Origin of the sequence: Opitutus sp. GAS368, from assembly GCF_900104925.1 — a bacterium.
In the GTDB taxonomy this organism is placed as follows: Bacteria; Verrucomicrobiota; Verrucomicrobiia; order Opitutales; family Opitutaceae; genus Lacunisphaera.
The window spans coordinates 2,835,001-2,949,325 of sequence record NZ_LT629735.1 but is presented as its reverse complement, the minus strand read 5'-3'; the positions used below and the strand labels follow the sequence as shown (position 1 = coordinate 2,949,325).

Annotated in this window: 100 protein-coding genes, 2 tRNA genes and 2 rRNA genes (2 of these 104 running past the window's edge); 48 read left to right on the top strand and 56 right to left on the bottom strand. The window is 64.2% G+C overall.

All coding sequences use genetic code 11. The features are described from left to right. From BLU29_RS12615 to BLU29_RS12605, 3 genes are all read right to left on the bottom strand, one after another. Window positions 1-800: the 5' portion of a DDE-type integrase/transposase/recombinase gene (locus BLU29_RS12615; RefSeq protein ID WP_231962229.1), read on the bottom strand. It extends 202 nt beyond the left edge of the window; the window shows 800 of its 1,002 coding nt (coding positions 1-800); the start codon lies at window positions 798-800; the stop codon falls past the left edge of the window. A 421-nt stretch (window positions 801-1,221) separates the two neighbouring features. Then, window positions 1,222-2,382 carry a PspC domain-containing protein gene (locus BLU29_RS12610; protein WP_091058505.1) on the bottom strand — a complete coding sequence of 387 codons (1,161 nt, stop codon included), beginning with the start codon at window positions 2,380-2,382 and terminating at the stop codon, window positions 1,222-1,224. A 26-nt stretch (window positions 2,383-2,408) separates the two neighbouring features. Continuing rightward, window positions 2,409-2,735, bottom strand: a complete 327-nt coding sequence (locus tag BLU29_RS12605; protein ID WP_091058503.1) for a PadR family transcriptional regulator — start codon at window positions 2,733-2,735, stop codon at window positions 2,409-2,411. 249 nt (window positions 2,736-2,984) lie between these two features. Between BLU29_RS12605 and BLU29_RS12600 the strand changes: the two genes are divergently transcribed. Further along, window positions 2,985-4,382 (top strand): hypothetical protein, encoded by a 1,398-nt coding sequence (locus BLU29_RS12600; protein WP_157693839.1) that lies wholly within the window; start codon window positions 2,985-2,987, stop codon window positions 4,380-4,382. 144 nt (window positions 4,383-4,526) lie between these two features. Here BLU29_RS12600 and BLU29_RS12595 read toward each other — a convergent pair whose 3' ends face one another. The 9 genes from BLU29_RS12595 to BLU29_RS12555 form a co-directional block, all read right to left on the bottom strand. Next, a complete protein-coding gene (locus tag BLU29_RS12595) occupies window positions 4,527-4,997 on the bottom strand; it encodes a hypothetical protein (RefSeq protein WP_091058498.1) in 471 nt (156 codons plus the stop codon). A gap of 177 nt (window positions 4,998-5,174) precedes the next feature. Continuing rightward, window positions 5,175-6,602 (bottom strand): arabinose isomerase, encoded by a 1,428-nt coding sequence (locus BLU29_RS12590; RefSeq protein WP_091058496.1) that lies wholly within the window; start codon window positions 6,600-6,602, stop codon window positions 5,175-5,177. A gap of 9 nt (window positions 6,603-6,611) precedes the next feature. Beyond that, entirely contained in the window at window positions 6,612-6,959 is a 348-nt protein-coding gene (rhaM, locus tag BLU29_RS12585; protein WP_197677708.1) for an L-rhamnose mutarotase, read from the bottom strand. A gap of 4 nt (window positions 6,960-6,963) precedes the next feature. Next, window positions 6,964-8,424: an MFS transporter gene (locus tag BLU29_RS12580; RefSeq protein ID WP_091058494.1), complete on the bottom strand. Its 1,461-nt coding sequence runs from the start codon at window positions 8,422-8,424 to the stop codon at window positions 6,964-6,966. A 3-nt stretch (window positions 8,425-8,427) separates the two neighbouring features. After that, the gene (locus tag BLU29_RS12575; protein ID WP_091058492.1) at window positions 8,428-9,567 is read right to left on the bottom strand and encodes a glycoside hydrolase family 99-like domain-containing protein; all 1,140 of its coding nucleotides are present in this window, start codon (window positions 9,565-9,567) and stop codon (window positions 8,428-8,430) included. A 101-nt stretch (window positions 9,568-9,668) separates the two neighbouring features. After that, window positions 9,669-11,924, bottom strand: a complete 2,256-nt coding sequence (locus tag BLU29_RS12570; RefSeq protein WP_157693838.1) for a TonB-dependent receptor — start codon at window positions 11,922-11,924, stop codon at window positions 9,669-9,671. A 209-nt stretch (window positions 11,925-12,133) separates the two neighbouring features. Continuing rightward, window positions 12,134-13,198, bottom strand: coding sequence for a LacI family DNA-binding transcriptional regulator (locus BLU29_RS12565; protein ID WP_091058487.1), 1,065 nt, complete (start codon window positions 13,196-13,198; stop codon window positions 12,134-12,136). An 88-nt stretch (window positions 13,199-13,286) separates the two neighbouring features. Further along, the gene (locus BLU29_RS12560; RefSeq protein WP_091058484.1) at window positions 13,287-15,065 is read right to left on the bottom strand and encodes a hypothetical protein; all 1,779 of its coding nucleotides are present in this window, start codon (window positions 15,063-15,065) and stop codon (window positions 13,287-13,289) included. A 740-nt stretch (window positions 15,066-15,805) separates the two neighbouring features. Then, entirely contained in the window at window positions 15,806-16,012 is a 207-nt protein-coding gene (locus BLU29_RS12555; RefSeq protein ID WP_091058482.1) for a hypothetical protein, read from the bottom strand. 692 nt (window positions 16,013-16,704) lie between these two features. Here BLU29_RS12555 and BLU29_RS12550 point away from each other — a divergent pair. The 13 genes from BLU29_RS12550 to BLU29_RS12480 all read left to right on the top strand — a co-directional run bounded on the left by BLU29_RS12550 (window position 16,705) and on the right by BLU29_RS12480 (window position 28,388). Next, window positions 16,705-17,079, top strand: a complete 375-nt coding sequence (locus BLU29_RS12550) for a hypothetical protein (RefSeq protein ID WP_157693837.1) — start codon at window positions 16,705-16,707, stop codon at window positions 17,077-17,079. 165 nt (window positions 17,080-17,244) lie between these two features. Then, window positions 17,245-17,937 carry an ABC transporter ATP-binding protein gene (locus BLU29_RS12545; protein WP_091061129.1) on the top strand — a complete coding sequence of 231 codons (693 nt, stop codon included), beginning with the start codon at window positions 17,245-17,247 and terminating at the stop codon, window positions 17,935-17,937. After that, on the top strand, window positions 17,934-19,136 hold the full coding sequence (locus tag BLU29_RS12540) for an FtsX-like permease family protein (protein ID WP_091058476.1): 1,203 nt from the start codon (window positions 17,934-17,936) through the stop codon (window positions 19,134-19,136). Before BLU29_RS12545 ends, BLU29_RS12540 begins: the two co-directional genes overlap by 4 nt. Window positions 19,137-19,160: 24 nt before the next feature. Continuing rightward, window positions 19,161-19,649 carry a hypothetical protein gene (locus BLU29_RS12535; RefSeq protein ID WP_231962228.1) on the top strand — a complete coding sequence of 163 codons (489 nt, stop codon included), beginning with the start codon at window positions 19,161-19,163 and terminating at the stop codon, window positions 19,647-19,649. Between the two features lies 1 nt (window position 19,650). After that, complete coding sequence (locus BLU29_RS12530) at window positions 19,651-20,418, top strand: DUF3299 domain-containing protein (RefSeq protein ID WP_091058474.1); 768 nt, start codon at window positions 19,651-19,653, stop codon at window positions 20,416-20,418. 9 nt (window positions 20,419-20,427) lie between these two features. After that, window positions 20,428-21,090 (top strand): DUF3299 domain-containing protein, encoded by a 663-nt coding sequence (locus BLU29_RS12525; RefSeq protein WP_091058472.1) that lies wholly within the window; start codon window positions 20,428-20,430, stop codon window positions 21,088-21,090. Between the two features lie 13 nt (window positions 21,091-21,103). Then, window positions 21,104-21,703 (top strand): hypothetical protein, encoded by a 600-nt coding sequence (locus BLU29_RS12520; protein WP_091058469.1) that lies wholly within the window; start codon window positions 21,104-21,106, stop codon window positions 21,701-21,703. 45 nt (window positions 21,704-21,748) lie between these two features. Further along, entirely contained in the window at window positions 21,749-22,750 is a 1,002-nt protein-coding gene (locus tag BLU29_RS18595) for a hypothetical protein (protein ID WP_231962227.1), read from the top strand. 480 nt (window positions 22,751-23,230) lie between these two features. Then, the gene (locus BLU29_RS12505; RefSeq protein ID WP_157693836.1) at window positions 23,231-25,405 is read left to right on the top strand and encodes a TonB-dependent receptor; all 2,175 of its coding nucleotides are present in this window, start codon (window positions 23,231-23,233) and stop codon (window positions 25,403-25,405) included. Window positions 25,406-25,739: 334 nt separating this feature from the next. Then, the gene (locus BLU29_RS12500; protein WP_157693835.1) at window positions 25,740-26,114 is read left to right on the top strand and encodes a PepSY domain-containing protein; all 375 of its coding nucleotides are present in this window, start codon (window positions 25,740-25,742) and stop codon (window positions 26,112-26,114) included. 987 nt (window positions 26,115-27,101) lie between these two features. After that, complete coding sequence (locus tag BLU29_RS12490) at window positions 27,102-27,437, top strand: type II toxin-antitoxin system RelE/ParE family toxin (protein WP_197677707.1); 336 nt, start codon at window positions 27,102-27,104, stop codon at window positions 27,435-27,437. A gap of 11 nt (window positions 27,438-27,448) precedes the next feature. Continuing rightward, window positions 27,449-27,766 carry a helix-turn-helix transcriptional regulator gene (locus BLU29_RS12485; RefSeq protein ID WP_091058457.1) on the top strand — a complete coding sequence of 106 codons (318 nt, stop codon included), beginning with the start codon at window positions 27,449-27,451 and terminating at the stop codon, window positions 27,764-27,766. 421 nt (window positions 27,767-28,187) lie between these two features. After that, complete coding sequence (locus BLU29_RS12480) at window positions 28,188-28,388, top strand: hypothetical protein (protein ID WP_091058455.1); 201 nt, start codon at window positions 28,188-28,190, stop codon at window positions 28,386-28,388. 365 nt (window positions 28,389-28,753) lie between these two features. Here BLU29_RS12480 and BLU29_RS18090 read toward each other — a convergent pair whose 3' ends face one another. Both BLU29_RS18090 and BLU29_RS18085 read right to left on the bottom strand, forming a co-directional pair. Continuing rightward, entirely contained in the window at window positions 28,754-29,041 is a 288-nt protein-coding gene (locus BLU29_RS18090; protein WP_157693834.1) for a type II toxin-antitoxin system RelE/ParE family toxin, read from the bottom strand. Between the two features lie 8 nt (window positions 29,042-29,049). Next, on the bottom strand, window positions 29,050-29,265 hold the full coding sequence (locus BLU29_RS18085) for a hypothetical protein (RefSeq protein WP_157693833.1): 216 nt from the start codon (window positions 29,263-29,265) through the stop codon (window positions 29,050-29,052). 454 nt (window positions 29,266-29,719) lie between these two features. Here BLU29_RS18085 and BLU29_RS12470 point away from each other — a divergent pair, with 454 nt between their 5' ends. The 8 genes from BLU29_RS12470 (at window position 29,720) to BLU29_RS12440 (ending at window position 35,395) form a co-directional block, all read left to right on the top strand. Next, the gene (locus BLU29_RS12470; protein ID WP_091058449.1) at window positions 29,720-30,025 is read left to right on the top strand and encodes a hypothetical protein; all 306 of its coding nucleotides are present in this window, start codon (window positions 29,720-29,722) and stop codon (window positions 30,023-30,025) included. An 87-nt stretch (window positions 30,026-30,112) separates the two neighbouring features. Then, window positions 30,113-30,349 (top strand): hypothetical protein, encoded by a 237-nt coding sequence (locus BLU29_RS12465; protein WP_091058447.1) that lies wholly within the window; start codon window positions 30,113-30,115, stop codon window positions 30,347-30,349. Beyond that, window positions 30,321-30,623: a hypothetical protein gene (locus BLU29_RS12460; RefSeq protein ID WP_091058444.1), complete on the top strand. Its 303-nt coding sequence runs from the start codon at window positions 30,321-30,323 to the stop codon at window positions 30,621-30,623. The genes BLU29_RS12465 and BLU29_RS12460 overlap by 29 nt, the downstream gene beginning before the upstream one ends. 718 nt (window positions 30,624-31,341) lie before the next feature. Beyond that, window positions 31,342-31,512, top strand: a complete 171-nt coding sequence (locus BLU29_RS18080; protein ID WP_157693832.1) for a hypothetical protein — start codon at window positions 31,342-31,344, stop codon at window positions 31,510-31,512. A 6-nt stretch (window positions 31,513-31,518) separates the two neighbouring features. Next, a complete protein-coding gene (locus tag BLU29_RS12455; protein WP_091058442.1) occupies window positions 31,519-31,935 on the top strand; it encodes a hypothetical protein in 417 nt (138 codons plus the stop codon). Continuing rightward, the gene (locus BLU29_RS12450) at window positions 31,928-32,215 is read left to right on the top strand and encodes a hypothetical protein (RefSeq protein ID WP_157693831.1); all 288 of its coding nucleotides are present in this window, start codon (window positions 31,928-31,930) and stop codon (window positions 32,213-32,215) included. The genes BLU29_RS12455 and BLU29_RS12450 overlap by 8 nt, the downstream gene beginning before the upstream one ends. Window positions 32,216-32,452: 237 nt before the next feature. Further along, window positions 32,453-32,854, top strand: a complete 402-nt coding sequence (locus BLU29_RS12445; protein ID WP_091058437.1) for a hypothetical protein — start codon at window positions 32,453-32,455, stop codon at window positions 32,852-32,854. Window positions 32,855-33,109: 255 nt separating this feature from the next. Beyond that, complete coding sequence (locus BLU29_RS12440; RefSeq protein ID WP_172830259.1) at window positions 33,110-35,395, top strand: TonB-dependent receptor; 2,286 nt, start codon at window positions 33,110-33,112, stop codon at window positions 35,393-35,395. Between the two features lie 298 nt (window positions 35,396-35,693). Here the strand turns inward: BLU29_RS12440 and BLU29_RS12435 are convergent, their stop codons facing one another. Both BLU29_RS12435 and gltB read right to left on the bottom strand, forming a co-directional pair. After that, window positions 35,694-37,190, bottom strand: coding sequence for a glutamate synthase subunit beta (locus tag BLU29_RS12435; protein ID WP_091058432.1), 1,497 nt, complete (start codon window positions 37,188-37,190; stop codon window positions 35,694-35,696). Between the two features lie 723 nt (window positions 37,191-37,913). Next, the gene (gene gltB, locus BLU29_RS12430) at window positions 37,914-42,533 is read right to left on the bottom strand and encodes a glutamate synthase large subunit (RefSeq protein ID WP_091058430.1); all 4,620 of its coding nucleotides are present in this window, start codon (window positions 42,531-42,533) and stop codon (window positions 37,914-37,916) included. Window positions 42,534-43,166: 633 nt separating this feature from the next. On the opposite strand from gltB, the gene BLU29_RS12425 reads away from it, so the two are divergent. Next, window positions 43,167-43,243 (top strand) — tRNA-Pro (locus BLU29_RS12425). A gap of 100 nt (window positions 43,244-43,343) precedes the next feature. Here BLU29_RS12425 and BLU29_RS12420 read toward each other — a convergent pair. The 4 genes from BLU29_RS12420 to BLU29_RS18070 form a co-directional block, all read right to left on the bottom strand. Further along, a complete protein-coding gene (locus BLU29_RS12420) occupies window positions 43,344-44,471 on the bottom strand; it encodes a tyrosine-type recombinase/integrase (protein ID WP_091058428.1) in 1,128 nt (375 codons plus the stop codon). A 1,024-nt stretch (window positions 44,472-45,495) separates the two neighbouring features. Continuing rightward, a complete protein-coding gene (locus tag BLU29_RS12410; protein ID WP_091058422.1) occupies window positions 45,496-46,083 on the bottom strand; it encodes a hypothetical protein in 588 nt (195 codons plus the stop codon). A gap of 456 nt (window positions 46,084-46,539) precedes the next feature. Next, on the bottom strand, window positions 46,540-46,977 hold the full coding sequence (locus BLU29_RS12405; RefSeq protein ID WP_091058419.1) for a DUF3592 domain-containing protein: 438 nt from the start codon (window positions 46,975-46,977) through the stop codon (window positions 46,540-46,542). 58 nt (window positions 46,978-47,035) lie between these two features. Then, window positions 47,036-47,302, bottom strand: a complete 267-nt coding sequence (locus BLU29_RS18070; RefSeq protein WP_157693828.1) for a hypothetical protein — start codon at window positions 47,300-47,302, stop codon at window positions 47,036-47,038. A gap of 347 nt (window positions 47,303-47,649) precedes the next feature. Between BLU29_RS18070 and BLU29_RS12400 the strand changes: the two genes are divergently transcribed. The 3 genes from BLU29_RS12400 (at window position 47,650) to BLU29_RS12390 (ending at window position 51,272) form a co-directional block, all read left to right on the top strand. Further along, on the top strand, window positions 47,650-48,669 hold the full coding sequence (locus tag BLU29_RS12400) for a dipeptide epimerase (RefSeq protein WP_091058395.1): 1,020 nt from the start codon (window positions 47,650-47,652) through the stop codon (window positions 48,667-48,669). Between the two features lie 2 nt (window positions 48,670-48,671). After that, window positions 48,672-49,769 carry a glycoside hydrolase family 3 protein gene (locus BLU29_RS12395; RefSeq protein WP_157693827.1) on the top strand — a complete coding sequence of 366 codons (1,098 nt, stop codon included), beginning with the start codon at window positions 48,672-48,674 and terminating at the stop codon, window positions 49,767-49,769. A 456-nt stretch (window positions 49,770-50,225) separates the two neighbouring features. Continuing rightward, the gene (locus tag BLU29_RS12390; RefSeq protein ID WP_091058389.1) at window positions 50,226-51,272 is read left to right on the top strand and encodes an N-acetylmuramoyl-L-alanine amidase; all 1,047 of its coding nucleotides are present in this window, start codon (window positions 50,226-50,228) and stop codon (window positions 51,270-51,272) included. Between the two features lie 49 nt (window positions 51,273-51,321). Here the strand turns inward: BLU29_RS12390 and BLU29_RS12385 are convergent, their stop codons facing one another. From BLU29_RS12385 to BLU29_RS12370, 4 genes are all read right to left on the bottom strand, one after another. Then, on the bottom strand, window positions 51,322-51,609 hold the full coding sequence (locus tag BLU29_RS12385; RefSeq protein ID WP_091058387.1) for a hypothetical protein: 288 nt from the start codon (window positions 51,607-51,609) through the stop codon (window positions 51,322-51,324). Further along, window positions 51,606-51,815, bottom strand: coding sequence for a hypothetical protein (locus BLU29_RS12380; protein WP_091058384.1), 210 nt, complete (start codon window positions 51,813-51,815; stop codon window positions 51,606-51,608). Before BLU29_RS12380 ends, BLU29_RS12385 begins: the two co-directional genes overlap by 4 nt. 973 nt (window positions 51,816-52,788) lie before the next feature. Beyond that, a complete protein-coding gene (locus tag BLU29_RS12375; RefSeq protein ID WP_197677706.1) occupies window positions 52,789-54,303 on the bottom strand; it encodes a family 10 glycosylhydrolase in 1,515 nt (504 codons plus the stop codon). 77 nt (window positions 54,304-54,380) lie between these two features. Further along, on the bottom strand, window positions 54,381-55,271 hold the full coding sequence (locus BLU29_RS12370; protein ID WP_091058378.1) for an N-acetylmuramic acid 6-phosphate etherase: 891 nt from the start codon (window positions 55,269-55,271) through the stop codon (window positions 54,381-54,383). Between the two features lie 55 nt (window positions 55,272-55,326). On the opposite strand from BLU29_RS12370, the gene BLU29_RS12365 reads away from it, so the two are divergent. After that, on the top strand, window positions 55,327-56,442 hold the full coding sequence (locus tag BLU29_RS12365; RefSeq protein ID WP_091058376.1) for an anhydro-N-acetylmuramic acid kinase: 1,116 nt from the start codon (window positions 55,327-55,329) through the stop codon (window positions 56,440-56,442). Window positions 56,443-56,704: 262 nt separating this feature from the next. On the opposite strand, the gene BLU29_RS12360 is transcribed toward BLU29_RS12365, so the two are convergent. The 4 genes from BLU29_RS12360 to dacB form a co-directional block, all read right to left on the bottom strand. Further along, window positions 56,705-57,934: a hydrolase gene (locus BLU29_RS12360; protein ID WP_091058374.1), complete on the bottom strand. Its 1,230-nt coding sequence runs from the start codon at window positions 57,932-57,934 to the stop codon at window positions 56,705-56,707. A gap of 397 nt (window positions 57,935-58,331) precedes the next feature. Continuing rightward, window positions 58,332-61,232 carry a TonB-dependent receptor gene (locus tag BLU29_RS12355; RefSeq protein WP_172830258.1) on the bottom strand — a complete coding sequence of 967 codons (2,901 nt, stop codon included), beginning with the start codon at window positions 61,230-61,232 and terminating at the stop codon, window positions 58,332-58,334. Window positions 61,233-61,802: 570 nt separating this feature from the next. Then, entirely contained in the window at window positions 61,803-62,942 is a 1,140-nt protein-coding gene (locus BLU29_RS12350) for a hypothetical protein (RefSeq protein ID WP_091058367.1), read from the bottom strand. Between the two features lie 96 nt (window positions 62,943-63,038). Continuing rightward, window positions 63,039-66,020 (bottom strand): D-alanyl-D-alanine carboxypeptidase/D-alanyl-D-alanine-endopeptidase, encoded by a 2,982-nt coding sequence (gene dacB, locus BLU29_RS12345; protein WP_091058365.1) that lies wholly within the window; start codon window positions 66,018-66,020, stop codon window positions 63,039-63,041. Between the two features lie 288 nt (window positions 66,021-66,308). Here dacB and BLU29_RS12340 point away from each other — a divergent pair, with 288 nt between their 5' ends. Then, on the top strand, window positions 66,309-67,859 hold the full coding sequence (locus BLU29_RS12340; RefSeq protein WP_091058362.1) for a hypothetical protein: 1,551 nt from the start codon (window positions 66,309-66,311) through the stop codon (window positions 67,857-67,859). A gap of 93 nt (window positions 67,860-67,952) precedes the next feature. Here BLU29_RS12340 and BLU29_RS12335 read toward each other — a convergent pair whose 3' ends face one another. Together BLU29_RS12335 and BLU29_RS12330 are read right to left on the bottom strand one after the other, a co-directional pair. Continuing rightward, complete coding sequence (locus BLU29_RS12335; RefSeq protein WP_091058359.1) at window positions 67,953-69,038, bottom strand: dipeptide epimerase; 1,086 nt, start codon at window positions 69,036-69,038, stop codon at window positions 67,953-67,955. Window positions 69,039-69,112: 74 nt separating this feature from the next. Further along, window positions 69,113-69,964 carry an MBL fold metallo-hydrolase gene (locus BLU29_RS12330; protein WP_091058356.1) on the bottom strand — a complete coding sequence of 284 codons (852 nt, stop codon included), beginning with the start codon at window positions 69,962-69,964 and terminating at the stop codon, window positions 69,113-69,115. Between the two features lie 201 nt (window positions 69,965-70,165). On the opposite strand from BLU29_RS12330, the gene pyrE reads away from it, so the two are divergent. After that, on the top strand, window positions 70,166-70,735 hold the full coding sequence (gene pyrE, locus BLU29_RS12325; RefSeq protein WP_091058354.1) for an orotate phosphoribosyltransferase: 570 nt from the start codon (window positions 70,166-70,168) through the stop codon (window positions 70,733-70,735). A 91-nt stretch (window positions 70,736-70,826) separates the two neighbouring features. Here the strand turns inward: pyrE and BLU29_RS12320 are convergent, their stop codons facing one another. The 11 genes from BLU29_RS12320 to BLU29_RS12270 all read right to left on the bottom strand — a co-directional run bounded on the left by BLU29_RS12320 (window position 70,827) and on the right by BLU29_RS12270 (window position 82,097). Then, window positions 70,827-72,266: a Do family serine endopeptidase gene (locus tag BLU29_RS12320; protein WP_091058350.1), complete on the bottom strand. Its 1,440-nt coding sequence runs from the start codon at window positions 72,264-72,266 to the stop codon at window positions 70,827-70,829. Window positions 72,267-72,427: 161 nt separating this feature from the next. After that, window positions 72,428-73,375, bottom strand: coding sequence for a ribose-phosphate pyrophosphokinase (locus BLU29_RS12315; RefSeq protein WP_091058348.1), 948 nt, complete (start codon window positions 73,373-73,375; stop codon window positions 72,428-72,430). A 150-nt stretch (window positions 73,376-73,525) separates the two neighbouring features. Further along, the gene (gene lpxD, locus BLU29_RS12310; RefSeq protein ID WP_091058345.1) at window positions 73,526-74,551 is read right to left on the bottom strand and encodes a UDP-3-O-(3-hydroxymyristoyl)glucosamine N-acyltransferase; all 1,026 of its coding nucleotides are present in this window, start codon (window positions 74,549-74,551) and stop codon (window positions 73,526-73,528) included. Between the two features lie 47 nt (window positions 74,552-74,598). Next, complete coding sequence (locus BLU29_RS12305; protein ID WP_091058343.1) at window positions 74,599-75,303, bottom strand: OmpH family outer membrane protein; 705 nt, start codon at window positions 75,301-75,303, stop codon at window positions 74,599-74,601. A gap of 22 nt (window positions 75,304-75,325) precedes the next feature. Further along, a complete protein-coding gene (gene bamA / locus BLU29_RS12300; RefSeq protein ID WP_231962226.1) occupies window positions 75,326-77,764 on the bottom strand; it encodes an outer membrane protein assembly factor BamA in 2,439 nt (812 codons plus the stop codon). Beyond that, complete coding sequence (gene dnaB / locus BLU29_RS12295; RefSeq protein ID WP_091058340.1) at window positions 77,745-79,175, bottom strand: replicative DNA helicase; 1,431 nt, start codon at window positions 79,173-79,175, stop codon at window positions 77,745-77,747. Before dnaB ends, bamA begins: the two co-directional genes overlap by 20 nt. 148 nt (window positions 79,176-79,323) lie before the next feature. Continuing rightward, window positions 79,324-79,800: a 50S ribosomal protein L9 gene (gene rplI / locus BLU29_RS12290; protein WP_091058337.1), complete on the bottom strand. Its 477-nt coding sequence runs from the start codon at window positions 79,798-79,800 to the stop codon at window positions 79,324-79,326. A 100-nt stretch (window positions 79,801-79,900) separates the two neighbouring features. After that, window positions 79,901-80,365: a single-stranded DNA-binding protein gene (gene ssb / locus BLU29_RS12285; RefSeq protein WP_091058334.1), complete on the bottom strand. Its 465-nt coding sequence runs from the start codon at window positions 80,363-80,365 to the stop codon at window positions 79,901-79,903. Window positions 80,366-80,390: 25 nt separating this feature from the next. Next, complete coding sequence (locus BLU29_RS12280; protein WP_091058331.1) at window positions 80,391-80,687, bottom strand: 30S ribosomal protein S6; 297 nt, start codon at window positions 80,685-80,687, stop codon at window positions 80,391-80,393. Further along, window positions 80,668-81,267, bottom strand: a complete 600-nt coding sequence (gene pth, locus BLU29_RS12275; RefSeq protein WP_091058330.1) for an aminoacyl-tRNA hydrolase — start codon at window positions 81,265-81,267, stop codon at window positions 80,668-80,670. Before pth ends, BLU29_RS12280 begins: the two co-directional genes overlap by 20 nt. Before the next feature lie 59 nt (window positions 81,268-81,326). Further along, complete coding sequence (locus BLU29_RS12270) at window positions 81,327-82,097, bottom strand: 50S ribosomal protein L25 (protein ID WP_091058327.1); 771 nt, start codon at window positions 82,095-82,097, stop codon at window positions 81,327-81,329. Window positions 82,098-82,281: 184 nt separating this feature from the next. On the opposite strand from BLU29_RS12270, the gene BLU29_RS12265 reads away from it, so the two are divergent. Then, a tRNA-Asn gene (locus BLU29_RS12265) sits at window positions 82,282-82,356 on the top strand. Window positions 82,357-82,407: 51 nt separating this feature from the next. Continuing rightward, a complete protein-coding gene (locus tag BLU29_RS12260; protein ID WP_091058325.1) occupies window positions 82,408-83,205 on the top strand; it encodes a sugar phosphate isomerase/epimerase in 798 nt (265 codons plus the stop codon). 1 nt (window position 83,206) lies between these two features. Here the strand turns inward: BLU29_RS12260 and BLU29_RS12255 are convergent, their stop codons facing one another. Continuing rightward, window positions 83,207-84,877, bottom strand: coding sequence for an alkaline phosphatase family protein (locus tag BLU29_RS12255; RefSeq protein ID WP_091058322.1), 1,671 nt, complete (start codon window positions 84,875-84,877; stop codon window positions 83,207-83,209). 189 nt (window positions 84,878-85,066) lie between these two features. On the opposite strand from BLU29_RS12255, the gene BLU29_RS12250 reads away from it, so the two are divergent. From BLU29_RS12250 to BLU29_RS12210, 9 genes are all read left to right on the top strand, one after another. Next, a complete protein-coding gene (locus BLU29_RS12250; protein WP_091058319.1) occupies window positions 85,067-86,110 on the top strand; it encodes a LacI family DNA-binding transcriptional regulator in 1,044 nt (347 codons plus the stop codon). A 118-nt stretch (window positions 86,111-86,228) separates the two neighbouring features. Then, on the top strand, window positions 86,229-87,986 hold the full coding sequence (locus BLU29_RS12245; RefSeq protein ID WP_091058316.1) for a hypothetical protein: 1,758 nt from the start codon (window positions 86,229-86,231) through the stop codon (window positions 87,984-87,986). Window positions 87,987-88,161: 175 nt separating this feature from the next. Further along, window positions 88,162-89,166, top strand: coding sequence for a hydroxyacid dehydrogenase (locus BLU29_RS12240; RefSeq protein WP_157693826.1), 1,005 nt, complete (start codon window positions 88,162-88,164; stop codon window positions 89,164-89,166). 38 nt (window positions 89,167-89,204) lie between these two features. Continuing rightward, a complete protein-coding gene (locus BLU29_RS12235; RefSeq protein WP_091058313.1) occupies window positions 89,205-90,266 on the top strand; it encodes an alginate lyase family protein in 1,062 nt (353 codons plus the stop codon). A 112-nt stretch (window positions 90,267-90,378) separates the two neighbouring features. Next, a complete protein-coding gene (locus BLU29_RS12230) occupies window positions 90,379-90,915 on the top strand; it encodes an XRE family transcriptional regulator (RefSeq protein WP_091058310.1) in 537 nt (178 codons plus the stop codon). A gap of 121 nt (window positions 90,916-91,036) precedes the next feature. Further along, window positions 91,037-92,419 carry a glycoside hydrolase family 88 protein gene (locus BLU29_RS12225; RefSeq protein WP_091058307.1) on the top strand — a complete coding sequence of 461 codons (1,383 nt, stop codon included), beginning with the start codon at window positions 91,037-91,039 and terminating at the stop codon, window positions 92,417-92,419. A 102-nt stretch (window positions 92,420-92,521) separates the two neighbouring features. After that, the gene (locus tag BLU29_RS12220; protein ID WP_091058305.1) at window positions 92,522-93,340 is read left to right on the top strand and encodes a sugar phosphate isomerase/epimerase family protein; all 819 of its coding nucleotides are present in this window, start codon (window positions 92,522-92,524) and stop codon (window positions 93,338-93,340) included. Between the two features lie 138 nt (window positions 93,341-93,478). Then, window positions 93,479-94,627 (top strand): Gfo/Idh/MocA family oxidoreductase, encoded by a 1,149-nt coding sequence (locus tag BLU29_RS12215; RefSeq protein ID WP_091058302.1) that lies wholly within the window; start codon window positions 93,479-93,481, stop codon window positions 94,625-94,627. Between the two features lie 178 nt (window positions 94,628-94,805). Beyond that, entirely contained in the window at window positions 94,806-95,657 is an 852-nt protein-coding gene (locus tag BLU29_RS12210; RefSeq protein WP_091058301.1) for a 3-ketoacyl-ACP reductase, read from the top strand. Window positions 95,658-95,665: 8 nt separating this feature from the next. Here the strand turns inward: BLU29_RS12210 and BLU29_RS12205 are convergent, their stop codons facing one another. The 3 genes from BLU29_RS12205 to BLU29_RS12195 are packed head-to-tail and all read right to left on the bottom strand — an operon-like array spanning window position 95,666 to window position 97,461. After that, window positions 95,666-96,064, bottom strand: coding sequence for a cytochrome c (locus BLU29_RS12205; protein ID WP_091058298.1), 399 nt, complete (start codon window positions 96,062-96,064; stop codon window positions 95,666-95,668). Between the two features lies 1 nt (window position 96,065). After that, window positions 96,066-96,488 carry a DUF2231 domain-containing protein gene (locus BLU29_RS12200; protein WP_091058296.1) on the bottom strand — a complete coding sequence of 141 codons (423 nt, stop codon included), beginning with the start codon at window positions 96,486-96,488 and terminating at the stop codon, window positions 96,066-96,068. Window positions 96,489-96,495: 7 nt separating this feature from the next. Beyond that, window positions 96,496-97,461 carry a metallophosphoesterase gene (locus tag BLU29_RS12195; protein ID WP_091058293.1) on the bottom strand — a complete coding sequence of 322 codons (966 nt, stop codon included), beginning with the start codon at window positions 97,459-97,461 and terminating at the stop codon, window positions 96,496-96,498. A gap of 154 nt (window positions 97,462-97,615) precedes the next feature. Here BLU29_RS12195 and BLU29_RS12190 point away from each other — a divergent pair, with 154 nt between their 5' ends. The 3 genes from BLU29_RS12190 (at window position 97,616) to BLU29_RS12180 (ending at window position 99,585) form a co-directional block, all read left to right on the top strand. Next, window positions 97,616-98,161 (top strand): sigma-70 family RNA polymerase sigma factor, encoded by a 546-nt coding sequence (locus BLU29_RS12190; RefSeq protein WP_091058291.1) that lies wholly within the window; start codon window positions 97,616-97,618, stop codon window positions 98,159-98,161. After that, complete coding sequence (locus BLU29_RS12185; RefSeq protein WP_091058288.1) at window positions 98,151-98,918, top strand: zf-HC2 domain-containing protein; 768 nt, start codon at window positions 98,151-98,153, stop codon at window positions 98,916-98,918. The genes BLU29_RS12190 and BLU29_RS12185 overlap by 11 nt, the downstream gene beginning before the upstream one ends. Window positions 98,919-99,075: 157 nt before the next feature. Then, on the top strand, window positions 99,076-99,585 hold the full coding sequence (locus BLU29_RS12180; RefSeq protein WP_091058285.1) for a hypothetical protein: 510 nt from the start codon (window positions 99,076-99,078) through the stop codon (window positions 99,583-99,585). 108 nt (window positions 99,586-99,693) lie between these two features. Here BLU29_RS12180 and BLU29_RS12175 read toward each other — a convergent pair whose 3' ends face one another. Further along, window positions 99,694-100,422, bottom strand: coding sequence for an FKBP-type peptidyl-prolyl cis-trans isomerase (locus BLU29_RS12175; RefSeq protein ID WP_091058283.1), 729 nt, complete (start codon window positions 100,420-100,422; stop codon window positions 99,694-99,696). Window positions 100,423-100,765: 343 nt separating this feature from the next. Here BLU29_RS12175 and BLU29_RS12170 point away from each other — a divergent pair, with 343 nt between their 5' ends. Next, window positions 100,766-101,512, top strand: a complete 747-nt coding sequence (locus tag BLU29_RS12170; RefSeq protein WP_091061122.1) for a BON domain-containing protein — start codon at window positions 100,766-100,768, stop codon at window positions 101,510-101,512. 73 nt (window positions 101,513-101,585) lie between these two features. Here BLU29_RS12170 and BLU29_RS12165 read toward each other — a convergent pair whose 3' ends face one another. The 6 genes from BLU29_RS12165 to BLU29_RS12140 all read right to left on the bottom strand — a co-directional run bounded on the left by BLU29_RS12165 (window position 101,586) and on the right by BLU29_RS12140 (window position 105,189). Continuing rightward, on the bottom strand, window positions 101,586-101,975 hold the full coding sequence (locus BLU29_RS12165) for a DoxX family protein (RefSeq protein WP_091058281.1): 390 nt from the start codon (window positions 101,973-101,975) through the stop codon (window positions 101,586-101,588). 51 nt (window positions 101,976-102,026) lie between these two features. Further along, on the bottom strand, window positions 102,027-102,530 hold the full coding sequence (locus BLU29_RS12160) for a VOC family protein (protein WP_091058279.1): 504 nt from the start codon (window positions 102,528-102,530) through the stop codon (window positions 102,027-102,029). Window positions 102,531-102,593: 63 nt separating this feature from the next. After that, the gene (locus BLU29_RS12155) at window positions 102,594-103,241 is read right to left on the bottom strand and encodes a dihydrofolate reductase family protein (RefSeq protein ID WP_091058277.1); all 648 of its coding nucleotides are present in this window, start codon (window positions 103,239-103,241) and stop codon (window positions 102,594-102,596) included. Window positions 103,242-103,299: 58 nt separating this feature from the next. Further along, on the bottom strand, window positions 103,300-104,277 hold the full coding sequence (locus BLU29_RS18410) for an SRPBCC family protein (protein ID WP_091058274.1): 978 nt from the start codon (window positions 104,275-104,277) through the stop codon (window positions 103,300-103,302). Window positions 104,278-104,318: 41 nt separating this feature from the next. Next, window positions 104,319-104,798, bottom strand: coding sequence for an SRPBCC domain-containing protein (locus tag BLU29_RS12145; RefSeq protein ID WP_197677705.1), 480 nt, complete (start codon window positions 104,796-104,798; stop codon window positions 104,319-104,321). A 28-nt stretch (window positions 104,799-104,826) separates the two neighbouring features. Further along, the gene (locus BLU29_RS12140; RefSeq protein WP_091058269.1) at window positions 104,827-105,189 is read right to left on the bottom strand and encodes a metalloregulator ArsR/SmtB family transcription factor; all 363 of its coding nucleotides are present in this window, start codon (window positions 105,187-105,189) and stop codon (window positions 104,827-104,829) included. A 171-nt stretch (window positions 105,190-105,360) separates the two neighbouring features. Between BLU29_RS12140 and BLU29_RS12135 the strand changes: the two genes are divergently transcribed. Further along, window positions 105,361-105,681, top strand: coding sequence for a hypothetical protein (locus BLU29_RS12135; RefSeq protein WP_091058266.1), 321 nt, complete (start codon window positions 105,361-105,363; stop codon window positions 105,679-105,681). 21 nt (window positions 105,682-105,702) lie between these two features. On the opposite strand, the gene pap is transcribed toward BLU29_RS12135, so the two are convergent. Then, window positions 105,703-107,178: a polyphosphate:AMP phosphotransferase gene (gene pap, locus BLU29_RS12130; RefSeq protein WP_091058263.1), complete on the bottom strand. Its 1,476-nt coding sequence runs from the start codon at window positions 107,176-107,178 to the stop codon at window positions 105,703-105,705. A 99-nt stretch (window positions 107,179-107,277) separates the two neighbouring features. On the opposite strand from pap, the gene BLU29_RS12125 reads away from it, so the two are divergent. The 3 genes from BLU29_RS12125 (at window position 107,278) to BLU29_RS12115 (ending at window position 111,292) form a co-directional block, all read left to right on the top strand. Next, window positions 107,278-108,888, top strand: a complete 1,611-nt coding sequence (locus BLU29_RS12125; protein WP_157693825.1) for a Na+/H+ antiporter — start codon at window positions 107,278-107,280, stop codon at window positions 108,886-108,888. 192 nt (window positions 108,889-109,080) lie between these two features. Beyond that, the gene (locus tag BLU29_RS12120) at window positions 109,081-110,232 is read left to right on the top strand and encodes a vWA domain-containing protein (protein ID WP_091058256.1); all 1,152 of its coding nucleotides are present in this window, start codon (window positions 109,081-109,083) and stop codon (window positions 110,230-110,232) included. Window positions 110,233-110,290: 58 nt separating this feature from the next. Then, window positions 110,291-111,292 (top strand): trypsin-like peptidase domain-containing protein, encoded by a 1,002-nt coding sequence (locus BLU29_RS12115; RefSeq protein ID WP_091058254.1) that lies wholly within the window; start codon window positions 110,291-110,293, stop codon window positions 111,290-111,292. Here BLU29_RS12115 and BLU29_RS12110 read toward each other — a convergent pair. From BLU29_RS12110 to BLU29_RS12100, 3 genes are all read right to left on the bottom strand, one after another. After that, window positions 111,289-112,980 (bottom strand): amidohydrolase, encoded by a 1,692-nt coding sequence (locus BLU29_RS12110; RefSeq protein ID WP_091058252.1) that lies wholly within the window; start codon window positions 112,978-112,980, stop codon window positions 111,289-111,291. The genes BLU29_RS12115 and BLU29_RS12110 overlap by 4 nt on opposite strands. Window positions 112,981-113,076: 96 nt before the next feature. After that, a 5S ribosomal RNA gene (rrf, locus tag BLU29_RS12105) occupies window positions 113,077-113,192 on the bottom strand. 92 nt (window positions 113,193-113,284) lie between these two features. After that, window positions 113,285-114,325: ribosomal RNA gene (locus tag BLU29_RS12100) — 23S ribosomal RNA — on the bottom strand; it runs 1,870 nt beyond the window's last position.

The following is a 114,325-nucleotide window of genomic DNA, read 5'->3' as shown; positions in this document are numbered from 1 at the left end:
CCGATGAGCCGCTGGCGTTTGCGCCAGCGGTAGCGCCCCTTGGCGTCGAGGCGCACGCGCAGCCAGGTTTTCGGATAGGTCCAGCGAGGGACAGTGGCCGGCAGAACGCGCCGGCTGGCGCGGTAGAGTTCCGCCGGCGTGCGCAGTCCGCGTGCCTCATGGGGGCGGAGCTGGTTGTAATGGTGGCGCCAGCGCCCGAAGCGGCGCTGCTGGGCCGGCGGGTGGGCTGAAACCGGGGTGGCGGCGAACCGCTTCAGCACGCCATGCATCTGCTCGTGCGCCGCGTTATCCTGCGGGCAGCGGGGACGGCCATACTCCATCCGGATGCCCAGTTTGACCCAACCCGCGCTCAGGCGGGTCCAGCCGCGCGGGCCCCCGGCGCCAAACGGGGCCCCATTGTCCGTGCGGAGGGCCTTGGGCAGGCCGTAACGGCGGAACAACCTGCGCATCACCCGAGCGACCTCCGCTTCGCCGGGCTTGGACACATGCTGCACACACAGCACATAGCGACTCGCCACATCGCGCACGGTGAGGGCATGAACCTTCCGGCCGTCGGCGGTGCGGAACTGGCCCTTGAAGTCGAGCGACCAGACATCGTTCGCACAACGCCCCGCCAGGCGTCCGCGCAGGCGCAGGATCGGTCCCGGTCTGGCGCGCCGGGTTTGCCGGCGCACCAGGCCGTGCGTCTGCAGCCAACGCGACAGCGTGCGCACGCACGGCAACTGCGAGCGGGGATACTCGCGGTGCAGCTTCCACCACAGCTTCTTCGGCCCGAAGCTCCGCTCCTGCAGGCGGGCCACGCGCAAACGTGCCTCCCAGCGCTCGCGCAGCCGGACGGCCGCCTGGGGCGTCCGGGCGCGCTCGGTGAGCGCCCGGCCTCCCCCGGCCCGAAACCGTTCCCACCAACGGTATCCGCAACTCCGGCTGATACCATGCAACCGACACAATGATGTGATACTGCGGCCGGAACCCGGCCGCTTGATCCACTCATCGATAAACCGACGCCGTGCTTGTTCCGTGACCGATGTCTTCCAGGGCATAGTGCCCCGAGAGTGTCACCGATGTCTGTCCTTCAAAGTGTCCTCGATGTCTGTCACCGAGCCTCCCTGCGGGCCACAATCCCCCTCGGCTCGCAGGGACGCGAGCCCTCCAAGTAACAATCCGTCCTCCGTCCTCTGTCCTCCGCCCTCCGTCTTCCGTCCTCAGTCCTCCGTCCTCCGCTCACTGCCGGGCCCACCATTCCTTCACCTCGCCGGCCGCGCGGTGGATGGACGGCGGCAGATCCATCAGCCAGGCGTGGAACGCCGGCGAATAATGATCGGCGACCCAGACCATCACGAGCAGGAAGCCGAGCCCCACGATCCCGTCCAGCGGCCCGGACAGGCCGCGCCAGCCCCAGTGCGCATGAAAGATCGACCGGCGCATCACCTTGAGCGGCCACGTCAGGAACTGGTAGGCAAAGCACACCCCGACGATCCCCAGCCACACGGGGATGTCAGCCGGCCACGCCAGGCCGAAGACCGCGCCATGCGTCACCAGCGCGTAGACGGCATAGAACGCCAGCGCGAAGCACAGCAGCCGGGTCCACGTCAGGATCATCATGGTCAGCCCCAGGCTGGCCCAGCGGTCCGCCGGCGGGCCGCCGGCCTGGGCCCAGTTCTGCTGCCACTGCGCCGCATTCTCGTGCATCTGCCGCCGGAAGCTGTGTTTCCAGCCGCGCATCTCCTGCCGGAACTTCCGCTTCCACTCGCGGCGCGCGTCCCGGTCGTTGAAATGCTTCATGCCCTCGTAGTAGCCCGCCTTGGCCCGGCGAATGAATTCCTCCGCGGTGGCGGCCGCCCCGGTGGCGGCGGCCTTCTCCTCCGTCGTGCGCGCCTCCGGCAGGATGAACGCGAGGAGCACATACACCAGCAGGCCCATGCCCCAGAAGATGCCCAGCAGCACAAAGCCCACGCGGACCAACGACACGTCGATGTTGAGGTAAGCCGACAGGCCGTTGCACACGCCGGCGAGCATGGCGCCATCGTTGATCTTATAAAGCCGCCGAGGCATCCGGGGCGTGCCGGCGTCGCTGGCCGCCTGCGCGCTTCCGGCGGGCTTGGCGCCGGCCACAGCGCCCGCGGCGTCCGTCGCCTGCACCGGACCCATCTGCGTGATGACGTCCGCGACCTCGCCCGTGACGACCACGGTCTTGTAGCTGCCGAGCAGCGCCCGGAACTTGTCCGCAATGGCCTGCTCGATGTCGGCGAGGATCTCGTCCTTGTCCGGGTTGCCCTCGAGCGAGCGGGCGGCGTGGTCGAGGTAGACGCGCAGCTGCTCGTAGCCGGATTCCTCGAGCTGGTAGGCGACGCCGTTCAGGTTGATGGTGATGACTCTGTTCATGGGATGGTCGGTTGCGGGGGACGCCCCTATTTCTTGCCGAGGCTCTTCACGGTTTCGTTGATCTGCTGCCAGAATTCCATTGTCTCGCGGAGCTGCGCCCGGCCCTTGGCCGTCAGCTCGTAGTATTTGCGCGGCGGGCCGGACTCGGACTCCTTCCACTCGTAGTCCACGAGCTCCTCGCGGCGCATCTTGCTCAACAGCGGGTAGAGCGTGCCCTCCTGCGTCGCGAACTCCGTCGCGCTCAGCTGCTGCAGGATGTCGGGCACGTAGACCTTGTCGGCCGCGATGATCTTCAGCACGAGGAACTCGAGGAGTCCTTTCGTGATCGGCGCAAATTTTTCGTTGAAATCCATGATGGGTGATCGGGCGAAGCTACCTTTACTAGCCAAGGTAGTGTTCGAAGCCAAGGTTGCCGTCAAGTTCGATTTGATTGGCCGTGGAGGGCCCGCCTCCCTGCGGGCCACGTCCCCGGCTCGCAGGGACGCGAGCCCTCCAAGGAACAACCCGTCCTCTGTCTTCAGTCCTCCGTCCTCTGTTGTCTGGTATTGCCGCCACGCGGAAATCCCTGCTTTCTGTCGGCTCCGTCGGGCCGGACGGGATGCATGCAACTCCTTCGTATACCCGTGTGGGGCGCGGCGTTTACCGCTGCCCTGATTCTCGCCGGCTGCAAGCCTTCCACCCAGGCTGACGCCAAGGCCGCGCCCAAACCGGCGCCGGTCGCCCCGGCCCCGGAGCCCGCCCCCGAGCCCGCCAAGGCCAAGGGCGGCCCCAAGCCGCACCCGAAGCTCGAGGACATCGCATCGGCCCGCATCGACGGCGGCTACGTGACGGTCCTGTTCAAGAACGGCCGCAAGGGCCTCTTCCCCGTCGTGGATCTCACGGACGCCGAGGTCGAGGAGATGAAGCAATTCGCCACCGCCAATCCGCTGGCCAAGGGCAAGTCGAGCGTCGTCGTGGCCAAGGTCGAGGCCAAGAAGACCATCGAGAAGCAGACGATGGTGGACGGCACGGAGACCGTCCAGCTGGTCCCGCCGGCCAAGTTCCGCGACCAGATCGGCGGCACCTGCATGTTCTACGCCCGCGTGCACTACCTCGACATCGCCGGCTACCCGATCGAGGACGGCGAGATCTACAAGGTCATCAACACCGTCCCGTCCCAGCAGCCCTACCGCGACTACCATTACTACGTCGGGATGATGATGCTGTTCCTCCGGCAGAAGCCCAGCCCGACGGTGCATTTCCCCGACGGCACGATCACGCCCTTCGAATGGGCGCGCCAGGAACTGCGCAAGGGCCGCCCCATCCTCGCCGCCCTGCCCGAGAACATCTGGCTGTCGCTCCCGGCGGACTTCCTCGCCACCCACCCCTTCGACGGCAGCGGCAAGATCGGGCACCAGGTCGTCATCAACGGCTTCACCTGGAACGCCACTACGAAGAAGGCCACCTTCCACGTCGTGAACTCCTGGCGCGTGCTGGCCGAGTTCGACGTCCCGGTCGAGGCGCGCGACGCGCGCAACATCGTCATGGAGCAGAGCCTTTCGCCCAAGGGCGCGCCGCCGGAGCAGGCGGCGAAGATCACCGCCGGGGCCATCACCCTGCTCAAGCCCGTGGGCAAGCAGAACCTTTACTCGGTCGAGACCAACGCCGGCACCCGGAAGGTGCTGGCCGCGTCCGAGGAGGGCGCGAAGCAGATCGTGGAGCTGGACACCAGCGCCAAGGACCTGGAGACCATGTTCGGCGAATACATCATCAACATCTACGACTACATCTACGAGAACGCCGACCCCAAGATCCGCGACCTCGCGGCCTCCGCGCTGCTGTCGGAGATCTTCAAGATCCCGCCGACCATCACGCTGCCCCACGTGGACCTCGAGGTGAAGAGCGCGCTCGGCACGGTCTACTTCGTGCGCACGGGGCCGCAGAAGGTCGTGAAGCTCTCGGCCGGGTCCACCGGCGAGGCGCTGGAGTTTGCGAAGCGGATGGGCGGCGGGAAGCCGTAGGCGGAAGAGAGACCTGACGGAGCGCTGCGCGAAGATGGCAAAGCAAACTTGAAACCTGAGACCTGAGGGTGGGCTCAAGCCACTGATGCGTCCGCCTGCACTTAATTTTCAGGTCTCAGGTTTCAGGTTTCTCACATATCCCCCCTACCGCTTGGCCCAGGCCCAGCCGGTGATCCGCCAGCCGTCCGCCCCCTGGTGCAGCGTGACCGTGATGGTCGAGCCGATCTCCTCCTCGAACTTGCCCCGGCGCTTGAAGGAATAGTTGGCCTTGATGACCACATAGGCGTCGGCGCCGGTGATATCGATATGCGAAGGTTTGCCGGCGGAGACGGACCCGTTGGTGATGCCGTGCTTGGCGGCATCGGCGTCGAAGTCGCTCATCCACTGGGCGAAGGCCCCCGCCCCGTGCCATTCGTGTGGCGGGAATTCATCGAGGATGGACATCTGCTCCGCCCCCGCGGCCAGCATCATCTTGGTGTCGCCCTTGTTGAAGCCGTCCAGGAACTGGTCCACGGGCTTGAGCACCGCGGCTTCCGGCGAGACGGCCGGCTCGGCCGCCGGGATCTGCGCGGCGGTGAGAATGGTTGCGACGAAGGCGATCAGGATTTTTTTCATGGACGATGCCCGATGGGGTTGAGTTTGGTTTCCACAATTCATGCCCGTCCGGCCAAGGTCAGGCGAGGCTAATGCCGTCCGGCCGATTGTCGCCGCCGAGGACTGGCTATAGCGGAAAGGATTTCTGCCAGGCTTCAGGCCTCAGCAGTGCGATATCGAGCCAGTATGCTGAAAGGTTCAACAAACCCGTATGGCATCCATACCGAGCAACGAGCCTAGCTTGGTAATTTTATCCGCAACGTGTCCGACTCCCACGGCGCAATGATGGGCCGGTCCATGTGAGTTCCAGCGGTTGACGAACTCCCGGGCTCCGCAAGCAAAACGATACCGGCTGTTCGTGTTGCCAATTTCCAAAATCGGTCCAAGCACGGACTCGGCCTCGGCACAAAGCAGAGCGAGCCTGCCACCCGCTTCGATCACCGAAAGGAGCGTCACCGGGCCGTGCCTGACGGTCATCTCAACCGAAATGCCCCGGCCCACCTTGCCATGATAGACCTTGAGCGGGCGAACCTTGATCTTGCCCTGCGCGATGGCGATATGACCGGGACCATCATGACCCATGAGCACGATATCGTCGCTAAAATCCATCGCATAATACTCGGTGAATGAGCCACCGACGCCGAGCAGGTCCATGATCTTCATCGCCTGCGCATTCTTGATCTCATATTCACCGGCCACCGGGATGCTACGTCCCGTGAGCAGCGATGTGCCCAAAATGATCGAGGCGATGGCGTCCTCATTTTCAGAAACTCCGGTGCCCTTGTAGAAGTAAGCCAAGGATCCCAACCGATGTTCAGCGACCAGGCGGTCCAGGGCTACTGATGTGCGGGCCGCTGCGGCCAGATCTTCGGCGGCGCAATCCGACTGAACGTCAAAGGTGGTTTGAAATTCATGCAAACGCGCCTGCATCTCTGCCGAGGTTACCGAGCGGCGAAGCGAGGCCAGTTCATCAACCTCCAAGTGCTCAATATGCGTGCCGAAGGTGGCGCACTGCAGGGTCACATCGGACTGGATGTCCAGCATGCCGCCATAGTAATGGCCCATGAGGCCCAGCCGGTTGCCAAACATGCCTGCCGCCACGCGTGCGGCTTCGACCCAGGCGTCAACCTCTCGCCAGCAAGCCGGATCGTTGTCGAGCACGCCCGTGACCTGGTGAAATTTCACCCCGGCACGCTTGAAGACGTTGGCTATCTCGGGCACCGGACAAGCCGAACAATGCGCCAGCCAGTCGCTGGTCATGGCGATTCGATCCGCCAGCGCATTGAACGTCGCATAATCGATGGCCGGTGCAGGGGCGAGATTGAGCACGATGACCGGAACTTTGGCCCGCTGGACGACCGGCAGGACCGTCGAGGATAGCGCGTAAGTCGTTACATGCAGGAAAATGATGTCCACGTCGGCCCGCCGCAGTTCGCGCCCGGCGGCGTAAGCCCGATCAGGGGTGTCCACCAGACCCACATTGACAATTTCCGCACCCGGGCGGGCGAGTTTGACGGCCACACGGGCCAAATATCCCTCCAAGCGTTCCTTGAGTCCGGCAAATTGAGGCCAGTAGGCATCGAGTCCGATGCCAAACAGCCCGATACGCAGAGGGTGGGCCGACATGGAATGGGATTATTTCAAGTGAAAAACCTCTTGGAGTGCGGCCGTGGCCGGGCTGCCGTCATCATTCGTCGGCATCAGCTCACTCATATGCCGCCACCACCGCTGGCAAATCTCGGTTTGGGCAATTGCCGCCCACCGCAGCTCGCTTTGGATTTCCACATAGCCGAAGAGCTGTCGGCTCGCCGGATGGTAGAAGATCGAGTAGTTGCGAACACCATGGGCTTTGAGCGTCTGCGCCAGCTCCGGCCAGATCGGATTGTGCCGGTGGATGTATTCCTCCGCCCGTCCGAGATTCACGGCCATGATGAATGCTTTGCGCATAAGCGGTGCATTGCTGCCTGGATGCGTCGCCGTCATGACTTCACCTGGGCGCGGCAACTGGCACCGGCATGGAAGACCCGTCTTCACCTGCGCGAGCATCCAGTCGCTGCCGCACCGAAGCCATGATCCCCTCAGTGATCGGAAATCTGCTCACCAGCAGCATCGCCACCACAATGGTGACCGCCGGCAGGGAAAAATCCACGACCCGCATCCAAAAGATTGTTGGCGCATCCTGGATCGAGCCTTTCGTCACATCGAACCCTGTCAGGTTGATCAGGATGCCACCCAAGGCGAAGGCCACCGTTGAGCCGAGCTTGATCATCCAAGTGTAGAAAGCGGCGAACATCCCCGAGTCACGCCAGTTGTTCGCTTCGGCCTCAAAGTCGCAGACATCGGCGACCATCGAGGGTGTCAGCGTCCAGAGTCCCGTAAATCCGGCTGCAAAGAACATCGAAGGCACCACAAAGAGCCACGGCAATGCCGGGGTGTAGCAGACCCATTTCAGCAGGTTTCCCGCCAAAGCCAGTCCCAGGAAAAGCAACAAGGCCTGCTTCTTCCCGTATCGTTTGGCCAGCAGCACCAGGGGGCCTGCGAGAATCATGCTGGTGCCCTGCCAGGCGGTCGAAGCAGCCCCGATCAGGAGCGAACCATGCGCCTGGTCCCCGCCGTGGATGAAATAGATGGCGATATACGGACCGATGCCGGACACGCTGAAGACACCGAGACACATGAAGACCACGGCCCCCGCTAGCAGCCGGAACGGGCGGCTGCCAAACACCCGTCGGAGTGATTTGAAGAATTCGCCCAGGTTCGCCTTCGATTTTGTGGGCGCGCCGCCCCGGATGGCCACCAGCGGCTTTTCTTTGCAGAAAAAGACCGTGCACAGGCCCGAAACCAGGATCGAGAATGCCATCACCCCGCCCACCCATCTCGCCCCATTGATTGTGCCCGTGAAGCATTTCAATTGGGTGGCGGCATATGACCAGCCATAAAACACCCCGGCTGCTCCGCCCAAAAAGGTGGATGCCGCCATCAGGCGTGTCCGCTCGTGATAGCTTTCTGTCAGCTCAAAACCCAGCGCCTGCCAGGGAATCGAAAGAAATGACCACCCGGTGTAGGTCGCGCAGGAGAAGAGCAACAACCACAGGAAATAGCCTCGCTCCGACATTCCGTCTGGGAAAAGCCAGACCAGCGCGAAGAAACCTGACGACACCACGGCGCCAAGCGCGATGAATGACCGTCGATCGTGTTGCTGTCTGTAGGTGTCAGACAGGTAGCCGGCCAGTGGGTCGGTGAAAAGATCCAACAGTCGCGGCAAGGCCAGCGCCAAGCCTACCAGTGCGGGATTCACCCCGAGCGCGATATTGAAGACATAATTGGCCAGGCTGCTGATACCATAGCCCGTGGTCAGGCTGGCGAAATTACCGGAAGCGTAGGCCAGTCTTTGCCCAAACGGAAGCGTCTCCGTGCGGGTCGCCGTGCTGGTGGGTGTAACGGCCATGGTCTAGGTTGCGCCGAAAACTTCCCTGATCGCCTCCAGATAGGCAAAGCCGTTCCGCCGGTCCGGTTCCAGGTAGCTGCCCTCGGTCCACTCATTCCAGGCATTGATGCTGAAATGCCGGGCGGGCAGCCGTTGTGCATCGACATGGTTTTTCGCCAGGCGCAACGCCCGCCGGAAACTTGCCGGGGTGTTGCCCTGCAAGGTGGCCATGAAGGGATAGGTGCGGCGCTCGAATGCATCGGTTTGCGCGCACCGCGGCGACGCATCCCAGCCCATCGTCACATTGGGGAAATACGGGATGTTGAATTCCGTGCTGGTCTTGCGCCAATAGCCTACGTTGTATTTCAATACATTCAGGTAGCTGGTCTGCGGAAACACATAGCGTCGTTCGGGGTAGTGATGGATCCACACATAGGATGAGACACTGTCGAATTCGAGGCGGTGAATTGTCTCCTCCGGTCTCGCCAGGCCGTTCCGGCTGCCGACAATCGTATTCTGCCAATGGACCAGATTGAGATGCAGCCCGGGGAACCCCGCCCGCTCGACCCGCCGGCGAAAGGAACGCAGCGCTTCCTTCAGGCGGGCGACTCCGCCCAGCCCCTTGATCAGGTTTGGCAGGTCGTAAATTGAGAAATAGGGGCACCCCGCAATTGTCCAATAGTGCGGCGAGCTGAAATATTTCTCGATCACATGGGCCGCGATTCGATCGAAATCTTTGCGGCCGACCAACCCGGACAGCAGCAATGGGTTTTCTCCGTTCAGTGACGCGGGCTGGATGTTGAGCCAGTCATGGTTGGCCCACATCAGCGCGAACTTGATCGCGGGTCCGCCCTTGATCCCGAGAAAACCATCATCCAGCGCGCCATTCAGAAAGGGGCGCCCGCCGTAGTGATACCAATCGAAGATGAAATGATTGATGCCATGGCGTGAAGCCATGTCCGCCTTCTTCTTCATCGCCGCCGGCAATGACTCATTTTCATAACCCCACAGCGGGACCTTCGGCTGCTGATGTCCCTTGAAGCGCGGTTTGGCGGCCCGAAGCAATTTCCACTCCGTCCAGCCGGGCCCGTGCCAGTCGGACACCCGTTGATCGGCGTGATAACCGGGAAAGTAGTAGACTCCGATCTCGTATTTTTGACTCATGGAACAGGTGTCTGTCAGCGTGGCTGCTTGCCGTGCCGTCTAGAAAAGATTCCCGCAGAGGGGTTCCTCTGCGGGTGATGTGCGGATGACGCCGGTTCAGATCAGAACTTTACTTCGGCAGAGAAGAGAACCTGCCGCGCGTCGGAAAGCTCCAGGGACCGGACGAAATAGCGGTCGTCGGTCAGGTTGTTCACCGCGAGACCCAAGGTGACCCGGTGCTTATCCCATACGATCGGGTAGTGCGCGAAGACATGGATGTTCTTTGTGTTCCCGTGGGTCGCGATGCCGTAAAATGGGTTCGTGATCGCGTCATAATGGACCGTCCCAAAGTTGTATTGCATGCCCGCGCCGACATCCAGGTTGGCCAGCACGCCCCCCTCGACCCGGAATTTGCCAAAGAATACGAGCGCGTCCTTCACCACGCCGGGGAAAGTTGAGCCCTGCAGGGCTGGATCGGTGTCCTTGGTGTCCTTCGCGTCGGTGTGGGCGTAACCCAGGCCGAGCTGGAGTCCCTTGACCGGCCTCGCCTGCAGATCCACTTCAACCCCCTTCGCCTCCGCCTCGCCGGCGATGAGCACGTTGTCCGCGCCGGGAAGAATCTGGCCGGTCGTCTGGTCGATGAAGCCGCCGGGGTTGGTGATCTTCACGTTCGTCTTCTTGATGTCGAAGTAGGCGATCGAGCCCGTCAGTTTCGAGTCGAGCAGGTCCAGCTTGAAGCCGAAGTCATAACCCTTGCTGGTCTCGAGTGGGCGGACCGCCTGGTCGCTGGCGCGCAGGCCGTTGGATTTGTCCGTGCCGGAATAGGTCGCGTAGAACGAGAGCCCATGGGTCACCTCGTAGATCCCGCCGATTTGCGGCAGCGTCTTGGTGACATTCACGTCGGCATAACTCTGGCGGCGGATGCCGCCCATCAGGTGCAGCTTGTTGTCCAGGGCGCCGATTTGCTCGGTGACAAACAGGTTGGCGCGGCCAAAACCCGGGGTCGTGGCGCCGAGCGAATAATCGAACCATTTGACGAAGTTGCTCGTGTCGGCGGGCATCGCGGCGAAACGCACCGCGTCCGGCTGGCTCGGATCCACCGTGAAGGGGAACGGCCCGGGTGTGATGTAGAAGGCGCCCTCGGACTCGACCATGCGGGTGCCCGAAACGCCCAGCAGGGTGGTGGTGTGAACCTTGCCCAGGTCGTAACGCAGGAGCGCGTTGATCTCGTAATAGCGGGACTTCGTGCGATACCGTTCGTCAAATGGGAAGAATTGCGACGTGAGCTGCGTCGCCGAGGTGGGCAGGGAGACATTCGCCGCCGCCGGCGTCCGGAAGGTGTTGAGGAAGGCCGAGACGTCGTCGAAGTGAAACTGGTCCTGGCTGAAGATGCCCTGCAGGGTGATGTGGCTGTCGATGATCTGCTCCACCCGGATTTCACCGTAGCTATGCTGGTTATACAGGTGCCCGCCCGGGAAGGAGGTGCCGTATTCCTCGCCGAAACCCGGCACATTGAAAATGCTCACCGCCTGGGGGAAATTCGCATTGGGCTGCAGCGCGCCGATGATGCCGCCGCGGGCGAAGTTGCCCGTCTCCTTTTTGTAGGAGTAGTCGAAGGTCACCAGGGTCTTGGGGGTGAGCTTCCACGTCAGGACCGGATTGATGAAAAACGTCTTCGACTTCTCGTATTTCTGCGAGGTATCCTTGTCAGAGTAGGCGCCTGGCACCCGGAAGAGGAGCGTCTTGCTGTCGTTCAGCGGCACGTTGAAATCGAAATCAGTGCGGTAGAGCGAATAGCTTCCGACTGTCTCCTCGATGGTGGCCGCATAGTTCGCCAGCGGGCGCTTGGTGGTGTAATTTACCACGCCACCCGGCTCGACCACGCCGTAGAGAATCGCGGCCGGGCCTTTGGCGACCTCGACCCGCTCGATGTTCGAGATATCGGTGATCGAATTGAAGGCGATGCCGTTGCGGAGCGGGGACGAACTCTGGAAGCCGCGGATCGTGTAGGTCTCCGTGTCGTTCTCATTGCGGTTCGCATTGGTCACGCCCGCCACATACGCCGTGGCGTCCTGCACCTTGTAGACATTCATGTCGGTCAGGAACTCCCGGTTCAGCACGTTGATGGTGATCGGCAGCTCGTTCAGCGGCGTGTTGATCTTCGCGCCGGTCGTCGTCGAATCCACCCGGTAGCCGTCGGCCGCGGAATCACCGCGAACCGTGAAGGGCGTGAGCGTGATGATGTCATCCTGCGTCGCTTTCTTCGACGGGGTGGAAGTGGTGTCCGTTTGTGCGCGGGCCAGGGGGGCAAGAGCGACTGCGGTCAAAATAATAAGCAGCCGCGACAGGGGAAGGTAATGCTTGGGGGTGGAATTCATGGGTGACGGGGTTTCAGAGGCACACCGCGGCACATCTTGTCTGGATGAAAAACCGGCCGGGGCCGGCATATTCCTCGAGACTGGGGTGTGCTTTGGGGTGCGGCTGTCAGCGATATTCCCCGGCCCGCCCGGCACAACGTCTTCGCCACTGGACTGTCCATTGATCGGGTGGTCCATGCTGGTTCCAGGTCCTACCACGCCTTGCCCGCTCATGCACCTCGCGCCAGACTGCCCGTCACCGGTTGTCCGCGCGCCGAGGCCGGGGCCAACGGCAAACTGGCGCCGTCCTTCCAGGTCCCGTCGAAGAGTATTGTTTCCGGCCTATGAAGTATCCCGTGTTGGTTGCGCCGCATCTGCTCAATCAACAGGTCAATGGCTCGGCCGGATTGAGCCTCGTCCTGGGTATCAATGCCCGCCACAAAGTGATTCTCCTCGCGCCAAAAGAGCACCGCGAGGCCGACATCCTTTGGCACCTGCAGGCCAACGCCCTCCAGCGCCTTCAGGATGGTGAAATCCGCCGACAGAATCACATCAGGACGATAGGCCTTGATCCAGCGCTTCAGGGACTGGGAGGTCGATCCGGGTAGCAACAGAAAGGGAATGCGATCTTTCTTCGGAATCTCACTGAGGAAGAAGTGATAAGCGGCCGCCCAGCAATGCATTGTCCGCTCATTGGCGTCATTGGTCAGGACCAAGCCCGGTCGCTTGTAGCCGCGTTGCCTCACCTGGGTGAGACATTCAAACAACCCCTGGTGGTGATCGTGATCCACGGCATAAAGCCGGGGCTGCACCAAAGCTCGACCGATGACGACACAAGCGTAGGGGGACAAATCCAGCTGCAAGCGAGCGGGCGCTTCAGGATAATTCAAAACGACAATACCCTCCGTCCCCCGGGCGGCCAATATTTGCTCGACGCGCCGCGGCGTCATCCCGGGTGCCCGGAGCCAGATCTCTTCCAGCCGGTAACCCAGTTCTTTTGCCCGGTCGTTCAATCCACGATAAAATCGCCGCAACCCATGACCGGCATTCAGCCAGTGCTTGGGCGTCGGCCAGTCCGAAAGCACAACAATCGGCGCAGTGACATCGGAGGTGTCGTGGCGTGCAATCGCCCCCATCACTTTGGCCACAGTCGGGTCCGGCTGATATCCGAGCTTCTTGGCGAGTGCCTTGATTTTTGCCCGGGTCTTACCCGGAATGCTCGGATGATCGCGCAACGCCAGCGACACGGCGGATTTCGAGAGACCGGCGTGGCGCGCAATATCACGAATGTTCATGGCTAGGTAGCTGCTCGCCTGTCAGCCTGCGCGCAACGCAAAGTTTGCCGGGCGGTTCCCGCCCGGCAAGGAAGCCGTCCACCGCCGGCTATCGATAGGTGATAATGGGCATCCAACCCACCGTATCATGCGCATTCGTTCCACTGGAAGTCCCGACGCAGAAATGGATGACATCCCCGGCTGTGACTGAAATGCTGTCAACTATGGTGTCGAAGCCTCTGCTGCCGTAGGTGCCGGCCAGCGATTGCCCGCCCGAGGTTGCAGGCCAAAGCTGGCGGTTTGTTGCTCCATTCTGGTAGACCAAGGCACCCACCCCACTGCCGCCAGCGGAATCCGTAAGATAAACCCGGCCCCGAATGCTGATCGTCCCGGTGGACGGCGCCACCCAGGAGTGCGCCACCCAGTAGGCGCCATTGGAGTCCGGCAGCAGGGTAAATTGCCCCACCTGCCCGTTATTGTTGTCCGCCCAGGCATAGGCTGACCCGCCATCCCACACCCCGGGAGTGCCGATGAAAGTCGGGCAGTCATTCCAGGCGCTGCCATTCCAATATTGGTAGCGCCATTGATTCGACCCCTGGGTTGTGGGGCTGAATTGATAGCCGACACAGTAGATGGAACCGGCGGAGGCGGCGGCAATCTGATTGGCCGGAATGGAAAATCCCGAGAAGTCCCCGGTCGTGAAGCCCGTGGATGGCTCGTAGTAGATGTTGTCCCAAATAGAGCCCGTGATGGTGTTGCCATTGGCAGAAACTGACCGAAGCGAGTAATTCCCGTTGTTCAGGAAAGCGTTGGACCAAACAATATTGTTGGTGTTGTGGTCGGTCGCCGGATCGCGTGGTGGATTGGATCCCGCCGGCAGTTGCAGGAACTCGAACCCGGGCCCGGCGGTGTTGTTCACATAATTTGCGACGATATAGGAATTGTTGGCATACGCTTCGATATCGATGAAGCATTGGTCGGGTGAGCCGGTCGACGGCACGGTATCCATCACATTGTTGAGGTAGGTCACGCTTTCCGTGCGCCATTGAAATATGGCGGTGGTCCCCTGGGGCAGCGCCATCGTCGCGAGGTTGTTGAAATAGTTCCCCGCGATCAGGACATTGGTGGAATCGACGACCGCAATATCGGCCTGACAGTCATGCGCCCAACACCCGGACACAATGACATCCTGGAACGAATAGGTCGTGTCGTAGACCCCCGAGATATTATACCGATCGAAGGTTCCCCAGCACGCCATCACGTTGGAAAACTGGCATTTCGTAATCTGGATATCCTTGCACAGCCATTGGCTTGAGTTCGGCAGCGTGGTGAAGGACGGATCGTTCTGCAGGTCGATGCCAAAGGAGTATTCGATGTTATCGGTGGTCGCGGGTGTATGATTATAGACCTGATTGATGTTATGAATGTAGAGATTTGCGAAATGCAGGCCTTGGTGCCCCAGGCTGGTCCAGCGGGCCTGAATGCCGTCGCCGGCGTTGCAGATTTCGAGACCGCTGATCAGGATGTAGTCTGGATTGATGAGCTTGATGGTGCGGTCATTCGCGCCTGAGTTGCGCTGGATCTTTGGGCGCGCGCCGCTGCCGTAGCTGGTGATCGTGAGCGGCGAGGTCCAGGAGGAGCCCCCGCCGTGAATGTCCATCTCCTGATTCCACGTGCTGCCACAGGCGAGAAAGATACTGTCCCCCGCAGCGAACGTGTGCGAGTTGACGTTGGTGAAATCAAACCAAGGCGTGCCGGGGCTGGTTCCGTTGTTGGAGTTCAATCCCGAGCTGCTGTTTACGTAATAGCTGGTGGCGCCGGCAGACAGGCTGCCGAATGCCAGCAGCACCACGACAAAAGGCCGAAGCGGCGAAATAATATTCTTCATATGCTTTGGGGGTAAAAACGAACTCCAGCCGCGCCACGAAAGCGAATGGCGGGGCGTGTATCTCGTGCCTGAAAACCTTAGGCCCCGGCCATGGGTGAATCCAACGCTTTGTGGATGGACGGTCCAGTAACCCACGGATCCGCCTGGAGAATCCCTGCCGTCCTGAAATGAATTTTCTGTGCAGCTTCCCGGCCACGTTCCACGCGTTAACACCCTGCAGACCGACCTGATCTGTCTCAAGTTGGCATTGTCTCCATCGATGGAGCAGCGAAAGGGGTCCGACATGATTTTATCCATCCGCCCATTCCGGGATGCCGGGCGCGTTTACGGAAAACGGGATCAGTCTGATCCCCGGCTGAAGGCTTCGGACTTCCTTCGTAGATCCCTCGCCCATCCTTGCGCTATCCTGAGGATGCATTCAGGGATCCTTCGGAGGGGAAACCTGGAACTTAAGACCTGAAACCGTAGTCACGGAGATGGCGTCGTGCAGCTTGATGCAACAGCCCGTAGCGGAGCGGAGGGTGACTGATGCGGGTGCCCAAAGGGTGGCAGCAGGCACAAACCTGAGGGATTCGCCCCGGTCGGAACGCCCGCTATCAATGAAAACAGTAAGGCCGGCCCACCCCTGGGCCGGCCTTTTCTGACCTAACACCTTTTAACACACTAAAGAACCTCTGAACGAGGAGACAGACGTAGCGTCCGGGTTTTCGTTCGAAGAATTCCCGGCCGGCCGGCCGAGTTCACAGGTCTGTTACATTCGCCCCGGCGCGCCGGAGCCGGGCGAAGACCTCCTGCTCCGCCTGGGACCAGAGGTCGATATCGGTGACCGGGTCGCTGATAACCAGACGGGCCAGCTGGTCCGCCCGCCGGGCGATCTCCAGCTGCAGGTGCGCCAGATCATTTCGCTGAATCGCGGGAACGGCGGCGGGGGCTTCGAGGAGAGGCATGCGGGTCGGGAGGGACAGGCACTATACTCCCGGGTTGCGCCGATGCACGTGACCGTTGCGTGACAAGATATTCACACGCCTCGCCGAGGCGGAGACCTCGCCGTTGCTGGCTTCCTGCCACCCCTCTCCAGAGGGGATTGTCGCCAGCGTAGGTTCGGGTCCCCACTGGAGAGGGGCCTGTCGGCCATAGGCCCGGCGACGGCTGATGGCGCGTAGCGCCGGGGTGTGTCACCCGGGCATCACATACCTGACGGTGTAGTGCCAGGGTGTGTTTGCAAAATACCTTAACCGCCCAATCCGGCGCTCAATCCGTCACTTTCGCTGCCGGTCATCCTGAGCCGGGGCGAAGGATCCAGCAGGATTCGCGCGTGCCTCTGGATCCTTCGCCCGGCTCAGGATGACAATCAGAGGATTTTGCCAACACGCCCGAGTGTCCCGTCAGACAAGTTCGGTTCAGATTGTAGGAGCCTGCTTGCAGGCGATTTCGACCCGCGGAGCCAATCCCCACGCCTGAATCGCCTGCAAGCAGGCTCCTCCATTCGGAAATTGGTCTCTTGAGATTATGCAGCGAACTTATCTGACGGGACACTGGTGGATCCTTCTTTCACCCTTGGACAATTCTCCCCTTGAAAAAAGAGGCACGCGAAGCATTGTCCGCCGCATTGGGCTGAGCCCGATGCCATCAGGACCACGTGAGATCCAATTCCCGCAACCCTTTGCCATCATGGCGCCAACAGCTGACCGCCGGCTTTGCGGCCGCGTTGGTTCTGGCTCTGGCGGTTCTCGCGGCGAGCCCGCAATTGCACGCCTGGGTTCACGACCATGGGCTGGTCCCGGTCAAGGGAAGTGCGGCGCCCGCCGGCCACGAGGATCAGCCGTCCGGTCAGGATGACACCGGCTGCGTGGTGGTGATGTTCGCCAACGGCGTGGTCTGCGCCGCTTTGGCCCTGATGGCGATTACTGCCCTGTGGCAGTTCATCAATTTGCTTCCGCGGGTGGAGACGGCGGCCTGCCGCCAGACCCCGCGCTATTGGCTGCCGCCGTTGTGCGGGCCGCCATTGGGCTGAGCCATGATCGTCGGTCCGGGCCGGTTCGGCCCGGACCTTGACTGCAGGTTAGCGATCGGAGCTCCGCTCCTGCGTCGCGCACGTTTAACCGCTCTGCTCAGCCATGGATTCTTCCCTTTTCAATTTCCGTTCGTCCGCTTGTGCCAGCCGCGCCTGGCCGCGCGCATGAACCCTTCCTCACCCCTCCTGCAGGTCACGGGCCTGCGCCGGTCCTTCGTCACGCCCGAGGGCGAGCGCAAGGTCATCGTGGACGTGCCCGCGTTTTCACTCGCGGCCGGCCAACAGCTGGCGCTGCGCGGCGAAAGCGGCTCCGGCAAGACCACCTTTCTCCATCTTATCGCGGGCATTCTCGCGGCCGATGCGGGCACCATCCAGCTGGCCGGACGCGACATGGCCACCTTGGGCGAGCATGCCCGGGACCGGTTGCGGGCCGGAAACATCGGATACATTTTCCAGACCTTCAATCTCCTGCAGGGTTACTCCTGTTTGGAAAACGTGCTGCTCGGCATGGCCTTTGGGGCGGGCATGGACCGGGCCCACAGCAGGGCGATGCTGGAGCGCGTCGGCCTGGGTCACCGCCTGGGTCACTACCCCCGCCAGCTCTCCACCGGCCAGCAACAACGGGTCGCCGTGGCGCGGGCGCTGGCCAACCACCCGAAGCTCGTGCTGGCCGACGAACCGACGGGCAATCTCGATCACAAGAATGCCCGGGAATCGCTGGCCCTCATCCGTGAGACCTGCCGGGAAAACGGCGCGGCGCTGCTCCTCGTCAGCCACGATCCCGCGGTGCTCGGCACGTTCGAGGACGTGCGGGATTTTGCCGGATTAAACCAGGTGTTGCAGGAGGCCGGGTCATGACCCTCGCCCTCATCGTTCTGCGCAGCCTGCGCCAGCACCTTTTCTCCACGCTCATCACGGCGTTCTCCATCGCGCTCGCCGGCGGCCTCCTGATGTCCGTCTGGGTGGTGAAGGTCCAGTCGCAGGCGACCTTCACCCAGGTGAACGCCGGTTTCGACGCCGTGCTGGGCGCCCGCGGCTCGAAGCTCCAGCTCGTCCTCAACGCCATTTTCCACCTGGAAGCCTCGCCCGGCAACGTGGCGTTCGCGGACTACGAATTCATCAAGCGGCATCCGGCGGTCAAACTTGCCGTGCCCATCGCGGTCGGCGACAACCTGCGCGGTTACCGCATCGTCGGAACGATCCCGGAATTCTTCCGCGACGTGGAGTATGCCCCGGGCAAGACCTTTGCTCTCCGCGCGGGCCAGGTGTTCAATCCCGACGCGAAGGAGGCCGTGCTCGGCAGTTTTTCGGCCGAGAAACTCGGGCTCAAGGTCGGCGACATTTTTCACCCGTTTCACGGGCTGGTCTACGACGAGAAGAACCAGCACGCGGAAACCTACACGGTCACCGGCATTCTCGCTTCCTCCAACACTCCGGTGGACAAGGTCATTTGGATCCCGCTCCACGGGTTGCAGACCATGAGCGGGCATGACCCGCGGGCGGCGACCGACGTGAGCGCGGTGCTGATCCAACTCCGCTCGCCCACGGCGGGCTTCATGCTCGACATGATGTATAACAAACAGGGCAACCGGCTCACTTTCGCCTACCCCGTGGGCGCCATCATGGCGGATCTGTTCAGCAAGATCAGCTGGTTCGACCAGGTGCTGACCCTGGTCGCCTACCTGGTGGCATTCGTGTCGGCGATCGGCGTGCTGGTTGCGATCTACAATTCGATGGCCGCGCGCCGCCGCGACATCGCGATCCTGCGCGCGCTCGGCGCGGGCCGGCTGATGCTTTTCAGCGCCGTGGTGCTGGAGGCCACGGTGATCGGGGCCCTCGGCATGGCGGCGGCGTTTGCGGTCTATGGCCTCACGGTCGCCGGCGTGGCCGCCGTCATCCGGGCCCAGACGGGCATCCTGCTCGAAACCTGGGCCTATAATCCGGTCATGCTCTGGGCACCGGCGGGCATGGTGCTGCTGTGCGGCGTCTGCGGATTGCTGCCGGCCTGGAAGGCTTATCGCACCGACGTGGCCGGAAACCTCGCGCCCATCTCCTGAGTCGATCCTCAACCCCTCTTCACCATGAAATTCATCAGACTCACGGCCGTTCTTCTCCTCGCGGCGACGGCCTTTGCCGCCGGCTGCAGCAAGCCGGCCCCCGTCTCTGCTGCCGCGGCCAAGCCGCCGAAACACGAGCACAAGCCGCCGCACGGCGGCACCCCTGTCGTGCTGGGCGACGAGGTTTACCATGTCGAACTCGTCCTCGATGCCGCCGCCGGCCGGCTGCAGGCCTTCGTGTTCGACGGCGAATTGGAAAACTTTATCCGTTCGGCCGTCCCGACCATTCAGATCGACGCGGTGGTGAACGGTCAGGCGAAAACGGTGGTGCTCTCGGCGGTCGCCAATCCTGCGACCGGCGAAACGGTCGGCGACACGTCGCTCTTCGAGGGCCAGGCAGACTGGCTCAAGACCACCAGGGAATTCGATGCGACCCTGAAGACCATCACCGTCCGCGGCACGACGTTCGCGGACGTGAAATTCAACTTCCCCAAAGGCAACGACAAGGACTGATATGAAAACACCCCTCGTTCACAAAATCCGCCGCGGGCTGCTGCTCGCCGGCACCGCCGCCTTTGCCGCGGTGGCGTCGGCCCAGTCATCCTACTACCAGCGGTTTCAGCAGGGAGGCGGCTGTCCCTTCTGCAACCCCGGCGGCCAGCAAAATTACGACCTGCCGCCCGATAATCCCCCGCCACCCGAGCCCGCCAAGGCGGAATCCGCGCCGGCGACTCCCGCGGCCGCGGTGCCGACGCCCCCGGCGGCCGTCGCGGCCGTCACGACTCCGCGAGCCAAGCCAGGCCTGACCAAGGAGCAGGCGATGGCCATGGCCGCGCAGATCGCCGCCGCCACGCCGGACCAGCCGCTGAAGCGCGAGCCGGACGGTTCTTGGAACGTCAACTTTGGCCAACTTGCCTCCTATAAACTCGAGGCGCCGCCGGCCGGCACCGTCGCCAGGCCCGGTTCGGTCGAACGCATTCCCGAACCCTTGCGCAAGCTCGACGGCCAGAAAGTGCGCGTGAGCGGGTTCATGCTGCCGATGAAAGTCGAGGGCGGACTGGCAACGGAATTCCTCATCGTCCGCAACCCCCTGGTTTGCTGTTACGGCATGATGCCGGCACCCAACGAGTGGGTGTGCGTCAAGGCCCCGGGCAAGGGGGTGCCGATGCAGATGGACACTCCGCTGCAGTTCAGCGGCACCCTGCACGTGGGCGAAATCTACGAGAACGACTTCTTCGTCGGCGTCTACCGTCTCGATGCCGACAAGGTATCGATCAACTGAGGCGCTTCCATGGGAGTGTTTATACGGGATTCCATTCGCCGGACCGTCACCCTCGTGGTGGCGGCCGGACTGGGGCTTTCGGCGCAGGCTCTGCCCAACCCGAAGGATCCGAACGTCACGCTCTACGAGCGGCCGCCCAAGGCCACCGTCGCGCCGGCGCCGGCCCCGGAAAACTTCCCCGCCTTGAAGCAGGATGCGGCCGGCTACTGGCAGGTGACCTTCCAACATCTGGCCTCGTTCTCTTTTGGCCAGCACAAGTTTTTCGACGACTTGCCCGGGATTTCCTCGCGGAGCAGAATCGCCCTGCTGGTGCCCGACGAAAGCGAGGCGGTGGTGCTTCCAACCGAACCGGGCACCAGCGGATCCATCCCGGACAACGTCCGGGCACTCGACGGCAAGCGGGTGTGCATTGCCGGCTACATGCTGCCGATCCGGATGGAGAACGGACTCGTCAAGGATTTCCTCCTCCTGCGCAACCAGATGATGTGCTGCTACGGCCGGCAGCCGGAGCCCAATGAATGGGTTGTCGTGAAAATGGCCGGCCCGGGCGTCCCCGGCAAGATGGACACACCGCTGTCGCTTTACGGCACCCTGCATGTCGGCGAAATGTTCGAAAACCATGTTTTCGAGGGCCTCTACCAACTCGACGGTGAAAAAATCTCGACCAACTAACCGGCAAAGGGCGGTGCTGACCGTCGCCACCTGGATGGCGCGTTTGACCCCCGTTACCCTCGCAGTGGTCGGGGCCCTGCTCCTGGCCCTGGTTGCGGTCGCTTGGTTCAATCCGGAGCCGCCTGCGCAGCAGCAGAGCGAACTTGCCCGGCTCCAGGCTGAGCACGTCCAACAGGAACGCCGTTTGCTCGCGCAAGCCAAAGCGGCGCCGCCGACCGGCCGGATAAATCTCAATTTCGAAAAACTCAGTTTTTATCTGCCCCCGGGAATCCAACATTCCGTTTGGGACGGGAAAGGCTACGGGGCCTATCTTCCCACCGGCATCAAGAGCTATGACGGCCGGGAGGTTCGCATCCAAGGCTACATGCTGCCGACCAAACTCGAGCACGGGCTGGTCAAGGAATGCCTGGTGCTGGCCAACCAGATGACTTGCTGCTTCGGCCAGGAGCCACGCTTTTGCCAGTTTATCGCCGCGCGCATCGACGGCCCCGGCGTGCCCGATCTGATGGACCAGCCCCTGCGCTTCGAGGGGAAGCTGCGGGTTGGGGACGTTTTCGAGAACGGTGTTTGGGCGGCCGTCTACTCCATGAACTGCACCACGGTGACGCCCTGACGGCCCCGGCCTGAAATAATCCAACCCGCCTTCAACTCCCATCCCGTGGTTCCGACCGCTTATCTTTTCATGAACCCGCAAGAGGCCAAGTTCCTGCTCTGCGCCTACCGCCCCAACGGGGCGGATGCGCCGGATGCGGACCTGGCCGAGGCGGTGCGCCTCGCGCAACGCGACCCGGAGTTGGCGACCTGGTTCGCCACGCAGCGGAAGTTCGACGAAGTGATTGCCCGGCGGCTGCAGGAGGTGCGGCCCCCGCCTGAAATGCGGGACGAGCTTCGGGCGGGCATCACCCTGCAGGCGAACGAACGCAGGCGGGCCTTTAGGCGGAGCCTCGCGCTGGGGACGATCACCCTGCTGGCCGCGAGCGTGATCGTTCTCTGTTTCCCCAGGCTGCCGACGATCAATTTTATGAACCAAACCTTTCTCTATGCTCTTACCGTGACCGGATTCGGCGTCGCGTTCCTCCACGCCGCGATCCCGACACACTGGCTGCCCTTTGTGGTCGTCGGCCGCGCACGCGGCTGGTCGCACCGCCGGATTCTCGCCGCCGTGGCTTTGGCCGGCGGAGGACACGTCATTGCCACCACTGCGCTCGGGGTCGGCCTGGCGTGGTTTGGTTTCGAGCTCAACGAACGCTTCGATCAGGTGTTTCACTGGGTCGCCGGGCTGATCCTCGTCGGACTTGGCGTCTGGCTGGCGTTTCGAGCCCCCCACGGCCACGCCTGCAATCATTGCCAGGGACACCCGGAAAAACTGTCGCCCGGCTCCACGGACCGCGCAGCGCTTTGGGGATTGTTTCTGACCCTCACCTTGTCGCCCTGTGAACTGTTTCTTCCGGTCTATTTGACGGCGGCACCCTACGGCTGGCCGGGCATTGTCTGGCTCAGCGCGGTGCTCGGCTTCGCGACTCTGGGTGGGATGCTCACGCTTACCTGGCTGACCCTTCATGCCGTGCAACGCCTGCGTTGGCTGGAGAGACTGGATGAGCGGGTGATCGGTGGCCTGCTCTGCCTCCTTGGTGTTGTCACCGTCGCCTTTTCGCACTGACTGCTGCATCAGCCATGTTCAACCGCAACCTCCCGCCTTTGTGGCCCAGCCGCCTTATGGCGCTCTTGGCCGTGCTTTTGGTGGTGCTGCTCAACGTGCTGGCGGCCAGCCCGGAGTTGCATGCCCGGCTGCACGGCCGGAATCAAGGGTCGGAGCATACGCGGCGTGGGCACGAACCGGTCGGGAACGCAGATCATGAGTGCGCGGTAACCCTCTTCTCCCATGGGGCAACTGCGCTGCTGGTTTTTTGCCTGCGGTTGCTCCTGCGGTCCCCGGACCGCGGCACCTTATGGCACGCCGGCGACTGGCTGCCGGCTACGCGCCGTCGTTACTGGCACGCGCCGGCGCATGCGCCCCCGTTGCTCTGAACCGAAACCTTCGTGTTCCGCGAACCACGCCTTCCGTGGGGCGCGTTTTTCGATCCCCCGCCTGGGCGCCGCGCGCCTGGGCAATCAGACCTTATTTCAACCTAACTCAATCATGTCATCTTCCAGTCGCTTACTTTCCCTTTCCTTTTTGCTGGCGCTCGCGGCAACCGCCGCCAGTGCCCAAACCGTGCCCGCCACGCCCGACCCGGCCGCCAGTGCCACGCTCACGCTCGATCCGCTCATCGTGAACGGCAAGCTCGACCAGGCCCGGGAGAGCATCGTGCCCGAGCTGGGCGCCTCGTCCTTCCACATCGACATGCAGCAGATCCAGGTCATGCCGCAGGGCGCGGACGCGCCTTTCAGCCAGGTGCTGCTCCGCGTGCCGGGCGTGGCCCAGGACTCGTCGGGCAACGCCGGTCTCCACGTCCGGGGTGAGCACGCCAACCTGCAATATCGCATCAACGACGTGCTGCTCCCCGAGGGCATATCGGGTTTCGGCCTGGAACTCGACCCGCGCTTCGTGAACAGCCTGCAGTTCGTCACCGGCTCGCTGCCGGCGCAATACGGCTTCCGCACGGCGGGCGTCGTGGACATCCATACGAACAGCGGCACGGTCGGCCAAGGCGGCAGCGCCTCCCTTTACGGCGGCAGTTTCGGCACCATCCGCCCGAACTTTTCCTCCAGCGGCTCGGAGGGGAAGCTGAGCTACTTCGTCAACGGCAGCTATGATCGCAACGACCTCGGCATCGAGAATCCGACGCCCGGCGCCAGCGCGATCCACGACACGACGAAGCAGCTCAAACTGTTTTCCTTTCTCTCCTACCTGCTCGACGACCAGAGCCGCCTCACGTTCATGTTGAGCGCCTCCGACAGCAAGTTCCAGGTGCCCAACACCCCGGGACTGGCGGCCGGCACGTCCCCGGACGGCACCCAGTGGGTGCCGGGAATCTTCGACTCCGCCCGCCTGGACGAGAACCAGCATGAGCAGAATTACTTCGGCATCGTCACCTATCAGAAATCGACCGGCAGCCTGAACTACCAGCTTTCCGCCCTGGGCCGCGACAGCCGGGTGCACTTCACGCCGGACCCGGTCGGCGACCTTTATTTCAACGGGGTGTCCACCGACGTGGCGCGCAAGCTCCAGTCCGCCGGCCTGCAGTTCGACGCCAGCTACGCGCTGAACGACTCGCACACCCTCCGGGCGGGCGCAATGCTGCTGGAAGAATCCGCCACCAGCAACGCGACCGCGACCGTCTTCCCGGTGGACGGCAACGGCGATGCCACCGGCCCGGCCTTCCCGATCGTGCAAAACCAGAGGCTCCACGCCCTGTTTGCCGGCGTGTATCTGCAGGATGAATGGACGCTGGCCCCCGGGCTGACGCTGAACGGCGGGGCGCGCTTCGACGTCTTCAACTCTTCCTTTGACAAGGAAAACCAGCTCAGTCCGCGCCTCAATCTCCTCTACAAGGCGTCGGACTCGACGACCCTGCACGCCGGTTACGCGCGCTATTTCACGCCGCCCCCGGCGGAATACGTGCCGGCCAGCACGGTGATCGCGTTCGACAACACCTCGAACGCGGCGGCTTCCGACCAGGCCGACCCGGTCAAGGCCGAGCGGGCGGACTATTTCGACGTCGGTATCAGCCAGAAGCTCGGGAAGGGGTTCCAGGTGGGGCTCGACGGCTACTACAAGCAGGCCAAGAACCAGCTCGACGACGGCCTGTTCGGCCAGACCCTGATTCTCTCCGCCTTCAATTATGAGAAGGGTGAGGTGTATGGGCTGGAATTCACCGGTTCCTACACCAACGGCGGTTTCTCCACCTACCTGAACCTCGCCCACTCGGTGGCCAAGGGCAAAAACTGGATCTCGTCACAGTTCCTGTTCAATCCCGACGATCTGGCCTATGTGCAGAACCATTGGATCCATCTCGATCATGACCAGACCCTGAGCGGCTCCTTCGGCGCCTCCTACCAATGGGGCGAGCATCATAATGGCACCCTGGTTTACGTGGACTCCACCTATGGCAGCGGCTTGAGAACCTCCATCACGGCGCCCGACGGCTCGGTCATTCCCAACGGCGGCACGGTGCCCTCCTATTACCAGATCAGCGCCGGGGTGGAACGGAGCTTCAAGGTGGGCAAAAGCGAATACTGGAAGGTCCGGCTCGATGTCGTGAACCTCACGGACAAGTCGTATGCCTTGCGCAATGGCTCCGGCGTCGGGGTCAACGCTCCTCAATACGGCATGCGCCGCGGCATCTTCGGCTCCGTGGGCTACACGTTCTAGCGCGAGGGCCTCACGCGCAGGAGAAGTTTTTTGACCACGGATGACACGGATTAAAACGGATGGAGGGTGAACTATTGGCCGCGAAAAATCGCAGAAGGCACCAAGAGCCAAATTCCTTTTGGCGCCATTTGCGCATTCTTGCGGCTAAACCAGTCTCAATCCGTGTATATCCGTGTAATCCGTGGTTAAATTTCTGCATTGAATGCCGGTATTCACCCTATCCTTGGGTCACCGGCTGCCGGTAAGGTTCCGGTAATGTTCATCTGCTATAATGACGGCGCGGATCCAGACCGCCCGGGCCCGCCCCGGCGAACAACCCAAACGCTCAAATCCCATGAAACGAAAACTCCTCCTCCCCGCCCTGCTGCTGTGCAGCGCCCTTTTCGTGAACCACGCGTTCGCGGAACAGCCCGACAACAAGAAAAACTCCACTCCCCCGCCCGAACTGCTGGCGCAGGCCAAGATCACCGAGGCCGAGGCCAGGACCATCGCCCTGGTCAAGGTGCCGGGCGGCAAGGTTGTGTCGGCCGAGCTCGAGAAAGAGCACGGCCGCGTGATCTGGTCGCTCGACCTCGCCACCCCCGACACCAAGGACATCACGGAGGTGGCCGTGAATGCGAAGACCGGCACCGTCATCTCGGTCAAGGTCGAGTCCGCGAGGGACGAGGCCAAGGAAAAGGCCGAGGACGAGAAGGACGAAAAGAAGTAAGGGGGAAAATAGCGATAAGCGGTAAGCTTTAAGCGATAAGCTCCTACCAACGACACTTCCGGGCCGCCAGGAGCAGATCCCGGCGGCCTTTTTGTCCCAATTACCAATCGGTATCGGTTTTTTCACACGAAGATCGCCAAGGACACAAAGCACCCAATCGTTTGGGAATGAATCGCTCTGCGTTCTTTGCGATCTTGGTGTAACATCTCATCGCAAATCGTAATTGGTATTATAAGCGATAAGCTGGAACCGGACACCCAAACCTGAAGCTTTCAGCTTATTGCATAGAGCTTCGGCAATGCCTGCTGTGCTCCCTGACGGCCGACGGGCCGAGGCCGTCCATTTTCGGCAGCCCATATTGCTCTATGGGACGGTAGGTATGAGCCCCATATTCTCTTCGTGAAAAATTAGTATGTTGGTGCTGCTTTCACGAGCCACCCGATGGAACATCACCCACAGTTAATGTCCCCGGCCGATTACGATCTGGTGATCAATTGCTTGAACAAATGCCTCGCCATTTTTCAGAAGAACAAAGGGCCGATAACCGCGGAAGAATTGCAGCTGAGGGAGACCCTTTCGACGCTATTGAGCGAGATACGGCGGCAAAAAAAGAGCCACACGACCGTGCCGTTTGGCGCCTGAGTTGATTCGTAGCCGAGGCCGGCCTCGCGGCAGGTCAGTCGAGCCGGTCAATACCTGTCGCATTCCAGACAGGGGAATGATCAACGCAAAGACGCAAATGTGGTATCGCACCCTGTGGGACGACGACGCGTCAGCCATAGCCCACACTACGAGTGACGGCCCGCGGCGGCAGTCGCCGGCGGCGAAGGCGCCCTTGATGGAAGTCGTATGTTTCTCGGGCTCCTCCTTCGCGTAAAGCCACGGAGGACAGGTCGGCCTTGATGTTCGAACGGGGGCCGGTCCCGACATCGCACCGAGGCGGCATATCAGATTTGACATATATCATACCGGGCATACCCGTGGGACATGACGCAGGTGGACAAGCCGCTGGCTGGTCGCAGGGCGAGATCAAGACTCCGCCGTTCACCCAGCTGGCGCGGGGTCGAGGCCGGCGTGCTGCTCCGCCGCTTGCAGCGGGGCGAATCGCTCGGCCTCCCCCACTCCCGGCCCATGCCCGTCATTGGCCGCCGGTGTCATGAGCTTCGCCTCCCCGATAAAACCAAAAACTGGCGCATCTTCTATCACACCGCCGACGACGCGGTGGTAATCCTCGAAATCCACGAAAAACAAACCCAACAAACCCCGCTTGCGGTGCTCCGGGCCTGTCAGCGACGCCTCAAGCTTTACCTGTCCATCAACTGAAGGATCACCTCATGAAAGCCGAAAAGAAACATCGTCTGGAGAAAGCCGGCTTCCGCGTCGGCTCCGCCGCGGAACTCCTGAAGCTGAGTCCGGAAGAAGCGACCCTGGTCAACATGCGGCTGGCCCTCGCCGGCGCCGTGCGCGACCGCCGGGCCCACCTGGGATTCTCGCAATCCGAACTGGCCCGCCGGCTGGGCTCCAGCCAGTCGCGGGTGGCCAAGCTCGAAGCGGGCGAATCCAACGTATCGTTTGACCTGCTGGTCCGTGCCATGCTGGCCACCGGAGCCAAACCGCGCGAAGTCGGTCAGGCGATTGCGGCGGGGAAGTGAGCGCCGGGCGGCTTGATCGCAGCGGACCTCGTCTTTTTATATTCGGGTGCGTTCCCCACGTCAGAACACGTCGTAGCTGCACCAAGGTCGCCAAGACCGCGAAGCAGATCCTGCCATGGGAAATATCTCTGCGTTCTTTGCGGCCTTCGTGTAAAAGCTCTGGGTGTTTGGTATAACACGGATGGGAAAGCAGGCAGGGTTTAAATCTCTGTGTCCTCGTGACCTCGGTGTTAAATGGATTGGGCTTCGGCCATGCCGCATTGCCGCCGCCGCACTACCTGCCCTGCCCCCCTGGTTGCCAGCGAACCGGGGCCGCCCATCTCGCCAGCCCAAATGGGTCTGTTGCAGGGTAGGTATGAACCCCATGTTCCCTTCATACGTAACCAGTATGGTAACGATCCCCCAATGATACCCTCCTCCGATGAAACACCCCGCCCAGCTACTATCCCCAGCCGACTACGATCTGATCATCGCCCACTTGAATGAGTGGCTTGCGATTTTTAAGAAAAAGAAAGGGTCGATAACCACGGAAGAATTGCAGGTGAAGGACACGCTTTTGACGCAATTGACCGAGATACGGCAGAAAAAAAAGAAAAGCACGGCAACGCCGTTTGGCGCCTGAGTTGATGCAGGGCCTCACGCACCGCAACGGCGCGTTAAATTCAGTCCGAGGAGGTCTCACATCGAGGACGCAGAGGTCACAGAGAAGAAGGCGTCTTAACCACGGACGAAGCGCGAGCAGCGCGAGATGGTCTGCACGGAACGTGCTGGCCCCGGAGCGATAAGCGCAGGGGTGGGCGGAATGGGCGCCCCTCGGGCGATGACGGCCACATTTCACTGATTAACACCAATCGCCTCAAGCTGCTACACTCTACACCAAGGTCGCCAAGACCGCGAAGCAGATCCTGCGAGGGGAAATATCTCTGCGTTCTTTGCGGCCTTCGTGTAAAAGCTTTGGGTGTTTGGTATAACCACGGATTTCACTGATTAACACGGATGGTCGAGGCCTTGGTTGTGGTCTTGTTTCGCATGCAGCACGCGGAAGACCACGATGCGCAAACCGATGACCTGATAGAATATCTTGTAGGGGAACCGACGGAGAAAGACGCGACGAAAATTGCGGTAATACAGGCGTGGCCGTTCCGGTTCTTGCTTCAATTCATGCAACGCGCGAGCCGTCTCGTCCAAAAACTCCAACCCCAGCCCTGCCCGTCGTTGCTCATACCAGTCGCGGGCTGCCGCCAGATCCGCCTCGGCGGCCGGACGGACCAGCACCAATCGGTTCAAGGCGGCGGACGACGCAACCGGGCCTCGACTTCCGACCAAGGGGTGACCGTCCCGGGATTGGCGTCGTAACTGGCCTGGGCTTCGTCGAGCAAGGCCTTCTCCCGCGGAGTCGGACCGGAAGCTTCTTCCATCCGCCAGAGCTGCGCGAGAATCTCCCCGCGCTCCTGCGGGGACAACTTGGGCAGCTGCGCGAGAATCTCCGCTTTGCTCATGAAGGCAGGCTAGTCCGGAGGATGATTTCGGCAAGCTGGCAGTTGGGTCGATGAAATCGAACTCAAACGGTTAACCACTAATCGACACTAATGGACACTAATGCGGTTATGACCGTCCTCCGTCCTCTGTCCTCCTTGCCTGAAACTGCGCCGGTGGACGCAGGTTTCAGGACAAGCACCGGGTTCCCAGCAGGGAACAACGGCGTGTCCTCTGAGAATACGGTGTTGCCCTCCGGGCAATCATCCGCATTGTCAGCGGTCTCGTCGGGCCAGGCGGGAAAGATGCATCCGCACCCTGATTCTCCGGCCCCCTGCCGCCCCCGGCACCGCGCAATTACCCTCCTTGTATCCCGCCTGTTATCAGGTGACGGGACGGTGAGGGGAAGGTGTAGGGATGGTGTAAGGATGTAAGAAGGTAACACGAAGGTAACACGAACCTTCCCCGAACCAACCTATGGCCAAAGCCGAACTCAACTCCGCCCTGAAACACCTGCGCGGCAACGTGGACGGGATCGTCTTCAAGCAGTATTCCTACGGGCTCGTGGTCACCCGGTTCCCGCGGATGGACCGGATCAAGCCCACGCCGGCCCAGCGCGCGCACCGGGAGCGTTTCCGGCAGGCCGGGGCGTTCCACCGCAAGGTGCTCGCCGACCCCGCGCTGAAGAAGCGCTACACCGCCATCGCGCGGAAGAAAGGCCACCCGCTCTCGGCGGTGACCCTGGCCGCCTTCATGAAGCAGGGCCCGGCTGTCGTCCGATGAATTTCACACGCAAACCAGACCCTGCTGCAGCCGATCGCGCTGACAACGGGTTTGCGTTTCTGCCAAGATGGACAAACTTCGCCCTCGATGAAAGCCGCTGAGATCATCGCCGAGATCAAGGGTCTGCCGCCGGAGGGCTACGCCGAGGTGTCAGCCTTCATGCTGCAAATCGAGCGGGAAGATCCCGCGCTGCAGGTCGCTCTCCAGCGCCAGCAGGAGTCACTTTCGGGCCAAGGAACCAGCCGACCGTATCAGGAGGCGTTAGCCTCAGGGCGGGCCAAGCTGGCCAAAGCCCATGAGAATCATCCTGCGGCGGGAAGCTGAAATCGAACTGATCGCCGCCGCGCAATATTACGAGTCGATCCGACCCGGGCTCGGTGCTGCGTTCCTGAACGAGGCGGAGAATGCTTTCGGAGCGCTTGTTCAATTCCCCGCGCAATGGCGGGTAATCCAAGCCAACGTGCGGCGCGGCCTGCTCCGCCGCTTCCCTTACGCCTTCTACTATTGGGAGAAGATTCCCCGCGAGGAGCTGGAGATTCTGTCGATCAGCCACAGCAAACGACATCCGCTCTACTGGATATCCCGACACGAAAGCTGATTTTTCTCACGCCAAGCCGCAAAGGCGCGAAGCGCAATCAGCTTAACCACCAGGGAGTGTTTTCAAAGCCCGGAAAGGGGCCCACTAAAAGGATTCCGCCAACGGCGTAATCTCCTTTCACTGCTCCGGCTGATCGCCTCCGCCGACAGGTTCAGGGGGCGGCTGATCGCCGCCCTCTCTGCCCGCGATTAGCGGGCCCCCGAAACCCACCGCGCAGGCGATCAGCCGGAGCGGTTTCGGTGGATTTCAGCATTGGTGAAATCCCATTAGTGGTCCTTTTCGGAGGTTGGAAGACACACCCTAATCCGGAGTGGGTTCGACTTCAGGTTTGTGGCTGCTGCCGCCCGAAGCGCTCCCGGCAGCAACCACCCTATCGGGCTGTTGCGCTTCGCTTCACGACGCCATCTTCGCGCTTCCCGCGCTCCGTCAGGTCTCTGCAATGTAGCATTGCCGCAGCAGCAATAACTGTCATTGCTTGCATCCTCGTCGGGCCAGACGGGAGGAATGCACACCCGCATTTTCAATCTGGCGACGCTTGGCCTCGTGGAGGCTTCTGCTGCTTCGACCTGCCCTATTTTGGTCCCAATGCCTTGGGCGCTATTCCCTCAGGTTTCAGGGCTCAGCTTTCAGATTTCTGCAATCCTGCCGCACTTAGCTCTGTCGACCGACTGAAATATTTAAGGCCAGCCCCACGTTCCCTCACTAACCCATCCAGCCCATGACTACTGCCGAAAAATCCACTGCCATCATCGCCGCGGTCAATGAATACGCCGCGATTTACGCCGCCGTCAAAGCCCCCGCCACGCCCGCTACCTTCAACGACCCCATCGTCCAGGGCATGCTGAAGGGCTTCACCGAGAAAATCGCCGCCATCATCAGAGACGCCTAGCCACCCATGAAAACCTCAACTGATATCATCTGGGCCATTGCCATCCTGGTAGGACTCTTCGGCGCCGTGGGCGGGCTTGTGAAATGCTTCCTGGCCGACGGTTTCAAGAAGCCGAGCACCGACCCCGACGGCACCGTCTGGCGCCCCGGCTGGTATGCCCACATCATCGTCGGCAGCGTGGCCGCGCTCGTCACCTGGGGCCTGTATGGCCCCCTCGCCTCCTACGATATCCTGAACCCCGATCCCACCCGGCCGCTTTCGTTCAAGCTCGGCGAGCTGGTTGGCGCCATCACGGTCGGACTTGCGGGCGGGCAGATTCTGGCTTCAATCGCGGAGAAGAACGCCGACAAGATAACCCGCGACAATCTGATCAAGACAATCAAGGCAATCACTGACAATCAAACCGGAGAGCCCCATGAGTGACATGACCAATCCCCCAGGCTTGAACCAGCTCCTGAAGCAGATCGCGTCATCGGGATCCTATGACGCGGCGCAGTATTCAAGCGAGCTGGCCAAAACAATTGGCCAGGTGTCGAAGGGCCGGAACAAGCGGCCCGCTTATGTCTTTACGGAGGCAGATATCCTGGAGGGAAAACCCATCAAGATCACGGTCCAAGGTGTTGAGAAGACTGGCACGGTGGTCTTGAAAGAAGTCCCGGTCATCAAGGCGAAAGAGCCCACGCCCGAAGTCTTGGAGCGATGATGATATCGTGACCGCCTCGGGAGGACTGAGCGACGGCGCAGTCGGCACGATATAGTCCGGGATTGCCGCCGCAGCAATAACTGTCATTGCTTGCATCCTCGTCGGGCCAGACGGGAAGAATGCATCGCTGTTATAACGTGCTGTGTCTGGCCGCGCCTTGCCTCGTTGAGGTTACAGGAACTGCTCTCCACGCATGCGTAGCACTGCAAAGGGCTCCGCATAACCTCCTGTATAATCATGAAAAAAACCACTGTATTGTCGCGCCTAATTGTCTCCTTGCTTCTGATCTTGCTCACTGGATGCGCAAGCAGCGGCAACGAAAGTCTCCGCAAAGAATCCGAGTCGAGCATCCAACAAAAGATCGTTGAAGGGAAGACCACCAAAGCTGAGGTCAAACTGGCGTATGGCTCGCCATTTACCACGTCGTTCACGGATGGTGGCTTGGAGATATGGAATTATGAATTGGCCAAAATGTCGGCCGATGCCATCAACTACGTTCCTCTGGTCGGTCTTTTTGGCGGCTCTGCTAGTGGGACGAAAAAGCAACTTGTCATTCTCTTTGATGATAAGGGGGTCGTTAAAAAATTCTCGATGAGCGAATCGCCTGTGACGGTTAAGACCGGCCTCTTCAATCGCTAGTCAAACGCAGAACCCGACCCGAAGAACGCGCTGAGCTTGCGTCCCTGGTAGTCATCTATCACCCCGCCCCGCTCCGGTGGACGCATCTTCCTCGGGATCCTCGTCGGCGCGACCCTGCTGGTGATCTGCAACACCGCCAGCTTGCTCATCAAAATCTACGCCTGGCTCCGACCCATGCAAAGTGACCGACCCACTGCGCTTATTCTCCAAGCCTAAGAAATAACTCACTTGGTCGTAGTATATCACTATTCTCCAGTGAGTGCCTTACGCGCAGTTCCCAGGTCTCTTTCATCAGCTCGCGGCATTTTATTCCTGGCTTTGACCGCAAGCGTGTATGCCGGCGATCCGGCTTCAGTTCCAGCGGTAAAAAACCCAGATGATTCGAACCCGATGCTGATGCGACCCATGGTGGTGACGGGATATCGGCCGCCCGAACCGCGGATCAGTGATCTGGAGAAACTGCGCTTCCGGCTTTTTTTTAACCTGCGAATGGATTACGGGTGGCCCAATACTTCCCGCCCCTTCCTCATATCAGCAATCCGGGTGCCTCAGCGGATTGCCTTTATTCCCGCCAGGGCAGAAGTGCTCCCGGGCAGCCCGGCACAAGACAGGGACATTAAACTTACCGCGCTTAATCGCGACCCTTGGTCATCGATTCAGGTTGCGGCGCCAACTGCCCCCTATCTTGCGCTGTTCGATGGGATTCCCCTGAGGGATCCCTTCACCGGGTCGATTAACCCAAGGGAAATTCCGCCGCTGGGCATTGGACGGGTGGAAACAGTCTCCGGGTCGGGCGCGAGCGCCTGGGGCAACTGGGCCGAAGGAGGAGTAGTGCAATTCTTCACGGAACCTGCGGTCGGGAGGCCAAAGACGGTGCCGACCGAGACGATTGGTGGAGGACCAATCAAACCCAAGCTTACCAAGCAACTGATCGAGCGAAATGGTGCCGTTCAAATCGATCTGGCTTCTTATGGTTCGATGAGCGCTACAGTTCTCGCCAACGAACCCACGGCATCAGGCAACTGGCAGCTCCTGGCCCACTACTTTGATGAACAGGAGCCATCCTCACTTGTGTCTGCCCAACGTGGACCGGTCGACCAGCAGGCCTGGCAGAAGGGCCACCTGGTCCAGAACCGTTGGCGTCAGCCTGCGGGACAAGATCGTGAATTGAGTATCACCTGGCGCTCCTTTCATGAAGAGTGGAATGAGGGGACTGCGTTGCAGTCCGGCAATACTGACCGCAACACCCTGTCGGTCGTCCTCAGTTCTGCGAAGGTGCCACAGTTTTCCTGGCAGGCCTCGGGCTTCGTGCAGTGGACCAGTCGTGGGTATGAAATCAGTGCGATCGATTCTTCGCGCACCACAGAAGTCCCGCTTTTACAGGTCGTGAACGACGAATCCACCACCGTGGGTGGTGCCCTTATTGGTGCTTGGCGGCCGGCCGGGAATTCCCGGGTCGTGGTGGGGGTGGATGCGGTCGCAAACGAGTTTAGCGGCGAGCAAAACTATTTTCCGCTGGCCCAGCACACCTTCGGAACGGGAAAACGGGCGCGCGCGGGATTGTTCGGGCTGAGTGATTCTGAAATTTTCGAATCGTTGCACGTGCTCGGTGGCGTCCGTTTGGACGTTCCCTGGGAGTACGACAACCATCTGAGCCATCCGGGCTCCAGCCATAATCCATCAGTTACCCCCAGCTCTGACCGGCTAACCCCTACTTTGGGGGCTTCTTGGAATCCAACGAGCCGTCTCACTTTTCGTGGGCAGGTGCAAAACGGTTTTCGAGAACCCACTTTTGGTGAGCGCTTCTTTCAGCAAGCTGACCATGCGACGGTGACCAATCCCAACTCACTTTTGAGGACAGAAACCGCGACGGTGTGGCAGACCGGCGTGGAGTATAAAGTAGCGGAGAAATATCAATTCAGTGCGACGGTTTCTCATAGCTCGCGGCTCAATCCGATCGCGGCGCTCGCCACGGTCAGTGCTACTCCGGATATTTTCACGAGGCAGTTGACGAATTTGGACCGGATTGAGTCGGATAGCCTGGAACTGCGCACGATTTGGCAGCCGTCTGCTTCACTTGAGACGGAAGCGTCAGTCACCTTCACCAAGGCGGAAATCTCCGCAGTTCTTCCGGATATTAAAGAATTCTACGTGCAGATTGCACGCCTCTACAAACTAGACGAAAACCTAGTCAAAATAGCATTTGTAGATTCCGGCTCACCTCTTGTGATTTCAATAAAAGGTGATGGGCGAGTGATTGATGCGATGCGCAAGTGTTTTGAAGCGATTTGGGAGCGTGTGCGCTTTTTTAAAGATCAGGGCATCGAACGGAAAATTGAATTACTAGACAAGTCAGTGGACTTACTTGGCAAGATTAGCGACGGGGAGAAAGACGGCAGCCTTACTCCGGAGGATGCGTTAAGAATTATAACCCTGCTTCAGGCCGGGAGTGCAGCTCCCGCCTCTGCCTTACTGGATCCTTACAGGTGCTATACAGCATCCTTACACCTGCCCTACAGGATCCCAACAGAAGCCCGCTGACTTGGGTGAACGCAGCCGGAAACCTGACCCGCCTACGTTCTAGCACTACGGCGCGGCAAGCGAGTTACGGAAGGTCGGTGCTACCCATTAAGTAACGATCACACTCGCGGGCGGCGCCGATTACGGAGGACGGAAAACAGAGAACCGAGGACAGATTAAGGCAGGTCTGTCGAGCCCACCCGCCGTCGCTCTGCGAGCTATGGCGAGGCAAGTCAGGTAACTTACGGCAGGTCGGTGCTGCCCATTAGATACCTGTCACACTCGCCAAGGCAGAAACCTGAGACCTGAAACCTGAGGGTTACGGAAGATCCGTAGAACCCATCAAATACCTGTCGCATTCGCGAGCAGCCCCACGTCCTTCGTTAATCGCCCATACAACCAACGACTGACCTCTGCGACAATCTCCCGCTGCAAATATACCCTTCAACGAAGTGGTATACTTCTCGTGCTCGGCCTTGATGTTGCTGCGGGGGTCGGTCTCGAGGTTGAGTTCCTTGAGCAGGGGCTGTTCGGGTCCGAGGAAGCCCATGGCGAGGAGGACGAGTTGCGCGGGACGGGTCTTCTCGGTGCCGGGGACTTCCTGCGGCACGAACTGGCCCTTGTCGTTCTTGCCCCACTTGATCTCGACCGTCACCAGCTCCTTCACGTTGCCCTGCTCGTCGCCGATGAACTTCTTCACCGTCGTGACGTAGATGCGGGGGTCGGCGCCGAACTTCGCGGCGGCCTCCTCCTGGCCGTAGTCGAGCTTGTAGACCTTGGGCCACTCGGGCCAGGGATTGTCGCCCGCGCGGTCCAGCGGCGGCTTGGGGAGAATCTCGATCTGCAGGAGGCTCCGGCAGCCGTGCCGCATCGACGTGCCGACGCAGTCCGTGCCGGTGTCGCCGCCGCCGATGACGACGACGTCCTTGTCCTTCGCGCTGATGAGCGCGTGCTCCGCCCCGCCGTTGAGCACGGCCTTGGTGTTGGCGGTGAGGAACTCCATGGCGAAGTGCACGCCCTTCAGGCTGCGGCCCTCGATGGGCAGGTCGCGCGGCTGCGTGGCGCCGGTGCAGATGACGGTGGCGTCGTATTCCTTCAGGAAGATCTGGGGCTCGACGTTGTCCTTGTCGCCCGTGCCGACGCTGGCGTTGCAGATGAACCGGATGCCCTCCGCCTCCATGAGCCTGATGCGGCGGAGGACGACCTCCTGCTTGTCGAGCTTCATGTTGGGAATGCCATACATGAGCAGGCCGCCGGGGCGGTCGGCGCGCTCGAAGACGGTGACGGTGTGGCCGGCGCGGTTGAGCTGCGCGGCGGCGGACAGGCCGGCGGGGCCGGAGCCGATGACGGCGACCTTCTTGCCCGTGCGGACCTGGGGCGCCTCGGGGACGACCCAGCCTTCCTCCCAGCCCTTGTCGATGATGGAGGCCTCGATGTTCTTGATGGTGACCGGCGGGGCGTTGATGCCCAGCACACACGAGCCCTCGCAGGGCGCCGGGCAGACGCGGCCGGTGAACTCCGGGAAGTTGTTGGTCTTGTGCAGGCGGTCGAGCGCCTCGTGCCAGAGGCCGCGGTAGACCAGGTCGTTCCACTCCGGGATCAGGTTGTTGACCGGGCAGCCGGACGCCATGCCGCTGATGAGCTTGCCGGTGTGGCAGAAGGGAATGCCGCAGTCCATGCAGCGCGCGCCCTGCGTGCGAAGCTTCTTCTCGTCCATGTGGTGGTGGAATTCCTTCCAGTCGCCGATGCGCTCGGCCGGCGTGCGGTCGACGGGCAGTTCGCGGAGGTACTCGATGAAGCCTGTAGGTTTTCCCATTTGAAGAAGATGTTTTTACACCAAGGAAGCAAAGTTAGCTAAGGAAGGCATTTTACAGGAGATAACTGAGGAAACGGAGGGAGGAGAATTTCTCTGCGGTCTTGGCGAACTTCTGTAAGATGAATTGGGTTTGGTTCTACACTAAGGAAGCTAAGGTGGCGAAGGGATGGTTTTCTCTGCGTTCTTTGCGAGCTTCTGTAAGATGAATTGGTTGGGTTTACACCAAGGAAGCTAAGGTAGCTAAGGAAGGTATTTTCACAGGAGGTAGCAGAGTTAGCAGAGGCTTGGTTTCGGAAAATCTCAGCGATCTTTGCGAGCTTCTGTAAAATCAGTTGGGTTGGGTTTGCACCAAGGAAGCAAAGTTAGCCAAGGAAGGCATTTTACAGGAGATAACTGAGGAAGAATTAAATCTCTGTTCTCTCTGTTAGCTCCTGTGAAAAAGAATTTGTTTGGGATTAGTTGCTACCGACGCGGGAGAGGTCGACGGGCAGTTCGCGGAGATACTCGATGAAGCCGGTTGGTTTACCCATGGGATGGAAAAGGCTGAAGGACTGAAGGGCTGAATGGCTGAAACATGGGGAGCGGAAGTGCGGAAACGGCTGGAAGACTGAAAGCCTGAAGAGATGAAGGGTTAGAGCCCGGATTGTGAAGCATGGGGTGATGACAAAGATCTGGAAGAATCATGGTTTGTTCAGCCATTCAGTTTTTCAGTCCTTCAGCCCTTTAGTTGCCGCCAACCCGCGACAGGTCCCGCGCGTTTTCCTCGAAGGCGGACATGATCGCCTCGTCGCCGGTGAGGCCGGACGCCTGGGCGCGCTCGATGCAGGCGAGCATGCGCTTGTAGTCCTTTGGCATCACCTTGACGAACTGCGGGACGAACTTGTCCCAGTTGGCCAGGATGACCTTGGCGCGCTCGCTCTTCGTGTAGTCGAGGTGCTTCTGGATCATCGCCTTCACGAGGGCGATCTCCTTGGCGTCGGTGAGCTTCTCGATGCCGACCATCTGCGGGTTGACGCGGCCGGTGAAGTCGCCCGCCTCGTCGAGCACGTAGCCCACGCCGCCGGACATGCCGGCGCCGAAGTTGCGGCCGGCGCGGCCGAGCACGACGACGTGGCCGCCGGTCATGTATTCGCAGCCGTTGTCGCCGATGCCCTCGACCACGACGGTGGCGCCGGAGTTGCGGACGGCGAAACGTTCGCCCGCCATGCCGCGGATGTAGGCCTCGCCGGCGCTGGCGCCGTAGAAGGCCACGTTGCCGATGACCATGTTCTCCTCGGCCTTGAAGGTCGCCTTCGCGTCGGGGAAGATGATGAGCTTGCCGCCCGAGAGGCCCTTGCCGAAGTAGTCGTTGGCGTCGCCCTCGATGGAGAGCGTCATGCCGCGCGTGACGAACGCGCCGAAGCTCTGGCCGGCCGAGCCCTTGAACTTGAAGCGGATGGTGTCCTCGGGGAGGCCCTTGGCGCCATGCTTCTTGGTGACCTCGCCGGAGGTGATGGTGCCCGTGACGCGGTTGACGTTGCGGATCGGCAGCTCGGCGACGACCTTCTCGCGGTTCTCGATGGCGGGCTTGGCCAGCGCGAGCAGCGTGGTCATGTCGAGGGAGCGATCGATGCCGTGGTCCTGCTTCTGCGAGCAGAAGCGGCCGACCTCGGGGCCGACGTCCGGCTGGTAGAGGATGTTGGAGAAGTCGAGGCCCTTGGCCTTCCAATGGTCGACGGCCTTCCGGGCCTCGAGGCGGTCGGTGCGGCCGATCATCTCCTCGATGGTGCGGAAGCCGAGCGACGCCATGAGCTCGCGCATGTCCTCGGCGATGAACCGCATGAAGTTCACGACGTGCTCGGGCTTGCCGGCGAACTTGGCGCGGAGCTGCGGGTCCTGCGTGGCGACGCCGGCGGGGCACGTGTTGAGGTGGCAGACGCGCATCATGATGCAGCCGGTGGCGACGAGCGGCGCGGTGGCGAAGCCAAACTCCTCGGCGCCGAGCAGCGCGGCGATGATGACGTCGCGGCCGGTCTTGAGCTGGCCGTCGGTCTCGACGGCGATGCGCGAGCGGAGGTTGTTGAGGACGAGGGTCTGGTGGGTCTCGGCGAGGCCGAGCTCCCACGGGAGGCCCGCGTGCTGGAGGGAGGTCTGCGGCGAGGCGCCGGTGCCGCCGTCATAGCCGGAGATGAGCACGACGTCGGCGTGGGCCTTGGCGACGCCGGCGGCGATGGTGCCGACGCCGACCTCGGAGACGAGCTTCACGGAGATGCGCGCGTCCTTGTTGCCGTTCTTGAGGTCGTGGATGAGCTCCGCGAGATCCTCGATGGAATAGATGTCGTGGTGCGGCGGGGGGGAGATGAGGCCGACGCCGGCGGTGGTGCCGCGGGTCTTGGCGATGGTCGGGTAGACCTTGGTGCCGGGCAGCTGGCCGCCCTCGCCGGGCTTGGCGCCCTGGGCCATCTTGATCTGGAGCTCGCGGGCGTGGACGAGGTATTCGCTCGTGACGCCGAAGCGGCCGGAAGCGACCTGCTTGATGGCGGAGTTCTTGGAATCGCCCTGCTCGTTGGTCCAGGTGAAGCGCTCGGAATCCTCGCCGCCCTCGCCGGTGTTGGACTTGCCGCCAATGCGGTTCATGGCGATGGCGAGCGTCTCGTGCGCCTCCTTCGAGATGGAGCCGTAGGACATGGCGCCGGTCTTGAAGCGCTTCATGATCTTCTCGATGGGCTCGACCTCCTCGAGCGGGACCGCGGGGCCGGCCTTGAAGTCGAGGAGCGAGCGCAGCGTGCAGAGGTTCTTGCCCTGCTCGTTGACGAGCTTGGCGTAGGCCGCGTAGGCGGGCTTGGAGTTCTGGCGGACGGCCTTCTGGAGGGCGTGCACCGACTCGGGCGTGAAGAGGTGGGCCTCGCCGCTGGAGCGCCACTGGTAGAGGCCGCCGACGGGCAGCACGTGGCCGTTCACCTGGCGGTCCGGGTAGGCCAGGCGGTGGCGCATGAGGATCTCCTGCGCGATGACATCGAGACCGATGCCGCCGACGCGCGAGGGCGTCCAGGTGAAGTAGTGGTCGACGACGTCCTGGCGCAGGCCGAGGGCCTCGAAGACCTGGGCGCCGCGGTAGGACTGGATGGCGGAGATGCCCATCTTCGACATGACCTTGATGACGCCCTTGGAGGCGGCCTTCACGAAGTTGGCGCAGGCCTTCTTGTGGTCGATACCGGAGAGCATGCCCTCGCGGATCATGTCGTCGATCGTCTCGAACGCGACGTAGGGGTTGATGGCGCTGCAGCCGTAGCCGATGAGCAGGGAGAAGTGGTGCACCTCGCGGGCGTCGCCCGTCTCGAGCACGAGCGACACGCGGGTGCGCAGGCCCTCGCGGATGAGGTAGTGGTGCAGGCCGGCAACGGCGAGCAGCGACGGGATCGGCGCGAATTCCTTGGTGACGCCGCGGTCGGAGAGGATGATGACGTTGACCTCCTCCTCCTCGATCATGCGGCGGGCCATCATGGAGAGCTCCTCCATGGACTTGGCCAGGCCCTTCTCGCCGCGGGCGACGCGGAAGAGGATGGGCAGCACGCCCATCCTGAGGCCAGGGAGGTTGGTGCGGCGGATCTTGGCGAACTCCTCGTTGGTGAGGACGGGCCACTTCAGCTCGACGCGGCGGCAGGCCGTGGGCTGCGGGTTGAGCAGGTTGCCCTCGGAGCCGAGGCGGGTCTCGTGCGAGATGACGATCTCCTCGCGGATCGAGTCGATCGGCGGGTTGGTGACCTGGGCGAAGAGCTGCTTGAAATAGTCGTAGAGCAGGCGCGGCTTGTTGGAGAGCACCGCCAGCGCGGCGTCGTTGCCCATGGAGCCGACGGCCTCGACGCCGTCCTTGGCCATCGGGGCGATGATGACGCGCTCGTCCTCGAAGGTGTAGCCGAAGGCGATCTGGCGCTGGAGGAGCGTGGCGTGGTCGGGCGTCTCGACGGACGGCGCCTCGGGGAGGTCGCTGAGGTGGACGAGGTGCTGCTTGATCCAGTCCTGGTAGGGCTGGGCGCCGGCGATGGTGCGCTTGATCTCCTCGTCCTCGATGATGCGGCCCTGGGCGGTGTCCACGAGGAACATGCGGCCCGGCTGGAGGCGGCCCTTCTGCACGATGTCCTCCGGCGGGAAGTCGAGCACGCCGGCCTCGGAGGCCATGACGACGGTGCCCTGCTTCGTGACGTAGTAGCGCGCCGGGCGGAGGCCGTTGCGGTCGAGGATGGCGCCGATCTGCGTGCCGTCGGTGAAGCCCATCGCCGCGGGGCCGTCCCACGGCTCCATGAGGCAGGAATGGTATTGGTAGAACGCGCGGCGCTGCGGGTCCATCGACTCGTGGTTGGACCACGGCTCGGGGATGAGCATCATCATCGCGTGGGCCAGCGGGCGGCCGGCGAGGACGAGCAGCTCGAGGGTGTTGTCGAACATCGACGAGTCGGAACCGTTGGGGTTCACGATCGGGATGATCTTCTTGATGTCGTCGCCGAAGACGGGGCTCTCGAAGAGCGCCTGGCGGGCGTGCATCCAGTTGATGTTGCCGCGGAGGGTGTTGATCTCGCCGTTGTGCGCGAGGTAGCGGTAGGGATGCGCGCGCTCCCAGCTCGGGAAGGTGTTGGTCGAGAAGCGCGAGTGGACGAGGGCGAGGGCCGACTCCATCGCCGGGTGCTTCAGGTCGGGGAAGTAGTTGTCGACCTGGTCGGTCGTGAGCATGCCCTTGTAGACGAGGGTGCGCATCGAGAGGCTGGCGACATACCAGGCCTCGGCGCCGGCGATGGTCGAGGTACGGATGTCGTTGTAGGCGCGCTTGCGGATGACGTAGAGCTTCCGCTCGAAGGCCAGCTCGTCGAAACCGTCGGGGCGCGCGATGAAGCACTGGCGCATGAACGGCTCGGCGGACTTCGCGGTGTCGCCCAGCGAGGCGTTCTTGACCGGCACGGTGCGCCAGCCGAGGAAGGTGCAGCCCTCGGCCTGGACGACCTGCTCGAACTTCTCCTCGACCTTGCGGCGGACGGTGGCGTTGCGCGGGAGGTAGATCAGGCCGACGCCATACTGGCCGGCCTCGGGCAGCGTGAAGCGCAGGGAGGCCTTGCAGCCCTCGGCGAAGAACCTGTGCGGGACCTGGAGGAGGATGCCGGCGCCGTCGCCGGTGTTGACCTCGGCGCCGCTCGCGCCGCGGTGGTCGAGGTTGCGGAGGATCTGCAGGCCGTCCGCGACCATCTGGTGCGACTTGCGCCCTTTCATGTCCACGATGAAGCCGACGCCGCAGGCGTCATGCTCGAACCAGGGGTCATAAAGGCCTTGCTTGCCGGGGCGGCCGGCGGGCGCGGAGTCGTGGGATTGGGACATGGAAAGGGTGGCGGGCGGAACACAGCTTCAACTGTGCCATGCAGTCGCGCCGGAACCCCGTGGTTTCAGCCGTGCATTGAAGCACAATCAACGGGCCGCCGGGGCGCTCCTTGCAACCATGTTTTTTGGACCGAACCGGCACAGTGACGCGGTGCATCCGGGCGCTGCGAGCGGAACTGTGCACCCGAGGGGCGGCGGGCGAATCCTGTCATAAGCCCGCGGGCAGTTGTGGGAGGGGTTTTATACCCCGACCAGGTGGGCGCCGGCTTCCAGCTCAACGCTTTCTCCGGGTGGCGCCGGGCCTCGCATCGGCCCCGGAAACGCGCCGAAACCCCGGTTCCCTGCGCGGCCGGAATGATCAATGATACATGATACCAATGGCCTCAAGCGACTACACTCTACACCAAGGTCGCCAAGACCGCGAAGCAGACCCTGCGATGGGCAATATCTCTGCGTTCTTTGCGGCCTTCGTGTAAAAGCTTTGGGTGTTTGGTATTAGGCGCTGGCCCGGGCGGTTTTGGCCGCGTTTTGCCTCCCGGGGAGGAATTTACGCCGGCGGAATATTTTGGTTGCTATCCCCCCGGCCTTTGAGGTCTCTTGACCGCTCTTTTCCGGTCGGACCGGAACTGAAATCGGGACGTAGCTTAGCCTGGTAGAGCGCTTGCTTCGGGAGCAAGAGGTCGAGAGTTCGAATCTCTCCGTCCCGACCATTTTCAAGTGGTCGACAATTCGCGAACAGAGAGGGCCTAGACGCGACTAAACGCGACACGCAGAGATAATTGCAAGATTCAAGTGCTCTGCCTCTGCACGTCATGAGGCGACAACGTGCGACCCGTCACGACCCCCGTTTAGACACGTATCTGGACACGTTTCAGGACACGCTGCCGGGACAGGCGCGAGCTTGGCGACAGCGGAGGCAAGAGGCAGTTGGGCCACGTCCGTATAAAGCTTCATCGTCAGACTCATTTCGCTGTGCCGCATGAGTTCCATCACCACGCGAGGGAGTGCACCGCTCAGAGTGAGGTTCGTGCCGTAGGTGACCCGCAGCGAATGAAAATCGAGCCGCCGCCCGCGCCCGTCGAGAAAAGGGACGCCCGCAGCCTGCAAATCACGCTGGAGCGTATCGACGCGGGGCACTTGAGCAAAGACCGGCGTGAACGGCGCGGCGTCAGGAGGACGCATAGAACGAAGCATCGCAGCAAGGTCCGGGTGCAGGGGCAGAACGGCCTCCTTGCGGTTTTTCGTGGTCGAAGCCCGTGCACGGACGAACGGCTCAGCGGCGTCCAAATAAATGTCACCCCACTGCAGGCAGAGCAGTTCATTGCGACGCAGACCGGTGTAAGCGGCCGTGAAATAAACGGCTCGACGGGAGGGAGGTGACACGTTGAGCAGGGCGGCCAGTTCGGCGGCGCTATAGCTCCGTCGAAACTGGCCGCACAGGCCTTTCGTGTTTACCCGCTCGACGTGAGAGAGCGGGTTTTCCAGAGCGAGGCGCTGACGGACGAGCCAGCCGAAGAAGGAGTTGAGCGCACCGAGCAGGTCGTTGACTGTTTTGGGATGCAGCGAACACCGCACGCGCCACTCAGAGAACGATCGAGCAGTTACATCGGGGAGCAGCTTCCAGCCACAGAGCGTGAAACCTCTGCGCATGTCCTTCCCGTATTTCTTGACTGTGTTGGGCGCCCGACCCCGGGCCTTCATGTCGTCAAGGAACGACTGCAGTAGATCCAGCAGAGGCTTAGCCAGGGCCTCCCGCACCGTCCTGGGGGGAATGAGCCCCATGTGCTCCTTCTCCCGTTCAATCGCGATATAGTGCAACTTACCTTGCGCAACGTGACGGTCAGTCGTGCCGAGGGGAAACCGGGACAATTGCAGCTCGTGGCTGAGTTGCAGTTTGCCCCAGTAGAGACGCCCGCGCCGGTAGACGTGACAAATCATTGGCTGGGTCTCTGCGCCACAAGCTTAGCGACATAGCCCTCCAAATCGGAGAGCAAAACGCGGGACGAGTGGTTGATTTTCACCGGGTGGGGAAATTTCCACTGGGAAATCAATCGCTCGAGAGTGCGACGTGAAACGTTGAGCCGACGAGCGGCTTCGTTGAGAGTCAGGAGGTGTTGAACCTCCGAAGAATTTTCAGTAGCCATGACAGAACCTTGGTCGAGAATTAAGGGCCAACAGCGGGATGCCAGCAGGCCACAGGACTGCGCTCCGCCGTTCTCGACCACTTCCGGACGGCTTGGCACCGCCGTTCTTACATGGCAACTCTTCGAATATGAAGCGCGGTTCGAAACTGCACATTGCTGCCGCTGTGTCAATTCGCGACCGGTTCCGTCACAGCCAAAAGCTAAAATCAATTCATGAAGGCGAGTTTGGAGGCATTGTCCCATAGTATACAAGGTTAACGTTCGCGCTCCGCGCTCCTGCCCGCCTCCGGCGGGCCAATATGCTGTTTGAAGGCATTGTCCCATAGTATCCAAGGCAGCGGCTCCGTAGGCCGCGACAATTCGCGACAGCGCACACGAAGGGGGGACTCCCTCCAATTTTGGATTGGCCCGGCCAAGGCAGCTAAAACAGGCCGGGACGGTCACCCCCGTGCGGCGTGATCTAGGACCCGCTGCCTCGGGCGAAAGACCGCGCGAAGGCACAAATCTGGACACACTCGGAAAATCGAAAATCGTTTCTGGCTGAAGCGCGGGCACTTGGAAGGAGGTGTCGAAAATTCGAATCTCTCCGTCCCGACCATTTTCAAGAAAACGCACTGAGGCGACTTAGGGCGTTTTTTTGTGACTACTCACGACGTATCAGAGGGCTTGTGAGTTTTGGCCAGAACGACTGTTTGCGACGCGAGAAGTCAGTGAGAGACCTTAAACGAACTGAATCCGTGTGCGATCTGTGTGCAAGGTTAGCCTAACGTTGATGTCAGCCAGTCGGGCCGAAGGCCAGAAATGTCTGCGGAGATTGGTTAGCCCTTCTCATCGGGTAAATGGAAGACGATTGGTTCCAGCATAGTCTCTCCAATCTTCCATATCTCATCCCAATCTTTCACCAATGCTCCGATAGAGTAAACATAGACTAATCCAGCAGGTGGGATGGCTCGGACGATGGTGCGCACTCGATACTTTTCTTTCGGGTGCGGAGCATTTGGCAGATACATGTCACCTTCTATAACGAAGACCTGCATCGTCTTATCTTTATTCTGAATCACCTTCTCAAAGGTAGGTTTACCCAGTGCCTTGATTTCCTTCGCGGTATCCGCCCAAAGCTGAAGCGACGAGAAATAGGCATCCTTCCACTCTTTTTCGCTGTGGCATACCACGGCGTTTAGGGTGAATCCTGAGTCGTATCCGCCACGCGCATTGAATTCTGGACTGATCGTGACAGTTTGCGCGGGCCGATTGTTTTTTTCGCGCCACTGCCAACCGTAGGGCACCTGCAACACAACACACGCTTTGGAGAATTCTTGCCACTTAAAACCGGGTGCTGCTTTGGGCAGATCTTCAGCAATTAGTGCAACGGTCAATAGAATGAACAGCAGGATGGCGCGTTTCATGGAAATTGGCTAACGTTAACGATGTGTCATGGCAGGGTGCAGCCCTGACATTGGCACTGGCATATGGTTCGGCATCTTCATTTGGTTCTCCCGACTGGTCTTGTAGCGAGGAACAGCATCAGAGCACTGACACCAACCGACAGGATAGCCAAAAGCCAGAAGGCAACCGGCGAGCTCTCCCGCGTGGCAATGAGTGTTCCGTGTCTACCGAAGGCCTTTCCGGTCCACAACTCGCCAATCGCGGGAATCGCGAACAAGACACCAAGAAGACCGAAGAGCGCACGAAAACCGACTATGCCACGACGGGGCGGGCGACTTTCTTCCTTCGCATGAGCCACCGGGAGCGCCCCAATTTCACCGCGTGGTAAATCTTTGCTCATCTTATTGTGCTAGATCAACGTTACGGTGAACCAGCTCGGCTTGGCGAGCGTGGTTCCGTCGAGTGGTTGGGCACCTTCATTTTGTGGAGCGAAAGAAACAGGCCATGCCTATCGCTCCGGTGATCAGAAAACCAGAAAAGATGTATAGGACGATGACCTCAGCGTATGAATCGGACCATTGATCAATGACGGCGTTATATGGATTGCTTGGATCGAATCGCACTGGAATTTCACCACCAACCTCGAACACCTGATTATTCCACCTGGCTTCCACGCCAAACCGAACGTCACGACCGAACGTGTCAGAAAACACGATTCGTGGGTTATAGTAGAATCCATCGCCTTCGGCCGGGAGCGTTTCGTAACACTCGACTCTTCCTTTTGTCTTTGTCCACCGAGCAAGCCGTCGCTTCTTAAGTGCATACCAACATGCGCCGACAACACCGACGACAACGCCAAAACCGCCGATTAGCGCGGGAATCGTGATACCCCAGTCAGTGTCCCAGAGATTCATTGCCCAACGTTGATTTCATCCGCGCCGGCCGAAGGCCAGCGGCGGATGCGAGGATTGGTTAGGCATCGGGTTCAGGGTCGAGGGCATCGAAAAACCACTCAATGCGAGTGCAATTCGCACAAACCAAAACACACGCTTCATGGTCGGTCCACTCCGTGCCGGATAACGAGCTCGCAGCGGTATTCAGTGAAGCTTTTCGCTTCCGAAACAAAACGTTTTCACAGTGGAGACATTTGACAACCTTGCCCGCCGCTCGAAACGACTGCGCCTTTGGACCGACGGCGAGCGACTTGGCTGCGGCTTTCAAACCAGCGACGATATTCATTGGATAATTGGGATCGTGCCTAACGTTGATTAAACCAACCGGGGTTGGCTTATCCAAATCGACAAGGCCCGGCAGTTAAATTGATTGTGCGGTTTCACTGATGTAAAACTACGAGAGTTGGCCTAATCAATAATAGGCCGTTCGGCTTAATTAGTTATTTGGGCAAAGGGCAACTTCAGGCGTTGCATGCACGTTGGCCCACGTGAACACCACTTGAAGGCAGCTTGGCCAGCGCCTCGCCGAGGGCAAGCTGGGAAGCATCCGTATGGATTTTCATTGGGCACTTGGGGTCGAGCCGGCGATGGACTTGCAAGATTCCCCGCCCGCGGCACCCTCCGGTAATAGCCATGCGACTGCGCCATTATCCCTACACGCTCGAGCTGGCCCACGCCTTCACCATCGCCACGAGTTCGCGCACGACCACCCCGGCGGTGCTGGTCGAACTGGAGCACGACGGTATCACCGGCTACGGCGAGGCCGCCATGCCCCCCTATCTCGGCGAGTCGCAGGAGAGCGCCGCCAGGTTCCTCAATTTGTTCGACGCCGCGGCGGTCACGGACCCCTTCAAGCTGGAGGAAATCCTGCCGCGGATCGACGCCCTCGCCCCGGGCAACACCGCCGCCAAGGCCGCCCTCGACATCGCCCTGCACGACTGGATCGGGAAAAAACTCGGCGTTCCCTGGCACCGGATCTGGGGCCTCGACCCGGCGAAGACCCCCGTCACCTCGTTCACCATCGGCCTCGATACCGCCGAGGTCGTGCGCCAGAAGACCCGCGAGGCCGCACCCTACAAGATCATCAAGGTGAAGCTCGGCCGCGACACCGACCGCATGATGATCGAGGCCATCCGCTCCGTCACCGCCACGCCCATTACCGTCGACGCCAACCAGGGCTGGACCGACCGGAACGAGGCGCTGAAGAAGATCGAGTGGCTCGCCACCCAGGGCGTGCTCTTCATCGAGCAACCCATGCCGAAGGCGCAGCTGGACGACACCGCCTGGCTGCGCGAACGCAGCCCCCTGCCCCTGATCGCCGACGAGAGCTGCCAGCGGCTCGCCGACGTGGCGCGGCTGCGGGGCGTGTTCGACGGCATCAACATCAAGCTCATGAAGTGCACCGGCCTGCGCGAGGCGCACCGGATGATCACGCTCGCCCGCGCCCTCGGCCTGAAGGTGATGCTCGGCTGCATGACCGAGACCTCGTGCGCCATTTCCGCAGCCGCGCAGCTCTCGCCCCTGGTCGACTGGGCGGATCTCGACGGCGCGGTGCTGATCAAGAACGACTGTTTCGACGGCGCGACGATCGTGGACGGCAGGATCACCCTGTCCAACCAGCCCGGCATCGGCGCCGTGAAGCGCCCCGGATGAACATGGCTGCTGCCCCCACCCTGCGCGAAAAGATCGGCCAGCTGCTCCTCGTCGGTTTTCGCGGCGCGGTCCCGGCCGAGTGCGATGTCATCGTCCGCGACATCCGCGAGCATCACATCGGCAGCGTCATCCTGTTCGACCAGGACATGGCCGGCCCCCTTCGCCAAGGCTCCGGGGGCCAGGGCGACACAGTCGATAGCGGCGGCCCGCGCTCCCGCAACATTGTCTCGCCCGACCAGGTCCGTGCGCTGCTCGCCCACCTGCAGGCCCAGGCGGCGGTGCCGCTGCTCGTGTCGATCGACCAGGAGGGCGGTCGCGTCAACCGGCTGAAGCCCGCCTATGGCTTTCCCGCGAGCGTTTCCCACGAGGAACTCGGCCGGCTCGACCAACCGGCGGAGACCTACCGCCAGGCGGCGCTCACGGCGTCGACCCTCGCGGACCTCGGCATCAACCTGAACCTCGCGCCGGTGGTGGACCTCGACGCCCACCCTGAAAACCCGATCATCAAGGGCAAGGGCCGCAGTTTTTCCCCCGACCCGGAGGCGGTCGCCCGCCACGCCGCGGAATTCGTCAAGGCGCACCGGGCGCACGGCGTGCTGTGCTGCGCCAAGCATTTTCCCGGCCACGGCAGCGCGACCGGCGACACCCACCTCGGCCTCGTCGATGTCACGGCCACCTGGCACGAGCGGGAGCTGATTCCCTTCCGCCGGCTGATCGCGGCCGGCCTGTGCGACGTGGTCATGAGCGCGCACGTCATCAACCGCCGGCTCGATCCGGAACACCCCGCCACCCTGTCCCGGGCCGTGCAGACCGGCCTGTTGCGCGACCAGCTCGGTTTCCAGGGCGTCCTCATGAGCGACGACATGGAGATGAAGGCCATCGCCAGCCACTACGGCCTGGAGCAATCCGTGCTGCTCGCGCTCGAGGCGGGCATCGACGTCCTGTGCTTCGGCAACAACCTGCGCTACGATCCCGCCATCGCGGGGAAGGCGGCGGGGATCATCGCCCGCGCCGTCGAGTCCGGCCGGATCCCGGCGGCCCGCATTGACGCCTCCTACCAGCGCGTGCTCGCCCTCAAGCGCCGGGCAGGCCTCGCGTAGTGGTCCGCTTGATGCAGGGCGGGCTTTATGCCCGACATTCACGCGACGTGTCGGGGATAATACCAAACACCCAAAGCTTTTACACGAAGGCCGCAAAGAAGGCAGAGATGTTTCCCCTCGCAGGATCTGCTTCGCGGTCTTGGCGACCTTGGTGTAGAGTGTAGTAGCTTGAGGCGATTGGTATAAAGCCCGACCTACATCAAACTGTAGGAGGGGCTTTACGCCCCGATGGAATGATATGCCCGCCGGCAGAATCGGGGCCTAATACCAAACACCCAGAGCCTTTACACGAAGGCCGCTAAGAACGCAGGGATATTTCCCATCGCAGGATCTGCTTCCCGGCCTTGGGTAATGGGTCAGCGCGCTCCACCTCGGTTGCCGGTTCCGCATCGCATCGCGATCCCGGACATTCGCGATTGAGCCGGACGGGTTGCCCGGCTTTCCTCGGGCACCCCTATGAACCGCCGCTACCGTTCAATCAGCCAAGCCGCCCTGATCCTGAGCCTGCTCGCCCTGACCGGCTGCGCGCTCTTCAACCGGCCGGGCCGCCCGCTCACGCGCAAGGGGGACGAGATTGTCGTCGCCGGCCAGCTCTTCCACACCGGCACGAAGGTCGTGACCTGGATGGATCCGGGCGGTTACGACGCCTACCGCGTCGAGCGGCGCTTCGCGCCCTTCGCCGAGAGCGACTGGGACAAGACGATCGCCGCGCTGCCCAAGTTCGGGTCGCCCAACCGCTACAGCCTGCGGCAGAAATCGCTGACCCCGGAGGAAATCGAACTCCACCGTGGCGGCGGCTGGGACCTGCCGGCGCTGCAGCGCGTCGTGGACCAGTTCGTCCTGCACTACGACGTGGCGGGCATCAGCAGGTATTGCTTCAACACCTTGCAGGACCACCGCGACCTGAGCGTCCACTTCATGCTGGATCTCGACGGCACCATCTACCAGACGCTCGACCTCAAGGAGCGCGCCCGGCATGCCACGATCAGCAACGACCGCTCCATCGGCATCGAGATCGCGAACATCGGCGCCTACCCGGCCAAGGAGCGGCAGCCGCTCGACGACTGGTATCCGCGCGACGCCAAGGGGCAGCCCTACATCAAGGTGCCGGAGAAGCTCGGCGACCCGATGTTCCGCACGCCGGGCTTCACCGGCCATCCCGCCCGGCCCGACCCCGTGCACGGGGTCATCCAAGGCGAGGCGCTCGAACAATACGACTTCACGCCGCAGCAATACGCCGCGTTGATCCGCCTCACCGCCACGCTCTGCAAGGTCTTCCCGAACATCACCTGCGACTACCCCCGCGACGCCAAGGGCCGGCTGATCCCGCAGAAGCTGGCGGACGACGACCTCGCGAAATACCACGGGGTGCTCGGCCATTACCACATCCAGACCAACAAGACCGACCCGGGCCCGGCCTTGCAGTGGGACAAGGTTATCAACGGCGCCCGCCGGCTGCTCCGGTTGCCGACGCTGCCCGAGGGCGCGCCCGGTGCGCCCTAGAGAGCCTGTTAAATAAGAGTGAGGTTGCCCTGATCTGATGAACCGCCGGCTAACCGCGCAGCAGATTTCTTAACGGAGCCTGTCGGGCGGAACGCACATACAGAATCCGCAGGGTGTCGCCCCGGATGGTGTAGGTGACATGATATTTGAACCGCTTCAGAAAACCGCAACGGACGCCGGGCGCGATCTCCGGACATGACGCGGGAAACCGGCGGGTGCGCCCCTCCCAAGCCTGATACTCATTCAAGAACTCCCGGCCTAATCCGGCTTCGGTTTGCAGATAGCGCGCCGCCGCGATCAACTCCGCCTCCGCCAGCCGGTTGAAGCTCGCCTTCACCGCAGACCCGCCCGGGCCCGCTTGATCACGGTGGCCGAGGGAGTGCCCTCGTCACCATCGATATCCATCTGCAATGCCCGCAATGCGCTTACCGTCGCCAGTTCAATCTGCTCCAGCCGGCTCCGGATCTCCGCACCCGCGAGTTTGCGCCCCGCCGCCCGGTGACCACGGGTGGAAGCAGGCTTGGGTGCGACAGCGGAAGGCATGAATCTGGGATAGTTTTCCTGCTTCAAAAAGCAAGTGCGGCTTCCGGCAGAGCCGCGGGCCAGGGTGTGTCTTCCAACCTCCGAAAAGAACCACTAATGGGATTTCACCAAGGGTGAAATCCACGGAAACCGCTCCGGCTGATCGCCTGCGCGGTGGGTTTCGGGGGCCCGCTAATCGCGGGCAGAGAGGGCGGCGATCAGCCGCCCCCTGAACCTGTCGGCGGAGGCGATCAGCCGGAGCAGTGAAAGTAGATTCCGCCGCTGGCGGAATCCTTTTAGTGGTCCCCCTTCCGAGCTTAGAAAACACTCCCTGGCACTACTCCGTTAGGTTCCAACACACCCGTCGCTCCGCGCCATCAGCCGTCGCCGGGCCTGTGGCCGACAGGCCCCTCGCCAGAGGGGATTATCGCCGGCGTTGGTTTGGGTCCCCTCTGGAGAGGGGTGCCCGGCAGGGCGGGGGTGTCGCTCGAGGCATCATATACCTGACGGAGTAGTGCCAGGCCTCGAAACCGAGGCCTGGCGTATATCAGGGAAAATCGAGCCGGATCAGAACCGGATTTTCAGCCGCAAAAGAACGCAAGGAGCACAAAGACCATCCATTCAGCTGCGCTTCTATTGCGCTCCATGGGTTCTTTCGCGGCTACATCTCATACCAATTACCAATCGGTATCGGATTTTTCACGCGAAGGTCGCCAAGGACACAAAGCACCCAATCATTTGAGCATGAATCTACTCTGCGTTCTTTGCGATCTTGGTGTAAAGTCTCATCCCAAATCGTAATCGGTATCAGGTTAAACCGCTCCAGTGTCCCGTCAGATAAGTTCGCTGCTTAATCTCAAGAGACCAATTCCCGAATGTAGGAGCCTGCTTGCAGGCGATTTTGACCCGCGGAGCCATCCCCACGCCTGAATCGCCTGCAAGCAGGCTCCTACAATATGAACCGAACTTGTCTGATACCGCTCCAGCGGCGCGCTCAGCGCGCAACGATCCCCGGCAGGGTGACGCGCGCGCTTTCGTTGCCCAGCCGGTCCACCGCCGAGACCACCAGGTTCTCCGTGGCGGCGGCCGGAATCAGGTTGGGGCCGGCCGGCAGGATGGAGAATTTCCACGCCCCGTCCTGCTGGCGCCAGAGGGCATAGCTGGCCGCGGGCTTGCCCGGGGTCGGAAGGATGGCGACCGCGCCGGATTTCTGCCGCTTCAGCTGGGGGACCGCGGGCGGGGTCGCGTCGAGCCACGGTGTGGCCGGCACGAGCGCCTCGTCTGCATAGGCGGCCACCGCCAGCTTTTGCGCGATGCCGTGGCGGTCCTCGAGCAGCGCCACCATGCTGTATTGGATGTGGCCCGTGAAGCGCGGATCCGCGCGGACGAGGCTGATCTGCCTGAGGATGTCCTCCGGGGTCCAGCCCTTGGGCGCGTCGCCGATCGCGCTCGTGTAGAGGCCGGGCCAGACGTGGCGCTGCATGGTGTTCTGCCGGGCCCAGTAGTCGAGCAGCGTGCCGAAATCCTGGCCTTTCTGACCCGCGCGCCAGTAGAGCTGCGGCGCGAAGTAATCGAGCCAGCCCCGCTGGAGCCAGAGCTCCGCGTCGGCGTAGAGCTTGTCGTATTGGCTGAAGCCCTCGATGCCGGGCGGCCGGCGGTCGGGCCGGCCGAGCCCGAAGGGACTGATGCCGAATTTCACCCACGGTTTGAGGGCGTGGACGTGGGCGTGCAGCTGCTCAATCAGCTGGTTGACGTTTTCCCGCCGCCAGTCCGCGCGCTCCAGCTTGCCGCCGGCGGCACGATAGCGTTGCCACGAGGCGTCATCCGGAAAATCCACGACCGGCGCCGCCTCCCCGGGTGCGAGCTTTTTGCCCTTGGGCAACGGGGCCGGGATGGGATACGGATAAAAATAGTCGTCGATGTGGATCCCATCCACGTCGTAGCGCCGGACCACGTCATCAACCACCGCCAGCGTGCGCTGGGAGGCGAATTCGTCACCCGGATCCATCCACCAGAAGTCGCCATAGCGCTTCACCGAGTCCGGGTGCGTCCGGGCGATGTGCGTCGGCGCGAACGCGGACTTCGCCTTGTCGTGCCGGGCGCGGTAGGGATTGAACCACGCGTGCAGCTCGAGGCCGCGGCGGTGCGCCTCGGTGATCCACTCCTGCAACGGATCATACAGCGGGGCCGGCGCGACACCCTGGGTGCCGCTGAGGTATTCGGACCACGGCTCGAGCTTCGACGGGTAGAGCGCGTCGGCGGCCGGCCGCACCTGCAGGATGACGGCGTTGAATTTCAGGGCGCGGGCCCGGTCGAGCAGCGTGATCATCTCGGCGCGCTGCTGCGCCACCGGCAGCCCGGTCTGCGACGGCCAGTCGATGTTGGCCACGGTGGCGACCCAGACGGCGCGGAACTCGCGCGGCGCCGGCGGCGGGGCGACCACCGTGCGCAGGGGCGTCACGCACCCGGCGAGAAGGACCACCAGCCCGGCCAAGAGACACCATCCCATGGTAGGGCGAGTCGTCCCTGACGAGCCGCACGAACGCCAACGGCTCATCCAGAGGATTCGCCCTACCTTCACCACGCTCATTTCTTCGCCTCCCCGAGCGCCTGCCGCACGCTGCCGGCGGCGCGATCGAGGGCGGCCCGGGCGGCCGCCACATCCGACTTCAGGCGCAGCGCCACGATGGCGGTCTTCACGTGGTAATTGCACTGCTCGAGCACCGCACGCGCCGCGGCCTCGTCGGCCCCGCTCGCCCGCACCGTGAGGGCCAGCGCCCGCCGGTAGAGCTTGGCGTTGGTCGGGAGCACATCGACCATCAGGTTGCCGTAGACCTTGTGCAGCCGGACCATGATGGAGCTGGAGAGCGTGTTGAGCGCGATCTTCTGGGCGGTGCCGGCCTTGAGGCGCGTGCTGCCGGAAATCGTCTCGCTGCCGGTGGCGAGCGTGATGCCCACCGCCGCCGCGCGCGTGACCGGCGCATCGGGATTGTTGGCGATCCCGATGGTCAGGGCGCCGGCGGCCTGGGCCGCTTCCAGCACGCCAAGGGCATAGGGCGTGGCGCCCGAGGCCGCGAGGGCGATGACCACGTCCTGGGCCGTCGGGGCGAGCGCCCGCAGATCCGCCGCGCCCTGGGCCCGGTCGTCCTCCGCACCCTCCACGGCCTCGAACAGCGCCGGCTTGCCGCCGGCGATCAGCGCGAGGGCGCGCGCCTTGGGCCAGCCGAAGGTCGGGAACAGCTCCACGCTGTCGAGCAGGCCGAGGCGGCCCGAGGTGCCGGCGCCGGCGTAGATGAGCCGGCCCCCGGCCGCGAGGCGCGGGACGGCCGCGTCCACCGCCCGCGCGAGCGCGGCGGCGGCGGCGTGCACGACGTTGGCGGCGTGGACCTGGTCGGCGGTGAACGCGCCCACGAGTTCTTCGGTCGGATAAAGATCCAGATCGGGATGCTGGTCGCTGGGAGTTTCAGTCGGGAGCATGGCGGGGGATTCCTGGGTTGCGGCGGCCGGACCGGACGCTCATTGAAAGGAGGCCTTGAAACCGGAACTCTTCATCGGCGCGCTCTCGGGCACAAGCATCGACGGCATCGACGTGGCGCTGGTGCGCTTTGACCCGCAGCCCGCCCTGGTGGCGTCGCACTCCCTGCCCTACCCGGAGGAATTGCGCCGGGAGCTGCTCGCGCTGGGCACGCCGGGGGAAAACGAGATCGACCGCCTGGGCCGGGCCGACGTGCTGGCCGGCCGGTGCTTCGCGCAGGCCGTCAATGAACTGCTGGCCAAGGCGGCGCTGCCGCCCGAGGCCGTCGGCGCCGTCGGCAGCCACGGCCAGACCATCCGCCACCGCCCTGCCGGTCCGGCGGCCTTCACCCTGCAGATCGGCGACCCGAACGTGATTGCAGCCTTGACCGGCATCCCGGTCGTGGCGGACTTCCGCCGCAAGGACATGGCGCTCGGCGGCCAAGGGGCCCCGCTGGTGCCGGCGTTTCACGAGGCGGTTTTCCGCGCGGCGGGCCAGGACCGCGTGGTGGTCAACATCGGCGGCATCGCCAACCTGACCGTGTTGCCCGGGCGGGCGGACGCGCCGATCGCCGGTTTCGACACCGGCCCCGGCAACACGCTCATGGATGCCTGGAGCCGCCGGGTGCTCCAGCAACCCATGGATCGCGACGGCGCTCTTGCCGCCCGCGGCCGCCTCGCGCCCGCGCTGCTCGCCGCCTTGCTGGCGGATCCTTACTTCAAGAAAACGCCGCCCAAGAGCACGGGCCCGGAATATTTCTCGCCGGCCTGGCTGGAACGGCACCTGACGGCGGCCGGCTCCGTCGCCGACGCCGATGTGCAGGCCACGCTGCTGGCGCTCACGGCGCAAACAATCGCCACCGCCATCCGGCAAGCCGCGGGGACGGATGCTCCCGGCGTCTTTGTCTGCGGCGGCGGGGCGAACAACCCCGCCCTGATGGCCGCGCTGCGGGGACTGCTGCCCCGCGCCGCGGTGGACCGGACCGATGCGCTCGGCGTGGCCGCCGGTTGGGTCGAGGCCATGGCGTTCGCCTGGCTCGCGCGCCAGCGCTGGCACGCCCAACCCGGCAACTCCCCGGTCGTCACCGGCGCGCAGCGCCCGGCGGTGCTCGGCGGCCTGTTCCTGCCGGAGTAATACCAAACACCCAAAGCCTTTACCCGAAGGCCGCAAAGAACGCAGAGATATTTCCCAGCGCAGGATCTGCTTCGCGGTCTTGGCGACCTTGGTGTAGAGTGCAGTAGCTTGAGGCGATTGGTATAAGATTGCCGAAATGGAGGCGGGACTATCAGTCCCGTTTTGGATGGCTGGTCTCCGGACCAGCCGAGGCCGGTGCGGAGACCGGCCCTCCACCGGCAACCCGCGGGACTGATGGTCCCGCCTCCAACCAAATGGAATCTCAGCCCCCATGGCCTGCAGCCGCCGGCAGCGAAATCTCGCCCGTCGCCAGCCGATGCAGAAACAGCGCGACGTTCTGCGCCCGCGGGGCGATCGTCGCGATGCGGCAGAATTCGCGCGTGCTGTGCAGGTGGTCGCCCTCGGGCCCGATGCCATCAAAGCACGGCAGCCCGGCGGCGCCGAGGAAGTTGCCGTCGGAGGCGCCGCCACCGTGGACCCAGCCGAACGGCTTGAGGCCGACATCCTGCGCGGCCCGCTGGAACTCCGGGAACAAGGCGGCCTCGGTGGGATGATTCTCCTTCGGCGGCCGGTTGAGACCGCCGATGAGCTCGAATGTCACACCCTGCGCGGCCCCGGTCTCGCGGGCCAGGGTTTCCAGCCGGGCGAAGAGCGGTGCCTGGTCCGCCAGGCGCGTGATGCGGAGGTCGAGCTCGGCCTGCGCGAAATCCGGCACGACGTTGGTCGCGGCGCTGCCGCCGCGAATGTTGCCGACGTTGACCAGCACGCCCGGCATCTCCGCCGGAATCTTCGCGGCGGCGAGCAGGAATTCCGCGAGGCCGAGGATGGCGTTGCGACCGTCGTTCGGGATCTTCGCCGCGTGCGCCGCGCGGCCGCGGCAGATGGCCGTGATGCCGCCCGTGCCCTTGCGCGAGTGGATGATGTCGCCGCTGGGGCGGGCGGGCTCGAAGACAAAGCCGAAATGGTTGCGCCGCGCGGCGGCCTCGAACATCGCCCGCGTGCCGTGCGAACCGGTCTCCTCGTCGGGCGTGAGCAGCACCTCCCAGCCGAGGTTGGCGGCCGACGGCGTCTGTTCAAAGGCCTCGAGCGCGGCCAGCAGCACGACCAGGCCGCCCTTCATGTCGGTCACGCCCGGGCCGTTGAGCGTCCCGTCGTCAAGCCACCGGCAGGTCTGAAAGGCATCGTCCGCGGCGTAGACGGTGTCGTAGTGTCCGCAAAGGAAAACCTGGCGGGCCGCGAACGGACGCAGGCGGAAGCGCAGCGCCTTCGCGCCCGGCGGGTTGAAGCCCGGGGCGTCGGCGGAGAGCTCCTCGAACGCGGCGGCCGGAAAGGCTGCGCTGAACACGGCGCGCAGCTCGGCCGCCATGCGGGCGAGTCCGGCGGCGTGCTGGGAACCGGAGTTGATGTTGGCCCAGCGCTCGAGCAACGCGGCCAGGGCCGGGGTGCGGGTCGAAAGCGCAGTGATGACGGGAGGAACGGATACGGAAGACATCGATTTACAGGAGGTCGCAGAGAGCGCAGAGATCAAGCGTTGGCTCCCGGCAGGATGAGCCGGGAGACGACGTCGGTGAGTTTGGATTCGTGGTCAGCAAACGTCCTGCAGGGTCGGCGCTTGTCGCCGGACCGGTCCGCCGGCAAGCGGCGACCCTACATTCCAATGCATCGTGCAGATTCATGACTGGGGAGTGATTTGATTTCTCTGCGATTTCTGCGTTCTCCTGTGAATCTGGATCAGGATTTCGCGAGCGCGCCGCCGGGGAGCGTGACGTGCAGGGGACGCGGCGGCGGCAAACGCCAGACCGGGGCGGAAGAGGCGCTTCATGCAGGAGAGAAGCAAAGGGGCGATCCGGAAGGACCGCCCCTGCGTGGATGAGATCAAGGCCCGAAGCTCAGAAGAACTTGTATTCCGCGGACAGGACGAAGGACCGGCCGCGCGGGTCACCCACGCGCGGGTCCCAATCGCTGCCCGCACCCGAGTTGGTGTCGTAGTAGGCGGAGAACGGCGGGTTGGTGTTGAAGAGGTTCTTGATGCCGGCGACAAGGGTCAGGTTCTTGATCAGGCCCGTGTAGCTGGCCGTCAGGTTATAGAGCGTGTAGGAAGCGACCTTGGGGTTCCAATTCGGCGGGAGATAGGTCCCGAGCCCGATGTTGCCCTCCGGGTTGTCCATGTAGCCGGAACGGTAGATCTGGGTGAGCGTGAAGGCCCAGTCCTTCCGGCGGTAGTTCAACGCGAGGGTGGCCTTGTATTTGATGCCCAGATCGCTGAAGCGGGTGAACCGGCCGACCTCGGTGGGACCGAACGGGGTGGAGGCGAGGATGCGCGACTTCTTCACCAGCAGGTCGCCGAGATCAAAGTCCGCCGAAACCACGCCGCCGAACAGATCCTGATTGGCGTGGGCGCCGAGCTCGATGCCTTCCGTGAGCGCCTCGCCCGCGTTGATATAGGTGTCGTCGATCGTGTTGAGCACGCCGCTGGCGTCGCGGATCAGGCGGTCGGGGAACAGGGTGTAATTGGCCAGGATGGTGGAGACGGAGAGCGTGGCAATCGTGCCCTTGCGGTCGATGCTCCACCAGTCCGCGCTGAAGCTCAGGTGCTTGTTGGGGGAGATAACCACGCCCACCGACTTCATCCGCGCGGTCTCGGGGTTGAGGCTGGACTCGCTGCCCGTCCGGACGTTGTAGCTGTTGACCACATTGCCGTTGGTCGGATCAACGATCGCGGAGGAACCCGGCTGCGTGATCGCCGGGAAGTATTCCTGCGCGAAGGTCGGCACGCGGAAGCCGGTGCTGTAGGAACCGCGGAAAAGCAGCCATTCGGCCGGCTGGATGCGCAGCGTATACTTCGGGTTGGTCGTGGTGCCAAACCCGCTGTAATTATCGGTGCGCACGGAGGGATTGAAGTCGACGCCTTTGATGACGGGAATGTCGAGTTCGGCGAAGACCGCCTTAACCGTGCGGGTCAGCGTGCCCAGCGTGGCGTTGGAATTGTCAAACGGGGCGTTGGCAATCAGCGCGGCGGCCGTGTTGGCGTTCGGGCGTTGGTCACCAGCCAGGGTAAATCCCTCCTTGGCGTAATCGACGCCCAACGCCGCCTGCAGGTCGCCGGCGGGCAGTTTCCACACCGGACCCGTGGCGGAGGCGTTGAAGTTGTCGGTCGTGTAGGTGCCGCCGTAAAGTTTCACGCCGGCGGCCGAGACGGCCGCGAGCTGCTGCAGGGCGGAATCGGTCTGGGTGAAGGAGAAGGGATTCAGCACACCGGTGTTGATGAGGTTCGCCAGCCCGGCCGTGTAATAATAGCCGCTGGTCAGCACCGAATAGCTCTTGCTGCTGGCCCGGGAAAGACTCGCGTTGTAATCCCAGTCCTTGAGGAACGGCACCGGACCCTCGGCCGAAACCAGCGCGCGCCAGGTGTCGCTCTGGGTGGAGTATTCCCGCGGTCCGCCCGGGTAAAGGCGCCAGCGGAAGGTCATGGGGAGGCCGTTGTTGCCCGCCAGCTGGGGGAAGGCCGCGACCAGGGTGTTGAACACCGCGGCATAGCCGGGCGCCGTGCTCGGATAGGCGAGGCCGGCGAGCGGATTGGGCACGAGCGTGCCGTTGGGCAGGGACACCGTGCTGGTGGTCTGGGCGGACGTGATCTGCTGCGCGGAGAAATACTTCGTGGACTGCGACCGGCCGAAGAGCCCTTCGAACCGGAAGATCGTGTCGCCCACCTTGTAGGCGGCCGAGGTCACCAAATTGGTGTTCTTCACCGGCTGCTGCAGGGCGGCGGTCACGCCGGTGTCCATCGTCGCACCATACTTGGTGGAGGCATTGGACCAGAGTTGATAATCATACGGATACATCCCGGTGCCGGCGAGGGCGCCCGCCCCCTGCAGCACGAGGGTGTTGACCGTGGAGACCGACAGCCCGATGGTGGGATCAAAGAAGCTGCCCTTGCTGGTGGCGCCGCTGAGCACGTTGGAGAGCGTGGTGAGTCCGGAGAGGGTGGCGAACGGGGTGCCGCGCGTATCGGCCGAGATGCCGCGGTCCGGCTGCTGGGTGTTGACCCAGGAGCGCTGGCTGCCGAGGAGGCGCGTGTTGTCGGCATACGACAGGGAGGCCATGACATTGAACTTGTCCTTGTTCAGGTTGCCGTAGCCGCCGACGATGGACGCCCGGTAGATGTCGGCGCCGCCCTCCTGGGTGACGTCGAAGCCGGTCTTGACCGCCAGGCCCTGGTAGTCGTCCTTGAGGATGAAATTGATCACGCCGCCGATGGCGTCGGTGCCGTAGATGGACGAGGCGCCGTCCTTGAGCACCTCGATGCGCTTGATGGCCTGCACGGGGATCGAGTTGAGGTCGACGGTGCCGCCGCCGTTCAGGCCGTGCTGGGCGACGCGGCGGCCGTTGACGAGGACCAGCGTGGCGTTGGAGCCCTGGAAGCGCAGGTTGGCTCCCGTGGAGCCGTTGATGCCGCGGGTCGCGGCGCCGCCGGTGGCGACGTCGGAGTTGCTGGCGAGGTTGTCCAGGGAATTGCCGTTGATGTTCAGGTTCATCACCATTTGTTCGACGCTGGTGACGCCCTGCTGGTCGAGCTCGGCGGGAGTGATGATGTCCATCGGCACGGCGCCGTAGTCGGCCACGCGCTTGATCAGGGAGCCGGTGACGACCAGCTTCTCCAGCTTGACCGGTTCATTCGCGGTGTCGGCCGGGGCGGTGGTCTGGGCCGCGACGGAGGGAGCCAGGAGGCCGAACAGAACGATGCCGAAGCATGCGGGGATGGCCTGAATCAGGCCCAGACGACGAGACATGGGTTTGCTCATAATGATGTAGTATTTCCACCGCGGCGAAAACGCGCCGCGGCCAGAAGGTGTGTTGGTGAAGGCTAGGGACGAAAAAACGACTAAGGGCTTCCCCATGCCTTGACAAAGAAATTCCTGTCCCTCTCCGGATCGCCCGGCGCGGTCCCCGCAAGCCACACTCTTTTGTGGCGGAATTGTCAAATTACCCATCATTTCTACCTACTCCTCCGATCCTCCACCCACCCTTCTCGGCGGCGGCGGCGAGAGACCGTAGGCCACGCGGAACGTCCCGGCGGACTTCGCCGTCTCGACGGCGTTCTGAGAATGAAGCCTAAGGCAGGTTTTAACGCAGAGGACGCAGAGGTTTTCCCGCGGATTACACGGATGACCGCGGATAAACAATCCATCCAAGCCCTCTGTCATTTTGAGCATAGCGAAGAATCCAGCGGGATGTGCGCTATCATCTGTCGTTACGGATCCTGCACTCCGTTCAGGATGACAGGCATAGCAGATTCATCCGCGTTAATCCGTGTAATCCGCGGGAAAACCTCCGTGTCCTCCGTGTTTAAACAAATCCGGTCAGATTTTCACGAACCACTTCCGGCGCCACAGGATCCACGCGAAGGCGAAGTGCAGCAGCACAAACGCCAGCGCGAAGAGCAGCGAGGCGTTCACCGGGCTGGCCAGCGGCACGAACGCGTTCCGGTAGATGCAGCCCTTCAGCGTGATGCCCTGCCCGTCCGCGCCGGTCCACTTGATGAGGTAGAGCAGCTTGCCCAGCACGCCGGCCGACACGAACATCGCGAGGGCGTTGGTGCCGTAGATCACGAGCGGCGCGGCCCAGCGCGACCAGCCGCGCACGTCGATGAGCCAGTGAAACACCGCGAGCAGCACCAGGGCCCAGCCGGCCATGAACACGGCATAGGAGCTGGTCCAGAGATTCTTGTTGATCGGCAGCACCAGGGACATCAGCGCTCCAAGCGTCAGCAACGCCCCACCGCCCCCGAGCAACCGGGCGGTCAGCGCCCCGCCCGACCAGCGGCGCATCATCTGGCCGGCCAGCACCCCGAGCAGCGTGGTGGCGATCGCCGGCAGGGTGGAGAGGATGCCCTCGGGGTCGAAACCCGGCACCGGCGCCCCGCTCCACGTGTGGCCGGCCAGCACGTGGGAATCGATCCACCAGCAAAGGTTGCCCGTCGGCTCGAGCACGCCGGCGCCATAGCCGGGCACCGGCACGCAGACCAGCAGCGCCCAGTAACCGGCCAGCAGCCCGACGGCCCACGCGAGCTGCCCGCGCCAGCCGGTGCGCAGGAAAATCGCCCCGGCCGCCAGGTAACAGAGCCCGATGCGCTGGAGCACGCCGGGGATGCGCATCTTCGCGAAGGAGAAATGTTGCTCGGGCAGCAGCCCGAACGGGAACATCACCAGGAAAATCCCGACCCCGAAGATAATGGCCGCGCGGATGACTACATGCCGGAAAAGCTGGCTGCGATCGGCCCCCTGCCCGACCCGCCGCGCAAACGACAGCGTCATCGCCACGCCGATGATCCACAGGAAGAAGGGAAAGATCATGTCGGTCGGCGTCCACCCGTTCCACGGCGCGTGTTCCAGCGGCGGGTAGATGTCGCTCCACGAGCCGGGGTTGTTCACGAGCAGCATGCCCGCGATCGTCGCGCCGCGAAACGCGTCGAGGGAGACGAGGCGGGCCGGAGGGTTCATTTCAGCAATGTAGGGTCGCTGCTTGCGGCGACCTCGCGTGCATAGGTCGGCGCAAGCGCCGACCCTACATATCGTTTGGCCCGCGGATTCATCTCTTCATTTCCCGCCGTATTGCGCCAGCAGCACCGCCAGTTCGTCGAGCGGATCGCCGGCCTTGGCGTCGTCCGGCACCGGGTAGCGGTTTACCATCAGGCTGAATGCGAGTTTCTCGCCCGCCGCCGTGGTCACGTAGCCCGAGAGTGAACTCGCGTAGCGCAGCGTGCCGGTCTTGGCACGGACATTGCCCTCGGCCGCCGTGCCCTTCATGCGCCGGCGCAGCGAGCCGTCCACGCCGGCGACGGGCAGCGCCGCGACGAAGGCGTCGTGCTCCTTGTGCGCGGCCATGAACTGGAGCAGGCGCACCGTGGCGTCGGCCGTGGTGAGGTTGTTGCGGGACAGGCCCGAGCCTTCCTCGAAAATCGTGTGACCCTTCGCGACGCCGGCCGTCGCGAGGAACCCGTCCAGGGCCGCCACGGCCAGTTCGTCGGATTGCCGCCAGGCCGGCGTGTCCGGCTTGCGCCGCAGTTCACCCAGGTGGTCGAACACCAGGTCGGTCTTCAGGTTTTGCGACGGCTTCATGATCGTCGCGACGATCTCGCGCAGCGGCGCGGACGCGACTTCGCCCAGCTTCACCGCGCCGGGGCGGGGCGGCTCGGGCCAGCGGACGCCGACGGCCTTGCCCTCGACCGGGATGCCGGCGCGCTTGAGCGCCTCGCGCAGGCAGGTGGCGAACCAGTCGGCCGGCCGCTCCATCGTGACCCCGGTTTCCTCCGCCTTGCCGCCCAGGGGCAGTTCCCCCTGCAACAGCACGCGGTTCTCGCCGGGGAGGCGCTGCACCTGGAGGTGGCGCTGGCCGCCCGCGGCGGTCGTGACGGTGCGGTTGTCGAGCACCAGGCCGCTCAACGGTTGCTTGAATTCCGCGACGCCGGGCTGCCCGATCTCCTTCGCCGGCGTGACGTGCAGGTCGACATAGTTCTCGTCGAGCGAGATCGCCGAGATCTCCGCGCCGTAATCATCCTGCAGGTCGCCCACCGCCCAGCCCGCGCCCTGCGGTGGTTCGCGCAGCCAGGTCGCATCGGCCACGAGATCGCCGGTGACGCGCTTCACGCCGGCCTGCTTCAGTGCGGCGATGAACGGTTCGAACGCCGTCCAGAAATCCTTCTTTTCCATCCGCGGGTTCCAGCCCGGGTCGCCCCGGCCGCTGATGATCAGGTCGCCCTTGATGTTCCCGGCCGCATCCACCGGAGCCGTGGCGAGCAGGGGCGTCACGATCCGGTAGTCGCCGCCCAGCTGGTCGAGCGCGAGCGCGCAGGCGTAAAGCTTGCTGTTCGAGGCCGGGCTCATCCGTGCGTCCGCCGCGTGCGCGAAGAGCGTGCGGCCGGTGTCGAGCGAGACGACCTTCACGCCCCAGAAGGCGCCGGCAAACTTCGGCTGGGTGACGTAGGCCTCGAGCTGCGCCTGCAGCGCGACCTGCGCGCCGGCAAAGCGGCAGGCCATGCCCGGCTTCGCGCCGGTGTGCTCGCCCTGCGCGATGACGGGCACGCCGTTGACGAGGACCCAGGGCACGCCGATGGCATAATGGTGCGGGTCGGCGTAGGTGGAGGGATCGCCGATCTTCTCGGGGTCGAAGACCGCAATGTCGGCCCAGTTGCCTTCCTTCAATTCGCCGCGGCCGGTAAAGCGGTAGGTCGTGGCCGGCAGGCTGGTCATCTTGCGGACGGCGTCCTCGAGGGTGAGCACCTTCAGGTCGCGCACGTAACGGCCCAGGACCCGGGCGTTGTTGCCGTAGCCGCGGGGATGCGGGACGTCCTTGCCGAACTCGCGAATCCCGCTGTCCGAGGCGATCATGGTGTTCGGGTGGCGCATGAACTTCTGCAGGTCCTGCTCGTCCATGCCGTGAAACACGCCCTGGGCGCCGCCGTTTTTCTCAAAGTCGAGGATCACCTCGATCTGGGCGTCGAGCGAATCGGAGCCGTGGAGCTTCTTGGCCGCCTCGAGGATGTTCATCCCGTTGATCGAGGTGTCGTGGCGGAACGACGCCACCACCGCGTAGGCGTAATCCGCCCGGCCGCGGGTCAGGATGTTCTGCTTCATGCGCATCACCAAATCGGCCTTCTTTATCGGGTCGTCGAGGACCGCCATGAAATGCGCGTGGCCGCCGTTGAACGCGTCGTCGGGGATCAGCTGCCGCATGGTCGTGCTCGACGCGGTGTAGGCATATTGGTCCTGGGTGATATCGAGGCCGCTCGCCCGCGCTGCCTCGATGTAGGCGAGGACCTTGTCGGCCTGGCCCCAGGCGTTCTCGCCGGAAAGCTTGAGGTGCGAAACCTCGGCGCGCAGGTGCGCCCCGCGCGCAACCGCGAACACCTCGTCGAGCGCGGCGTAGATCCGCGTGTCCTCGTGGCGCATGTGGCTGGCGTAGATGCCGCCGTAGGGCGTGACGGCCTTGGCCAGCTCGACGATCTCGTCGGTCTTGGCAAACGTCCCCGGCAGGTAGATCAGCCCGGTGGAGAGGCCCACGGCGCCGTCTTGCATCGCGCGATCGACCAGGCCCTTCATCTTCGCCATCTCCCCGAGCGTCGGGGCGCGGTCGAAACTGCCGCCCATGGCGGCCGTGCGTACGGTGTTGTGCCCGATGAGCGTCGTCACGTTGATCGAAACCCTGTTGTGCTCGACGTCGCGGTAGAACTTGGCGACATCGAGCGCCGAGCCGCCGCAGTTGCCGACGACGATCGAGGTGACGCCCATGCGCAGGAAGTTCTCGGCCAGCGGCTGGTCCGCGACCTCGTCGGCGTGGGTGTGCACGTCAATGAAGCCCGGGGCGACGATCAGCCCGGCGGCATCGATCTCGGCCTTCGCCGTGCCCTCCACCCGGCCAATGCGGGCGATGTGGCCGTCGCGCACGGCGACGTCGGCGAAGAAGGCCGGGGTGCCGGTGCCGTCGACCACCCGCCCGTGGCGGATGATGAGGTCGAATTCTTCCGCTGAGGCGAGGGGAACGCAGGCCAGCAGGGCGGCCGCGCCGAGGATGAATCGCATGGGGGATTCTTCACCGGCCACGTGCTTGGTGTCCAGCCATCCGTAAGGTGGAACCGGACCTTCAGCCTCCGCCTAGCCTATGGCTGACAGGCCGGGCCGGTTTTCTTCCGCGCACATCGAACCAACCCGTCCGGAGGCCGGGTTCCACCTTTTGGAGGGCCCAGCTCCAGCTGGGCCGCGCGGCTCAGCTGGAGCTGAGTCCTCCATCAAACAGCGCGCTGCGGTCAGTGCGCTCCCCCTTTAGCCTCGCCATGCCCGGCGGGTTTTCGCTCGATAGCGGCCCTCAGGATGAACGGCTACCTCAACCCCGGCGACTGGCTGGTCATTGTCGCCTATCTCGGCGGCATCATCGGCCTGGGGATCTGGCTCGGCCGGGACCAGCGCAACACGCGCGACTATTTCCTCGGCAGCCGCAACATTCCCTGGTGGGGCATCGGGTTCTCGATCGTCGCCGCCGAGACCAGCGCGCTGACGGTCATCGGCGTGCCGGCCATCGCCTACGGCTCGGACCTGATGTTCATCCAGATGATCTTCGGCTACGTGCTGGCCCGCATCATCCTGGCCGTCGTGATGGTGCCGCATTACCTGAAGGGTGAAATCTATTCGCCCTACCAGCTGCTCGAGCAGCATCTCGGCCGCGGACCGCGCCGGCTGGCGGGTGCGTTCTTCCTGTTTCTCGAGACGCTGGCGGCCGGCGTGCGCGTCTACGTCGCCTGCATTCCCATCCGGCTCATGCTGGGCGAGCGCGTCTGCAGCCTCGGCGGCATCGTCGACCCGATCCTCGGCGCGATCCTGATCTTCGTCACCCTGTCGCTGCTCTACACCTGCATCGGCGGGGTGAAGGCGGTCATCTGGACCGACGCGGTGCAGTTCGGGCTCTTCCTCGGCGGCGGCCTGTTCGCGCTTTGCTACATCCCGACCCTCTTGGACGGCGGCTGGGGCGCCGCGCTGGCCCAGGCGGGCGCGGCCGGGAAACTCGTGTGGCTCAACACCCGTTTCACGTTCTCCGCGCCCTTCAACCTCTGGATGGGCGTCCTCGGCGGCACGGTGCTGGTGCTGTCGTCCCACGGCGCCGAGCAGCTCATCGTGCAGCGCGTGCTCGCCTGCCGCGACGTGGCCGACGGCCGGAAGGCGCTCGGCTTGAGCGCGGTGCTGATCTTTCCGTTGTTCCTGATCTTCCTTCTCGTGGGCGTCATGCTCTGGGTGTTCTACCAGAGCCATCCGTTCCAAATTCCGTTGCCCGAGGCCCGGCCGGGTATCAAGTCAACGGACTTCGTCTTCCCGATCTTCATGCTGACCGAGGTGCCGCACGTGCTGAAGGGGTTCCTGCTCGTGGCCATTCTAGCGGCGGCGATGTCCTCGATCAGTTCCGCCCTCACCGCGCTGGCGTCGGTTTCGACCATGGACTTTGTCCGGCAGATGGTGCGGGACCGGGACGAGGCCTACTTCCTGCGGTTCAGCCGGCTCTCGACGGTTTTCTGGGCGGTCGTGCTCGTGGGCGTGGCGTGGCTGTCACGTGAGGTGCAATTCGTCCTCAACGCCGCCTTCTCCCTGCGCGGCCTCACCAGCGGTGCGCTGCTCGGCGGGCTGATCCTCGCCCTCTTCGGCCGGCGGGTCGGCGCCCGCGCCGCCATGGCGGGCATGATCGTATCCTTCCTCGCCATGAACCTGATCTACTGGCCGCCGAACGTGCCGGGACTGCGCGACGCATGGATGAAACTGTTCGGTGGCGAGGTCTTCTGGCCGTGGTTCACGCTGATCGGCACCACGCTGACGCTTGGCACAGCGTGGGTCGTGAAGGCGGTGTGGCCCGGACCGGCAACGGAGCGCTCTGACTGATGGAGGCGGGACTATTAGTCCCGCAGGTTTCGCATGCGATCCTTATGCCTCGCGGGACTGATAGTCCCGCCTCCAGTTGAGCCGACCCGCAGCCTATTTCGGCACGACGCCGTGCCCGGCCGTGATGTGCGCCACCGAGATGGCGCCGCCGTCGAGGGCGAAGCCGCCGTCGAAGGGGTTCGTCGCCAGGAACAGCGGCGTGTCGAGGTCGGCGAAGGTGAAGCCCCCCTGCCCCGCCGCGAAGCACGCCGACACGGTCATCGCGAGGATCGACTCGACATTGCCGCCGATCATGAGACCGAGGCCCGTGCGACGGGCGACGGCGACGATCTCGAGCGCGGTCGCAATGCCGGCCTTCATCAGCTTGATGTTGAGCACCTGGACCGCCTGGGCGTCGGCCAGCTTCTGGGCGTCGGCCGCCGAGCAGACGCTCTCGTCACCGGCCACCAACCAGCCGCTTTCCTCGCCGAGCGCCCGCAGGCCAACCAGATCGTCCTTGGCCAGCCATTGCTCGAGCAGGGCCGGTTTGATGCCGAGACCGCGGAGGCCCTGCACCAGCGTGGTGGCGTCGGCGCGGGAAACGCCGGCGTTGCCGTCGAGAATGAGCGGAGCGTCCGGCGCCACCTCGTGGATCGCCTTCAGCCGCGCCAGGTCGTAAGCCGGGCCCTTGGGGCCGCCGACCTTGACCTTGATCAGGCGGATGCGCCGGGCCCGGATGGCGCGGGCGTCTGTCGCAGCCTGCTCGGGCGAGCCGGTCGTCACGGTCATGTCGGTCTCGAGCGCCGTGCCGGCGCCGCCGAAGAATTTCCACAACGGCGTGCCGTCGCGCCGGGTCAGGGCGTCGAGCAGCGCCATCTCGAACGCGCATTGGGCCGAGCCGCACCGCCCGCCGCCGCGCTGGCGGAATTCCCCGGCCAACGCGCGCCAGTCCGCCGCGTGCCGGCCGACCAGCCAACGGCGCGCCCCGGCCAGGGTGGCGAGGGCGTCCGCCTGGGTTTCCCCGTTGTAAGGCGGCAGCGGGGCCGCCTCGCCATAGCCGACCGCTCCGCCTTCCAGCCCGACCGTCACGAGCACGTTGTTGGCCATCGCCTGCGCTCCGCCGGAAATGCCGAAGGGCGTGTGCAGCGGGATGTCGAGCGGCCGGAAGTCGAACTTGGTGACAACAAAGGGGACAGGCATCGGCGCAAACTAGCAATCCGGCGGCTGGGAGGAAGCCGTTTCGCGGAACGGCGACCGGGCCGGACCGCCAAGGCCTAGCGGGCGAGAAACGGGTTGAAGCGCCGCTCGTTGGCGGCGGTGGTCAGCGGGCCGTGCCCGGGTGCGATCACGGTGTCATCGGCCAGCAGGCCCATGATGCGTCCGGAATGCGTGAGCTGCCGCTGGCAGCAGAAATAGCCTCCGCCCAGCGAGCCCGCGAAAATCAGGTCTCCCGAGATCAGCAGCGCCGGTCCGGCCGGATGCGTCGCGAACTCCACCAGGTAACAGTTGTGCTCCGCGGCATGTCCCGGGGTGCTGAAGGCCGTGATATTGAAATCCCCCACCCGGACCCTCTGCCCCTCGCCCAGCCCGCGGCACTCCGGCCAGCGGCCGTTGGGCGGACCGTGGAAATGCCCCAGCTCGCTTTCGCGCAGCACCACCTCGAGCCCGCCGATGTGCTCGGCCTCGTAGTGCGTGACGAACACCGCGTCGAGCCGCTGGATCTCCGCCGGCCAGGCCCGGTGCAACTCGGCATGGCTCGCCCCGGTATCGAAGAGGATCGCGCTGTCGCCGCCCGCGCTGACCAGGTAGGCGTTCGCCACGCCGACGCCATAAGGCATGCGCAGCGGATGCAGCTGGAACGTCAGCCCCGTCGCAGCGGGCAGCGGATAAAGGCCCTGCGCGAGGGCGTTCAGCCCGACCTCGTTGAGGTTGAGCACGGCGGCCAGCCGGCCGACTTCCTGCGTGGTGAGGTCCGGCCGGTAGTCCAGCGCGTCGCGCAGCCGGCCGTAGTCCACCTTGGCCGCCAGCGCCAGGCTTTCGATCGACAGCGGCACGTTGCGCGCGGCCTTCTCGAGGACGTCCCCCAGCTCGTCTTCGAGCGCGGGCTTGTCGAGGGAGGGTTGCATGAGGGGAAGCTATGGACAAAAGCGGAAAACAGAAAGACCGAACCATCGAACCATTTTACCGGAGACCACGGAGGACGCGGAGAAATCATTCCAATCCAGATCCTCTGCTTCCTCCGCGCTCTCCGGTGAAAATCAGGCCGATTGGCCGGTCCCGGACAAAAATGGATTCCCTTCGCCCCGGGAATCTCCCACGTTTTTCGCATGGACGCCGTTCAACAGGAGGTCACCGACATCTTCATCCGCACCAAGGCGCTGCTACAGGGGCATTTCATCCTGCGCTCGGGGCTGCACAGCGGGCATTTCTTCCAATGCGCGCAGGTCTGCCAGGACATGCCGGCCGTGGAGCGCCTCGGCACCCTGCTCAAGCAGAAGCTCGGCGCGCTGGCCTACGACACCGTGCTGGCGCCGGCCATGGGCGGGCTGGTCATCGGCCAGGAAGTCGCGCGGCAGTCCAGGTGCCGGTTCATCTTCGCCGAGAAGGAAAACAACGTCCTCGTGCTGCGCCGCGGCTTCACCTTCAAGCCGGGCGAGAAGGTCCTCGTGGTCGAGGACGTCATCACCCGCGGCGGCCGCGTGCAGGAGTGCCTCGACATCGTGAAAAAGCACGGCGGCACGGCCGTCGCGGTCGCCGTGATGGTCGACCGCAGCGCCGGCCAGGCCAGGTTTGATGTGCCCTGCCTTTCGCTGCTCACGATGAGCTACCCCACCTATCCGGCCGACCAGGTGCCGCCGGAGATGGCGAAGATCCCCGCCACCAAGCCGGGGAGCTAGGTCAGATGGAGGCGGGACTGATAGTCCCGCCTCCAGTCGAAAACAAAAAGGCGCACCATCGGGTGCGCCTTGGTCTTGAGAAAGATATCTTTTACCGGGTGTTGAACATCACATAGCGGTAAACCCCGCGGTAGAAAATCAGGGCGATGTTGCGGCCGTCGCGGAGCGCGCGCTTGGCGGAGGCCAGGTCGGTCACGGGCGCGCGGTTCAGCTGCTCGATGACCGCACCCTGCGGGAAGGTCTCACGGTAAGGCGAATTGGTCGCGATCTCGGTGATGACGACGCCTTCGACGCGGTCATCGATCCGCAGTTCCTTGCGCAAGTCGTCGGTCAGGGGCGAGACCGACACGCCGGAGACCAGCTCGCCGGTGGGCGCGTTCTCATCCGGCAGCTTGCCCAGGGTAATCTCCGCGCTCTGGGGCTTGCCATCCCGGTAATACTTGACCGTCACCTTGGTGCCCGGGGCGGTCTGCGCGACGATCATGCGCAGGTCATCGCGCGAGGCGACGGCCTTGCCGTCGATGGCGGTGATGATGTCCTCGCGCTTGAGGCCGGCCTTGGCCGCCGGGCCGTCGGCCGGGTTGAGATCGGTGACCACCACGCCCTTGGTGTCCTTGGGCAGGCCGAAGGACTCGGCGAGGTCCGGCGTCAGGGGGTTGGGGTCGGTGCCGACGCCCATGTAGCCGCGGGCCACGGTGCCGGTGTCGATCAGGCTGTGCATGATGCTGCTCGCCAGGTTGATCGGGATGGCGAAGCCGATGCCGATGTTGCCCTGGGAGGTGGAGATGATGGCGGAGTTGATGCCGACGAGGCGGCCGCGGGCGTCGATGAGCGCGCCGCCGGAGTTGCCCTGGTTGATGGCGGCGTCGGTCTGGATGAAGTCCTCGTAGCCGCCCACCTCGTCGAGGATGCCCACCTTGCGGCCGGTGGCGGAGATGATGCCCATCGTGACCGTCTGGCCGACGCCGAGCGGGTTGCCGATGGCGAAGACCACGTCGCCGACGCGGAGCTTGCTGCTGTCCGCCAGCGTGGCGGCGGGCAGGTTCTCGGCCTCGATCTTGATGACGGCCACGTCGGTCTTGGGGTCGGTGCCGATCACCTTGGCAATGAACTCGCGGTCGTCATTCAGGAACACCTTGAGTTCGTCCGCCTCCTCGACGACGTGGTTGTTGGTGATGATGAAGCCGTCGGTGGAGATGATGACGCCCGACCCGAGCCCGCTCTGCTTCTGCTCGCGGCCCTGCGCGCCGAACTGGCGGAGAAACTCCGGCACCTGCTGCCGCACCATCTTGCTGGAGGTGACCGAGACCACGGCGGGGCGGATGGCCTCGAGGACATCGGCGTAGCTGGTGACGAGGCCCTTGACCTCGCCGATCGGCGAGGCGTCGATCTTCAGCGTGGGTTTCTTGAGCGGCGTCGCGGTCTTGGGAGCCGCCTTGTCGGCGGCTTTGTCCGCGGCAAGGAGGCCGACGGTCAGGCCGAGGATGGAAGTGGCGAGCGCAAAGAGCAGGGCAACCGACTTGGATTTCATAGGGAATTGGAGCGGACAGTGACATTGGCCATGGCGGGCTGTTCCGCAAGCGGGGACCTCGTCATGGTGGCAGGGTGGGATCACCGTAGCCCGCCTCGAACCGGAGAGCTTTTTCGATCGGAGGCGGGCTACGGCGATCCCGCCCTGCAATTTCAGCCGTTCTAGAAACCCTTGATCTTGAAAAGACTCGTGACGCTCTCGTTCGTGTTGATGCGCAGGATGGCCTCGCCCAGCAGCGGGGCGATGCTCAGGACGGTGATGGGCAGGCCCCGGGTGTCGATCGGCACGGAATTCGTCGTGATCAACTCGTCGATCAGGCCGCCCTTGAGGCGTTCGTAGGCGATCTCGTTCAACACGCAGTGGCTGACGGCCGCGCGGATGCTCCGCGCCCCGTGGTCTTTCAGGATTTTCGCGGCCGCGGTGAGCGTGCCGGCGGTCTCGGTGATGTCGTCCACCAGCAGCACATCGCAGCCGTCCACTTCGCCGACCACGTTGATGGCCTCGACGGTGGTGGCGCCGGTGCGCTTCTTGGCCACGAGGCCGAGCGAGGCGCCGAGGACGTCGGCGTAGGCCGAGGCCATCTTCATGCCGCCGACATCGGGGGAGAAGACCACGAGCTTGTTGCTCCGCTTGGTCGCGAGGTATTCGAAGAAAACCGGGGAGGCGAAGAGGTGGTCGACCGGGATGTCGAAGAAACCCTGGATCTGCTGGCTGTGCAGGTCCATCGCCAGGACGCGGTTGGCGCCGGCCGACATGAGGAGGTTGGCGACCAGCTTGGCCGTGATGGGCACGCGGGGCTGGTCCTTGCGGTCCTGCCGGGCGTAGCCGTAGAACGGGATGACGGCCGTGATGCGCTGCGTCGACGCGCGCTTGGCGGCGTCGATCATGATCAGCAGCTCCATCAGGTGATGGTTGGTCGGCGGGCAGGTCGACTGGATGAAATAGGCGTCCGCGCCGCGGATGTTCTCGTTGATCTTCACGAACGACTCGCCGTCGGGGAAGCAGGTGACGGTCGCGTCGCCCAGCGGGACGCCGATGGACGAGCAGATTTCCTCTGCCAGTGCGCGGTTGGATGAGCCGGAGAAAATCTTGAGCTTCGTGTCCCTCATTACCGCCGGTGGTAGCGGAGAAGCACGCACGCGGGAAGGAGAAAAGGGCCGCGGAGATTAATTAAGAAGGATGAGGGAAGTATTAAGAACGAAGAAACAGCTGACCGGCGGCGCGAGCCGCCACCCTTCCTGATTCTTCCTTCCTGCTTTTTACTTCTTCTCCAGCGCCTCGACGCGCTTGAAGAGGTCGGGCAGCCGCTGGTGGAGCACCTGCAGGCGACGCTCCAGCAGGTAGGGGATGGCCGGGGTGCCGTTGAGATAGCTGCCCGGCGGCGTGTCGTAGGCGATGCCCGTCTGGCCGCCGGCCTTGGTGCCCTGGCCGAGCGTGATGTGGCCGCCCACCCCGGCCTGGCCGCCCAGGATCACGTAGTCCTCGAGCGTGGTGCTGCCGGAGATGCCGACCTGGGCGCACAGGATGCAGTGCTTGCCGATGATGACGTTGTGGGCGATCTGCACCATGTTGTCGATCTTGGTGCCCTCCCCCACGACCGTCCGGCTGAAGCGGGCGCGGTCCAGGGTGGAATTGGCGCCGATCTCGACGTCGTCCCCGATAACCACCACCCCGATCTGCGGGATCTTTTCGTGCCGGCCGTTCACGAACTCGTAGCCGAAACCATCCGAGCCGATGACCACGCCCGGCTGAAGCCGGACCCGCTGCCCGAGGCTGCAGGAGGCGCCGAGCACGACGCCGGGCATGAGATAGCAGCCCTCGCCCACGCGCGCCCCGCGGCCGACGAAGACCGAGGCCTGCAGCACGCTGCCGGGGCCGACGACCGCATCGTCCTCGACGACGCACAACGGGCCGACATGGGCCGTGGCATCGACCCGGGCCGTCGACGCCACGACCGCGCTCCGGTGGACGCCCGGGGCGGGCTTGGGCCAGAGCGCCGCCTCGATGCGGGCGCAGACCTTGGCCAGCGCGACGGAGGGGTTCTCCACGAAAAGGAAGACTTGGCCCGGCCTGGGCTCGCCGGTGTAATCCAGCGGCAGCAGCAGCGCGGTGGCCGTGCTGGCGCCCACCTGGGCGCGGTATTTGGCATTGCCGAGGAAGGACAGGTCGCCCGCCCGGGCGGCGGTCAGCGAGGCGATGTCGCGGATCGGGTCCGTGGTCGAACCGGCGGTGCGTTGGGCGCCAACGATGGCGGCGATCTCAGCGGGGGTATAAGCGACCTGCATGGACACAAAAAAGCCCTGTTCGGTGGAACAGGGCTTGGCAAGGATTCTTACGGCTTCTTGGCCGGGTCGGCGGGCTTGCTGACGTTCGGCACCGTGAAGCCCGGGGCCGGGCTCGCGGGCGCCGGCGTGGCCGCGGCGGGCTTGGCCGGGGCCGGCGCCACGGGGGCGGCCGGCGGGCGGTCCTTGTTCAACTCGGCGACCACGTCGTCGGTGATCTCATAGCCGGCATCCGCGTAGAGCACGATCGGGATGCGGAAGGCGGACGGACCGGACTTGTCGATGACCAGGGTGGCGCCCTTGCGCTTGGCCAGGTCGGTCACGACCTTGCTGATTTCATCGAGCAGCATCTCGCGGCGGGTCAGCATCTGCTGCTGCAACTGGCGGTCGGTGGTCTGGACGAAATTCTGCAGCTCGCCCTGCTTGCGCTGGATATCTTCCATCTTCTTGTCCCGGGCCTGCTCGGCCTTGGCCTTGGCCTCGGGGTTGAGCAGCGTGCTCTTGGCCTGCTCGGCGAGCTCCTTGTATTCCTCGACCATGGTCTGGCCCTGCTTGCGCAGCTCCTCGCCCTGTTCCTGGGCCTTCTGGCGGGCATCGTTGAACTTGGCCATGGCATCCTCGGACTTGTAATAGGTGTCGTAGGCCTTGGCCATGTCGACGGTGACAAGTTTCAAGGCCGGCTGCGCGAGCAGCGCGGTGGTGCCGGTGGCGCAGGCGGCCAGGAGCAGGAAGGTGCGGATCATCATCTTGTTCATAATTAGGGGTGAGGTTGCGGGATTAAAAGCGCGTGCCGAAGGAGAAGTTGAACTGCGTGCCCTTCTTGTTGTATTTGTCGCCGGTCAGCGGAACGCCGAAGTCCAGGCTGAGCGGCGCGCCGGCCACGAAGAGGCGCAGGCCGATGCCAAAGTTGTCGTTGTAGCTCGCCGGGCTGAAGTCGTAGGCGTTCTTGTTCACGAAACCGGCGTCATAGAAGAGGGCGAAGCGCACGGGCTTCACGACATCCATCGAGTATTCGAGGCTGACGAAACCGTAGCTGTTGCCGCCGATGGGTTCGCCGTTCGCGTCCTTGGGGCCGACGGTGCGGAACTCGAAGCCGCGCAGGTCCTGCGGCCCGCCAAGGAAGTGGCGGTCGTAGAACGGCACCCCGGGCACATACGGGAGGGTGGTCACCGGCAGCCCCGTGGTGGGATCGGTGATGGTGCGGGTGGTCAGCCGGTTGCTTTTCCCGAAGCTGTCCTCCACGCCGATGCGGCCGATGACCGACAGCACCTGCTCCTGGAATTCGGCGATCGGGAAGAATTTCGAACCGCGGAACTCGAGGCTGTAATAGTTGTTGCTGCCACCGAGCGGGCCGCCGGCCACGCCCAGTTCCATGGTCGCGTAGTTGCCGCGGGTGGTGTTGATGATCTTGTCGCGCGAATCCTGCGTGAGCGCCAGGGTCACCTTCGAGGTCGTCGAGTTGCCCTCCGCCAGCTGGATCGCGAGCGGCGCGCCTGCCGTCACGTTGGCGACGTCAATCACCTGGTAGGTATAGGACAGCCGGCCCTCGAGCCAGTTGAAGAGCCGCTTGCGCAGGTAGACTTCGCCGCCGGTGCGGATTTCCTGGTAGAAGGCGCTGTTGTAGTCGGAGGTCTGGCGGTAGATCTGGAAACCGAGGGCCAGCTCGCGTTCAAAGAGGTAGGGTTCCTCAAAGGCCAGGATGATCTCGCTGGACTGCGAGCCGATCTGGAAGCGCAGGCGGAATTTCTGGCCGTCGCCCTGGAAGAACGAGCGGCGGTTGAACAGGTCGAAGTTCGACTGGGTGACCTCGGCAAAGACGACCGCCTTCTCCAACGAGCTGAAGCCGGCGCCGAAGGTCAGGTTGCCGGTGCGCGCCTCGCGGACCGAGATCTTCAGGTTGCGGCGGCCGGGGATGTTGGTCGACTCGTCGGTGACGTTGACCGGGTCCTCGAAGAACCGCGTGTTCTCCAGGCGCAGCTTGCTGATCTTCATCCGGAGGGAGTCGAAGACGTCGCCGGGGCCGAGGACGAGCTCGCGCAGGATGACGACGCTCTTGGTCTTGGTGTTGCCCTCGATGACGATGGACTCGACCTGGAACTTCTCGCTCTCGGTGATCTGGTATTCGACGTCAATGTCGCCGGTCGCGAGGTTGGGCTTGCGGACGAGGCGCACGCGCGTCTGCAGGTAGCCGACCTGCCCGTAAAAGTCCTCGAGCGTCTCGACATCCTTGTCGAGTTTGGAGGGCACGAAGATCATGCCCTTCTTCTGGCGCGGCACGAACCGGAGGATCCGGTCGGAGTAAATCTTGTTCCCCTTGAAGCTGACGTCGCCGAGCTTGTATTGGCGGCCCTCGTTCACGCGAATGGTGATGACGAGGCGGTCGGGCTTCGGGTAGTCGAAGGTGATCTTGTCCTCGGCGATCTCCACGTCGAGGTAGCCCTGCTCGTTGTAGTAGTCGCGCAGTTTGCCGAGGTCGGAGTCGAACTCGTCGTCCTTCAGGCGGCCGCCGCCGGTCAGCCAGGAGAACATGTGCCATTTCCGGGTCTCCATCTCCTTGCGGAGGCGCCCGGCCTTGACGTGGTCGTTGCCGACAAAGTTGATGGCCGCGATCCTCACCCGGGCGCCCTCGCGGACCTTGTAGGTGATGGTGCCGAAGCCCGTGCTGCGGTTGCGGTCGATGCTGTAGGTGACCTGGGCCTGGTTGTAGCCCGCCTTTTGGTAGAACTCGTAGATCTTCTGGGCGTCGTCCTTGATCTGGCGCTCGTCGAGCGCGCCGTTGGCCACGGACTTGATTTCCTTCATCAGGCGGCGGTCTTTGTAGGCCTTGAGGCCCTCGAACTTCACCGCCAGGACGCGGAATTTCGGCGTTACCTCGAAGACGAGGTTGACCACGTTGCCCGCCGCCTGCTCGCGCTTGGCCTCGATGAACTCGAAGAGCTGGGTCTTGTAGAGCGAGCGGATGTCGCGGTCGATCAGCGCCTCGTCCAGGTCGGTGTTCTCACGCAAGGCCATGTTGGCCCGCACGACCTGCTCGCTGACGTTGGCCATGCCCACGAACTTGATCGTGATGGTGCCCACCCGGTAGGTCGGCCCGGCGGGCGCCTCGGGCTGCGCGGTCGCCGGCTGGTCCTGGGCGTGGAGCCCGGACGCGCCGGAAAACAGGAAAATGGTGGCGAGCAGAACCCGCGCAAACGGGTTACGGAGTGAAGTTTTCAAAGCGCGTAATTTCTTGGAGGAAAGTTAGTTTCAAATCACCTACCGGTCCGTTGCGCTGCTTGGCAACGATTAAATCCGCGGCACCGGCAGCGGTCTGGAATTTTTCGTCGGCTTCCTTGGGGCGGGACAACATGAGGACTACGTCGGCGTCTTGCTCGATGGAGCCGGATTCGCGCAAGTCCGACAGGCGGGGCGTGCGGTTCTCCTTCTCCGAAGAGCGGTTAAGCTGGCTTAGGACTATGACCGGGAGGTCTAGTTCCTTCGCCATCGCCTTTAATCCGCGCGAAACTTCCGCCACCTGCTGCTCGCGCGGCGCGCGGGAGTCGGTGCCGTTGATCAGCTGCAAATAGTCGACAATAATCAGGCCGAGCTTCCGGCGGGCGTAGATGCGGCGCGCCTTGGCCCGCATTTCCATGATGGTGAGCGCGCTCGAGTCATCCACGAGGATGGGGGCCTTCTTGAACTCCTCGGCCGCCTGGCCGAGCGCGTTGACCTCGTGGCCGTCGCGGCTGACAAGGCCGTCGCGCAGCAGCTTCATGTTCACCCGCGAGCGGGCGCACAGCATGCGCAGGGCGAGCTGGGAGGAGCTCATTTCGAGCGAGAAGATGAGGGTCGCCACCGGCTCGGCCTTGCCGGGCTTGGGCAGGGCGGCGGACTCGGCGATGTTGAGGGCGAAGCTGGTCTTGCCCATCGAGGGGCGCGCCGCGATCACGATCATTTCCTGGCGCTGGAAGCCGAACGTCATTGAGTCGAGGTCCTTGAACCCCGACGTCACGCCGGTCAGCTCGCCTTTCTTCATGAGCAGCTTGGCGATGACGGTGTTGGCCTCCTTGATGGACTCCTTGATCTCCTGGGCGCTGTCGCTCACGCGGTCCTGCGTGACCTTGAAGAGATCCTGCTCGATCTTGTCGACGAACTCCTCGAGCCCGCCGGTGAAACCGTAGGCCTGCTCGACCGCGCCGGTGGCGGCCTTGATCAGCTCGCGCAACAGGTGCTTCTCGCGGACCTTCTCGATGAAATAGCCGGCGTGCGCGGTCGTCGGGATCTTGCCTGTGACCTGCATGAGGTAGGCGAAACCGCCGACGGCCTCGAGCTGGCGGCGGGTCTTCAGTTCCTCGGCCAGCACCTCGAGCATGACGGCCGAACCCTTCTGGTAGAGCTCGACGATGATCTCGAAGAGCAGCCGGTTGGCCGGGAAATAGAACGAGTCGGCGGCCAGGCGCGCCTCGAGGCAGCGCGCGATGGTGTCGTTGCCGTCGAGCAGGCAGCAGGCGATGACATGCTCCTCGGCCTCCGCGCTGTGCGGGGGCGAGCGGTCCGGCGCTGACGCCGGCAGGGTCGCCGCGCGCTCCGTCCCCGGATAACGTGACGTCCCCTTTGCCCGCGGTTGCTCGATGCCGGATTCGCCCATGAGTGGTTCAGTTAGCCGCCACGAGGCGGCGGCCGCAACCATCGATTATCGACAAACGCTTCATCGGTTATTCCAAATCCGCCCGCCCCGTGCTGGATATAAAAAAGCTGCGGGTTTAACCGCAGCTCGGGGTTGGGCAAATGGTTGATTACGACGCGGCCGGCTCAATCGGATTCTCGGAGACGACGTCGAAGGTGAGCTCGACGCTGACCTCAGGGTGCAGCTTGATCTTCACCTCGTGCTTGCCGAGGGTCTTGATGGGCTGGCCGAGGTGGATGCGGCGCTTCTCGATCGTGATGCCGGCGGCGGTGAGCTTGGCGTGGATGTCGTTCGCCGTGACGGCGCCGAACAGCTTGCCGCCCTCGCCCGTCTTCACGGCGATGGCGATGCCCGCCTTCTCGATCTGCTTGGCGAGCGCCTGGGCGCCGTCAAGCTCCTTGGCCTCGCGCAGGCCGCGGGCCTTCTTCAGGGCCTCGACATGCTTGCGGTTGGCCTGGGTGAGCGGGACCGCCTTGCCCTGGGGCAGGAGGAAATTGCGCGCGTAGCCGGCGCGGACTTTGACCTGGTCGCCTTCGGCACCAAGGCCGTCGACCGGTTTGAGGAGGAGAACTTCGTGGTTAGCCATGGGATTTAAAAGTACGAATTAGGAAGGATGAATTATGAATGTAGTGGGTGTCGTGCTGAAGGAATCGTTCTTAATTCAGACCTCTTCCTTCTGCCTTTTTTTAGAACGGCACGTCTTCGTCGAGGTTTTCCTGCGCCGCGGGGGCGGCGGGCTTGGGGGCGCTGCCGGCGCGCGGGGCGTAGGTGCGGGCTTCCCCGCCCTCGCCACCGCCGGGGGCGGCGCCATCGCCGCGGCCGCTGCCGAGGAACTGGAAGTTGTCGCAGACCACCTTCATGCGGCTGCGTTTTTCCTTGGTCGTCTTGTCCTCCCACTGGTCGAGACGCAGGCGGCCCTCGACGAAGAGCGGGCGGCCCTTGGTGCAATACTTGGCGATGTTCTCGCCCGACTTGCCCCAGGCCTCGATATCCACGTAGGTCACCTCTTCCCGGTCGGCACCCGACTCGTCCCGGAACTTGCGGTTCACGGCCAGGCTGAACTGGCAGATGGCGGTGCCCTTCGGCGTGACCCGGAGTTCCGGATCGCGCGTCAGGTTGCCGATAAGCATGACTTTGTTGAGATTGGCCATGGGAGGGAGGGCGGCGCGAAAACGCTCAGGCGTTCTCGACGAGCGCGCGGTAGACGCTTTCGTTGAGCCGCAGGCGCTCGTGGAGCTGGGCGGGGGCGCTGGCCGGGGCGGAGAAGTTCACCTGGATGTAGACCCCGGAGGGGAACTGGTCGTCGGTCCTGCGGGCAAAGTCGCGGCGGCCGATGTTCTCGACGGCGGTGACATCGCCCTGGACGGCGGAAATTTCCTTCTTCACGCCCTCGATCAGTTGCTCGACGGAGTCTTCCTTGCCGCGGTTGTCGAGGATGATGGAGGCTTTGTAGTTACGCTTGTTCTGGCTCATGGTGGTCTCGGCGATTGAGGGTGTTCATGGCTTCGGCGGGCCCGCGGTTGATGAGCAGGCGGAGGCCGTCCACGAAGGAGGTTAGTTTTTGATCAATTAGTTTGGTTTGTTCTTTGGAAAATTTTCCGAGCACGAAGTCCTTGAGGTCCATCCCGGCGGGCCGGGGTTCGTTGATGCCGAGCCGGTAGCGGACGAAACCGCTGCCCAGGTGCTCGAGCAGGCTGGCGACGCCTTTGTGGCCGCCGGCGCTGCCGGTGACCGACACCTTCACGGACCCCGTGTCGATCGTGAGATCGTCGTAGGCCACGATGAGGTCGCTGACGGCGGCCTGGTGGAAGTCGAGCAGGCCGCGCAGGGCGCGGCCGCTGTCATTCATGAAGGTCGCCGGCTTGACGAGGAGTCGCGTGACACCGGGTCGGACGTCCCAGCGGGCGGTGGCGGCCTCGAAGCGGGATTCTGTTTTCCACTTGAGGCCTTCGGCGGCAGCCAGGGCCTCAACCACGGTGAAACCGAGGTTGTGGCGGGTGCCGGCGTATTCGCGCCCGGGGTTGCCCAGTCCAGCGATCAGCGTGACGGACATGACTCAAAGAACAGCGTGCAAAACGGGCCGCGCGCGAACGCGCGACCCGGGAAACGAAATTACTTCTTGGCGGGCGCAGCGGCGGGCTTGGCACCCGCGGCGGGAGCGGCGGCCTTCGCATCGCCCTTGGCGGGCGCGGCGGCGGCTTTGCCATCGGCGGGTTTGGCCCCGGCCGCGGCCGGAGCGGCGGCACCATCGGCGGCCGGAGCGGCGGCACCGTCGGCGGGCGCGGCGGCGGCATCGGCCGCGGGGGTCGGCGCAGCTTCCTCGGCCGGCGGCTCGACGCAGAGCACGACGGTCTGGTTCTTGTCGTCCAGGAACTCGACGCCCGCGATGGGCTTCAGCTCGCTGACGTGGATGGTTTCGCCGACCTTCAGCTCGGTGACGTTCACCTCGATGAAATCAGGCAGGTCCTTCGGGAAGCAACGGATGCGCAGGCGGTGCGAGGCGGTCTCGAGGATGCCGCCCTCGGTCTTGACGCCGTAGGCCTCGCCGGTGACGTGGATGCCGACATTGATGATCATCTTCTCGTTTTCCTTCACTTCCTGAAGGTCGAGGTGGAGATACTTGTCCGTGATCGGGTCGCGCTGGATCTCCTGGAGGAAGGAGAGCGCGGTGGCGCCGGCATCGCGCTTCAGCTCGATGAGGGCGGCCTTGCCGCCGATTTCCTTGCGGAGCTTGACGAATTCCGGGCCGTTGACGGCCAGATTCTCGGGTTTCGTGTGCTTGCCGTAGAGAATCGCGGGGATTTTCTCGGCCTTGCGGAGGCGGCGGGAAGCGCTGCGGCCGGTGCCTTCGCGCGACGTGACGGTGAGTTGGTATTTCTTCATGGTTTCGTTCCCCCTGTGACTCCGGAATTGGAGGCAGGCGTAATGGAAAAGGGTGCCGAGTTCACCGGCCGCGCCTTGCCGATGCAATCAAAACTTTGTCTTACTCCCGAAATTCCCCGTTTTTACACGACAGAGGGATTGACAAGCCCGGGGGGCCGCCTCTTTTTGACCCCTCTTTTGCCACTGCCCGGTAGCTCAGTGGTAGAGCAGGTGACTGTTAATCACTTGGTCGTAGGTTCGATCCCTACCCGGGCAGCCATTTTATTGGCAGGCAAGGAGTAATCGCACCGCGAATCCCTTGCTGCCAACGATGCCCTATCGCCGAGCAATCTCCACGCTGGGTTGCCCGGAATACTCGCTGGAGCAGGTCTTCGCGCTCGCCGCGCGCCATGGCCTTGATGCCGTGGAATTGCGCGCGCTTTCCGGCTCGCTCGATCTGCCCGCGGTGCTGGCCGCCGGCTATGGGACGCCTGCCGCGCTGGCGGCCCGGCTGAAGTCCGCGCCGGTGCCGATCGCCGCCCTCGACACGTCGCTCAAGCTCGCCGGCAGCACGCCGGCGGACCGCGCCGATTTCCTGCGCTGCGTGCCGTGGGCCGAGGCGTGCGGCATTCCGTGGCTGCGCGTTTTCGACGGCGGCACGGGGGCGGACGACGCCACCCTCCGCACCATGGCCGAAACCGCGGCCTGGTGGCGCGCCGAGAAAAAAGCCCACGGTTGGAAAACCGAGATCATGGTCGAGACCCACGACACTCTGTGCACCGCGGCGGCGCTCCGTTCGTTCCTCGCGCTGGTGCCCGGCACGGCGATTCTCTGGGACACGCATCACACGTGGCGCAAAGGCGGCGAGGATCCCCTCGCCACCTGGCGGGCCCTCCAGCCCCACATCGTCCACGTCCATGTGAAGGACAGCATCAGCCGCCCGAGTGCCCGCCACCCCTTCACCTATGTGTCGCCGGGCGACGGTGAGTTTCCCCTCGCCCCGCTGCACGCGGTGCTGGCGGCGGAGTTTGGCGGCACCGTCAGCCTCGAGTGGGAAAAACTCTGGCACTCCTACCTGGTCCCGCTCGACGAGGCCCTCACCCTCGCCGCGCGGCGCCGCTGGTGGTGACCTAGAACAGGATCCGGCCGGCCGCCAGCGGCGGAGCCGGCACACCCAGCAGGTGCGCCAGCGTCGGGGCGAGGTCGTCCACGCCCACCCGCTCGGAATGCACGCCGGGTTTCACGCCCGCGCCATACCAGATCAACGGCACGTGGGTGTCGTAGTCGTAGGGCGTGCCGTGGGTCGAGCCGGTGGCCTTGTTGAAGAAATAGGGCTTCGTCTGGAAAAATATGTCGCCGGAGCGCGCGCGGTTGAAGCTGAGCAGCGCCGCCCGGCCCGATTCGTCCGTGAGCCCGCCCTTTTCCAATTGCTCGCGCGTGTAGGCGGCCGCGATGAAATCGAGGGTCAGCAGCGCGTCGCGCACCACCGCCTGCGCCGCCGCGGGCGCGACCTGCTTCTCCTTCATGGCGGCGGGATAGAGCAGGAACCAGTTGTCGTCGCGAACCGTCCAGGCGCTCCCGTCCTGCAGCGGACCGAAGACCCGGTTCAGGGCCGCCTCGACGGTGCGCTCCAGCAGGGCGGTATCCACCCGCCCGGCGGACGTCCCGGGCATGCGGGCGCGGACCGTCTCGGGCATCGGGGCGACCCCGTGGTCGGCCGTGAGCACAATAGTGCAGTTCTTCAGGCCGACGCCCCGGTCGAGGAACTTGAAGAAGCCCGCCAGCGTCCGGTCCATCCGCACCATGTTGTCCATGATCTCATGGCTGTCGGGCCCGTAGAAGTGCCCGATATGGTCGTTGGCGGAAAAACTCACGCACAGGAGGTCGGTGACCCCGGCGCGCCCGCCCAGGTTCTCGCTCGTGACCGCGGTCTCCACGAAATCCTCCAGCACCTCGTTGCTGAACGGGGAGGTTTCGAAGGCGTCGTAGAACTTCGGGCCCGGCTTCGTCTCGCCGCCATTGATGACCTTTGGCAGGGTCGCGCCGAGCTGGTCGGTCGTCCCATCCTCGCCGGGCGCGTCGTCGGGCCCTTGCACGGCATAGTCCGCGACGGGCAGCACCCGGTCCCAGACCTTGCCGAAGAAGGCATCGGCCTTGCCGGCGGCGTTCCAGGCGGCAACCCAAGCCGGCAGGGCCGGCATGTAATAGGTGGACGTGACCATGCGGCCGTTCTCCATGAAGTAGGCGGCATCGGCCTGCCGGCCGCTCATCAGGATCGCGGCCCGGTCCTTGTTGGAAATGCCGATGACCTTGGGCCGGCCGGCCCCGGCCTTTTTCAATTCATCCCCCACCGTCGCGACGAGCAGGTTACGGGGCGACCGGCCCAGGTAGGGATCGTCGATGCCTGGCAGGCGCGGCGCACTCGAGGGCGGCAACCCCACGATCTCCACCCTCTTGTCCCCCACGCAGGAAACCCGTTCGAAGCTGTCCCGGTCCAGCCAGTCGTTGGCGATGACCCCGTGTTGATTGGCATGCACCCCGCTCAGCATCACCGCGTGGCCGGGCGCAGTCTTCGTGACCGAGTGCCGCTGGTGGCAGTCGGTGAAAACGGCGCCCCCGCCCAGCAGGCGGTTGAATCCGTCCGGCCCGAAGAACGGCCGGAAGCGTTCCAAGTAGTCGGCGCGACACTGGTCGATGCTGATCACCACCACCAGCCGGGGCGGCGAATCGGCGCGGATGCTGCCGGCCATCAGCAGGCACAGGCTGAAAATGCAAGACCGCCAACTGGGGGAAAATGTCATGCCGGAGAAACGGGTGAGGACGGGGAACGCGGGAGATGGACCGGCCGTATTCAAAGGCGACCCGCCGCCGGCGGGCAAAGGAAATCATGCGGCGGGCCGGTTCTGGCGGGCCCATCGCGGGGAAAATTAACCCAACCGACACCTAATAAATACATTGAAAGCTCATCATAGTTATCAGAAGTTTTTCCCGTGCGACCCAAGAAGAAGATCTCCCAGACCTTGCTCGCCAAGGAACTCGGCGTGTCGCAGGCCCTCGTCTCCCTCGCCCTCAACGGTCGCAGCGTCGGCATCAATCCCGACACCTACAAGCGGATCTGGGAGCGGGCCATCGCCCTGGGCTACCTGCCGAAGGGCATGCGCGTGGAGTCGACGCCCGACTCGGCGCGCATCCGCCAGATCGGCTACATCCTGCGCGCCCCGTTGCGGCTCTACATTCCGAGCACCTATTTCGGCCACGTGCAGCATGGCCTGCACCAGGAACTGGAGGCCCACGGCCACCGGCTGGTTTTCCTCGGCGCCGAGGATGAATTGACGCCCGAGAAACTGCGCTCGTTCCTCCACCCGAGCAACCACCTCGGCGGGGTCGTCGTGCTGGGCGAGGTGGCCCGCCCGTTCATGGACGGCTTGTGCAAGCTCACCCGGCGCATCGTCGCCGTGTCCGCGCGCTACCAGGGCCTCTGCCACTCCGTGCTGGGCAACGAGCCCGAGGCGCTCACCGAGATCGTCCGCCATCTCTTCAACCTCGGCCACCAGCGGATCGGCTGGCTCGGGGGCAACGCCGCCCTCGGCCGCCACGACGCGCGCCTCACCGCCCTCAAGGCCGCGCTCCAGCCGCTCGGCCTGGCCCTCGACCCGCGCTACAGCATCGTGCTGAAGCAGGCGGATCGCGCCGAGGGGGCCGAGGCCATCCACGCGATGCTGAAGCATGCACGCCGGAAGGATTTCCCCACCGCCTTCGTCACCTACAACACCCAGATGGCCATGGGCGCCTCCCTCGGCCTGCAGCGCGAGGGTTGGAAGGTGCCGGGCGACATCAGCCTGGCCTCGGCCGACGTCTCGCGTCTCAGCATCGAGGGCGCCCTGCGCATCACCGGCGCCGGCACCAGCCCGGACAAGCTGGGCGAGGCCGCGGCCCGCCTCGTCATGGGCGAAGGCGTGGCCGCCGAGGGCTTTACCGACCTGGTGCTGCCCGCCCCGCTCGTGGTGGGCAACTCGACCGGCCCGGCGCGCTAGGTCCCCGCCCCATGCCCCGGCCCCCCTTCCGCCCCGTCTGCCCCGGCGCGCCTGAGTTGCCCGACCTGGTCGATCATAATTATTAGTCAAGCCTGCCAGCCTGTCACCCTGCCCCGTCATGACCCGCTACGACTACGCCGTCCTCCTTTTTTATTTCGGCTACATGCTGGCGGTCAGCTGGGTCTTCCGCCGGTTCGTGAACAACGTCAGCGACTATTTCCGCGGCGGGGGCAAGGCGTTGTGGTGGATGGTCGGCGGCTCGGCGTTCATGATGTCCTTCAGCGCCTGGACCCTCACCGGTGCGGCCAGCCAGGCCTACGGCAAGGGCTGGCCCATCATCACCATCTACGTCGCCAATTCCCTCGGCTTCCTGATCAACGCGCTCCACTTCGCGCCAAAGTTCCGGCAGATGCGCGTCGTCACCGGCATCGAGGCCGTGCGCCGGCGTTTCAGCAAGGCCAACGAGCAGGTCTTCACCTGGCTGCAGCTGCCGCTCGGCACGCTCCAGGCGACGCTGTATCTCAACGCGGTGGCGGTCTTCTTCTCCGCCGTCTTCGGCTTCGACCTTTCCGTCACCATCATCGCCCTGGGGCTCATGGTGCTGATCATCGCGCTGCTCGGGGGCAGCTGGGCCGTCATCGCCGGCGACTTCATCCAGATGCTGATCCTGATGCCGGTATGCCTGACCATCACCGTGCTGGCCATCGCCCAACTGGGCGGCTGGGGCGGCTTCCTGGAGAAGGTCCCCGCCTCCCACCTCGACTTCGGCGCGCTCTGGCAGTCGGACTTCCTCGGCCTGTGGTGCGCGGCGATGCTGCTGAAGCAGGTCATCAGCACCAACAACCTCCTCGACGCGAACCGCTATCTCAGCGTCAAGGACAGCCGCCACGCCCGCTGGGCCGGCTTCCTCGGCAGCGGCCTCTACCTCATCGGCATCGTGGTCTGGTTCGTCCCGCCGATGGCGGCGCGCGCCCTCTTCCCGGACCTGCACGGCCAGTTCCCCAACCTCGAGCACCCGGACGAGGCGGCCTTCATCGCCATCACGCGCGCCGTCGCGCCGGTCGGCATGCTCGGCCTGCTCGTCAGCGGCATCTTCGCGGCCACCATGTCGGCGATGGACGCCGGGCTCAACAAGAGCGCGGGCATCTTCATCAAGAATTTCTACCAGCCCGTGCTGCGCCCCGAGGCCGCCGACCGCCACCTGCTCAAGGCCGGCAAGATCGTCACGCTGGTCCTGGGCGTCGTCATCATCCTCACCGCCCTGCGCATGAGCCACCTCAAGCAGCTCAACCTCTTTCTCCAGATGCAGCGTGTGAGCATCCTCATCGGCGTCCCCATCACCGTGCCGCTCGTCCTCGCGCTGCTCATCCGCCGCACCCCGGCCTGGTCGGGCTGGAGCACCGTCCTCGTCGGCTTCACCGGCTCGGTGCTGATCGACCGCTACCTGTCGCCCGAGTGGGCCGCCATGTGGTTCGGGAAGACGGCACCGCTGGACCCCGCCACCCAGGAATACTGGCGCCAAGGCATCCAGCTCTTCGGCAACGTCGCCCTCGGCACGGGCTGGTTCCTCTTCAGCTCCCTGTTCTGGAAGCAATCCCCCGCGGCCCACCGCGCGTCGGTCGAGGCGTTCGCCACCCAGCTCGACACCCCGATCGATTTTGCCCGCGAAGAGGGCGCCGCCAACGCCAACGACTCCCGCCAGTCCGCCGCGGTCGGCTGGCTCTGCCTCACCTACGGCAGCTTTGTGCTCCTGCTGACCCTGATTCCCAACCCGCCGCTCGGGCGCCTGGCCTTTGTCGGCTGCGGCGGGCTGGTGGTGCTGGTCGGAGCCGTGCTGCTGCGCAGTGCCCGACGGACGGACTCCCGGGCTGGTTAACTATCTAACCGACGATATCCTGCCTTTTTGCACCCAACCGCCACACTATGCCTGACTCTCGTGGAAAGCCCGTGCTTTTACCTCCCTACCCTATCCGGCGCACCCATCAGGGTGGACGCTGCCCCGCCGCATTTGCCGACGCTGCGGCCCTGCACCGCTCCCGGATAGCATGCCCATGCCGCGCCCCGCTTCACTTCTCGCCGCCCTCTGCGTCCAGGAAATTGCCGAGTTCCTGCCGGAGCCGCTTTGGGGCCGGTTGCGCGCCCTGCCCGGGCGCTTCGCGCATGTCGACCCGGCCAGCCTGTCCGCCGCGGAGTTTCACCGCCTCCTCGCCGCCGCCAACCCGGAGGTGCTGGTCACCTGCTGGAAGACGCCGCCGTTGCCGGAGCGCCTGCCGCCCAATCTCCGCTACGTCTGCCATCTCGCGGGCTCGGTCAAGAAGCTCGTCACGCGCGAGCAAGTCGCTGCCGGCCTGATCGTCTCCAACTGGGGCGGCTCCATCAGCCGCATCGTCGCCGAGTGGGCGCTGTTCCACATCCTCTCCTGCCTGCGCCGCGCCACCCATTGGACGCTCGTCATGCACCGCGAGGGCGGCTGGAAAAACGGCAGCGCGGAAACCGCCTCGCTCTACGGCCGGCGTGTCGGCCTGCACGGTTTCGGCCTCGTCTCGCGCGAGCTCCTCAAGCTCCTCGCGCCCTTCGGCTGCACCGTCTCGGCCTTTGCCCCCGACCTCGACGCGGCCACCGAGGCGCGCTACGGCATCAAGCACGCCACGTCGCTGGAGGATCTGTTCGCCAACAACGACATCATCGTCGAACTCGCCCCGCTCATCCCGGCGACCACCGGCAGCGTGACCGAGAAGCACCTGCGCCTGATCCCGCCGGGCGGCGTCTTCGTCAACGTCGGCCGCGGCGCCGTCGTCGACGAACCGGGCCTGGTGCGCGTCGCGCAGGAGGGCCGCATCAGCATGGGCCTCGATGTCTTCGCCGTCGAGCCGTTGCCGATCGATTCCGGCCTGCGCGGCCTGGCCAACGTCACGCTCACCCCGCATCTCGCCGGCCCCACCACCGACCGGCGGCGCGACGCGGGCGCGTTCGCATTGGAAAATATCCAGGCTTACGCCGAGGACCGGCCGTTGCGGGCCGTCATCACCCCGACGGTCTACGACAACTCCACGTGATCGTGCAGCCGCCGCGCGGCCGGACCCCTTCACCATCCATGATCATACCCCGCATCCTCCTGCCCGCCTCCTTGCTCGTATCCGCCGCGACCGCCGCCGAGCCCTACTATCTGAACCAGGCCGAACTCGCGGCGCTGGCCGCCAAGGCCCCGGCGGCCCTGAGAGCGCCCATCACCACCGTCGCCGAGAAGACCCAGCTGCCGGCGAGCGGCGACATCCACGATTACATAAGCTACGCCCGCTATTACTGGCCCGACCCGACCAAGCCTGACGGCCTGCCCTACGTCGGCCACGACGGAAAGCACAACCGCGAGCAGGTCGCCCGCGGCGACCGCCACCGCATCGATCAGCTTGCTGACAACGTCGGCGCACTGGCCGCCGCGTGGCGCCTGCACCATGACGAGGCCGCGGCCCGTCGCGCCGGCGAATGGCTGCGCGCCTGGTTCGTCACCCCCGCCACGCACATGAACCCGAACCTGGAATACGCCCAGGTGCGCCTCGGTCATGACCACAACCACGGCAGCCCGGCGGGCATGCTCGACACCCGCGCCTTCGCCCAGGTGATCGACAGCCTGCGCCTGCTCGAGGATTCGCCCGCCCTGACCCCGGCCGAGCACGCCGCCATCCGCGAGTGGTTCACCGCCTACCTCCACTGGTTCGGCACCGCGAAGACCGCCTTGGAGGAGCACGCCGCCAAGAACAACCACGGCTCCTGGTATCTCGCCCAGGTCATCCCCATGGCCCGCTATGTCGGCCGGGACGACCTCGCGCGCGCCCTGTGCGAAGAGGACAAGGCGCGCATCGCCGCCCAGATCCGGCCCGATGGCAGCCAGCCCGAGGAAATCCGCCGCGTCGACGGGCTCGGTTACAGCCGCTTCAATCTCGAGGCGCAGGCCGTCGTTGCCCGGCACGCCGCCGCCCTCGGCCTCGATCTCTGGAACTACACCGCGCCCAATGGCGCCAGCCTGCGCCAGGCGCTCGATTTCCTGAAGCCCTACAACCAGGCGCCGGAAAAGTGGCCGACCTCGCAGAACGAGAAACTGCCCAGGGGCTTCCTCGACGCGCTGCTCGCCGAGGCGGCGGCGAACGCCAAACCTTAGGTCCGTCAAGTCGTTGTCCCCGGCGGTTGCCCGGGGGTTGTTTCTTTGGAGTTAAAATAGAATCAATTTATTGCTTGCCAAGAAAACAGGCTCCGCAAGCCTCTGCGCCGCTTTGGCCACCCCGCCCGCCAAGTTCGACTTCAGTGTGCTGCGCCGCCTGCGCGAGCAGCACGAGATGACGCTGGCCGACTTGTCCGAGGCTTCCGGCGTCTCCGCGCCGGTCATCTCCAAGCTGGAGCGCAACCAGCAGTCGGCCGAACTCGACACCCTTTACCGTCTCGGCCGCGCCTTCGGCATGAGCGCCACCGACCTGCTCGCCCTGGCCGAGTCGCCTCTTGCGCACCGCTCCACGGAAGACTTCCACCGCTCCGGCGAGTTCAAGTTCCGCCAGATCCGCTTCGCCAACGTCGTGGCTTTCCTCGGCACGGCTCCGGCCAGCTCCAAGGTCTCACGTCCCGAGATCCACCACGACGACACCGAGGTCTGCTGGGTGCTCGAGGGCAAGCTGCGCCTCACCCTCCCGCACGAGGAATGCGTGCTCGAGACCGGCCAGTGCATGCAATTCGACGCCATCCAGCAGCACACCTACGAGTCCCTCGCCGACTCCAAGTTCATCATCCTCCACCTGCGAAAAGACAAACGTTACTAATCATACATCCGATCTTCGACACAGAGAGCACCGAGATCCACAGAGCACTCAGAGCATCGTTTAATCCTCCCCAAACTCCGTGTCTCCTCTGTGTTCTCTGTGACAAAATCTTTCTTCCGTCATGAAAGTTGACCAAACCCTCAACGCCGCCGCGCTCGCCCCCGCCCTCGAGAATTTCTGGCAGGTCTCCGGCGACAAACTCAATCTCATCCACCGCGACTACGATCCGGCCAAGGGCGCGCCGGTGTTCACCGTTGCCGGCCAATACACCGCGCGCGGCTGGACCGAATGGACCGAGGGCTTCCTGTATGGCTCCGACCTGCTGCAGTTCGACGCCACCGGCGACAAGGCCTTCGCGAAGCGCGGCGCCGACTACACCACGAAGCGCATGGCTTCGCACGTCTCGCACACCGGCGTGCACGACCACGGCTTCAACAATCTCAGCACCTACGGCAACTGGCTGCGCCTCCAGCGCGAGGGCAGGTTGCCCGCCGACCAGATCGAGTCCTGCGAGCTGGCGCTCAAGGTATCCGGCGCCATCCAGGCCGCCCGCTGGTCGAAGATCAACGGGGGCGGAGGCTACATCTACTCCTTCAATGGCCCGCATTCCCTCTTCGTCGACACCATCCGCTCGGTCCGCATCGTGATGGTCGCCCACGCCCTCGGTCACCGCCTCATGGGCGAGAACGACGCCGCGCACTCCCTGCTCGAGCGCGGCCTGCAGCACATCGACGCCACGGCGAAATATTCCATCTTCTACGGCGAGGGCCGTGACAGCTACGACGTTCCCGCCGAGCGCGGTCGCACGACCCACGAGGCCATCTTCAACCCGAACGACGGCCGCTACCGCTGCCCCAACTCTCAGCAGGGTTTCTCCGGCTTCACCACCTGGACGCGCGGCCTCGCGTGGGCCATGGTCGGCTTTGCCGAGGAGCTCGAGTTCCTCGACACCGTCTCCGAGGCCGCCCTCGCGCCCTTCGGCGGCAAGGCGAAGCTCCGCGACCAGATGCTCAAGGGCGCCAAGGCCACCTGCGATTGGTTCATCGCCAACACCGCGCTCGACGGCATCCCCTACTGGGACGGCGGCGCCCCGCACCTCGGCCAGCTCGGCGACTGGCGCGCGCGCAACGCGGAACCGTTCAATGATTTCGAGCCCGTCGACAGCTCCGCCGCCGCCATCGGCGTGCAGGGCTTGTTCCGGCTTGGCCGCTACCTCGGCACCGAGACCGCCGAGGGCAAAAAATACTGGCAGGCCGGCCTCACCACGATGCGCACGCTGCTCGCCGAGCCCTATCTCGGCACCGCGCCGAATCACCAGGGATTGCTGCTCCATTCCGTCTATCACCGCCCGAACGGCTGGGACCACATCCCCGTCGGCCGCAAGGTCCCGTGCGGCGAGGCCTGCCTCTGGGGCGACTACCACCTCCGCGAGGCCGCGCTCTACCTGCAGCGCATCATCCGCGGCGAGAAATACTACACTTTCTTTGGCTGCCTGCGCGGTTGAGCGCAGCAGCTATAAGCTTTAAGCGCCAAGCTGTAAGCTTCCGAACCAAACTTCTTTTCTCCTCCTCAGCTAACTCAGCTTAAAGCTTGTTGCTTACCGCTTATGGCTCCTCTTGACCGCCTCGCGATCCATACCATCACCACCAAGTCGTGGGCGATCGAGACGTCTGCCGCCAAGTTCGCCGCCGCTGGCGTGAAGGGCATCACCGTCTGGCGCGACACGCTCGCCGGCCGCGACATCAAGCAAACCGGCCAGCTCCTGCGCGACCACGGCCTGTCCATCGTCTCCCTCTGCCGCGGCGGTTTCTTTCCCGCCGCCACCGCCGCCGATCGCGCCAAGGCGCTCGATGACAACCGCAAGGCCATCGACGAGGCCCACGCGCTCGGCGCGCCGCTCATCGTTCTCGTCTGCGGTGCCGTCCCCGGCCAGCCGCTGACCGAGTCGCGCAAACAAATCCAGGACGGCATCGCCGCCCTCCTGCCCGATTGTCAGGCCGCCAACGTAAAGCTCGCCATCGAGCCGCTGCACCCGATGTATGCCGACTCACGCTCAGCCGTGAACACCCTCGGCCAGGCCAACGACATGGTCGAGGCCATCCACTCGCCTTACATCGGCGTCGCCGCGGACGTCTATCATCTCTGGTGGGACCCGGCGCTTGAGACCGAGATCGCCCGTTGCGGCAAACTGAAGGCCCTCTTCGCCTACCACGTCTGCGACTGGCGCACGCCGACCACCGACCTGCTCAACGACCGCGGCCTCATGGGCGAGGGTTGCATCCCGCTCCGCCGGATCCGCGCCTGGGCCGAGGCCGCCGGCTTCAAGGGTTTCAATGAAGTGGAAGTGTTCTCAAACCGCCTCTGGGCCATGGACCAAGACGACTATCTCAAGAAAATCGTCCAAGCCTATAAGGACCACGCGTGATCAATCCCATCTCTTTTTGACACAGAGAACACGGAAAAACCACAGAGGGCACCGAGTTTCCTTAATATCCTCCCTAAACTCTGTGTCTCCTCCGTGTCCTCTGTGACAAAAAATTCTAACCACTTTCACCAATACCGTATGAAGACTCACAAAATCGGCATCATCATGAACGGCGTCACGGGACGCATGGGCACCAACCAGCACCTCATCCGCTCCATCAAGGCCATCATCGATCAGGGCGGCGTGAAGCTCTCCGACTCCGAGGTCATCATGCCTGACCCGGTCCTCGTCGGCCGCAGCGAGGAGAAGCTGAAGGCCCTCGCCGCCCGCACCGGCGTCGCGCGCATCTCGGCCAACCTCGACGCCGAGCTGGCGAACCCCGCCAACCAGATCTACTTCGACGCCACCCTCACCGGCCAGCGCCCCATCGGCGTCCGCAAGGCCATCGCCGCGAAGAAACACATCTACTGCGAGAAGCCCACCGCCACCACCTCCGCCGAGGCCCTCGCCCTCGCGAAGGAGGTCAAGGCCGCCGGCCTCAAGCACGGCGTCGTGCAGGACAAGCTCTGGCTGCCCGGCCTCGTGAAGCTGAAATACCTCATCGACACCGGCTTCTTCGGCAAAATCCTCTCCGTCCGCGGCGAGTTCGGCTACTGGGTCTTCACCGGCGAGCACGAGAAGCTCCAGCGCCCGTCATGGAACTACCGCAAGGAGGACGACGGCGGCATCATCGTCGACATGCTCTGCCACTGGCAGTATGTCATCCAGAACCTCTTCGGCGAGGTGAAGAGCCTCACCTGCCTCGGCGCCACCCACATCCCCCAGCGCTGGGACGAAACCGGCCAGCCCTACAAGTGCACCGCCGACGACTCCGCCTATGCGACCTTCGAGCTCGTGAACGGCGTCATCTGCCACTTCAACTCCTCGTGGGACGTCCGCGTCGACCGCGACGACCTGCTCACCCTCCAGGTTGACGGCACGATGGGTTCCGCTGTCGCCGGTCTGCGCGATTGCAAGGCCCAGTCCCTTGCCGCCACGCCGCGCTGCCTCTGGAATCCCGACGTGGACAGTCCGATCAAATACAAGGACGGCTGGACGCGCGTCCCCGACCAGGGCGTTTACGACAACGCCTTCAAGATCGAGTGGGAGCTCTTCCTCAAACACGTCGTCACCGGCTCGCCGTTCCAATGGGATCTCTTCCAGGGCGCCAAGGGCGTGCAGCTCGCCGAGCTCGGCCTGAAGTCCTGGGCCGAGCGCAAGTGGGTCGACGTCCCTGTCCTGAAATAAATCCCCAAACCTTTTAACCACTAATCCACACTAATTGACACTAATCCGATTTCAAAAAGGCCAAGCTCTCCTGTCCTGATTAGTGATTCATTAGTGGCCATTGGTGGTTAAAAACCCGGGGTGTTCGGCTTCTCATTCGCGTCTCTTCGTGTTCATTCGTGGTTAACTCCTTCCTCTCATGTCTAAAGTCGCTCTCGTCACCGGTGGTTCACGCGGCATTGGCTTCGGCATCGCCGAAAAGCTCGCCGCCGAGAAGTGGGACCTTGTCATCAACGGCGTGCGCGATGAATCCGCCGTCGCCGAGCCCCTCGCCCAGCTCCGCGCTCACGGCATCCGCGTCGGCTACGCCCGCGGCGACATCGGCTCCGCCGAAGGCCGCGCCGCGATCCACAAGGCTACCCACGATTTCATCGCCTCCTCGCCTGATGCAAAGCATCCGGACGAGTCGCGCCGTAGCTTGAAGAGCGAAGGCGGATCAGGTTTCAGGTCTCAGGTTTCAGGTTTCCTTCTGGTCAACAACGCCGGCGTGGCGCCCAAAGTCCGCGCCGACCTGCTCGAGACCACCGAAGAATCCTACGACCACGTCGTCGGCACGAATCTCCGCGGCGTCTTCTTCCTCACCCAGGCCTTCGCCCGCGACATGGTCGCCGCCCGGAAAGCCAACCCAGCCTTCACCTCCATCATCATCAACATCACGTCGATTTCCGCGACGGTGGTCTCGATCAACCGCGGCGAATACTGCATCGCCAAAGCCGGCCTGAGCATGATGTCCCAACTCTTCGCCACGCGCCTCGGCGCCAATGGCATCCCCGTTTACGAAGTCCGCCCCGGTGTCATCAAGACCGACATGACCTCCGGCGTGACCGAGAAATACGACAAGCTCATCGCCGGAGGCCTGAGCATCCAGCCCCGCTGGGGTTACCCCGAAGATGTCGGCAAAGCAGTTGCGGCTCTCGCCCGCGGTGATTTCCCCTTCAGCACCGGCCAAGTAGTGATGGTGGATGGGGGGCTCATCATCCCACGCCTATAAGCACAAACTCACTCCAGCGACCGCACGTAGGCCGTGAGCGCGCCGAGGTCGGCGGCACCGTGCTTCTTCGCGAACGAGGGCATTTCATGCGGAATGCCATGGGTGATGATGTTGGCAATATAACGGTCGCTCACCTGCACGTCGTGCAGGTCCGGCCCCTCGTCGCCCCGGGCATCCGCCCCGTGGCAATGCGCACAGCTGTCGAGGAACAGGGTCCGGCCGTGCGCGACCAGCTCCGGCGAGGTCGGCGTGGCGGCCTCGAACAACCGCTCCGGCGACGGTTGCTGGTGTGAACTGCGGGCCGCCTGGCGTTGCAGCACCTTGCCCATGGCCACGGCCGTGGTGAGCGCCAGCCCGCCGGCCAAGGCCGAGAGGGCGAGCAGTTTGAGGCTGGCCGGGATTTTCATGTCAGCGCGCGATCATCATCTCCCCGCCCCAGTAACCGGCGGCGGAGACCAGCCCGGCCGCCACGGCGACCACCGCGAGGTAAAACATGAAGGTCCGGCGCGGAGCCACCGGGCCGGTGCCGACCCGCCAGATCGCCAGCGCCACCAGCAGCGCGAACGCGGGCCATACGAACAGGTGGTGCATCCGCAGCGCCCCGTGGCCGAGCAGGCCGCCCTTGGTCATGAGCAGGCCCGATGCGACCGCCGGGACGCTCCCCAACGCGCCGCCCACCATCGTCCAGTAACCGGCGACGTGGAGGTCGCGCGCCACCGGCCGAGCGCCGAGCGCCAGCGCCGCCGCGTCGAGCGCGCCCGAGCCGAGGGCGAGCGCGAGCGGGAAATGCACGGTCGCCCCGTGCGCCTTCGCCCAGATCGTCGGATCCATGTCGCGCTCAGCCGGAAGCCAGCGTCGAGTCCACGATCGCCAGCGTCGGGTGGTTCTCGACGTAGGACACGCTCGTCAGGCCGAGGAACGACCGCAGCTTGGGGGCATCCACGACCATCGGGCCCGGCTTGGGCGCGGTGCCCGGCTCGGGTTGCGGAAAGGCCGTCGAGCGGGCCGTGTGGAACGTCATGTTGCCCTCGATCTTCTGCAGGGCCTGGTGGATGTGGCCGTTGAGCACCGTGACGGAACCAAAGCGCTTCATGAGCGCGAGCGCCTTGGTGCCGTCATCGGTGCCCCATCCCCACTTCGGATAGACCATCCAGAGCGGCACGTGGGCAAAGACCACCAGCGGCGTCTCGGCCGACAGCGGCGCGAGGTCCTTCTCCAGCCAGTCGAGCTGCTCGGCGCCGAGCACGCCGAGGCCGCCCTCGGTGACCCCCTGCACGTTGACGAGGCCGACGAAGTGCACGCCCTTCTGGTCGAAGCTGAACCAGCCCTGGCCGCGCGTGCCCGTGCCGAAGCGGTCGCGATACATCGCGCCGTTGTCGTTGAGAATGTCGTGCTCGCCCGGCACGTAGAACACCTGCTTCGTGCGGCAGTCCTTCAGCATCTGCTCCAGCGAGTCGAACTCCTCCGCCTCGGCCAGGTGCGTGAGGTCGCCGGTGTGCAGGATGAACTCCGGCGCGACCGGCTGCGCGTTGATGCGGGCAATGGTCTCGCGGAATGTGGCCGCGACGTCCGTATTGGCGGGTTTCTTGAACCCGATGTGGCTGTCGCTGATCTGCACAAAGTTCAGCGTGCCCGGCAGCGCGGGCAGCGCCTTGGCGTCCATGGTCTGGCCGAGCGCGCGCGAGGTGAGCACGCCGGCGTTGAGGGACCAGAGCACGCCGGTGCCGGCCCAGGCCATGCATTTCAAGAAGCCGCGGCGGTCGACGCCGTCGTTGTTGTGATCGTGGACAATGTGGTCGTTCATGGGGAGGGAAGCGGTGATTGGAAGCGAAGCGCGGGCACAAGGGCCCTTTGTCATTGAATACGCCCCGGCGGCCGGGATTATTCCCTCTGCCGGCGAAAAGCCGTTTTTTCACCTCCCCGGGAATAAAACGGGACCCGCCGGCGTCTCTCCCCCGATGGAAGCCCCCGCACCCGACGTGCCGCCGACTTTCGACCACCTCATGCTGCCTCACCTGGATGCCGCCTACAATCTGGCGCGCTGGATCCTGCGCAACGACCAGGACGCGGAGGACGCCGTCCAGGAAGCCTGCCTGCGGGCGTGGCGCGCCTTCGACCGTTTCCGCGGCGGCGACGCCCGGGCGTGGCTGCTGACCATCGTCCGCAACGTCTGCTACACCCATCTGCGCCAGGTCCGTCGCGAACCACTGGTGGAGGAATTCGACGAAGCCGCCCACGGCTCAGCGGAAGCCCCGGGCGAAACCAACGCGATTGCCTGGCGGGAGACCAAGGGCGAACTGCTCCGGCAGGCGCTCGAGCGCCTGCCGGTCGAATTCCGTGAGGTTCTCGTGCTGCACGAAATCGAGGGCTTGGCCTACAAGGAGATCGCTACCGTGGCGGAAATCCCGCTCGGCACCGTCATGTCGCGTCTCGCCCGCGCGCGCCACAAATTGTCAGCCGAGCTGCTGGCCCTCACCGGAAAGGAACCCTCTCATGGACTGTAACCAAGCCCGCCCGCTCATCGACGCCGACACGGACGGTGAACTCGACCTCGTCCGCCACCTCGAGCTCGCCGCCCATCTGCGCACCTGTGCGGAGTGCACCCGCCACGCGGAGACGGCGCGGGCCCGGCGCGCCGCCCTGCGCGAATCACTGCCCCGCTTCACCGCGCCGCCGCAACTGGCCGGCAAGATCCGCGCGGCGCTGCAAGCCGGGGGCATGCCGGCTTCCGCCGGCGCCCCGGCCCGGCGCCCGTCACTCTTCTGGCCCGTCTGGAACGTCGCCGGTCTCGCCGCCTCCCTGGCCTTCGCCGTGCTGGTCGGCTTTGCCTGGGGCCACGCCCGCGCCCGCGCCAATCTGCTCGTGGACGAGGCTGTCGCGGACCACGTCCGCTCGCTCCAGGCCGGCCACCTCATGGACGTGGCCTCGACCGACCAGCACACGGTGAAGCCGTGGTTCGCGGGCAAGCTGGACTTCGCGCCGCCCGTCACCGATCTCGCCGCCGCCGGGTTTCCACTCACCGGCGGCCGGCTGGAGCATCTCGACGGCCGACCCGCCGCCGCGCTGGTCTTTCACCGCCGCCAGCACGCCATCAATCTCTTCATCTGGCCCGCCGATCCCATTGCCGCCCGCCGGTCGGGCGCCAGCGGCTACAACACGGAAAGCTGGTCACAGGGCGGCCTCAATTTCCTCGCGGTCTCGGAAATGCCCGCCGCCGAACTCGCCCAGTTCGTGGCGGCCTTCCGTGCCGCCGGGCCCTGACCTGGGCGGCATACCGCAAACACCCCATAGGCGCGGCCCCGATCCCGTGGCATACTGCTGGTGTGTGTTAGGTATGAAGGGCCGTCCAGGGGTGGGCGGCCCTTCTTGCTGATTGGAATTTTCGCCCTGGCCAAAAACGGCAACTGGTATCCCGGTCGTGGCCCCGACCTTCACCTTCACCCTCGCCTCGCCCGAGACCGGCACCACCTACGCGCTGTTTGTCGTCGAACCCAAGGTGCCCGGGCCCTGGCCCGTCGTGCTGGGCATGGATGGCGACTTCATCTTCGGCAACCGCGTCGATCTGCGCCCGGTACTCAAGGCCGCCCCCGTGTTGTTTGTCGGCGTCGGTTATGGCGCCCGCTTTGGCGACCCCGCGAACCAACGCGGCCGCGATTACACGCCGGTCGCCCACGGCGATGAGCCGTCGAGCGGCGGCCCTCCGGGCGAAGCAGGCCAAGTTGCCGGGCAAGCTCTTCCTCGCGTGGGCGAAAAGGATTCCGCTTCGATGACCGGCGGCCTCGCCCTGCTCGAGCAGCAGCTGGCCGCCCAGCCGTTCGCCGGGCTGGAGATCATCTCCCGCCGTTTCCCGAAGAAGGACCACTACAACGTGGTGCCCGAGGCCTTCGCAACCGGCCTGGCGGCGCTGTTCGCCGGCACGAAACGCTAGCCGGAATCACCCAAGGGAGATCACGGAAGCACGAAGGAGCGGAAACGCGAACCAGGGTTCCGTTCCGTCTCTCCGTCCTTTCGCGTTTCCGCGATCCGCCTTCTCGCGTTACTTGATCGCGAGCAGCTCGACCTCGAAGATCAGCACGGAGTTCGGCGGGATCCGTCCCTTGTCCTGCGCCCCGTAGCCGATGGCCGGCGGGATCGTGAGCTTCCATTTGTCGCCGACCGACATCAGCTGCAGCGCCTCGGTCCAACCGGGGATCACGCCGGTCACCTCAAATTCCACCGGTTCGTTGCGCTGGACGGAGCTGTCGAAGACCGTCCCGTCGATCAAGGTGCCATGGTAATGCACTCTCACCGTGTCGGCCGGCTTGGGCTTCGGGCCGGTGCCGCTCTTCAGCACCTCATACTGGAGGCCGGAGGCGGTGACCGTCACGCCGGGCTTCGTCTTGTTCTTGGCCAGATACTCGTTGCCGGCCGCCAGCTGCTTCTTGCCGGCCTCGGCCTGCGCGGCGCGCATCTTCTGTTGCATCGCCGTAAAGGCCGCTTCGAGGTCCTCTTCCGGCAACCGGGTCTTGGCCTTGGCCAGGCCGTCCGTGATGCCGACGATGAGGACCGCCTGGTCCACCGTGAGTGTGCCGTCCCGGGCGAGACCGGCGCCCATGTTGTAACCGATGCCATAGCTCACCTTCTGCTCCACCGAGGCAATGACCGGCGCCGGGCCCGCCGGTCCGTTTTGGGCGGTCTGGGTTGAGGCCGACTGCTTGCCGCAGCCGGCGAGGGCCAGGGCCGCAAGCGACAGGACGAGAGAGACTGGACGGGAAAGGTGTTTCATGGGCCCGCGACTGTTGGAATCTTCCGGCACGCTGACAAGTGCAGGATGGCGCAGAGCGGTATATTTCCGGTCTTTTGCCGGAACCTGGGCGGGACCCCGCCAGTCATACCCCGCTTGAGTCAGTTCCCCACCCCGCACCGGACTGCACGGGCTTGAGTCAAGTCGTGCGGACATCGGCATTGGCGGCACGCGGTGGAATCGCTCCCGAAACTTGCTGGGGAATTTACCGCATCCTTCCGAACCGCACGCTGCGGCTCCCGGTCTGAAGTGTCGTGTCGTGTCCAGCGCGTCCGCCTTCTGCGGCCCCGGCCTGATGCGGCCCAACCTCAACCAAAGGATGAACATGAAACCGCTCAACAAACTGACCGCCAGCCTCGTGCTCCTCGTTGTCCCGGCGCTGCTCCGGGCGGATGCCGAGATCGACCGCAAGATCGAGTCCGCCGCCCGGGCTTCCTACAACTACCGCACCGTGCTCGAGGACAACGTGAAGGTGAAGGTCCTCGACGGCACCGTGACCCTCACCGGCAGCGTGCCAGATGCCGACCAGCGCGTGCTGGCCGAGAACACCGTGCGCGACCTGCCCGGCGTCGTGCAGGTGGACAATCAGATCAAAGTCGAGCCGCCCGCGCCCGAGTATTCCGACGGCTGGATCGCCACCAAGATCCACACCAAGCTGCTCCTCAAGAGCAACGTGAGCGCGGTGGACACCAAGGTGGACGTCAAGGACGGCGTCGTGACTCTCACCGGCACCACGGCCTCCCTCGCGCAGAAGGAACTCACCACCGCCTACGTGCAGGAGATCGAGGGCGTAAAGTCCGTGAACAACCTCCTCACCGTGCCCGAGACCCCCGCCGATCCGCGCACCCTCTCCGAGCGCATGGACGATGCCTCCATCACCGCCCAGGTGAAATACGCCCTGCTCACGCACAAGTCCACCAGTGCGCTGCGGACCAAAGTCACGACCAAGGAGGGCATGGTGGCCATTGAGGGCGAGGCCGCGTCCGCGGCCGAGAAGGATCTCGTCACGCACCTCGCTCAGGGTGTCCGCGGCGTCCGCATGGTGAGCAACACCATGACCGTGAAGGGCTGATCCCCTCCTCGCCTCAATCTACGGCGGTGCGGGGCACCGCCGTTCTTTTTGCCTGCTCCGAGCCGCAGGGCAGTCAGCGCACGAACGGGATGAGCGCCCGTAGCCGCGGATCGCGCAGGTAGAGCCCGCCCCAGACGAGCACGCCGCACACGACCGGCATGGCAAAATTGACGCCCATGCGCACAGACACGGCGGTGGCACCCCCGAGATAGGCGGCGAGCAGGATCGCCCCGAGCACGGCGGTGCGTGGGATGAGGTAGAGGGCCGTGCAGGTGAGCTCGAGGATGCCGATGGCGACAGCACTGCCTGCGGGCCAGTCCGCAAAGCCTTTTACGACTTCGGCGGACTGGGCGATTTTCATTACGGCGCTCATGATCAGCAGCAACACGGGCAGCGTGCTCATGATGCGGCCGGACCAGAGAGCGCCTTTCGAGACGGGGGCGGAGGGATTCGTGGGTTCCATGGGGGCAGGCTTGGGGAGTCGGGCGGGAAAGTCAGCGCAGAAGAGCGGCCCTCACTTGCCCGCGTGGGCGCGCCGCAGGGCCTTGAGGTCGATCTTGGTCATGTCCATGAGCGCCGCCATGACGCGATGGGACTTGGCGGGATCCCTGTCGCCGAGCAGCTCCATCAATTCGTCGGGGACGATCTGCCAGGAGAGGCCGTATCTGTCCTTCAGCCAGCCGCACTGGCCCGGCTCGCCCCCGCCGGCGGTGAGCTTCTTCCAGAAGAAATCGACCTCCTTCTGGTCCGTGCAGTGGACGACCAGCGAGATGGCCTCGGTGAACTTGAAGACCGGGCCGCCGTTGAGCGCCGTGAATTCCTGGCCGGCCAGCTGGAAGGCCACGGTCATGACCGAGCCCTTCGGCCGGCCGGTGGCGCCGGCGCCGGCCTCCTCGTAGCGGTGGACGACCTTGATCTTCGAATTCTTGAAGAGTGAAACGTAGAACTTCGCGGCCGGCTCGGCCTGGTCGGCGAACCAGAGGAACGGGGTGATCTTTTGGGTGGTTTTGATTTTCATGCGGGAAAAGGGGTTGCGGGTTCAGAGACTCAACGAACAGGTGGGCGCCTTCCGGACAGGTCATCAGGCTTTTTTCTTCAGCACATAGTGCGTGACGCTCGAGCTGGAAGCGCAGCTGGCCACCTCGTAGCCGAGCTTCACCAAGTCCATGCCGGCGAACAAACTCTCGCCGGAACCGAGGACCACCGGTGACATGGCGACGTGCATCTCGTCAACAAGTCCGGCGCGCAGATACTGCTGGATGGTGGCTACGCCCCCGCCGAGCCGGATGTCGCGGCCGCCGGCCGCCGCGGTGGCGAGCTTGAGCGCGGCCTCGATGCCCCCCGTGACAAAGTGGAAGGTTGTGCCACCGGTCATGGCGATCGGTTCGCGCGCGTGATGGGTGAGGACGAACACGGGGACATGGTAAGGCGGGTTGTCGCCCCACCACCCTTTCCAGTTGTCGTCCGGCCAGGTGCCGCGGATCGGGCCGAACATGTTGCGCCCCAGAATCCATGCCCCGATGTTCTCATTCCCGCGCGCCACGAAGTCGTCGTCGATTCCCGCCGCGCCTCCTTCCCGCCCGAACATTTGGTTGGCGGTGCGGGTGCCGAAGAGCCACGGGTGCAGGCCGCCGCCGCCAATTCCCATCGGATTCTCCAGGTCCTGGCCAGGACCGGCGCCGAAGCCGTCGAGCGAAACGGTAAAGCAGTGAACCCGCAGTTTGGTCATAGGTTTGGCAGGCCTGTTGGTAGGCAGATTTTCTCGGGCGGCCGGAAGAAGCGATCTTTCAGGCTTTGCCCAGATAGGCCTTGAGCTGCTCGAAGGTGCCGCCCCAGCCCATCTTCATGCTCTCGTGGCCGGCATCGAAGACCCGGCGCTCGTCGGCATCGGCTTCATAGGGCCACCAGTTCACCGTCACCGTGGTCTTGCCGGCGTTTTCCGCGAAGGTGACGACCGTGAGCATCTGCAGCGGCCAGGGATCGGTGGTGAGCGGGTGGCGCGTGATGCCGCCATCCTTGTCCGAGAACGAATTGATCCAGACGAGCCTCGCGGGCGGCACGATCTCGCGGTAAACGGCCTTGCCCCACATTTCCTTCCCATCGGGCGTCGCCATCTTGTAGTGGATCATGCCGCCGGGACGCAGATCGAATTTCACCACCGCCAGCCTGAAACCCTTCGGGCCGAACCATCGCGCAAAGCGGTCGCGCTCCGTCCAAGCCTGCCATACCAGCTCGAGCGGGGCGGCGAACTCGCGGGAGATGATGAAGGGCTTGGCCTGCAGCGAGGCGACGTATTCGGATGCGCGCTCCAGCGTCTGCTTCCCGCCCTCGATGGCGCCAAATTCCTTTACGACGAAATCGCGGGCCTCGACGGTTGGGAACATCATGCGGCCGGTCAACCGCGTCTTGTTGCCCCCGACGGTCTCGAACGTCCAGGTCGCCGTGAAAGAGGCGCCCGGGCCGTCCTCCCGCCCGCCCCCGTGCAGGTAGGTGATGCGCTCGTGCGGCACGATTTCCTTGAACGTACTCTTGTTGGGATAGTTTGTGCCGTCCGGCCCGTGCATGACATGCTCCCACACACCGCCAACGCGGAAATCCATCTTCTTGATCGTGGTGCTGAACCCGCGCGGGCCCCACCAGTTCTTGACGTGCTGCGGTTCGGTCCAGGCCTGCCACACGAGTTCGCGCGGGGCGTGAAGGACCCGGGTGATGACGATCTCGCGATCGGAGGTGCTTTCAACGGAGGTTTTTGCCTTGGTGTTCATGATCGTTTTCGGGAAGAGAATCTAAACGTGGCTTCAGCGAATCAACGAGCGGCGGTGCGCCGGGCGGACATGGTTTGTGATCTTTTGCCGTCCGGGCTCCTCTTGAGGGGTTTCAAGCCGGCCAGGTGTTGGCCGAGGAGAACGAAGCATTCCGCCCAACCGCCACCGTGGCCTTCACGGGACCCCGCGGACGTGAAGCCGGATTGCACGAACATCATCTTCGTGCCACGGGGATGGTCCGCCAAGCGCACGGTCACCAGGGTCTCCTCGTCGCCACCGTCCCACGCATGCGTGAAGGCCAGTTTCTTGTTTTTGACGATCTCGCGATAGATACCGCCGAGCCACAGCTTTTCTCCCTGCGGTGACACCATGCAGGCGCGCCACTTGCCGCCAACCCGCAGGTCACCCTCGCTCACCGGGATCGTGAAGCCATTTGGTGCGCTCCATTGGCGGATGTGCTCCGGTTTGGTCCACGCGGCATAAACCAGCGGCCGCGGCGCGGCGAAGATCCGTGTCAGCACGAGTTTCAGTTGAGCGGGACGCTTGGGATTATTTCTTGCGACCATGTTTCTTGCCGGCGGGCGGTTGTTTGGATTGCAGTTCCTTCAGGTAATCGTCGAGGCGGTCAAAGCTCTCCTCCCAATGCCGGCGGTATTGCCCGATCCAGTCCACCGCCTCCTTCAGCGGCGCAGCCTTGATGCGGCACGGGCGCCACTGGGCGTCCCGGCTGCGCTCGATCAGGCCGCTGCGCTCCAAGACCCCGAGGTGCTTGGAAATCGCCGGCAGGCTCATGTCGTGCGGCTCCGCCAGCTGCGTGACCGTGGTCATGCCCTCGGCCAGCCGCTCGAGGATGGCGCGTCGCGTGGGATCGGCGAGCGCGGCAAAGACGGCGTTGAGACGGTCGGGAGACATGACGCCTGCTTTTGTGTTTAACCATCTGGTTAACTAAGAAATCGCGGCTGTCAAGAGTTCGGATGGAAAAAAACGAAGCCCGCCGGCGACGGAGCAAAGTGGACCATGACCCGGCCCAAATGAGCCGTGCGGGACTGTTGCTAATTCGCTTTTGCCGCGATACCCTCCTTGATGGAAATCAAACTGCCGCACATGCCCTTCAAGTTCGATTCGCCCGAAGGGCGGATGGAAATCACGGTGCGCGGAGCACCGGCCCACGGCGAAAGTGAACCCAAGCAACACTTTGGCGCAGCAGTCACTTTTCTACAGCCGGGACCACAGGCACTGAAACGAGTCCAGCTTTCCGCCAAGGGCGCCACCTACAGCGGGGTCATGCAGCTCCTGACCAGCGGTTTCAAGGTTACCCCCGCCGCCCACGACAAGGACAGTGCCGAATTCCGGGTGCTGACGGCACTCTGCCACGCCACCGGGGTGGTCGACCTGGACGCATAAGAGCGGGCCAACGGCCGCCCGTCACTCTTCCAAGGCCGCGGTGATCTGCCGGGCCGCGGAGCGCAGCACCTCCAGCCGGGCGTAACGCTTGTTGTCCGCGGGTACGAGGTGCCACGGGGCGTTGTTCCGGTCCGTGAGGGCAAGCATGTCGCCGACGGCGATCTCGTAGGCCGCGCGCTTCTTCCGGTTGCGCCAGTCCTCGGCGTTCATCTTGTGCCGCTTGTGCGGGGTGGCCTCGCGTTCGCGGAAGCGCCGCAGCTGCTCGGCGTGTGACACGTGCAGCCAGTATTTGAGGACAATCGTGCCGTGGTCCGTGAGCTCCCGCTCGAAGCCGTTGATCTCGGCAAACGCGCGCCGCCATTCATCCTCGCGACAGAAACCCTCCAACCGCTCCACCAGCACGCGGCCATACCAGGAGCGGTCGAACACGGTCATGCGGCCGTTCCGCGGGATGTCCCGCCAGAAACGCCAGAGATAATGCGCGTGTTTTTCCTCGGGCGTGGGCTTGGCCACCGGGATGACGCTATAGTCCCGCGGGTCGATCGCGCTGGTGAGCCGCCGGATGGCGCCGCCCTTCCCCGCTGCGTCCCACCCCTCGAAGGCGAACACGATGGACCGGCCGGCCGCGAGCGCGGCGCGCACCGCGCGGCTGAGGCGCCCCAGCCACTTCTCGCGCAGGGCGTCGTAATCCTTCTCCGACAGGTCCTGGTCCAGCGGGAGGGTCTGCAGTCGGCGCAGCCCGGAGGGGCGCAACGGCTTCACCCGCCGCGGCGCCACCGCTCGCGGCAGCCGGGCCATTTTTTTTCGCTGCTGCCGGAACTGGGTGAGCAGCAGCTGCCCGACCGCGAGGTCCCGGGCGCGTTCGTCCTCGGCGTCGATGATATGCCAGCGCGCGCCCGGGCGGTCCGTCTTGGCGCGGATGAGCCGCGCGGTCTTGGCCAGGCGGTCGTAGATGCGGTGGTGGTGCCAGTCCTCCTCGGTTACGCGCCAGGCGGTGGCCGGCTCGGCCCGCAAGGTGCGCAGTCGGCGGCCCTGCGCGTCCTTCGACAGCTGCAGCCAGACCTTGACGATGAGTGTCCCGCCGTCGGCGAGGAGCTGCTCGAAGTCGCGGATGCGCTCCGCCTCCCCGGCGACATGGCCGAGGGCGTGCTTGCCGCGCGCCTCCTCGCGGAGCGTCTCGGTATACCACGAGCCGGCATAGAGCCCGATGCGACCGATCGCCGGCAGGCTGCGCCAGAAGCGCCACTGGGGCGGATGGGCCCGCTCGTTCTCCGTCGGGGCATGATAGGAAAAGGTTTCCACGCCCCGCGGGTCGAGCCACTCGGCGAGCGTGTTAAGGAGATTGCCGCGGCCGGCGCCCTCGGGCCCGGCAAGGATGAGCAGCACCTTGAACGGCACTTGCTTGAGCTCCACCTGCAGCCGCACGAGTTCCTCGCGCAGCCGGCTGGCGCGGGCCTGGTAGGCTTTTTTTGAGAGGCGCTGCTTGGCTTTCCCCATGCGCTCCCGAAGGTGGCGGCGGGCCCGGCGATGTCGAGCCGGGGATGCGGCCGGCAATGCCCGCTCGACGAACGCCGCCAAGGCCCTAGCGTGGCGCACATGGTCGCCTTTGAACACGCCCTGATCCTGCTCCTGCTGATCGCCAGCCTGAGCGTCGTCGGGCGCTGGCTGCCGTGGCCGCAGCTGATCACCTACCTGCTCGGTGGCGTGGGGGCGGCGCTGGTGCCGGCGTTTCCGAAGCTCACGCTCGACCCCGGGTTCTTCTTCCTGTGCTTCCTGCCGCCGCTGCTTTTTGCCGACGGCTGGCTGATGCCGTTGCGGGAGTTCGTGCGCGCCCGGCGCGCCATCCTCACGCTCGCCATCGGGCTCGTGCTTTTCACCACGGTGGCCGTCGGCCTGGTCGCGTGGTGGCTCGTGCCGGGCCTGCCGCTGGCGATGGCCTTCGCCCTCGGCGCCATCGTCTCCCCCACCGATGCCGTGGCGGTCAACGCCATCACCGAGCGCCTGCGCGTGCCGGCGCGCCTGACCACGGTGTTGAACGGCGAGAGCCTGATGAACGACGCGACCGGCCTCGTGGCCTTCAAGTTCGCCCTCGCGGCGGTCGTGGCGGGCGGGTTTTCGCTGAGCCGCATCGCGATCGAGTTCTCGCTGCTCTCCGTCGGCGGTTTTCTGACCGGTCTCGCCATCGGCTATGGCCTCGGCCGGCTGCGGGATGTGCTCCAGAGCTGGCACGCCGACGACCCCCATATCGCGATCACCTTGAACCTGATGACGCCCTTCGCCGCCTATCTCACGGCCGAGCGCCTGGGTGTTTCCGGCATTCTGGCCGTGGTGGCCGCCGGGCTTTATTCGGGCTGGCGCGACCCCGTGCGCACAGACGTGGAGACCCGCCAGAGCACCTTTGCGGTCTGGCGGCTGCTGCTTTTCTGGCTCAACGGCATCGCGTTCGTGCTGCTTGGCCTTCAATTCCCGACTTTGCTCGCAGCGGTGCGCGACCACTACTCGGCCGGCCAGCTGCTCGGTTTCACCGCGGCCGTCTCCGGCGCGGCCATCGTGGCGCGGCTGGCGTGGGTTTTCTCAGGGATTTACCTGCCGGCCCTCCTGCCCGGCGTCTGCACCCGGGAAATGCGTCCCGCCTCGGGACTCGCGCTCGGCTGGGCCGGCATGCGCGGCACGGTTACGCTCGCCGGCGCGCTGTCGATTCCGCTGCTGCTGCCCGACGGCTCGCCCTTTCCCGGCCGCGACATCGTCATCTTCCTGGCCTTTGGGGTCATTGCCGCGACCCTGCTGGTGCAGGGCACGACGCTGGAGCGGCTCATCCAGCGGCTCGGCCTGCGGGAAGACGACACCCGCGCCCAGGAGGAACGCCTGGCCCGCACGACGGCGGTCGACGCCGGCCTCCAGGCCCTGCGGGCACTCGAGTTCGAGGCCACCGCCCCCGACCACGCGGCCGCCCTCGGCCAGGTGATCGGCGAATACGAGCACCGGCTGGCCGTGCTCGAGGCCGAGGGCGAAACGCGCCGCAGCGCCCGGCGGCGCCGGCAGGCCGGCCACCGCTATCGCACCGCGGCTTTGCAGGCCGAGCGGCACGCCGTCGATGAACTCTGGCGCACCGGCAAAATCGCCGACGAGGTCCATCGTCCGTTGCAGCAACTTCTCGACCACGAGGAGGCGGTGCTGCGCGGCGCCCCGCCGCCGGCCGAGGAGTGAGCCCCCTGCGCCCGGCGGAATACTGTGCATACCCCATGGCGGACGAATCACCGCGGAGGCATACTCTACCTGTGTGTTAGGTGAGGGGCCGTCTCGCAAGGGCGGCCCTTCTTGCGTCCGGTCGGGAAGATCGTCCCGCGCATTTTTCTTCGGCGAAGCCTAAGAACGACCCGGGCGGATCGTCGTCCTGGCATGCGCCCCAAATCATTCTTTTTCGCCGCCCTCGCTGCGGCCGGCCTCGCCCTCCTTTCTCCATTGTCCGCCCATGATGCCGACGCCCGCAGTCCGCGTCCCGCCCGGCCGCGCATGGAGGTGGTCTTTGTCCTCGATACCACCGGCTCGATGAGCGGCATGATCGCCGGCGCGAAGCAGAAGATCTGGGCCATCGCCAACAAGCTGAAATCCGCCCAACCCACCCCCGAGATCCGTTTCGGCCTCGTGGGCTACCGCGACCGCGGTGACGTCTATGTCACCAAGGTGTTCGGTCTGACCGGCAATCTCGACGAGGTTTACACCAACCTCTACGCCTTCGAGGCCGAGGGCGGCGGCGACGAGCCGGAATCCGTCAACGAAGCGCTGCACAAGGCCGTGCGCGACCTCCAGTGGAGCACCGATCCCGAGGTGCTGCGCGTCATCTTCCTCGTGGGCGATGCCCGGCCGCACATGGATTATCCCGACGACGTCAAATATCCCGAAACCTGCCGGCTTGCGAACCGGAAAGGCATCCTGATCAACACACTCCAATGCGGCCGGCTGAGCGGCACCGAAGAAGTCTGGCGCGAGATCGCCGCCCTGACTAACGGCACCTACAGCGCCATCCTGCAGGACGGCGGCACCATCAAGATCGAGACCCCCTACGACCAGGAAATCATCCGGCTCAACCTCCAGCTCAACGCCACCATCATCCGCTACGGTTCCAAGGATGAGCAGGAAAACGCCGCCAAGAACAAGTCCGTGCTCGCGGCGCTTTCATCCGAGGCCATGGCCGACCGTTCCTCTTACCTTGGCAAGGGCGAGGCCGGCGCGGTGCTCTCCGGCCGCGGTGACCTGGTCGTCGAGGTCATGAACGGCCGCGAGAGTCTCGACAAACTCGACGAGGAGAAACTCGCCCCCGAACTCCAGGCGATGGCACCCGGCGCCCGTCAGGAGTTGATCGCGAAGAAGGTCGAGGAACGCCGGACGCTGCAGGCGGAACTGGCCGAACTCGTCGCGAAGCGCGACGCCGAGGTCGCCAAGCAAATGAAGAACCTGGAGGGCAAGGGCGGAGCCATGGAGCTCGACGCTTTCCGGGCGCTGGAGACCCAGGCCAGGGAGAAGGGCTACCGCTTCGAGGAGAAGCGCTGACCGCCGACGCCGGAGCGCCCAGTTGCGAAACGGAAATTTCTGGCGACCTTGGTTTTCCATGGTCGCCTTTCTTTCTTCCACCGACTCGCTTTCGGCCCGCGCCTCCACTCCGCCACCGGCGGACGCCCAGCTGCTGGATGCTTATTCGACCGCGGTCACCGCCGCGGTCGAGGCCGCGGGCGCAGCGGTCGTCCACCTCGAGGTCCGGGCCAAGCGATCCCTGGACGAATCATCCGGCGGCAGCGGCTCGGGGTTCTTTCTATCTCCCGACGGCTATGCCCTGACCAACAGCCACGTCGTCCACGGCGCTTCCGCCCTGCATGTGCACCTGGCCGACGGCCGGCGGCTGCGCGCCGACCTCGTGGGCGAGGATCCCCACACCGACCTCGCCGTCGTCCGCGTCAGCAGTGATCCACTCCCCCATCTCCCTCTGGCCGATTCCGACCGGGTCCGTCCGGGCCAGATCGCCATCGCCCTCGGCAGCCCGATGGGTTTCCAGCAAACGGTGACCGCAGGCATCGTCAGCGGCCTCGGCCGCTCGTTGCGCACGCAATCGGGTCGCACGATCGACAACATCATCCAAACCGACGCGGCGCTGAATCCCGGCAATTCCGGCGGCCCGCTCGTCAACACCCGGGCGGAAGTCATCGGGGTGAACACCGCCATCATTCGCCCCGCGCAGGGCATCTGCTTCGCCATCGCCAGCAACCTCGCGCGCTGGGTCGCCGCGTGGCTGATCAAGGACGGACGCATCCGCCGCAGCTATCTGGGGGTCGGCGGCCAGACTGTGCCCCTGCTGCGCGCCGTCGCCCGGGCCTACCATCTCGATCAAGCCACCGGGGTGCTTGTCTCCCATCTCACTCCCGGCAGCCCCGCCGCGGTCGCCGGCCTGCGCGAAGGCGACATCATCGTCGCGCTTGACGCGCACGCCGTGCCAACGGTCACCGAGCTGCACCAGTTGCTCACGGCCGACTACATCGACCTGCCTGCCAACCTGACCCTGGTCCGTCTCACGGAGCGGATCGTGCTGCCGGTGCGGCCGGCCGAAGTGCCCGCCTAGGGCGCAGCCGGGGCGTCGGGCGCGGCGTAGACGATCTCGCCGCCCACGATCGTCATCACGCACCGGGTTTTCAGGATTTCTGGCTCGGGAATCGTCATGATATCGGCGGACAGCACGGTGAAATCCGCGCGCTTGCCCGCCGCGATCGTGCCGCGCTCCTGTTCCTCGAACGCCGCGTAGGCCGGACCGACCGTGAACATTTGCAGCGCCTGCTCGCGCGTCAGCCGTTGCTCCAGATGCCAGTCGGCATCCGCGAAGCCGTCCAGCGAGCGACGGGCGACCGCGGCATAGAACTCGATCATAGGCTCGCCGCGCTCCACCGGCGCGTCGGAGCCACCCGCAAGCATTGCGCCCGCCTGCCGCAACGACTGCCAGGCATAGGCTCCGGCGAGGCGCTCCGAGCCCAGCCGCTTGGGCGCGAAGTAGAGGTCGCCGATGGCATGCGAGGGCTGCATCGAGGCAATGACACCCAGCTGTGCGAAACGCGGCATATCCGCGGCGCTGAGCACCTGGGCGTGCTCGATCCGCCAGCGCGGCTCGGCCACTTTTCGTTCCGCCGCCGGCACGGAAGCGAGGGCCTGCTCGTAGAGGTCGAGCATGGTGCGGTTGCCCCGGTCGCCGATGGCGTGCGTCTCCACCTGGAAGCCGCGACGCAACGCCTCCTGCAGGAAGGGCAGCAGGTTCGCCGGCTGGTGCATGAGCAGGCCGCTCGAGGCGTAATCGCGATAGGGCGCAAGCAGTGCCGCGCCGCGGGAACCGAGCGCACCATCGATGTAAAGTTTGACGCCCCGGCGCGTGTAGCGCCCGTCGCTTTCGCCCAGCACGGGGCCGGCCGCAAAAAGGCTGTCGGCATCCGCACCCGGTGCGCTCACGGCGTCGTAGATGCGCAGCTTGATTTTGCCCGCCGCCACGAGCCGCCGGACCGTCTCGGCTTCGGCAAAATCGTGGCCGGCGATCTGGACGCCGGTCCAGCCGAGCGCCACCTCGCGCTGCGCCCCGGTGATCAACGCCTGCTCGATCTCCGTCTGCGTGGGCGGTGGCACGATGCGGTCCACCAGGCCCATCGCCTCGTCGATCAGCATGCCGGTGGCCTCGCCGCTGTCGGGATAGCGCAGGATTTCGCCGCCGGATGGGTTCGGCGTGGTGCGGTCGATGCGCGCCAGCCGCAACGCCACGCTGTTGGCGACAAGCGCATGGCCGTCCGCCCTTTTCATCACGACAGGATTGTCGGGCGACAGGTCGTCGAGGTCTCGGGCCGTCGGGAACGCGGCCGGCGCCCAGTGCGTCTCAATCCAGCCACGGCCGACGATCCATTTCCGCGGACCGGCGGATGCGATGCGCACCCGCAGCCGTTCACGGAGCTCGGGGATGCCCTTCGTGCCCTCGAGGTCGAAGGATAGTTCGCGGTTTCCGATCCCCCAGAGGTGCATGTGCGCGTCGTTCAGGCCGGGCAACAGGGTGCGGCCGCCGAGGTCGATGATCCGGACAGCGGCGGCCCGGTATGGCTCGGCTTCGGCCTCGGTGCCGGCGAACACGATGCGCCCGCCGCGCACGGCGATGGCCTCGGCCCGGGGCTGCACGGTGCTGCCGGTGTAGATGTTGCCGTGCAGCAAGAGCAAGTCGACCGGCGCAGCGCGCAGGGGGAGCACGAACACAACCAGCAGCAGCAATCGGGGATACATCTTCATGGGAATGAAAAGGGCGTGACCAGATCCGCCCGAACCTACGGTGACCTCGAAAAACAAGAAGGCCCGGACGCTGCTTTCGCAACATCCGGGCCATAAACCTGGCAACGACCTACTCTCGCGGGACCTAACGTCCTACTACCATTGGCTACGCGGGGCTTAACGGCCGTGTTCGGGATGGGAACGGGTGGAACCCCCGGTATATGGTCACCAGGAAACTCTTACTCCTTGCGGAGAAATTGAAGAAAAAGCTCAGACAAACCGATTGCGTGTAAGCAGGTGAAATAAACGCCTAGAAACCAGGTATCTGCATAAACCGGCAAGGTCATTAGTAACAGTAAGCTGAACGTATTACTACGCTTGCACTTCTGTCCTATCAACCGGGTGGTCTACCCGGACCTTGCACCGTCTTGCGACGGATTGTGATCTTATCTTGGGAGGAGCTTGGCGCTTAGATGCTTTCAGCGCTTATCTCTTCCGCACATAGCTACCCGGCGCTGCCACTGACGTGACAACCGGAACACCAGAGGTGCGTCATTCTCGGTCCTCTCGTACTAGAGAATGAACCCCTCAAATCACAAACGCCCACAGCGGATAGAGGACCGAACTGTCTCACGACGTTCTGAACCCAGCTCGCGTACCACTTTAACCGGCGAACAGCCGGACCCTTGGGACCTTCTCCAGCCCCAGGATGTGATGAGCCGACATCGAGGTGCCAAACCGCGCCGTCGCTGTGAACGCTTGGGCGCGATCAGCCTGTTATCCCTAGCGTACCTTTTGTCCTATGAGCGATGGCGATTCCACATTCAACCACCGGATCACTTGAACCTGCTTTCGCAACTGCTCGACTTGTTGGTCTCACAGTAAAGCTCCCTTATACTCATGCGCTCTATAGCCCGATTACCGACCGGGCTGAGGGAACCTTCGTAATCCTCCGTTACTCTTTGGGAGGATTCCGCCCCAGAAAAACTGACCCGCTATCACTGTCCCACGCCCAGATAATGGGACGAGGTTAGACGCCTAACAATTAAAAACTGGTATTTCATATTTCGACTCGGCCCGCCCCTGAAGGCAGGCTTCGCAGTCTCCCAGCTATGCTACGTATTAAAAATCAAGCGACAATAACAGCTTACAGTAAAGGTGCATAGGGTCTTTCCGTCCTGCTGCGGGTAGGCGGCATCTTCACCGCCACTACAATTTCACTGGGCCTCTCTCCGAGACAGTTGTCAACTCGTTACTTGATTCGTGCGGGTCGGAACTTACCCGACAAGGAATTTCGCTACCTTAGGACCGTTATAGTTACGGCCGACATTCACGGGGGCTTAGACCCGGAGCTTGCACCCCAGGC

Bases quoted from the DNA above. Each gene is read 5' to 3' on its own strand.
- BLU29_RS12240 (WP_157693826.1), top strand. From the start codon at position 88,162: ATGCCGCGCCCCGCTTCACTTCTCGCCGCCCTCTGCGTCCAGGAAATT.
- BLU29_RS12600 (WP_157693839.1), top strand. From the start codon at position 2,985: ATGCAACTCCTTCGTATACCCGTGTGGGGCGCGGCGTTTACCGCTGCC.
- BLU29_RS12280 (WP_091058331.1), bottom strand. From the start codon at position 80,687: ATGAGCCAGAACAAGCGTAACTACAAAGCCTCCATCATCCTCGACAAC.
- BLU29_RS12530 (WP_091058474.1), top strand. From the start codon at position 19,651: ATGAAAACACCCCTCGTTCACAAAATCCGCCGCGGGCTGCTGCTCGCC.
- BLU29_RS12580 (WP_091058494.1), bottom strand. From the start codon at position 8,424: ATGGCCGTTACACCCACCAGCACGGCGACCCGCACGGAGACGCTTCCG.
- BLU29_RS12505 (WP_157693836.1), top strand. From the start codon at position 23,231: ATGTCATCTTCCAGTCGCTTACTTTCCCTTTCCTTTTTGCTGGCGCTC.
- gltB (WP_091058430.1), bottom strand. From the start codon at position 42,533: ATGTCCCAATCCCACGACTCCGCGCCCGCCGGCCGCCCCGGCAAGCAA.
- pap (WP_091058263.1), bottom strand. From the start codon at position 107,178: ATGGGGAAAGCCAAGCAGCGCCTCTCAAAAAAAGCCTACCAGGCCCGC.
- BLU29_RS12390 (WP_091058389.1), top strand. From the start codon at position 50,226: ATGAACCGCCGCTACCGTTCAATCAGCCAAGCCGCCCTGATCCTGAGC.
- BLU29_RS12210 (WP_091058301.1), top strand. From the start codon at position 94,806: ATGTCTAAAGTCGCTCTCGTCACCGGTGGTTCACGCGGCATTGGCTTC.
- BLU29_RS12135 (WP_091058266.1), top strand. From the start codon at position 105,361: ATGGAAATCAAACTGCCGCACATGCCCTTCAAGTTCGATTCGCCCGAA.
- BLU29_RS12235 (WP_091058313.1), top strand. From the start codon at position 89,205: ATGATCATACCCCGCATCCTCCTGCCCGCCTCCTTGCTCGTATCCGCC.
- BLU29_RS12175 (WP_091058283.1), bottom strand. From the start codon at position 100,422: ATGAAACACCTTTCCCGTCCAGTCTCTCTCGTCCTGTCGCTTGCGGCC.
- BLU29_RS12525 (WP_091058472.1), top strand. From the start codon at position 20,428: ATGGGAGTGTTTATACGGGATTCCATTCGCCGGACCGTCACCCTCGTG.
- rplI (WP_091058337.1), bottom strand. From the start codon at position 79,800: ATGGCTAACCACGAAGTTCTCCTCCTCAAACCGGTCGACGGCCTTGGT.
- BLU29_RS12535 (WP_231962228.1), top strand. From the start codon at position 19,161: ATGAAATTCATCAGACTCACGGCCGTTCTTCTCCTCGCGGCGACGGCC.
- BLU29_RS12305 (WP_091058343.1), bottom strand. From the start codon at position 75,303: ATGAACAAGATGATGATCCGCACCTTCCTGCTCCTGGCCGCCTGCGCC.
- BLU29_RS12465 (WP_091058447.1), top strand. From the start codon at position 30,113: ATGAAAGCCGCTGAGATCATCGCCGAGATCAAGGGTCTGCCGCCGGAG.
- BLU29_RS12380 (WP_091058384.1), bottom strand. From the start codon at position 51,815: ATGCCTTCCGCTGTCGCACCCAAGCCTGCTTCCACCCGTGGTCACCGG.
- BLU29_RS12485 (WP_091058457.1), top strand. From the start codon at position 27,449: ATGAAAGCCGAAAAGAAACATCGTCTGGAGAAAGCCGGCTTCCGCGTC.
- BLU29_RS12205 (WP_091058298.1), bottom strand. From the start codon at position 96,064: ATGAAAATCCCGGCCAGCCTCAAACTGCTCGCCCTCTCGGCCTTGGCC.
- BLU29_RS12270 (WP_091058327.1), bottom strand. From the start codon at position 82,097: ATGAAGAAATACCAACTCACCGTCACGTCGCGCGAAGGCACCGGCCGC.
- BLU29_RS12245 (WP_091058316.1), top strand. From the start codon at position 86,229: ATGACCCGCTACGACTACGCCGTCCTCCTTTTTTATTTCGGCTACATG.
- pth (WP_091058330.1), bottom strand. From the start codon at position 81,267: ATGTCCGTCACGCTGATCGCTGGACTGGGCAACCCCGGGCGCGAATAC.
- BLU29_RS12455 (WP_091058442.1), top strand. From the start codon at position 31,519: ATGAAAACCTCAACTGATATCATCTGGGCCATTGCCATCCTGGTAGGA.
- BLU29_RS12200 (WP_091058296.1), bottom strand. From the start codon at position 96,488: ATGGATCCGACGATCTGGGCGAAGGCGCACGGGGCGACCGTGCATTTC.
- BLU29_RS12190 (WP_091058291.1), top strand. From the start codon at position 97,616: ATGGAAGCCCCCGCACCCGACGTGCCGCCGACTTTCGACCACCTCATG.
- BLU29_RS12215 (WP_091058302.1), top strand. From the start codon at position 93,479: ATGAAGACTCACAAAATCGGCATCATCATGAACGGCGTCACGGGACGC.
- BLU29_RS12110 (WP_091058252.1), bottom strand. From the start codon at position 112,980: ATGAAGATGTATCCCCGATTGCTGCTGCTGGTTGTGTTCGTGCTCCCC.
- rhaM (WP_197677708.1), bottom strand. From the start codon at position 6,959: ATGACGGCGACGCATCCAGGCAGCAATGCACCGCTTATGCGCAAAGCA.
- BLU29_RS12410 (WP_091058422.1), bottom strand. From the start codon at position 46,083: ATGAAACGCGCCATCCTGCTGTTCATTCTATTGACCGTTGCACTAATT.
- BLU29_RS12405 (WP_091058419.1), bottom strand. From the start codon at position 46,977: ATGAATCTCTGGGACACTGACTGGGGTATCACGATTCCCGCGCTAATC.
- BLU29_RS12565 (WP_091058487.1), bottom strand. From the start codon at position 13,198: ATGAACATTCGTGATATTGCGCGCCACGCCGGTCTCTCGAAATCCGCC.
- BLU29_RS12165 (WP_091058281.1), bottom strand. From the start codon at position 101,975: ATGGAACCCACGAATCCCTCCGCCCCCGTCTCGAAAGGCGCTCTCTGG.
- pyrE (WP_091058354.1), top strand. From the start codon at position 70,166: ATGGACGCCGTTCAACAGGAGGTCACCGACATCTTCATCCGCACCAAG.
- BLU29_RS12195 (WP_091058293.1), bottom strand. From the start codon at position 97,461: ATGAACGACCACATTGTCCACGATCACAACAACGACGGCGTCGACCGC.
- BLU29_RS12555 (WP_091058482.1), bottom strand. From the start codon at position 16,012: ATGCCTCTCCTCGAAGCCCCCGCCGCCGTTCCCGCGATTCAGCGAAAT.
- BLU29_RS12445 (WP_091058437.1), top strand. From the start codon at position 32,453: ATGAAAAAAACCACTGTATTGTCGCGCCTAATTGTCTCCTTGCTTCTG.
- BLU29_RS12595 (WP_091058498.1), bottom strand. From the start codon at position 4,997: ATGAAAAAAATCCTGATCGCCTTCGTCGCAACCATTCTCACCGCCGCG.
- lpxD (WP_091058345.1), bottom strand. From the start codon at position 74,551: ATGCAGGTCGCTTATACCCCCGCTGAGATCGCCGCCATCGTTGGCGCC.
- BLU29_RS12340 (WP_091058362.1), top strand. From the start codon at position 66,309: ATGAACGGCTACCTCAACCCCGGCGACTGGCTGGTCATTGTCGCCTAT.
- BLU29_RS18410 (WP_091058274.1), bottom strand. From the start codon at position 104,277: ATGAACACCAAGGCAAAAACCTCCGTTGAAAGCACCTCCGATCGCGAG.
- BLU29_RS12125 (WP_157693825.1), top strand. From the start codon at position 107,278: ATGGTCGCCTTTGAACACGCCCTGATCCTGCTCCTGCTGATCGCCAGC.
- BLU29_RS12335 (WP_091058359.1), bottom strand. From the start codon at position 69,038: ATGCCTGTCCCCTTTGTTGTCACCAAGTTCGACTTCCGGCCGCTCGAC.
- BLU29_RS12590 (WP_091058496.1), bottom strand. From the start codon at position 6,602: ATGTCGGCCCACCCTCTGCGTATCGGGCTGTTTGGCATCGGACTCGAT.
- BLU29_RS12170 (WP_091061122.1), top strand. From the start codon at position 100,766: ATGAAACCGCTCAACAAACTGACCGCCAGCCTCGTGCTCCTCGTTGTC.
- ssb (WP_091058334.1), bottom strand. From the start codon at position 80,365: ATGGCCAATCTCAACAAAGTCATGCTTATCGGCAACCTGACGCGCGAT.
- BLU29_RS12330 (WP_091058356.1), bottom strand. From the start codon at position 69,964: ATGCAACCCTCCCTCGACAAGCCCGCGCTCGAAGACGAGCTGGGGGAC.
- BLU29_RS12500 (WP_157693835.1), top strand. From the start codon at position 25,740: ATGAAACGAAAACTCCTCCTCCCCGCCCTGCTGCTGTGCAGCGCCCTT.
- BLU29_RS12450 (WP_157693831.1), top strand. From the start codon at position 31,928: ATGAGTGACATGACCAATCCCCCAGGCTTGAACCAGCTCCTGAAGCAG.
- BLU29_RS12545 (WP_091061129.1), top strand. From the start codon at position 17,245: ATGAACCCTTCCTCACCCCTCCTGCAGGTCACGGGCCTGCGCCGGTCC.
- BLU29_RS12470 (WP_091058449.1), top strand. From the start codon at position 29,720: ATGGCCAAAGCCGAACTCAACTCCGCCCTGAAACACCTGCGCGGCAAC.
- BLU29_RS12185 (WP_091058288.1), top strand. From the start codon at position 98,151: ATGGACTGTAACCAAGCCCGCCCGCTCATCGACGCCGACACGGACGGT.
- BLU29_RS12315 (WP_091058348.1), bottom strand. From the start codon at position 73,375: ATGAGGGACACGAAGCTCAAGATTTTCTCCGGCTCATCCAACCGCGCA.
- BLU29_RS18085 (WP_157693833.1), bottom strand. From the start codon at position 29,265: ATGAGCAAAGCGGAGATTCTCGCGCAGCTGCCCAAGTTGTCCCCGCAG.
- BLU29_RS12420 (WP_091058428.1), bottom strand. From the start codon at position 44,471: ATGATTTGTCACGTCTACCGGCGCGGGCGTCTCTACTGGGGCAAACTG.
- BLU29_RS12255 (WP_091058322.1), bottom strand. From the start codon at position 84,877: ATGACATTTTCCCCCAGTTGGCGGTCTTGCATTTTCAGCCTGTGCCTG.
- BLU29_RS12375 (WP_197677706.1), bottom strand. From the start codon at position 54,303: ATGGGATGGTGTCTCTTGGCCGGGCTGGTGGTCCTTCTCGCCGGGTGC.
- BLU29_RS12320 (WP_091058350.1), bottom strand. From the start codon at position 72,266: ATGAAATCCAAGTCGGTTGCCCTGCTCTTTGCGCTCGCCACTTCCATC.
- BLU29_RS12400 (WP_091058395.1), top strand. From the start codon at position 47,650: ATGCGACTGCGCCATTATCCCTACACGCTCGAGCTGGCCCACGCCTTC.
- BLU29_RS12360 (WP_091058374.1), bottom strand. From the start codon at position 57,934: ATGTCTTCCGTATCCGTTCCTCCCGTCATCACTGCGCTTTCGACCCGC.
- BLU29_RS12115 (WP_091058254.1), top strand. From the start codon at position 110,291: ATGGTCGCCTTTCTTTCTTCCACCGACTCGCTTTCGGCCCGCGCCTCC.
- BLU29_RS12490 (WP_197677707.1), top strand. From the start codon at position 27,102: ATGACGCAGGTGGACAAGCCGCTGGCTGGTCGCAGGGCGAGATCAAGA.
- BLU29_RS18080 (WP_157693832.1), top strand. From the start codon at position 31,342: ATGACTACTGCCGAAAAATCCACTGCCATCATCGCCGCGGTCAATGAA.
- dacB (WP_091058365.1), bottom strand. From the start codon at position 66,020: ATGCGATTCATCCTCGGCGCGGCCGCCCTGCTGGCCTGCGTTCCCCTC.
- BLU29_RS12435 (WP_091058432.1), bottom strand. From the start codon at position 37,190: ATGGGAAAACCTACAGGCTTCATCGAGTACCTCCGCGAACTGCCCGTC.
- BLU29_RS12155 (WP_091058277.1), bottom strand. From the start codon at position 103,241: ATGACCAAACTGCGGGTTCACTGCTTTACCGTTTCGCTCGACGGCTTC.
- dnaB (WP_091058340.1), bottom strand. From the start codon at position 79,175: ATGGGCGAATCCGGCATCGAGCAACCGCGGGCAAAGGGGACGTCACGT.
- BLU29_RS12460 (WP_091058444.1), top strand. From the start codon at position 30,321: ATGAGAATCATCCTGCGGCGGGAAGCTGAAATCGAACTGATCGCCGCC.
- BLU29_RS12160 (WP_091058279.1), bottom strand. From the start codon at position 102,530: ATGAAAATCAAAACCACCCAAAAGATCACCCCGTTCCTCTGGTTCGCC.
- BLU29_RS12220 (WP_091058305.1), top strand. From the start codon at position 92,522: ATGGCTCCTCTTGACCGCCTCGCGATCCATACCATCACCACCAAGTCG.
- BLU29_RS12370 (WP_091058378.1), bottom strand. From the start codon at position 55,271: ATGCTCCCGACTGAAACTCCCAGCGACCAGCATCCCGATCTGGATCTT.
- BLU29_RS12605 (WP_091058503.1), bottom strand. From the start codon at position 2,735: ATGGATTTCAACGAAAAATTTGCGCCGATCACGAAAGGACTCCTCGAG.
- BLU29_RS12570 (WP_157693838.1), bottom strand. From the start codon at position 11,924: ATGAATTCCACCCCCAAGCATTACCTTCCCCTGTCGCGGCTGCTTATT.
- BLU29_RS12120 (WP_091058256.1), top strand. From the start codon at position 109,081: ATGCGCCCCAAATCATTCTTTTTCGCCGCCCTCGCTGCGGCCGGCCTC.
- BLU29_RS12610 (WP_091058505.1), bottom strand. From the start codon at position 2,382: ATGAACAGAGTCATCACCATCAACCTGAACGGCGTCGCCTACCAGCTC.
- BLU29_RS12355 (WP_172830258.1), bottom strand. From the start codon at position 61,232: ATGTCTCGTCGTCTGGGCCTGATTCAGGCCATCCCCGCATGCTTCGGC.
- BLU29_RS12260 (WP_091058325.1), top strand. From the start codon at position 82,408: ATGCCCTATCGCCGAGCAATCTCCACGCTGGGTTGCCCGGAATACTCG.
- BLU29_RS12575 (WP_091058492.1), bottom strand. From the start codon at position 9,567: ATGAGTCAAAAATACGAGATCGGAGTCTACTACTTTCCCGGTTATCAC.
- BLU29_RS12480 (WP_091058455.1), top strand. From the start codon at position 28,188: ATGAAACACCCCGCCCAGCTACTATCCCCAGCCGACTACGATCTGATC.
- BLU29_RS12560 (WP_091058484.1), bottom strand. From the start codon at position 15,065: ATGAAGAATATTATTTCGCCGCTTCGGCCTTTTGTCGTGGTGCTGCTG.
- BLU29_RS12225 (WP_091058307.1), top strand. From the start codon at position 91,037: ATGAAAGTTGACCAAACCCTCAACGCCGCCGCGCTCGCCCCCGCCCTC.
- BLU29_RS18070 (WP_157693828.1), bottom strand. From the start codon at position 47,302: ATGAATATCGTCGCTGGTTTGAAAGCCGCAGCCAAGTCGCTCGCCGTC.
- BLU29_RS12140 (WP_091058269.1), bottom strand. From the start codon at position 105,189: ATGTCTCCCGACCGTCTCAACGCCGTCTTTGCCGCGCTCGCCGATCCC.
- BLU29_RS12350 (WP_091058367.1), bottom strand. From the start codon at position 62,942: ATGAACCCTCCGGCCCGCCTCGTCTCCCTCGACGCGTTTCGCGGCGCG.
- BLU29_RS12395 (WP_157693827.1), top strand. From the start codon at position 48,672: ATGGCTGCTGCCCCCACCCTGCGCGAAAAGATCGGCCAGCTGCTCCTC.
- BLU29_RS12540 (WP_091058476.1), top strand. From the start codon at position 17,934: ATGACCCTCGCCCTCATCGTTCTGCGCAGCCTGCGCCAGCACCTTTTC.